This window comes from Bradyrhizobium sp. SZCCHNR3119 (assembly GCF_032487775.1).
Taxonomy (GTDB): domain Bacteria; phylum Pseudomonadota; class Alphaproteobacteria; order Rhizobiales; family Xanthobacteraceae; genus Bradyrhizobium.
Genome location: NZ_JAUEUV010000001.1, coordinates 2,829,454 through 2,942,361 on the forward strand (window position 1 = coordinate 2,829,454; position 112,908 = coordinate 2,942,361).

Below are 112,908 nucleotides of genomic sequence, written 5' to 3' on the forward strand. Positions count from 1 at the left end.
CCGTCAGCTTGGCGCCGGTCTCGGAGACGTCCTCGATGGTGCAATTGCGCCGCCAGGTGCCGTCGATGCCCATCATGAAGGCGGGGATACCGCGCTCGAAGACGACGCGCTCGCCCCTTTGACGTTCTGCCATCGGATCCTCCAACGCGCCCGTGCCTCGCGCGCGAATGATCACAACAGCGTAAAGCCGGATGGCTAAGAACCCGTAAACGGCGCCCGAGACGGCGCTTCGTGCCGTCGTTCACGTCCAAGTTTGCATCATCCCGCGCTCGCCTCCAGCAGCCGGCGATAGAAGCGGATCATGTCGGCATATCCGTCGATCGAGAGCCGCTCATTGGTGCCGTGGAAGCGCTTGAGGTCTTCGTTGGTCGCGCGCAGCGGCGAGAAGCGGAAGATGTTGTCGGCGACCCCGCCATAATGCCGCGAGTCGGTGCCGCCGACCATCAGGCCGGGCGCCACGACGGCATCGGAAAAGACCTCGCGGATGGTACGGTTCATGAGCTGATAGGACGGCGACGCGCTCGATGTGACCGGCGGCGGCTCGGTGTTGCTCGGCACCGGGTCGATCGCGATGCGATCATTGGCGATGGTCCGCGTGACATGCTCGATGACGCTGCCCTGCGTATCGCCCGGCAGCAGGCGGAAATTCACCGTGGCGGACGCAACGCCCGGCAGCACGTTATCCTTGTCGCCGGCGTTGAAGATCGTGAGTGCGGTGGTGGTGCGCACCATCGCTTCCGTCACACCGCTCTTTTCGAACTCGCGGAGCAAGAGCGGCCTGAACAGCCAGAGATTGGACAAGGCGACGCGGTTGAACCCGGTCATCTCCGGCGCGAGCGTTGCGAACATCTCGCCGACCGCGCCGTCGATCCGCATCGGCAGACGGTTGGCCTCGAGCTTCGCCAGCGCCGCGCTCATCATCCCGATTGCGGTGTCATGCGGCGGCATCGAGGAATGGCCAGGCGTCGCCTTCGCCTTCAGGAGCAAAGTCGCATAGCCCTTCTCGGCGACGCCGACCAGTGCGGCCGGCTTCGTGAGCCCCTTGATGCCGCCCTCGGAGATCAGGAGGCCTTCGTCGATCAGGAAGTCGAGTCGCACATTGCGCGAGGCCAGCAAGGCGGCGATCGCCTTGGCGCCTCGGGTGCCGCTGACCTCCTCGTCGTGACCGAACGCAAAATAGACCGTGCGCTTCGGCTTGAAGCCGGCCTTCGCCAGCGCTTCCGCCGCTTCGAGCATTGCGTAGAGATTGCCCTTGTCGTCCCAGGCGCCGCGGCCCCAGATGAAGCCGTCCTTGATGCTCCCGGAAAATGGCGGCTCGCTCCAATCGCCTTCCGTGCCCGGCGCGATCGGCACCACGTCCTGATGCGCGAGCAATGCGATCGGCTTGGCGGCGGGATCGCTGCCTTGCCACGTGTAGAGCAGGCTGTGACCCGCGACCACCTCCTGCTTGGCGGCCGCATGAAATGCAGGGAAGCTCGCTTCGATATGCGCCTTCAGCCCTGCAAACGCATTCGCATTCTGCTCGGGATCGTCATAGCTGGAGATGGTGCGAAAGCGGACGGCTGCGGCAAGCCGGTTCGCCGCGGCCTCTCCGTCGATCGAGACTTTCGGCAGCGCCGTCACCTGAAGCTGGCGCGAACCTTGGCGTTGCGTATTGAAGGCGACGATCGCGAGCACGGCGATGATCGCGACCAGCACGAGAAGAACGACGTTTCTGACGATCCTGGGCAGCCGTCGCATCGCGTTTACCCTCAAAGCAAAACGACGCCGCAAGCTTCGCCTGCGGCGTCGTCGACTTTGCTCAAAGCCTGCGGCGAAGTCCATCGCCGTTGCGATCGAAGCGCAACTCACTCACACCGCGAGCACGCAGAGGGACTACTTCTTCGCCGCCTTCGCCCGGGCGATGCCTTCGGTGATCAGCTGATGCGCATCGTCGGCCGAGCCCCAGCGCAGCACCTTGACCCATTTGCCGGGTTCGAGGTCCTTGTAGTGCTCGTAGAAGTGCTGGATCTGCGCCAGCGTGATGTCCGGCAGGTCGCTATAGGTGCGCACCTTGTCGTAGCGCTGGGTCAGCTTCGACGACGGCACCGCGATGATCTTCTCGTCGCCGCCGGCCTCGTCTTCCATCAGCAACACGCCGACCGGGCGGACGCTCATCACGGCGCCCGGCACGATGGCGCGGGTGTTGGCGATCAGGACGTCGCAGGGGTCGCCGTCGTTCGAGAGCGTGTGCGGGATGAATCCGTAATTTCCCGGATACCGCATCGCCGTGTAGAGGAAGCGATCGACGAACAGCGTGCCAGCGTCCTTGTCGAGCTCGTATTTGATCGGCTCGCCGCCCACCGGGACTTCGATGACGACGTTGACGTCGCGTGGCGGATCTTTCCCGATCGGGATGGCGTCGATGCGCATGAAGGACTCCGTTGGACTGGAACGTAAAGGTCAGGCGTTCAGAGGACGAACGCACTCATTCGCAGTCGCAAAAAATTTGCGGCTCTGCAACAGCAACTTGATGCCGCACAACGCGTCGAGTTCGGCAGCCGCGCTTAAGCTTACTTGATCGAGGCGTAATGGCCTCAGAAACCGAGCCTGGAGCTCAATTGGTCCAGGCGAAGGCAACCTTGTCGAGCGATTTCGGCCCGAACCGCTCCGACGAGCGCGCCACCATCCGGCCGCCCAAGGTGCGGTAAAACTCGGTGGCGGGGTCGTTGTCGGACAACGCCCACACCACCATGCTCTTCAGGCCGCTTTGCGCGAGGTCGCGCTTGGCCGCCGTGAAGAGGCGGCGACCGAACCCCAGCCCCTGAAATTCCGGTCGCAGATAAAGCTCATAAATCTCGCCGTCGAAATGCAGACTGCGGGCGCGGTTGCGGCCGTAATTGGCATAGCCTGCGATCTTGTCGTTGAACACGAGCACGCTGACCCGGCTGCCCTTGCGGATCGCGCTGTCCCACCATTGCGGGCCGCGGCGATTGATCAGCTTTTCCAGCTCGGCGCCGGGGATGATACCCTGATAGGCAGAGCGCCAGGCTTCGTCATGGGCAGACGCCACCGCAGCCGCATCTGCAGCCTTGGCCGGACGGACTTCGATCAGGGTTGTGCTCATGAGGGGATCAAAGCAAGTCGGCGGCGCCGCTTCAAGGTCCAACGTTAAAGATCGGTTAACCTGTGGACTTTCTGCATCACCGGGCGAGAAATCTGTGCCGAAAAGGGACGATTCGGCAACAGCCGGGCGATCCGGAGATGCCGGCCGCACCGGTGACGCGGCTTGGCCCTCAAAAAGCTCCGCTGATTCGGTGGGGCGGTTCGGGGTTAGAATGCGCGATGCGTCTCGGCTGCGCGATATTCACGCCCGATCTCTGGCGCGAGCCGCTGGGCGCGCTGGTCAAAACAGGACCCGCGATCGTGCTGATGCTGGTCGCGCTGTCGACACTGGATAATCGATGATGACGCAATGGCCCGATGACGACGTGATCCTCTACGATGGGGTCTGCGTGTTCTGCTCGCGCTGGGTTCGTTTCGTGATCGCGCGCGATCGCGAGGCGCGGTTTCGGTTCACGCCGATCCAGTCGGCCTACGGCACCCGCCTCGCGCAGGCGTTCGGCATCGATCCTGATGATCCCGACACCAATGCCGTCGTGCACGGCGGCAGGGCGCACCTGAAATCCGATGCCGCGCTGACGGTGCTGTCGACCCTGCCCGGCTGGCGCTGGACGCGCGTGCTGTTCGCCGTGCCCAAGCCGCTGCGCGACGTGGTCTACGGCCTGGTCGCCCGCAACCGCTATCGCATCTTCGGCAGATACGAGGCGTGCTTCATCCCGGATGCGGAGCTGCGGGCGCGGGTGCTGGAATAGCAGGTGATAATTAATCGATTGAAACGAACGGTTTATCCGATATAATGCGTTAGATCGATTGATAGGGGTGTGAAATTCTCCTCCCAGCCGCCCACGTGGGAGATTATTTCATGACTGCCCCGTCGCACGAACTCGCCGCCGATGCGCCCACCGCCGTTCCGCATCATGACTTCCGTGTCCACGCGCCCCTTCAGCACGGTATTCCGGCGCTGGTGCCCGGCCTCCTGCTCTCGGCGGCGATCGCCGGCGCCGGCTTTTCCCTGCGCCAGCTTCCAGGCCTGGCGGTGTTCAGTCCGATGATCCTGGCTATCGTCGCCGGCATGGCCTTCCACAACCTGATCGGGACGCCGCATCGGGCCAAGGCCGGCGTCACCTTCTCGCTCCGGCGGGTGCTGCGGCTCGCCATCGTGCTGCTCGGCTTGCAGCTCACCGCCGAGCAGGTGGTGGAGGTCGGCGCGCGCGGGCTTCTCGTGATCGCGCTCAGCCTCACCGGCACCTTCCTGTTCACGGTGTGGATGGGGCGGCTGCTCGGCGTCGAACGCAAGCTGACCGAACTGATCGCGGCCGGCACCTCGATCTGCGGCGCCTCGGCCGTGATCGCCACCAACACGGTCACCCGTGCGCCCGACGAGGACGTCGCCTATGCGGTGGCCTGCGTCACCGTGTTCGGCTCGATCGCGATGTTCAGCTATCCGCTGTTGCCGGCGCTGTTGCACCTCGATGCCCACGCCTATGGTCTGTGGAGCGGCGCCTCGATCCATGAGATCGCACAAGTGGTGGCCGCCGCCTTCCAGCAGGGCCAGCAGGCCGGCGAATTCGGCACCATCGCCAAGCTCGCCCGCGTGATGCTGCTGGCGCCCGTCGTGATCACGCTCGGCCTGCTGGCAGCGCGCCGCGCCCGTCATGGCGGCCATGCTCACGCCAGTGCAAAGGCGCCGCTGCCCTGGTTCATCTTTGGCTTCATCGCGCTGGTCGGCATCAACAGCATCGTCACCATTCCGGCGGAGGCCAGAACCGTCATCGTGACCGCGACCACCTTCCTGCTGTCGATGGCGCTGGCCGCGATGGGATTGGAAACCGATTTCGCCAAGCTGAAGGCCAAGGGCCTGCGGCCGCTCACGCTCGGCCTGCTCGCCTTCGTCTTCATCGCAAGCTTCAGCCTGACGCTGGTGAAGCTCACAAGTTAGGACGTCATGACGCTCGAGCAGCTCAGGATCTTCGTTGCGGTCGCGACCCGCGAGCATGTCACGCAAGCCGCGCGCGACCTCAACCTGACGCAATCGGCCACATCGGCGGCGGTCGCCGCGCTCGAAGCGCGATATCAAACCAAATTGTTCGACCGCGTCGGCCGCCGGATCGTGCTCACCGCCGCCGGCAAGACGTTCCTCGTCGAAGCCAGGAGCATCCTTGCCCGCGTCGCGAGCGCAGAGGCCGTGCTGGACGATCTCGCCGGGCTAAGGCGGGGGCAGCTGTCGCTGGCCGCGAGCCAGACCATCGCCGGCTATTGGCTGCCCGCCTTCATTCACAAGTTCAATGCCGCGCATCCGGCGATCACGCTCTCGCTCGCGATCGGCAACACCGAGCAGGTGGCCGCGCGCGTGCGCGAAGGTTCGGCGGACCTCGGTTTCGTCGAGGGCAATGTCGACGATCCCGTGCTCGCGGCGCAGCCGGTCGCGGATGACGAACTGGTGCTGGTCGGGCCGCCCGATCACCCGCTGTGCCGAGCATCGTCGGTCACGGCCGGCGATCTGAGGTCGGCGCGCTGGGTGCTGCGCGAGGCGGGTTCGGGGACACGGGCGGTGTTCGAGGCTGCGCTCGCCGAGCTCGGCGTCGATCCACGCGAGCTCGATGTCGCCTTCGATCTGCCTTCCAACGAGGCGGTGCGCGGTGCGGTCGAAGCGAGTGCCGGCGTGACAGTGATCTCGCGCCTGGTCGTGGTCCGGGCCTTGAAGGCGGGTCTGTTGGCTGTCGCCAATATCCCGCTGCCCAAACGGCATTTCTTCAGCCTGCGTCACAAGGAGCATCACCAGACGATGGCGGCGCGGGAATTCTTGCGGATGGTGGGGGATGATCGCGAATCTCGCTCAGCGCGAGCGTAGCGACGCGATCCGGGAATCCTCCCACGGCCGCCCTCTGGATTGCTTCGTCGCTTCGCTCCTCGCAATGACGAGGAGAGAGTTGGTCGATCGCCGTCGGCGCTGAAGGTGCCGAGGCGTCGCGGCAATTGCTTTCTCGCCGCGCAAGCGGCAGGGCAATCGCATATGGGAAAAGCGGCCGGACGATCTCGCCCGCGGCCGTCCTTCGAGACGCTCGCCTCCGGCGAGCTCCTCAGGAGGAGGCCATCTTTGCGGTGAGATCGTAGCCTCTCATGGTGAGGGCGCGGCAAAGCCGCGCGTCTCGAACCATGAGGTCGCGACCCTGCTTGGGCCATATCAGACAGCCCGGCCGCAAGCGGGGAGGGGGCAGGAGCGTGCTTACGCCACCGCTTCCTTGGTCTTTTCGGCGCGCTTGCGCTCGTTCGGGTCGAGATGCTTCTTGCGCAGCCGGATCGATTTCGGCGTCACCTCGACCAGTTCGTCGTCCTCGATATAGGCGAGCGCCTTTTCCAGCGTCATCCTGATCGGCGGCGTCAGCCGGACGGCTTCGTCCTTCGAGGTGGTGCGGATGTTGGTGAGCTGCTTGCCCTTGAGCACGTTGATCTCGAGGTCGTTGTCGCGGGTGTGCTCGCCGACGATCATGCCGCGATAGACCTTCCAGCCCGGCTCGATCATCATCGGGCCGCGGTCTTCCAGCTTGAACATCGCGTAGGCCACCGCCTCGCCCTGGTCGTTGGAGATCAGGACGCCATTGCGGCGGCCGGCGATCTCGCCCTTGTACGGGGCGTAGCCGTGGAAGAGGCGGTTCATGATCGCGGTGCCGCGGGTGTCGGTGAGCAGTTCGCCCTGGTAACCGATCAGGCCGCGGGTCGGCGCGTAGAACACCAGCCGCAGCCGGTTGCCGCCGGACGGGCGCATCTCGATCATCTCGGCCTTGCGCTCACTCATCTTCTGCACGACGACGCCGGAATGCTCTTCGTCGACGTCGATCACGACCTCCTCGATCGGCTCCAGCCACTGGCCGGTGGCCTCGTCCTTTTGCAGAACGACGCGCGGGCGCGACACCGACAGCTCGAAGCCCTCGCGGCGCATGGTCTCGATCAGGATCGCGAGCTGCAATTCGCCGCGGCCGGACACTTCCATGGCGTCCTTGTCGACGGATTCGACGACGCGGAGCGCGACGTTGCCCTCGGCCTCGCGCAGCAGGCGGTCGCGAATCATGCGGCTCGTCACCTTGTCACCCTCGGTGCCCGCCAGCGGCGAGTTGTTGACGATGAAGGACATCGACACCGTGGGCGGATCGATCGGCTGCGCCGGCAGCGGTGTTTCGACGGTGGGGTCGCAGAAGGTGTCGGCGACGGTGCCCTTGCTGAGGCCTGCGATGGCGACGATGTCGCCGGCTTCGGCCTCGTCGAGCGGCACGCGCTCGATACCGCGGAACGCCAGAATCTTGGAGATGCGACCCTGCTCGACAACCTTGCCTTCGGCGTTCAGCACCTTTACGGCCTGGTTCGGCTTGATACTGCCCGAGGTGATGCGCCCGGTGATGATGCGTCCAAGGAAGTTGTTGGCTTCCAGGATGGTGCCGATCATACGGAACGGCCCCTCTTCGACCGATGGTGCCGGCACATGGCGCAGCACCAGGTCGAACAGCGGCTGCATGCCCTGGTCCTTCGGACCGTCCGGGCTGTCGGCCATCCAGCCCTGCTTGGCCGAGCCATAGAGGATCGGGAAGTCGAGCTGCTCCTCGCTGGCGTCGAGCGCCGCGAACAGGTCGAACACCTCGTTGATGACCTCGGTCGGCCGCGCGTCCGGGCGGTCGACCTTGTTGATGACGACGATCGGCTTCAGCCCCACCTTGAGCGCCTTGGAGACCACGAATTTGGTCTGCGGCAGCGGGCCCTCGGCGGCGTCGACCAGCACCAGCGCACCGTCCACCATGTTGAGGATGCGCTCGACCTCGCCGCCGAAATCGGCGTGGCCGGGGGTGTCGACGATGTTGATGCGCGTGTCCTTCCACTGCACCGATGCCGCTTTCGCCAGGATGGTGATGCCGCGCTCGCGCTCCAGGTCGTTGGAGTCCATAGCGCGCTCGGCGACCTTCTGGTTCTCGCGGAAGGTGCCGGATTGCTGCAGCAGGCGATCGACGAGCGTGGTCTTGCCGTGGTCGACGTGGGCGATGATGGCGATGTTGCGAAGGTTCATGACTTGCTTCTTTAAGCTTTCTTAAGCTCGTGCTCTGTCCCCGGCGGCGCGCGCTCCTGCAGGGAAATCAGTTGTTTAGCTATGGAGCGCGCTCGCAAAACGGGTCTGCGGCGGAGAGGGCATCCCGCCCTCAAAAAGGAAGCCCGGCCAAAAGGACCGGGCAAACCTGACGCGTTGCGCCGCAATATAGGCAGAAACTACCAAAAAACAATGACAATCAATGACAATCCTGGTTGGTGCGCCGACGTGCGAAGTCCTGTGCCGGGCTGTCGGTTCCCGCCAGATCAGCCAGCCGCCGCCTGCTCGCTCGGATAGACGCCGCGGAGTACCTCCTCGAAATGGCCTTTCACGGCCTCGTTGCAGAGGCAGGAGCGCCGCTTCAGGGCTTCCGTATCGCGGACCGTGATCGCGCCACGCCGGGTCTCCAGGATGCCCTCGGCCTTGAAGGTCTGGAGCACGCGGCTGGCATAGCTGCGGCCGACCCCGAGCAAGGTGGCGAGCTGCTCGTGCGTCAGCGGTACGGTCGGGTCGCCATCGGTCCGCTCCATGGCTGCAACGATCCATTTCGCCGTGCGCTGCTCGATCGAATGGATCGCATTGCAGGCGGTGGACTGGAACATCTGGGCCAGCATGCAGTCGGCGTAGCGGGCGAACACGCTGCGCAAGGTTTTCGACTGCAGCTTGGCAGCGTCGAGCTTGGTGACGGGCAGGCGTACGAAGGGGCCGGCGAACTTGACGACGATGCGGGTATAGGCGGGCAGAAAGCCCTGGCTGACGATGCCGCCGACCGCGCCTTCGCGCCCCACCAGAATGGTCTCGACGTCGCGCCCATCCTCGTTCGCGACCAGATAGGAGGCAAGGGCCGGTCCGCAGGGAAAGTGCACGATCTGCACGTCGTCGCCAGGGTTGTACAGCAGGTCCCCGGCCGAGGTCTGCTCCTCGGCCAGATGCGGAGAGAGCAGTGCATAGTCGGTCATGCTCAATCGGCGCAGCAAGTTATTGTACGGCCGCTCGCGCGAGAGCGGCGTCACTCCCTGACTCAGCATTGCCATTTCTACGCCCTCTTGGCTCAGTGTTGGCCCTGTCGATTTGTTTCACGCTATGTACAGAAGTGGACCGACAGGGGAACTCTGGTATGGTGGTTTCGTTCCAGGAACCCGCCGGCGTGCTTGTGCGAAGGCGCTGGCTGCGGGGGCCGTCCTTCATCTCTGGAACCCCGCTCATGACCGCTTCGCAACTCGGCTTGCCGGAGCTTTATCAGGACATATTGATCGTCGAGGACGATCCGATCATCGCGCTCGGCCTCGAAGATACGATCCTCGGCTTCGGCGTGCCGACCGTGCGTGTTGCCGCCAACGTCGCGAACGCGCTCGTGATGATCGAGCAGCGCGCGCCGGATTTCGCGCTGCTCGATGTCGGACTGGTGCGCGGCAATAGCTTCGCCGTGGCTGAGCGGCTGGCTGCGCTGCAGATCCCGTTCGCCTTTGCGACCGGTTATGACGCCGACCGCGTGCCCGCGCAATTCTCCGACCGGCCGCGGCTGCAGAAGCCTTGCCCGACGGATGCACTGGAAGCGGCGCTGCGGCGGAAGACGTAGCGAGCGGAGCTGATCGCACCGCTACTAAATTCCCTTTCCCGGCAAGCGGCAGGGCAATCGCATATGACTGTAGCTTCGGGCCTCATGGTTCTCCCGGCGAAGCATCGTCCGGAGACGCGCGGCTTCGCCGCGCCCTCACCATGAGGGTCTGTCATTTTGCCGCAAAACAGGCCCTCGTCCTGAGGAGCTCGCCGGAGGCGAGCGTCTCGAAGGACGGCCGCGGGAGAAATCGTCGGCGGCACTCACTCCAGCTTCGGATCGAGCGTGGTCGACCACAGCGCGATGTCGGCGCGATCGCGCAAGGTGACCGTCATCTGTCCGGTGGCGCCTTCGATCTTGACGTGGCCGAAGAACTGCATGCCCGCCGACGGCGGCAGGTTCTGCTTGTCGAGGCCGGGCGCCTTGATGAAGCGCACCTCGGGGCCGAACGTGTTGTCGAGCTCGTTCGGTCCGAACGTGCCGGCATGCAGCGGCCCCGAGACGAACTCCCAGAACGGCTCGAAGTCCTGGAATTGCGCCTTGTCCGGATTGTAGTAATGCGCGGCGGCGTAGTGGACGTCGGCTGTCAGCCACACCGTGTTCTGGATCGGCGCCGTCTTGATGAAGCGGAGGATCTCGGCAATCTCGAGCTCGCGGCCGCGCGGCGGACCGTCACCTTGCGCGAACGCTTCAGAGCCGCGTTTGTTGGCGGCATCATCATAGACGATCAGGCTGAGCGGCATGTCGGAAGCGATCACCTTCCAGGTCGCGCGCGAGTTCAACAGTGCCCGCTTCAGCCAGCGCATCTGCTCGGGGCCGAGGAAATAGGCATCGGGACCGTATTCGGTCTGCTGATTCGGGTTGTTCGGACCGCGATAGGAGCGCTCGTCCAGCATGAACACGTCGAGATGCGGACCATAGGAGATGCTGCGATAGACGCGACCGGGCTCGACAATGCTTTCGCGCAGCGGATACATCTCGTGGAAGGCGCGCGCGGCGCGCGCCGCCAGCAGCTGGATGTTGCGCTCCTTGTAGGCGGCTGGAAGATCCTTCGAGGCCGACCAGTTGTTGGTGACCTCGTGATCGTCCCACTGCACGAAGATCGGCACCTCGGCATTGAAGGCGCGGACATTGTCGTCGAGGAAATTGTATTTGTGAGCGGCGCGGAATTCGTCGAGCGTCTCGGCGACCTTGGCCTTCTCCGGGATGGTGAGATTCTTCCAGAGCTTGCCGTCGGAAAGCTTCACCTCGGATGCGATCACGCCGTCGGCGTAGATGGTGTCGCCGGAGTGGATGAAGAAGTCCGGCCGGTGCTTTTTCATGGTCGAGAACGTGAACATGCCCCCGTCGTCCGGGTTGATGCCCCAGCCTTGCCCGGCGACGTCGCCGCCCCAGACGAAGCTGACATCGCGCTTGTCCGAGGGCGCGGTACGGAAGCGGCCGACGACCGGCTCGCTCTCGATGTCGGGATGCGACAAGTCGCGGAATTTGACGCGGTAGAAGATATCCTGGCCGCCGGGCAGGTTCTCGACCAGCATCTTGGCCGTGTAGTCACTTTCCGGCAGCGCTGCGATCGGCGGCAGCGCGCGGGCGTCCTTGAACGTGTCTGATGTGGCGACCTCGACCAGCATCTGCGCGGGTCGGTCGGCGCGCGACCAGATCACGCCGCCGTCGCTGCTCACATCGCCGGACTGCACACCGTGAGTGATCTGCGGCCGGTCGGCGGCGCGGCTGAGGTAAGGCATGGCCAGCGTGCTGACGCCGGCTGCGGCCGCGGTGGACAGGAAGCGGCGGCGGGAGAGCGCATGGAAAGCGCGGCGTGGGATTCGGATCGTCATGAATATCTCCTCCGGGGCGGCGGCGAGTCGCGCCCGAATGTACGACCGAAGAGCTAGGAAAATTCGATGACAGCGCGATTACGCGAAGGCGCCACAGGGGAGGATTTTGCGAGCCGTTCCGATGTCGGTCCACGAAGCTGACGTCGGCTGGCGGTGAAGCGCCAGCGTTGCATCGCGGCTGGACTTGCCTTGGTATCAGGTGCCGGTCGCGCGCAATTGGGGACCGTTGCCGGTGCCGGCGCGCGGCGGGGTCTGCGGCATGCTCATCAGGATCAGCTTGCGGTCGGCGACCGCATTGTGGAACTGCTCGAGCGCGATGTTGAAGGCGGTGAGCGCGGCGTGCTCGATCGCGCCATCCTCGAAACAGGCAAGCGTGTTGCGCAGGATGTCGTCGGCTTCGCTCTGCATGTTGTCGAGCTCTTCGGGGGAATCGCTCTTGCGCGCGATCGTGATCATTTCGAGCAGCCGGTCACGCATCGAACTGTTGATGAACCGCTCGTCCTTCTTCAGATAGCCGGCGAACCAGGCACCGATCGAGCCCATCGCCGAGAGCGCCATCAGGCTCCACCAGATGTAATCGCTGTAGCGGTCGAGGAAGGTCTTCTCCTCGCCGTCGACAAAGGCGGCCGCTCCCGGATGCACTGGGATCGCGGCGTCCTTGTCGGTGTCGGGGGTCTCGATCTTCGCAGCCAACGGGAATTCCGACATCAGCTGCTGGCGCACCGAAAACAGCTGGCGGGCGAAGGCGGAGACGGTCGATTCCGCCAAGCCTTTGCGCGCCACGATGTGGTGGTTGAAGCTGATCGTCTTCACCTCGTCCTCGGGCCGGTCGGGCGAGCCGCCGAAGGCGCCGGCCGGGATGTCGGCCGCTTCATATTCCGGATGATTCTGCGCGATCGCTTCCGCAGAATCGATCGCAAGGAAGGTCGGTGTGCCGCCATCCTTGGTGGAGGCTGCGATCGCCTCCGTCGTGATCTTGCTGTTGACAGGTCCCGCAGCCAGCCAGACGTCGGCTTTCTGACTGCGCACCGCGTCGATGGCCTCGGTGATCGGGAATTGCAGGATATCGACCTTGCCGGGATCGACGCCATATTGCTGCAGGATCACCTTGAGCAGATTGACGTTGGCCGGAGTGCGGCCGATGACGCCGATCTTGCGGCCGGCGAGCTGCGAAATCTTGGTGATCTTCGCGCCCTTCCTCCGGCCCTTGGCCGGCGGCACCCATAGCACCGCGACGTTCTTGCGCAGCGTTGCCACGGCCTGCGCGTTCTTCGGAACGTTGAGGTCGCCGCGGATGATGGCGAGATCGACCTTGCCTTCGGCGAGCGCCTGCGCGCTTTCGGCGGCGCCCTCGGTCTGCACCGGACGCAAGCGGACATAGCCGTGATTTTGCGAAAACGCCTGGGTCAGCGCCTGCACCACCCTGAGATCGTCGCTGTTGGGAGGACCGACGGCGATCTTCAGCGGCACCGGGCGCATCGCAAAGTAATAGCCGCCGATAAGCGCGCCGACGATCGCCAGGATTCCGGCGACGACGATGAACACGACGGGGCGGACCGGCGAGCGCGGTTTTGTCGGGATCTGAGCTTCCACCAGGTCCAATCCTCCCATGATCGCGCTGGCGACAGTCGCCGATGGGTCTGGTTCCGAGCCGCTAGGCCAAACTTGTAGCAAATATCTTGCCTGAAGAGGGTTACATCTGCGTCATGGTTACCGAGATGCGCTGGGCTCGACCGGCGGGATCGGTTCCGCGAACGATGCGAATGCATGGTTTGGGATCGATGTCGGGAAGGTTCCCCTTGCGACGGCGGGCGCGAGGGCGGACAGTATGGCCATACCGGGCAGGCCGATGGCAGGGCGGCGGGTCCGATCAGCGGAACGTTAGCGAGAGGAGGCGATCATGGCGGAGCGATTGTCGGCCGAGGCGCGAGCCGCGGCCCTAGGCGAGCTTTCCGGCTGGACCGAACTGGACGGCCGCGACGCGATCAGGCGAACCTTCACTTTCAAGGATTTCAACGCGGCCTTCGGCTTCATGTGCCGCGTCGCGCTGGTGGCCGAGAAGCGCGACCATCATCCGGAATGGCGCAATGTCTACCGTACCGTCGAGGTGGTGCTGGCGACACACGACGCCGGCGGCGTCACGAAGCTGGATATCGAACTGGCCAAGGCGATGGATGCGATCGCAGCGCAGATGGGCGCATAATGTGCTCTCCTCCCTTATCTGGCTTGCGGGTCGCGGAGCCATCCCCACATCTTGTGGCGGCAGGCCGCTAGGATCGCGGCACGAGGGGAGCCAAACGTGGCATCCGACACCACCGACTATACTGTGGGTTTCGAACCGGCCGACCGCCTCGCGCGCGATCGCGAGAGCGTGCGCCGCAGGTTCTGGACCAAGTTCAAGCGGGTGATGGCGAAGCTGCCCTTCGCCGAAGACCTGCTCGCCGCCTATTACTGCGCGTTCGACAGTGAGACGCCGCGTCACGTCCAGGCCGCGCTGCTCGGCGCCATCGCCTATTTCATCCTGCCGTTCGATTTCATTCCGGACGTGATGCCGGTGCTCGGCTTCACCGACGATGCGGCCGTGCTCGCCACGGCCATCCGCATGGTCGCCTCGCACATCACCCCCGATCATCGCGCCGCCGCACGCGCCGCGCTGAAGCGTGGGCTGGAGGGGGATGAAGAGGACAAGGCCGATTAGCTGTCCGGTGGCGGCACCAGTGCACGGCACGTGGCGTCCGCCGAGGTCACGCGATGTGCGCGTGAGAATAACGCAAGAGAAAAGCCCCGCGGCATGACCGCGGGGCTTTTGTTTGCTTGAGCAGCTGATCGGCTACAGCCTCAGCGCTGCCGCGTCTGCGTCCGCGGGCTGCCGTTCCGCTCGGCCTCCCAGGCCTGGAACTGCTTGAACAGGGCCTCGCGATCGGCCTCGCTCTGCAGGCCCTTGCCGGCGTCGCTCTGCTTCACGAAATCGTCGAAGCGGTCGCGCGCCGCACCCGAACTTTCGAACGAATGGGTCTCCAGCCACTGCTTGGCATAGGGGAAGCGTTGCCAGCCCGCCAGCGGCGCCGACAGCGAGACCTCCTTCCACTTCGGATGGAAGGGCGGCTTCTGGAAGCTCGGAAACTTGGCGAAGAAGGCGTCGACGAACAGCGACAGTTTGCGATAGCGGTCGGTGTTGGGCGCCCAGTTGTAGGCGGCGAGCACCGCCGGTACGGCGATGGTGTCGACCTTGTCGCCTTCGGCGATCAGGTTCGGATAATCCTTCGACGTGAGCGTTGCCGGCAGGTAGTCGGTTTGCAGCGGTCGGTCATAATCGACGTTCACCAGATGGAAGCGACCGCCGTCGTTGACGAAATTGCTGACCGACTTGTACGGCTTGCCGCCGACCACGATCACCGCATCGAGCTCGCCCTTCTTCAGCTTCTCCATCGCGATGCGCTGTTCGATGTAGCGGAAGTTGGAGGCATTGAGCCCGAGCCGTTCGAACGTGGTCAAGGCGGTGACGAAGGTGCCGCCATCGGGCAGGTCGACGCTGACCCGCTTGCCGTCGAGATCGCGCAGATTGCGGATCGCGAGCGGCGCGATCACCTGCATCTCTTCATTGTAGAGCTTGGTCACATAGGTGAATTGCTTCTTGATGTCGTGCGCGAAGCCCTTGCGCTCGAGATAGTCGAGCGTGTCGGCACGCACCACGCCGAGATCCACCCCCTGCAGGAACAGAATGTCGGCGACGCTCTGCACCGAGCCGCGGCCGACGATCGGCAGCACGCGCAGCTTGTTGCCGTCGTCGAGCACGGAGGCGAGGTCGGCACCGAACTGCACATAGGTGCCGCCGATGGTACCGGTGATCATCGTCACTGTATTGGCGTTAAGGGCCTGCTTGGTCTGGTTCGAACCGAACTGGAAGACGGCCTTGAGACTGTCGCTGACTTTGGCGGGATCATACTCGTCCGCCGCCTGGGCGCTGAACGCGCCCATCGTCATGATGGCAGCAAGTGCTGCCAGCCTGCTGAAAGGTGTCATGTGTTCCCCTGCCTTGAAAAAATCTGAACTTAATTCTGCAATTGATCGAGCCGCCGCTGCGCCTCGGCCGAGCCGAGCTGCGCTGCACGGCGATACCAGGTGCGCGCTGCCGCCGGATCGGCATTGATGTTGCGCACGTCGCTCGTCCCCAGCACCTGAGCGTCGTAGGTCTGCGCCAACATCAGCGCGGCGCCGGCCTCTTGGGCGTCGGCAGCACGCTCGAGCAGCAGGCGCGCGGCCGGGATGTCGCCGGCCGCCAATAGGCTCTTGGCGCGCTTCATGATGCCGGCGAGTTCGTCGGGATCCATGCGCCGCGCCTTGGGTTGCTGCGACTGCATCGGCGTGGAGATGGATGGCCCGACGATGGCCGGTGCCACGATCGCAGTCGCCGCGCCCGGCGCGGTGATCGAATTGGGCGCGGTGACGGCCGGTGTCGCTGCCGGAGGCGGCGCGGCGGGTGCCGGCTGCGGTGTCGTGACCGCGGGGTCGACAGCGGCGCGGTTCTGCAGCGCGGCCTGGTAGGCGTTGGCGATGTCTTCCCGGCTCGGCGCGACGGAGGCGGTCTGCACCGGGCTGGCGACCGGGGCCGGCGCGGGCGGGACCCTGGCCGGCTCGTTCAGCTGCAGGTCGCGCGCGGTCAATTGCGTGTCAGCGGGCTGCGGCGGTGCGGTCGGATCGGCGGGCGCGCCGATGATCGAGGCCTTGGCGGTGGCGATCAGGTCGCGCGTCGCGTCCGACGTGACCAGCGCGAACACCATCGCCACGCCGGCTGCGGCGACGACCGCAAGCAGGATCCGTGACGATATGGATGGGCGCCGCCGGCGCGCCGGCCAGTGCTCCTCATAGGCGAATTCCGTCCCGTCCTGTTCATTGTCGTAGTCGGACAAGAACATCGGCATCGACTCGTCGGAGGGATAGCTGTCCTGAGTCGATCGTCCGAAACGGTAGACCTGCGAGCGTTCTTGCGCAGCCTCTTCTGGAAAGGGCCTGAAGTCGGGACTACCTGAAACTCCGTCGTGTGACCGACCGTAGCTCCTACGCTCACCCATAGCTGTTCCCCATCATCTTCACGCAACAATTGTGGCCCCGAGTTGTCAGCTCTCAGGGCCAGTCGCATTTTGCCGGAGGCACCCCATTTGCCTTGAACTAATTGACTATCCGAATCAGCCCAAAAGTGGACGGGTTTGGCGTGAATCTGGAGATTTCTTGATTTGGCCGCGGCAAAGGCCAGCAAATCGGCGAGAAGAAGAAGTCGGAATCTTAAGTAGAACAGTAACTAAGTGGTCGAATTAACCGTGCCACAATTTTTTTTGGTTGTAGTTGTTCTTGGATGCGCGGTTTTCGATTTTGGTCGGCAAATTGATTTCGGCCCATGTCGATTTATCGGCGGTTGTGGCATTGTTGCACCGTCGGATACATCTCCCGCTTAGCATTATATACAAGATGCACGCGAAGGTTTTACGCGGGAGAATGCGGCCCTGCCGAATGTGACGAGGTCGTGGCGCGTGGCGCAAAGTGCGCGCCACGCTGTCGACCAAATTGCCGGCGCCCGGGCTCGTGCCGAGAACGCCGCTTCCGCATTCGCCGCCGCCGTCAAGGATGCAGGATGACCTTGCCCATGGCCTGACGGCCGCCGAGCACCTTCAACGCATCGGCCGTCTGCGCTAGCGGGAAGACGCGATCGACATGGGACGACAGCTTGCCGTCAGCGGTCCACTGCGCGAGCTTCTCGAGATTGGCGCGATGCTTGGCAGGGTTGATGCGGGTCCAGGCGCCCCAGAACACGCCGCGGATATCGCAACCCTTCAAGAGCGCGAGGTTGAGCGGCATCTTCGGAATCTCGCCCGCAGCAAAGCCGATCACCAGAAAGCGGCCTTCCCACGCGATCGAGCGCAGCGCGGCTTCGGCGTAGGCGCCTCCGACCGGATCGAAGATGATATCGGCACCCTTGCCGTTGGTCAGGCGGCGCAGGCCTTCCTTCAGATCCTCCTTGGCGTAGTTCAAGGTGAGCTCGGCGCCATGCGCCTTGGCGAAAGCCAGTTTCTCGTCGCTGGAGGCGCACGCAATGACCTTCAAGCCCATCAGTCTGCCGAGTTCGCAGGCGGCAAGGCCGGTGCCGCCGGCGGCGCCGAGCACGGCCAGCGTTTCGCCGGGCTGCGCCCTTGCGCGGTCGTCCAGCGCATGCAGCGCCGTGCCGTAGACGATGATGATGCCCGCAGCGCGGTCGAAGTCGAGATTGTCGGGAATCTTCACGATCGCTTCCGCCGGCAGCGCGATCTTTTCCCGCGCGCCGTTGTGACCGCACGACGCCATCACGCGATCGCCGACCTTGAGATCGGTGACGCCTTCGCCGACGCTCTCGATCACGCCCGCGACTTCGGCGCCCGGCGAAAACGGAAAGGGCGGCTTGACCTGATACTTGCCCTGAATCATCAGGATATCGAAGAAATTCAGCGCAGCGGCCTTGATCGCGATCACCGCCTCGCCGGGGCCCGCCACGGGATCAGGAATGTCGGCAAGCACGAGATCATCCGGCTGGCAGAATTGGGAACAGAGAATGGCTTTCATGAGCGCTCCTGACGTTCTTGTTATTGGATCCTCTTGGTCCGCGCGCCTCCCGCTTTCCGATGCTGACGGTTCGGCGGCAAAGCTGCCGGGCCGCTGTCCGAACAGGGAGCTCGCTTGGCAGTGCTCATGCCGGATTTGCTGCCGCGCCACAATCTGAATTCCCCGGCGACGGATTCCCGTTGAAGTTGTAAATTGCTTCGCGTGAACGCGCCGGCGGGGCCATCTTCCAGTCACAATATTGATGGAACCACCGCGGCCTATGACGAATTTGAAGTTCTGATCGCTGCTTCTGCACGCTCGTCATCGGAGCTTCCAATTCAAAGCCGCAGTTGTTCATGCTTTGCTAGGGCTCTGCTATTTCAGACGTTCGCAAACGAAGACGGCGCGGTATTATATACTATGGTGCGAACTTCGGAGTCGGGGCACCAGGGGGAAGTACTCTCATCATGTTTTTTGGACGAGGACTGACAGCGCTGGCCGCCGGCGTGCTCGTGTTCGGCGTTCCGAATCTTGCGGTGGCGCAGAGCGGGGCGCCCAAAGCGCCGAAGGCGGCTCCCAAGGTGGCGCCGAAGCAGGAGGCGAAGACGGCCGTACCCAATGTGGGTGGGGCCGAGCCGACCTTGATCGGCCAGTTCGGAAGCTGGGGCGCCTATACGGCAGCGCCAGCCGGTAAGAAGGTCTGCTTCGCGCTCGCCAAGCCGACCTCATCCAAAACCAGCCCGCCGAACCGGCCGCGCGATCCGGCCTATGCCTTCGTCTCGTCGCGGCCGTCCGAGAAGGTCTTCAACGAGGTCTCGATCATGATCGGCTATGCCGCGAAACCCGGCTCGGATTCCACGCTGGAGGTCGGCGGCGCGTCCTACGCGATGTACACCCAAGGCGACGGGCTATGGATCAAGAACGCGGCGGAAGAGGAGCGCTTGGTGGAAGCGATGCGCCGCGCCCCGGATGCCGTCGTCAAGGCGGTCTCGGCCAAGGGCACCGAGACGGTGGATACCTTCTCGCTGAAGGGGCTCTCACAGGCGCTCGACCGCATCGCGCAGGATTGCAAGCGGTAAAGGTCCATCGAACCTTGCCGGTTCCGGTCGCAATTGCAGCGAAGCTTGCTATATAGGGCCGATATGGGGGCTCGCGCCTCCGGCCGTCAGCCCGGGGCTGGGGCACAGCATTTGGGTCCTTTCTGATGTCATCGACCGCCGAGTTGCGCGGGACCGCCGCGCCCCTCGAAAAAACGCCGCTCGAAACCTACGTGCCGCCGGCCAAGCCGTCGCTGATCGGCCTGTCGCGCGCGGAGCTTGCGGAGCGCCTGGGCGAGATCGGCGTGCCGCCGCGGCAGCAGAAGATGCGGGTGCAGCAGCTGTGGCACTGGATCTACTTCCGCGGGGCGAGATCCTTCGACGAGATGACCTCCGTGTCCAAGGAGACGCGGACCGGCTTGGCCGAGCGGTTCACGGTCGACCGTCCCGAAGTGGTCGCCGAGCAGATCTCCAACGACGGCACCCGCAAATGGCTGTTGCGGCTGCCGAGCGGCGATGCCTTGCAGAAGGCGCATGAAGTCGAGTGCGTCTACATCCCCGAGACCGACCGCGGCACGCTCTGCGTCTCATCGCAGGTCGGCTGTACCTTGAACTGCGCATTCTGCCACACCGGCACGCAGCGCCTGGTGCGCAATCTCACCGCAGGCGAGATCGTCGGCCAGGTGATGGTGGCGCGCGACCGGCTCAACGATTGGGCCGATCGTGAGACGCCGCACGGCAACAGGCTCGTCACCAATGTCGTGATGATGGGGATGGGCGAGCCGCTCTATAATTTCGACGCGGTGCGCGACGCGCTGCTGATCGTCTCGGACAACGAAGGCATCGGCATCTCTCGTCGCCGCATCACGCTGTCGACCTCCGGCGTGGTGCCCAACATCGCTCGGGCCGGCGAGGAGATCGGCGTCATGCTCGCGATCTCGCTGCACGCGGTGCGCGACGAACTCCGCAACGAACTGGTGCCGCTCAATCGCAAGTACCCGATCGCCGAACTGCTGCAGGCCTGCCGCGACTATCCCGGCGCCTCGAATGCGCGGCGCATCACCTTCGAATATGTGATGCTCAAGGGCGTCAACGATTCGCTCGACGACGCCAAGCTCCTGGTCAAGCTGCTCAAGGGCATCCCGGCCAAGATCAATCTGATCCCGTTCAATCCCTGGCCCGGCTCGCGCTACGAATGCTCGGATTGGGAGCAGATCGAGAAATTCTCGGAGTATGTCTTCAACGCCGGCTATTCCTCGCCGGTGCGCACCCCGCGCGGCCGCGACATTCTCGCCGCCTGCGGCCAGCTGAAATCGGAGACGGAAAAACTGTCGGCGCGCGAACGCCAGGCGCTGCGCGCCATGGCGATGACCGATTAGTGTAAATGTCAGATGCCAAACGTACGTCGTTGCGAGCGAAGCGAAGCAATCCAGGACCGCACGAGTGATGCTGGATTGCTTCGTTGCTGACGCTCCTCGCAATGACTGCGGTTGGGAGGGCCTAACATGGCGCTGATCGGCCGCCTGTTCGTGATCGCGTTCGCCTTCCTGGCCGCGTGCTTCGTTGCGGGGCTGATCGTCGTGATCGCGATCCTGTTTCCGGAGTTCTCCGACCTTGGCGAGGGCCCGATCGACCAGGGTGCGCTGAACGTGATCATCGGCTTCGGCTTCATCTTCGTCTCCGGTTTCGCCCTGCTCCCGGCGATGCTGATCGCGTTGATCACGGAGGCATTCTCGATCCGCAGCGTGCTGGCTTACGCGATCGGCGGCGGCGTGGTCGGTGCGGCCTGCTATCTCGGCCTGGTTCCGTTCGATCCGGACACGTTCCAATTCGAAGGCATCGTGCGGCGGCACCTGGAGATCCTGACCGGCGCCGGCATCGTCGGCGGCCTCGTCTACTGGCTGATCGCCGGTCGCAACGCGGGCGCCTGGCGCGAACCGCCGCGGCAGCTGCCGCCGTCGCCGCCCTTGCCGTCGGGCTCGGTGCGGTGAACATCCGTCATTCCGGGGCATCGAGCCCGAAATCCCGCGATTCCGGGGTCGGCTGTTGGGGTCGTCGCGGAACAACGGTGGAGCTTTCCACCTTTCACGTTGTCGGCTAAACCGCGCGCCATGAACCGGACCGGACTTTTCGTCGCACTGTCGCTCGCGCTCGTCATCGGGATCGTGTTCGGGATCTATCCCGAGCTCGACCTCAAGCTCGCCGCGCTGTTCTATGATCCCGTCACGCACGCATTTCCGCTGAAGCTCAACGGCTATGCGTCGTTCGCGCGTGACGGCGCGATGTGGATCGCCTGGGCGATCGCGCTTCCCTCCATCGTTGCGCTGGTGGTGAAGTTCATCCGGCCCGATCGGCCGCTGCTGGTGAAGGGCCGTACCATCGCGTTCCTGTTGCTGACCTTGTCGCTGTCGGCCATCGTACTCGCCAACGCCACCTTCAAATCCTATTGGGGCCGGCCGCGCCCGGTGGTGGTGACCGAGTTCGGCGGGGACCTGCCCTTCGTGCCATGGTGGGATCCGCGCGGCGGTTGCGGTCGTAATTGCTCGTTCTTCTCCGGCGAGGGCGCGACCGCGTTCTGGACACTGGCGCCGGCCGCCTTGACCCCGCCTGCGGTGCGCCCGATCGCCTACGCCGCGGCGGCCGTGTTCGGGCTCGTCACCTCGGGGCTGCGCATGGCCTTTGGCGGGCATTTCTTCACCGATGTCGCCGCCGCCGGTCTCGTGACCTTCCTCGTGATCTGGCTCTTGCACGGCTACATTTACCGCTGGCCGTCCACGCGCCTGTCCGACGAGGCCATCGATGCGTCGCTGACCCGCCTCGCCTGGCCCGGCTACCGGCTGATGCTGCGGCTGGTGCGCCGCCGTCGCGCCGCCGGGACCAGCCCTGCGGCTCGAGCGGGGTAGCCCGCTATCGGTGCCTGCCCAAAAACCCGTGCCCAAGCTTGGGAAATTTGATATTCGCGGCAACTTGAAGCGCCGCACCAGATGCACCAGCACCTACGACCGATTGGAAGCTCCATGAGTACGATCCTGAAAAGCCTGCCCACAGGGGAAAAAGTCGGCATTGCGTTCTCGGGCGGTCTCGACACCAGTGCGGCGCTGTTGTGGATGAAGCTGAAGGGCGCCCGCTGCTTCGCCTACACCGCCAATCTCGGCCAGCCCGATGAGGCCGATTACGACGAGATCCCGCGCAAGGCGCTCAGCTTCGGCGCCGAGAAGGCCCGGCTCGTGGATTGCCGCACCCAACTGGTCCATGAGGGCATCGCCGCCATTCAATCCGGCGCGTTCCATATCTCGACCGGCGGCCTGACCTATTTCAACACCACGCCGCTCGGCCGCGCCGTCACCGGTACGATGCTGGTCGCGGCCATGAAGGAAGATGGCGTCAACATCTGGGGCGACGGCTCCACCTATAAAGGCAACGACATCGAGCGGTTCTATCGCTACGGCTTGCTGACCAATCCGAATCTGAGGATCTACAAGCCCTGGCTCGATCAGCAGTTCATCGATGAGCTCGGTGGCCGCGCGGAGATGTCGGCGTTCCTGACCGCCAATGGCTTCGCCTACAAGATGAGTGCCGAGAAGGCCTATTCGACCGATAGCAATCTGCTCGGCGCCACGCATGAGGCCAAGGATCTCGAACATCTCGACAGTGGCATCCGGATCGTCAATCCGATCATGGGCGTGCCGTTCTGGCGCGACGATTGCGTCGTCAAGCCCGAGACGGTCACCGTGCGTTTCGAGGAGGGCCAACCGGTCGCGCTGAACGGCCAATCCTTCACCGATCCGGTCGCATTGTTCCTCGAGGCCAATGCCATCGGCGGTCGTCACGGTCTCGGCATGAGCGACCAGATCGAGAACCGGATCATCGAGGCGAAAAGCCGCGGCATCTATGAAGCGCCCGGCATGGCGCTGCTGCACATCGCCTATGAGCGCCTGGTCACCGGCATCCACAACGAGGATACGATCGAGCAGTATCGGATCAGCGGCATGCGTCTCGGCCGGCTGCTCTATCAGGGACGCTGGTTCGACTCGCAAGCCTTGATGCTGCGCGAGACCGCCCAGCGCTGGGTGGCGCGCGCCATCACCGGCGAGGTGACGCTCGAACTGCGCCGGGGCAACGACTATTCGATCCTGAACACCGAAAGCCCCAACCTGACCTATCAGCCCGAGCGGCTGAGCATGGAGAAGGTCGAAGACGCGGCGTTCACGCCGGCCGACCGCATCGGCCAGCTGACCATGCGTAACCTCGACATCGCCGATACCCGCACCAAGCTCAACCTCTACGCAGAGACGGGGCTGATCTCAAACCGAGACGGTTCTCAGATCTTCCAGCTCGAAAGCGATAAGGACTGAGACGACGGATGTGTCGACCCGGCCGGGTGGTCGGATTCGCTTTCGCGACATTTCGGCCGGCCGTCTCCGTTGCCTTCGAAAGGGCGTTTTTGCTATTGCAGCCTCGTCCCGACCGCGAGGCTCGGGGCAGCCATCCCGGCTATCGTCGCTATCGTCGAGCATGATGTTTCCGAGCAACCGGCCGTCGCTGTTCCGGATCGTGCTCCAGGGGAATGTTGCATGAACCAAGCTGCCAACGCCAACCTGTTCTCCCGCCTGTTCGACACACTCGACGATCCGAGCCGGCTTGCGATCGAAACCCAGGACGGCGGCCGGATCACCTATAGCGACCTGATCGCACGCGCCGGTCAGATGGCGAACGTCCTGGCGGCGCGCGGCGTCAAGCCCGGCGACCGGGTCGCGGTCCAGGTCGAGAAGTCCGTCGAGAACCTCGTGCTCTATCTCGCGACCGTGCGCGCCGGCGGCGTCTATTTGCCGCTCAACACCGCCTACACGCTGAACGAGCTCGATTATTTCATCTCTGACGCCGAGCCGACGGTGGTGGTCTGCGATCCGTCGAAGGAAGAGGGCATCGCGTCGCTTGCGGCCAAGGTCGGCGCCAAGGTCGAGACGCTGGATGCGAGCGGCAAGGGCTCGCTGACGGAGGCGGCGGACAAGGCCGACAGCGCGTTCGCAACCGTGCCGCGGACGAACGACGACCTGGCGGCAATCCTCTACACGTCCGGCACCACCGGCCGCTCCAAGGGCGCCATGCTGAGCCATGATAATCTGGCGTCGAACTCGCTCACCCTGGTCGACTACTGGCGCTTCACCAAGGACGACGTGCTGATCCACGCGCTGCCGATCTATCACACTCACGGCCTGTTCGTGGCGAGCAACGTCACGCTGTTTGCGCGGGCCTCGATGATCTTCCTGCCCAAGCTCGATCCCGAACTGATCATCAAGCTGATGGCGCGCTCGACCGTGCTGATGGGCGTGCCGACTTTCTACACCCGCTTGTTGCAGAACCCGCATCTGAACAAAGAGACCACCAGGCATATGCGTCTCTTCGTGTCGGGCTCGGCGCCGCTGCTGGCCGACACCCATCGCGAATGGTTCGCACGCACCGGCCACGCCGTGCTCGAACGCTACGGCATGACCGAAACCAATATGAATACGTCAAATCCTTACGACGGCGAGCGCGTGCCCGGCGCGGTCGGCTTCCCGCTGCCCGGCGTCTCCGTGCGTGTCGCCGATCCCGAAACCGGCAAGGAGCTTGCCCGCGACGAGATCGGCATGATCGAGGTCAAGGGGCCGAACGTCTTCAAGGGCTATTGGCGGATGCCGGAGAAGACCAAGTCGGAATTCCGTGACGACGGCTTCTTCATCACCGGCGATCTCGGCAAGATCGATCCCAAGGGCTACGTCCACATCGTCGGGCGCGGCAAGGACCTCGTGATCTCGGGCGGCTTCAACGTCTATCCGAAGGAGATCGAGAGCGAGATCGATGCCATGCCGGGCGTGGTGGAATCGGCCGTGATCGGCGTGCCGCATCCCGATTTCGGCGAGGGCGTCACCGCGGTGGTGGTGCGCCATGCGGACGCGGATGTGACCGAGGCCAGCGTGCTGAAGGGGCTCGACGGACGGCTCGCCAAGTTCAAGATGCCCAAGCGCGTCTTCATCGTGAACGAGCTGCCGCGCAACACGATGAGCAAGGTGCAGAAGAACGTGCTGCGCGACCAGTACAAGGATATCTATACGAAGTGACATGTCGTCCCGGCGAACGCTCTGCGCGCTACGGAGGACAGGCAAGGCCGGGGCGAGCGCGGAGTTCGTTATTGCCCTGACACCAGGCTGATCACGAACCGGCTGCCGACGATGAACAGATAGCAGCCGAACGCCGCCTCCAGCATGCGTTTGCCCATTGCATGCGCCACGCGTACGCCAACCGGCGCGGTGAACAGGCTGAGCGGCATCACCAGAATCGCGCCGATCAGGGAAACATAGCCGATCGCGAACGGCAGCTGCAGCGCCATCACGTCGGGATAGCGCGCGGCTGCCGGCCAGCCGGCATAGATGTAGCCTAATGCGCCGGGGATCGAGATCAGCACCGCGAGCGCCGACGATGTCGCCACCGCCTGATGAATGGGGCGGCCGTAGAAGGTCATCAGCAGGTTCGAGAACAGGCCGCCGCCGATCCCCATCAAGGTCGACAAGACGCCGACCGCGAGCCCATAAAGCTGCATCAGGCCGCCGCGTGGCAATTTATCGCCGAGTTTCCAGTTCTCGCGGGCCAGGATCAGCCGCGCTGCGGCCGACCATGCGACGGCAACAAAGACGATCTTGAACAGCCGCTCGGGCGCGTAGCGGGCGATGACGCTGCCGCCGATCACGCCAAGGATGATCGGTACCGCCCAGGCGCGGACCACGGCGAGGTCGACTGCGCCGCGCGCATGATGGGCGCGAAAGGAGCGGATTGCGGTTGGAATGATGATGGCCAGCGAGGTGCCGACGCAGAGCGGCATGCGCACTTCGAGCGGGACGCCGGCGATGCGGAAGCATTCGTAGAGCACTGGCACCAGGATCGCGCCGCCGCCGATGCCGAACAGGCCGGCGAGGAATCCGGACAGCGCGCCGACCAGGATGAGAGCGAGCGCGAGCTCGACGAGCCCGCCGATATCGACTGCAACCGGCATGTGCGACGACGTATCCTGGCGCTGGGGACGGATGAGAGAACGCAGGAGCGCGATGTAGACTCTTCCGCATGCAGGGAGTATCCGGCAAATCCGGTCAGCTCTCTTGCAGATTGCGGAAGGATGACGCGTGGATCAGCTTTCGGCGATGGCGACCTTCGTGAATGTCGTGGAGGCCGGCAGCCTGTCCGGCGCGGCCCGCGCCGCTCACGCCTCGCTGACATCGGTCAGCCGACAGGTCGCGTGGCTGGAAGCGCATTACGGCACGCAGCTGTTGCTGCGGACGACGCGACGGCTTGCGCTGACCGATGCCGGGCGGCTGCTCTACGACCGGGTCAAAACGATCCTGAGCGAGGTCCGTGAGATCGACGCGGCGCTCTCATCCAGCCAGCATCAGCTCACGGGACGCTTGCGCATGAGCGCGCCGAGCTTGATGGGACGACTCTTGATCGCGCCCGTGCTGCCGGACTTCCTGCGCCGCCACCCGCAGCTCTCGCTCGACCTGCTGCTGCTCGATCGCCCGGTCGATCTCCTCGCGGAGGATATTCACGTCGCGCTCCGGATCGGACGTCTGCCGGATTCGCAGCTGATAGCGCACCGGCTGGGCGAGCTCACGATGGTGGTCTGCGCCGCGCCGGACTATTTGGACCGGCGCGGCGAGCCGCAGTCGCCGCGCGAGCTGGTCCGGCACGATTGCCTGGTATTCTCGGACACGCCGGGCGCCGCCGTTTGGCGCTTCCGCGTGCGGGATGGAGCCGAACAGAAGATCCACGTATCAGGCCGGCTCTGGATCAACAGCCTGGACTCGCTGGTGTTGGCTGCGACAGCGGGACTCGGCCTCGCCCGGGTGCCATCCTGGCAGGTGAAGCACGCCATCGAAACCGGGCGCTTGCGGCGAATCCTGACCGCGTACGAACTGCCGCCCACGCCCGTGCAGTTGGTGTTTCCGGCCGCGCGGCTCGGCGCCCCCAAGACGCGAGCCCTGGTGGATCATCTGGCCGCGTGCTGGCGATCTTCTGGCGAGCTCTGACCTGCTGTTGACTGAGAGCAGGGTTGCGCGAGCATCATCGCAACCTCGTGCATACGGCCGAAACCGATGCGGCAAGCGCGTCCGCGCAAGAAATGAATCTCGCGCGCGATGCGGCTTGGCGTGGAGCACTGCGAACCGATCGTTCCACCGAATGCGCGCAAAAGAAGTGAATTCCTGTTGCTCCATGCGATGGTCCCACGCCGTCTGGTATACCACGGAGCGGATTGTCTCTTTTAAGACCCGCTGCGGCGCCCGACCTGCTCGCAGCTGTAGGACTGAACACTGGTTCGGTTTTGGGCCATTTGATCGTTGCGCTGGCTGTTCCGACTCCGTAAATAAAGGCCGCCTTCCACGATCCACGACGGGCTTACAAGCGCGCGCTGCTTGCGGCCCACAAGAATATATCAAGCACAATGAACGCCAGGATCGAACGACCTCTCTCCCCACATCTGCAAACCTACCGCTGGACGTTGACGATGATCTTGTCGATCGTCCACCGCGCCACCGGGGTTGCGCTCTATTTCGGGACCCTGCTGCTCGCTTGGTGGCTGATCGCCGCGGCGTCAGGGCCCAGCGCGTATTCTTACGTGCAGGCCTTTACCTCCAGCATCATCGGCCGGCTGATCGTGTTCGGCTTCACCTGGGCGTTGCTGCACCACCTGCTCTCCGGTATCCGGCATTTCGTCTGGGATCTCGGCTATGGCTTCAAGCCGAACGAGCGCGAGGCGCTGACCTGGGGCGCGCTGATCGGCGGCATCTTCCTGACCGTGCTGGTCTGGATCCTGGCCTATGCGGTGGGAGGCGGCCGATGAGCGACGCACGCACAAAATCGATGCGGACTCCGCTCGGCCGCGTCCGCAATCTCGGTGCGGCTCATTCCGGCACCAGCGATTTCTGGCGCCAGCGCATCACTGCAGTGGCGATGACGCTGCTGATCATTCCGATCGTCGTGATCGTGATCATGCTGCTGGGCCGCAACCAGGCGGGTGCTGCGCAAATTCTCGGCTCGCTGCCGATCGCGATGATCATGCTGCTCTTCATCGTCGCCAGCTGCTGGCACATGAAGATCGGCATGCAGGTGGTGATCGAGGACTACGTCCATAGCGAGCAGCTGAAGCTCGTGGCGATCATGGCCAATAACTTCTTCGCGCTGACCGTGGCCCTGGCCTCGATCTACGCCATCTTCAAACTTTCATCCGGAGTCTAGCCTATGGCCGGCGGTGCAAATGGCAGCGCGAACGGCGCGCCCGCAACGAACGGGAAAGCCTATCCGATCGAGGATCATACCTACGACGTCGTGGTGATCGGCGCCGGCGGCGCCGGCTTGCGCGCCGTGGTCGGCTGCAGCGAGGCGGGCCTGCGCACCGCCTGCATCACCAAGGTGTTCCCGACCCGCTCGCATACGGTGGCGGCACAGGGCGGCATTTCCGCTTCGCTCGGCAACATGCATCCGGACGATTGGCGTTGGCACATGTACGACACCGTCAAGGGGTCGGACTGGCTCGGCGACCAGGATGCGATCGAATACATGGTGCGCAATGCGCCCGAGGCGGTCTACGAGCTCGAACATTGGGGCGTGCCGTTTTCGCGCACCGAGGACGGCAAGATCTATCAGCGCCCGTTCGGCGGCATGACCTTGGATTACGGCAAGGGCCAGGCGCAGCGCACCTGCGCCGCCGCCGACCGCACCGGTCACGCCATGCTGCACACGATGTACGGCCAGGCGCTGCGCCATGCCGCCGAGTTCTACATCGAATTCTTCGCTATCGACCTGATCATGGACGATCAGGGGGCTTGCCGCGGCGTGATCGCGCTCAAGCTCGACGACGGCACTCTGCACCGTTTCCGCGCCCAGACCACCATTCTCGCGACCGGCGGCTATGGCCGCGCCTTTGCCTCCTGCACCTCGGCGCACACCTGCACCGGCGACGGCGGCGCGATGGCGCTGCGTGCCGGCCTGCCGCTGCAGGACATGGAGTTCGTGCAATTCCATCCGACCGGCATTTATGGTTCGGGCTGCCTGGTCACCGAGGGCGCTCGCGGCGAAGGCGGCTACCTCGTCAATGCCGAAGGCGAGCGCTTCATGGAGCGCTATGCGCCGTCGGCCAAGGACCTGGCCTCACGCGACGTGGTGTCGCGGGCGATGACCATCGAGATCCGCGAAGGCCGCGGCGTCGGCAAGAAGAAGGACCACATCTTCCTGCATCTCGACCATCTCGATCCGAAGGTGCTGGCCGAGCGTCTGCCCGGCATCTCCGAATCGGCGAAGATTTTCGCCAATGTCGACGTCACGCGCGAGCCGATCCCGATCGTGCCGACCGTGCACTACAACATGGGTGGCATCCCGACCAACTATCACGCCGAGGTGCTGACCAAGAAGGATGGCGACGACAACGCCGTGGTGCCCGGCCTCATGGCCGTCGGCGAAGCGGCCTGCGTGTCCGTGCACGGTGCCAACCGTCTCGGCTCCAATTCGCTGATCGACCTCGTCGTGTTCGGCCGCGCTGCCGCGCTGCGTCTCGCCGAGAAGCTCACCGCCAACGGCAAGCAGCCGGATCTGCCGAAGGACTCGGCCGACAAGGCGCTCGGGCGCCTTGACCGCTTCCGTTATGCCTCCGGCGGCACTCCGACCGCGAAGCTGCGCGAGAGCATGCAGCATGTGATGCAGAACAATTGCGCGGTGTTCCGCACCGGCGAGGTGCTGCAGGAAGGCCATAACCTGATCCATAAGGTCTATGGCGGCATCGGCGACATCGCGATCTCGGACCGCTCGCTGGTCTGGAATTCCGACCTGGTCGAGACCCTGGAGTTCGACAATCTGATCGCGCAGGCGGTGGTGACGATGGACTCGGCGGCCAACCGCACCGAGAGCCGCGGCGCGCATGCGCGCGAGGATTATCCGGACCGCGACGACAAGAACTGGATGAAGCACACCCTGGTGTGGATCGATCGGGACGGCAAGACCACGATCGATTACCGCCCCGTGCACAGCTACACCATGACCAACGATGTGCAGTACATCCCGCCCAAGGCGCGGGTCTATTGATCGCGCGCGTACTGATTACATCCCGGACAACCAAGAAGGCCTTTCGAAATGGCTGAGTTCGCACTTCCGAAGAATTCGCAGATCACCGGCGGCAAGACCTGGCCGAAGCCGGCTGGCGCCACCGAAGTCCGCGAGTTCAAGGTGTATCGCTGGAATCCGGACGACGGCAAAAACCCGAGCATCGACACCTATTACGTCGACGTGAATGATTGCGGCCCGATGGTGCTCGACGGCCTGATCTGGATCAAGAACCACATCGATCCGTCGCTGACCTTCCGCCGCTCCTGCCGCGAGGGCGTGTGCGGCTCCTGCGCCATGAATATCGATGGCCAGAATACGCTCGCCTGCACCAAGTCGATGCACGAGGTGAAGGACAGCGCGGTGAAGGTCAACCCGCTGCCGCATCAGCCGGTGGTGAAGGACCTGGTGCCCGATCTCACCAACTTCTATGCGCAATACGCGTCGATCGAGCCCTGGCTGAAGACGACTACGCCGACGCCGCAGAAGGAATGGCGACAGAGCCATGAGGACCGCGAGAAGCTCGACGGCCTTTATGAGTGCATCCTCTGCGCCTGCTGCTCGACCTCCTGCCCGAGCTATTGGTGGAACAGCCAGCGCTATCTCGGACCGGCGGCGCTGCTGCAGGCGAACCGCTGGGTCAAGGACAGCCGCGACGAGGCCACCGGCGAGCGTCTCGACAATCTCGAGGATCCGTTCCGCCTCTATCGCTGCCACACCATCATGAACTGCGCCAAGGCCTGCCCGAAGGGCCTCAACCCGGCCGAAGCGATTGCGGAACTCAAGCTGAAGCTGGTCGAGCGGCAGATCTAAGCCGCAGCCCAGACCAGAGCTCCGTCCTCGGAGCCTCATCACACCAGCGCCCTGGCCGATTTACCGGTTCCAGGGCGCTCTCGTCTTTGTGATGAGCTGCGAATTGCGTTAAGCTCCCCGCCGTCGGAGGCTGGGGCGACCGTGCAGCTTGCGCAACGCAATTCCTTGAGACTGCTGCGATGGATGATGGCGGCTTCGCTGGCGCTGCCGATTGCGTTGTTCGCCGTTGCATCCCTTGTCTCCTACGACGCGACGCAGAAAGAAGCCGACCGCGATATCGCGCGTTCGCTCGACGTCGTCCACGAACATGCGCTGAAGGTGTTCGAAACCATCGACCGCAGCCTTGCAGAAACGGACGCGATCATCCGAGACATGCCGGACGCCGAGATCCGGGCACGTGAGCAGGAGCTGTACTTGCGGCTGCGCCGGCTCCCCGAAGCGCTATCGCAGATCAGGTCGGTCTGGGTGTTCGATGCGCAAGGTCGCACCTTGGTCAACAGCCTGGTCTACCCCGCGCCCGCGATCGACTTCTCCGACCGCGACTATTTCAGAGCCCATCTGGGCTCCGACATTGGAACTTTTATCGGAGCGCCGCTGGCGCCGCGTTCGCCGTATCAGGGAGCCCCCTTCTTCGGGGTCAGCCGACGGCGCCACGACGCCAACGGCAACTTCACCGGCGTGATCCTGGCCTCCGTGCTGCCCAACTATTTCGAGCAGTTCTATGCCCGGATCGGACGTGATCCGGGCAGCTATTTTGCGATTCGTCGGGCCGATGGTTCGGCGCTGGTAAGATTTCCGGCCCTGGCCATCAAGCCGGATCCGAGCAATCCGGAAGTTGAGGCGACCGGGAGCCCGTCGGGTCTGATCACGACGACCTCTTCGGCGGACGGCATCGAGCGCCGGATCGGCTATCGGCGGCTGACCGAATATCCAATCTATGTCAGCGCGGGGCTCGAGACTTCGACCATCCGCAGCCGTTGGCTCGGCGCGATCAGCCGCCACCTGATCTTCGGCGTGCCCGCCACCGCGTTCCTGTTCCTGTTCCTCACCTTGGCCTTGCGGCGCACCGAACGGCTGTATGCCGAGGCCGAGCGTCGGCTGGAAGCGGAGCAGGCGCTCAAGCACGGGCAGCGCATGGAGGCGCTGGGGCAACTCACCGGCGGCGTGGCGCACGATTTCAACAATCTGCTCACCGTGATCAGAGCCTCGGCCGACCTGTTGCGCCGGCCCAACCTGCCGGAGGAGCGGCGGCAGCGCTATGTCGATGCGATTTCGGACACGGTCGGGCGGGCCTCGAAGCTGACGGGGCAGCTGCTGGCCTTTGCGCGACGGCAGGCGCTGAAACCCGAGGTCTTCGACATCGGCAGCAGCGTGACGGCGCTGCGCGACATGATCAAGACCCTGGTGGGAACGCGGATCGAGGTCGTCATCGCCCTGGCCGAGGAGCCTTGCTACGTCAGCGCCGACGCCGGCCAGTTCGAGACCGCGCTGATCAACATGGCGGTCAACGCGCGCGATGCGATGGCGGGCCAGGGGCAGCTCACGATCAAAGTCCACGCGGTCGGCGAACTGCCGACACCAGCGGCGCCCCACGAGCGGCCGCCGCTCGGCTACGTCGCCATCGTTGTCAAGGACACCGGCGTCGGCATTCCCGAAGCGCAATTCAGCCGCATCTTCGAGCCGTTCTTCACCACCAAAACCATCGGCCATGGCACCGGTCTCGGCCTCTCGCAGGTGTTCGGCTTCGCAAAACAGTCCGGCGGCGAGATCGCGGTGTCGAGCGAAGTCGGCCGTGGCGCGACCTTCACGCTCTATCTGCCCCGGGCGCCGGCCGCAGTCGGATCGCAGAACGCCCATGCCGGCGAGGGCGCGGCCGTCGGCGGCGATGGCCTCTCGGTGCTGGTGATCGAGGACAATATCGACGTCGGTCGCGCTACGACGGAAGCTCTGTCCGAACTCGGCTATCGCACCATCCTGGTCGACAACGCCAAGGATGCGCTCGAAGAACTGGTCAGTGGCGTGCAGCGGTTCGATGTGGTGTTCACTGACGTCATGATGCCCGGCATGACGGGCCTCGAGCTCGCCGAAGAAGTCCGACGCCTCGATATCGACGTGCCGATCGTACTTGCGACAGGCTACAGCCACATTCTCGCGCAGCAGGGCTTGCATGGTTACGAGCTGCTGCGGAAACCTTATTCGATCGAGGAATTGTCGCGTGTGCTGCACCGTATCGGCTCGCCTTCCAGGCGCCGCGCCGCTCCGACTCCTCCGGCCTCAATGGCGCGCTGAGACCATCCTGCCGAGACATGATTAGGACATCATAGCATCTGAGGATGTCTTCGCGGCTGCGGAGGCCAGGACATCGGAATATCGCTTTCATCAGCGTCTCCGTTTCGCTTTGGGGAAGAACCCGGGAGAGGAAGAGATGACACTGGTGCGGGCACTGGAGTCACGCGCTACTGAGGGCGGCTGGCGTTCGCGCAATGCAACGGCAATGCCGGACGATGATGTGTCCGCACCGCCGTTCGGCGCTTTCGCGCCGAGTTGGGCGCAGGCCGCGGTGATTGCGCTCGCGCACGGCTCCGGGTTGAAGCGTGGCGCGTTTCGTCCGACCTTGTCGCGGCTTCTCAATCTGCTCCGGGCAGGTCCGATCGATGCGAACTACCAGGGCGCATCCTTTCGCTTTCACCACCAGTTCAGCGCGACCGAGCGCGGCGCCCTGTTCAACCCGGACTACGATCGCGCCGAGCTCGACTTTCTGCGTGCGCATGTGCCCGGCGGCGGCGTATTCGTCGATGTCGGTGCCAATGTCGGCACCTATGCGCTGACCCTCGCGCGTCACGTCGGCTCGCGTGGTCGCGTCGTCGCGATCGAGGCGCATCCGGTTGCGCATGCGCGCTTGGCCTTCAATGTCGCCGCATCCGGTCTCACCCAGGTGAGACTGGTTGCCGCGGCCGCATCCGACAGCGACGGCGAGTTGATGATTGCGACGGACGCGGAGAATCTCGGCGCAAGTCGCATAGTGCCCGCAGCGGCGGCGGACCAGGCGTACAAGGTGCGGGCGCTGCGGCTTGCGCGCATCGTCAACGACGCCGGCCTGACCAAGATCCACGCGCTGAAGATCGATGTCGAAGGTTTCGAGGATCGTGTGCTGACCGGCTTCTTTCGCGACGTCGCGCCGGCGTTGTGGCCGCGCGCGATCGCGATCGAGCATCTGTCGCGAAGCGAATGGCGTCAGGATTGCCTCGTCGACATGATCGGTCGCGGTTATCGCGAGGCCGGCAGGACCCGCAGCAACACGCTGTTGTTGCGGGATTGACCGCTCCTCGTTGATTTCGGCCGACCGGCGGGTGGAACATCGCCTGATGGCCCCCGTTATCGCTTCCGAAAGATCGAGGAGCGAAACCATGGCCACCAATGCCGCGCGCGGTCAGGATCGCGCCTGGGACCTGATGAAGAAGATCGGCTTTGCGATGCTGGTGACCCGCGATGGCGAGAAGCTGCGGGCGCGGCCGATGGCCGCCTATATCGAGCGGGACGAGGGCATGATCTACTTCCTGACCGATGCCCGTCGTCACAAGGAGAAGGAGATCGCGCGCGATCCGCACGTCAATCTCGCTTTCGCCGACGCCGGAAGTCAGAAATACGTCTCGCTGACCGGCACGGCAGCAATCTCCAACGATCGCGCCAAGGTTAGGGAGCTGTTCTCAACCCCCGCGAAGGCCTGGCGGGACAGTGCCGATGATCCCAATATTCGCGTCCTGAAGATCACGCCTGATGATGCGGAGTTCTGGGATTCGCCAGGCACGGTCGTCAGTTATGTGAAGATGGCCGCAGCAGCGGTCACCGGCTCTCGGCCTGACATCGGCGATAACCGCAGGGTTGCGATGTGATCGGAATCGAGCCGCCGGAGATTCCACCGGCAACGCCGGGTCGTCCCGCCGAGCCGCCACCGGAGGATCCGGTCGGCAATCCTCAGCCGGAGGTGCCGCCGCCGGTGCGGGAGCCCGACACGCCAACCCCGCCGGACGAGCTGCCCGGCAGCACGCCTGAGGAGGTGCCGGGGCGGGGACCGGCGAGCCCGACCACCCCGAATCCAGCCACGGATTGAACGCGGTTGCGGCGTACAAACGATGTGCGCGCAAGGCGTGCGCCCGGTGCGCGCGCGCTGCAGAGCGGGGCTTTGCAACGCATTGAAATCTATCACTGAATGCAACATGAACAGCAGCGGCGCGAGTGCGCTCATGCGGCAAAATAAATCGGTCGGCCTATTTGAACCGCGCCACAATCCGGCCTAACGCATATTCGTTGATCACGCGCCTCTCACAGAGATCATTCCGGGGAATCGATATCACATGAGCAAACTTCGACTTCTGCTGCTTGCGACGACCGCGATGTCGGCGGCGCAAATGGCAAGCTTCGCGTCCCATGCGCAGACCGCGCCGCTGGTCTTGGCCCAGGCGCAGGGCGAAGTCGGGCCGGATGGCAAGCCGAAGCAGCCTTCACACGGCCAGCCGCCCGCGCCAGGCGCGCAGCCCCAGCGACCGGCGCCCGGAGCTCCCGGCGCCGCGCCGCCGCCTGTAGCTCAACCGCATCCCGCAGCTCCGCCGCCGCCCCCGGCGCCGCCTCCGCATGCTGCCCCGCCGCCGCCAGCTCCTGCGCCGCACGTGGCTCCACCTCCACCTCCACCTCCGCCGCCGCCGGCTCCTGCGCCGCGCGTGGCTCCGCCGCCGCCGCCGCCGCCGGCTCCCGCGCCGCACGTGGCTCCGCCGCCTCCGCCGGCACCGGCCCCACATGTCGCTCCGCCGCCCGCACCTGCGCCGCACGTCGCGCCGCCGGCTCCGAGCGCCGCGCCGCCACAGCATCCGACTCCGCCGGCGCCGCCCGCAGCTGCGCCGCCCGCGCACATGCCGCCGCCGCCGGTGGCCGCCCCGAAGGAGCCGACGCGTCCGGCCGCGCCGCCGCCCCCTCCGCCGGTAGCCGCACCGAGCCATCCGACGCCTCCGTCCCCGCCGCCCGCTGCAGCGCCAAACGCGCCTGGTGGGGCGCCTGTGGCACGTCCCGGCGCGACTCCGACACCCTCGGCGCCGCCCGCTGGCACTACGCCGCCTGCGCATTCGGGGCCGCCCCCGGCAGCAAACCCCCCGCCGCCTGCTCCGTCGGCGGCGGCCGGTGGCCAGCCCCCCGCCCGGCCCGGAGCCGCGCCAGGAACGCCACCCGTAACATCGCCAGGAACGCAGCCGGGAATGCCGCCAGGTACGCCGCCGCGCGGTACGCCGACCCCGCCGGTGGGAACGACAAGCCCGGCTCCGTCGCAGCCGTCGGCTGCTCCCGGCGCGCCGTCTGCCGGACAACCCACGCCGCCGCCGGCCGGTGGTGCGGGATTGGGCGGACATCCTGGATCAGCTCCGGGGGGGCCGCCAGCGCAGCAGGCTCCCGCAGCCCAGCCGCCGGCCGGGCAGAGCGCGTTGCCGCCGGGAGGGCCGCCCGCAATGTCCAATCGTCCGCCGCCGCAGGTCGCCGCTCCCATTCCAGCGCCGCCCCCGCCGACGCCGCAGCAGCTGACGCCGATCGCGCCGGGTGCCCAAGCGCCCGGTCCGCAGCGGCTGGAGGACTTCCGCGCCCAGCGCCGCGAGGTGCAGGAAGGCGGTCGCACCGTGATCTTCGAGCCGGGCCGCGTCATCGTGCGCGATCCGAGCGGTCAGGAGTTCGTGCGGCACGACGAGATCGATCGCTTCCGCTACGGCGCGCGTGACATCCGCGTCCAGGATGTCGGCGGCGAGCGGCGTACCGTCGTCATCCGCCCCGACGGCAGTGAGATCATCACGGTCGCCGCGCCGGACGGCCGGCTGCTGCGCCGCATCCGCCGGGATCCGGGTGGTCGCGAGATCATCATCATCGACAACACCTATCGCGATCCTGACGCGGTCGGCGGCTTCTATGTCGACCTGCCGCCCCCGGTTATCCGCATTCCGAACGACCGCTACATCGTCGACGCGGACGAGGCGTCGCCGGATGTCATCTACGACACGCTGGAGGCTCCGCCGGTGGAGCGCGTTGCGCGGCGCTATTCGCTGGACGAAGTTCGCTACAGCCCGTCGGTGCGGCAGTTGATGCCTTCGATCGACCTCAACACCGTTACTTTCGACACGGGATCGTGGGAGATCAGTCCGGACCAGGTGGCGAAGTTGCAGGTGATCGCGGACGGCCTCAACCGTGCGATCCAGCGCAATCCGCGCGAGGTGTTCCTGATCGAGGGCCACACCGACGCGGTCGGCAACGACACCGACAATCTGTCGCTGTCGGATCGTCGCGCCGAATCCGTTGCAACGCTGCTGACGCAGCAGTTCAACGTGCCGGCGGAGAACCTGACCTCGCAGGGCTATGGCTCGCAATATCTGAAGGAGCAGACCTCCGGCCCCAGTCGGATCAACCGCCGCGTCACCGTGCGCCGCATTACGCCACTGCTGAACGGGGGCCAGGCTTCGCTGCCGCCGCCTCCGCCCGGCATCGCGCCGCCGCGGTAAGCGGAAAGAGCGTCATCGCCCCATACCGGTGCATAGGGCGCAAACAAAACGGCCGGGAGCGATCCCGGCCGTTTTCGCTGATGCAAGCTTGCGCGGGCCGCGCCGCAGTGTGGTTCTGAATCAGCCCTGGCAGCGCGGCGCGAGATTTGCGGAAGCCAGGAAGCGCGCGATCGGATCGAGTTGCCGGCATGGCGCGACGGCCATTTTGGCCGGCTCGGACCCGCTCTTGGAACGAGCATGTGCGGCCGCTTTGGCGCGGCCGGCAGGCCGAACCCGACGCGTTGACCCCGCTCGAAATGTTTCAGTCGTCGGCCGTACGACGGTGGAGAGAATCGGCAACCCGCCGGCGTCATCCGTATTGGCCAGCGGCATTGCCGCGTTGCGATCGGCCTCGGTCAGCGTGTCGATCCCCGGAATGGGGATGCGCTCCAGCGATGCGGTCGCATCGAATTGGCTCTCAGACGAGGCCGACACCGCCGCCGACACCACCTTGGTGGCGAGCAGGCCCGCGATCATCAATAGACAAAGACCGGCAATCCAGATTGTTCTGATCACGACGCGACCCCCGTCCACGACGCGCGCCTGACGTTGCGGAAGAGCCCCTTCCCGCGAACAGCGCTGACCTGTAATCAACCTTAAGAAAGTGTTACCCGCAACGACGCCGTGCGCTTTGCTCGGGTTTGTCGTCGAACGTAGTTAACGCTCGCAATGAGAGCGGCATCGTCGTCCCGCCGCCGCGCCGCCATGAGTTGGTCGGCCGGATGACGCGGGCGGTATTGTTGCCTTCATGAAGCAACGAGACACGGTCTCACCCGCTATTAGTTTCAGGCATCACATAAAGTTATGCGTCGAAACTGGCTGGAAGCGCCCCCGTAGCTTGGCCCGACACGATGCGGGGAAGTCTCTGCAATGACCGCATCGCCGTCGCAGCCAATCTCATGAACACCGGCGTCGCCGGCTGTTCAAACATTCGGGAGCTATCGATGACCAAGCGCATTGCCTTCTTGTCTGTCGCTGCCTTCAGCGCGCTCGCGCTGACGTCCACGCTCGTCGCGCCGGCGCGTGCCGAACAGAAGACCGTGATGGTCGGCGGTGCCGCGATGTATCCCTCGAAGAATATCATCGAGAACGCGGTCAATTCGAGGGACCACACCATGTTGGTCGCGGCGGTGAAGGCCGCCGGTCTCGTCCACACCCTGGAAGGCAAGGGTCCGTTCACGGTGTTCGCGCCGACCGACGCCGCCTTCGGCAAGTTGCCGGCCGGCGCCGTCGACGCACTCGCCAAGCCGGAGAACAAGGCGGCGCTCACCAAGATTCTTACCTATCACGTGGTCGCCGGCAGATACGACGCCTCGGACCTCACGGACGGCAAGATGCTGAAGACCGTCGAGGGCGAGCAGCTCACCGTCAAGCGGAAAGACGGGAAGATCTGGATCATCGACGCCAAGGGTGACGCCTCGATGGTTTCGATCTCCAACGTCCATCAGTCGAACGGCGTCATCCACGTGGTCGACACGGTGCTGATGCCGGCAACGTAACACCGCTGCCGTCCGTTTCCCCCGCCTCACGGATGCGCGGTTGGCGAGCCGGGACAGAGTTCCGGCTCGCCCTTTCGTGATCGTTCTTTTTGTCGCCCCGGCGGAAGACGACGCCAAATTGTTCGTCTTACCGATGGTAACGAAGCGCCAGATGCCGGCGTATAATCGCCAGTAGAGCGGATTTACCTTTGCATCCCCATTGCCAGAGGGGAGCGAATGTTGGCGTCGGAGCACCGGGATGACGTCAATGCGAAACGAATGGAGGCCATCATGTCCAGCCTTGCCGTCACCGAGGGCCACGTCAGCGCAGCACCGGCCGACGCGAGCAGGCCAAAGGTGATCCAGCCGGCCTGGGTCCGCGTGATGCACTGGATCAATGCCGTGGCGATGATCCTGATGATCATGTCGGGCTGGCAGATCTACAACGCCTCGCCCCTGTTCAACTTCCGTTTCGACCACAGCATCACGCTCGGCGGCTGGCTCGGCGGTGCCCTGCTGTGGCACTTCGCCGCGATGTGGCTGTTGATGCTCAACGGCCTCGCTTACCTGATCACGGGGGTGGCGACCGGCCGCTTCCGTAGCAAGCTGTTTCCGATCACGCCCGGGGGCGTGTTCGCCGATCTCAAGGCGGCGCTGAGCTTCAGGCTCGCGCACGACGATCTCACCGTCTACAACTCCGTGCAGAAGCTGCTCTATGCCGGCATCATCCTGGTCGGCGTTGTCGTCGTGCTCTCGGGCCTGTCAATCTGGAAGCCGGTGCAGCTGCACTGGCTGGTCACATTGTTCGGCGACTATCCGACCGCGCGCTATGTGCACTTCGTCTGCATGTCGCTGATCTGCGCCTTCCTGATCGTCCATGTCGCGCTCGCCATCCTGGTGCCGAAGAGCCTGCGCGCGATGATCATCGGGCGCTGACACCACTTCCGAGGAGACAGATCATGAGCCGCATGCGCAAGCTTCTCATCCCCGGCGTCGACAAGAAGCTCCTGGTCAAGGACGCCGCCAAGCTGATGCCCGATCTTACCCGCCGCCGCTTCATCTCGGGCGGCGCGAGCCTCGGTGCACTGACGCTGCTCACCGGCTGCGACGTGCTCGACAGCGACTCGGCCGAGACGCTGCTGGCCCAGATCTCGAAGTTCAACGATGCGGTGCAGGCCCGGCTGTTCGACCCGGATGCGCTGGCGCCGACCTTTCCGGAGAGCATGATTACGAAGCCGTTCCCGTTCAACGCCTATTACGATCTCGACGAGGCGCCGGAGGTCGACGGCGAGGATTGGAGCCTCGAGGTGCGCGGCCTCGTTGACAACAAGAAGTCGTGGAGGCTGGAGGAGCTCTACGCGCTGCCGCAGGTCACGCAGGTGACGCGGCACATCTGCGTCGAGGGCTGGAGCGCCATCGGCTCATGGACTGGCACGCCCCTGCGCGATTTCCTCAAACTGATAGGCGCCGACACACGCGCGAAATATGTCTGGTTCCAGTGCGCCGACAAGGACGGTTACAACTCGCCGCTGGATATGCGCACCGCGCTGCATCCGCAGACCCAGATGACCTTCAAGTTCGCCGACCAGATCCTGCCGCGCGCCTATGGCTATCCGATGAAGATCCGCGTGCCCACCAAGCTCGGCTTCAAGAACCCGAAATACGTGCTCTCGATGGAAGTCACCAACGACTACAAGGGCGGCTATTGGGAGGACCAGGGCTACAATTCGTTCAGCGGCAGCTGATGGCGGCTGTGACTTGAGCGGGGGTATGGCTCTTCTTGCAAGCGATGAGCAGAGCTGTGGCTACGTTCTCCGCCGTCGTTCCGGCGAACGCTGGGATCCATTACCATAGGTCCCAATTATCGTGCGCGGGCTGGGCCGCGTGCCTGTTTCTAACATCACGCGGTATGGGTCCGGCGTTCGCCGGGACGACAGCGAGGGTGTTGATACGCCTGTGAGTTACACGTCCTTCTTCAATTTGCGCTGCATCGCCGACGCGATCGCGCCCGCCAACAGGGTGGCCGCGGAGATGTTCAACGCGTAGCTCAGGCTGCCCATCGCGTCGGTGATCGCACCGACCACGAAAGGACCCAATGTCTGGCCGATGCCGAATGCGATGGTCATCGCAGCGATCGCCGCAGGCCAGGCGGACGGCGGGTAGTTGAGGCGCACGAAAGCGGTGGTTGAGCCGGCCACCGCGAAAAAGGAGACCCCGAACACGACCGCGGAGATGGCGAGCATGGTCGTGGAATGTCCCAGGATCGGCAGTGCTGCACCAACTGCATTGACGGCAAGGACGATTGCAGTGGCGAGCCCGCCGCGGTCCAGCGCTAATGTGCCGCGCCAGACCCAGGGCGTTGCAAAGCCGGACAATCCGATCAGGCTCCAGAATGCAGCCTGCGCGGTTGCGCCGCCGCCGAGATCGCGGACATAGGCGATCATGAACGTCATGTAGGCGATGTAGCCCGCACCGAACAAGAAATAGCCGAACAGATAGATCGCGACTGGCCAGACCGAGAACGAAGCTGCGTCGGCGGCATTAAGGCCGGCCTTGCTTCGGATCGGCGTGAGCAGCAGTGGAATGGTGAGCAGGCTCGATAGCGCCGTCAGCGCCCACCAGACGATCCACCACGACCCGGGGCCGAAGCCCTGCAGAACGAACGGCGCGACCAGACCCGAGGTCAGAATGCCGAGCCCGGGACCGGCGTAGAACAGGCTGAGCAGGAAGCTCGCCCGTTCGGGACGCGATTGCGCGATCTCGGCCGCCAATGCGCCGCCGGCCACGAAGCAGGCCGCAGCCGCTAAGCCGCCGATCAGGCGCGCAAAGCTCAAGACGACGAAATTGCCGGTGATGGCACACAGCGCCAGTGCCGCGAGATTGACCAGCGTTCCTCCGCGCAGCGCAGCCGACCAGCCCACGCGCCTTACCATCCAGGATGCCAACAAGGCCCCGGCGAGATAGCCGGCGGCGTTGATCGTGTTCATGAAGCCGGCCGCCGAATACGACCAATGCAGCGACTCCCGCATGTCCGGCAGGACGAGCGCGTAGGCGAACCGGCCGATGCCGAGGCTGACGGTAGCGCTGAGCGAGAGCGTGAGGATCAGCCGCGCCAGATGGGCGGTCGATGGGGGGTGAGGGCTGTGCAAGGAAATGCTCCGGCGCGCCGATCGCGCGAACGATTGCATGCGTCGACGCTGATGCTGTGGGACGATTATAGCCCTCACGGCCCGCCGTAGAATGCCGGCTGCGGCAATGGTGTCTTGCCAAGGCCGCAACGGCGCTTTAGCACTCCGCCGATTTTCCAGAGAACGCCGTCAGGTCCGGATCGAGCCGGGCATGACACCTAGCGAGGATGACGACCATGGCGACCCATAAACTGCTTCTGCTGCCCGGCGACGGCATCGGCCCCGAAGTGATGGCGGAAGTGAAGCGGCTGATCGGCTGGCTCAACGCCCGCGGGCTCGCCTCGTTCGAGACGGAAGAGGGGCTGGTCGGCGGCGCCGCCTATGACGCGCACAAGGTGTCGATTTCCGAGGCCGACATGGCCAAGGCCAAGGCGGCCGACGCCGTGATCTTCGGTGCGGTCGGCGGGCCGAAATGGGACGGCGTTCCCTACGACGTCCGCCCCGAGGCCGGCCTGCTGCGCCTGCGCAAGGATCTCGGCCTGTTCGCCAACCTCCGTCCGGCCGTGTGCTATCCGGCGCTCGCGGACGCCTCCAGCCTGAAGCGCGAGATCGTCGAAGGCCTCGACATCATGATCGTGCGCGAGCTCACCGGCGGCGTCTATTTCGGCGAGCCGAAGACCATCACCGATCTCGGCAACGGCCAGAAGCGCGCCGTCGATACCCAGGTCTACGACACCTATGAGATCGAGCGTATCGCGCGGGTCGCCTTCGATCTCGCCCGCAAGCGCCGCAACAAGGTCACCTCGATGGAGAAGCGCAACGTCATGAAGACGGGCGTGCTCTGGAACGAGGTCGTGACCGCGGTGCACAGCCGCGAATACAAGGACGTGACGCTCGAGCACCAGCTCGCCGATTCCGGCGGCATGAATCTGGTGAAGTATCCGAAGATGTTCGACGTCATCGTCACCGACAATCTGTTCGGCGACATGCTGTCGGACATCGCGGCGATGCTGACCGGCTCGCTCGGCATGCTGCCGTCAGCCTCGCTCGGCGAGGTCGATGCCAAGACCAAGACGCGCAAGGCGCTGTATGAGCCGGTGCACGGCTCCGCGCCCGACATCGCGGGCAAGGGGCTCGCCAATCCGATCGCGATGGTCTCGTCCTTCGGCATGGCGCTGCGCTATTCCTTCGACATGGGCGCGCTGGCCGACAAGCTGGAAGCTGCGATCGCCGCCGTGCTCGCGAGCGGCCTGCGCACCGCCGACATCAAGTCCGAAGGCACGACGCCGGCATCGACCACGCAGATGGGCGAGGCGATCCTCAAGGAACTGGAGAAGCTGCACGCATAGGGCGTGGCACTCTCGATGCCGCGCGCAAGCGCATCAGCATGAATTGGCGTCGTCCCGGCGGATTGCCGGGACGACGTTTTTTATGTGGCTACCGTGTCGGGTCTGTTGGCCACAGCTCGTCAGCGGTGCCTTGCCGCGCAACTCGCCTTCATTTTCTCGCGCGTCCCGATCCGCAGCGGCGCGTTGCATGCGCTCCACACGCAAAAGGCCGGGCTGGGCCCGGCCTTCGTCATCAGGCGCTATCGCCGACCTCAGTAGGGAATTGGGAAGGTCCGCGGATAGCCGCCGAGATCGGTCGGCGTCATCAGCGGCTGGCGATCGATCGGCCGGTTCAGGTTCTCGCGGCCGAAGCTCGGATAGCCGTATTCGGACGGGAATGCATAGTCGCTGAACTTGCGATCGCCGGGCAGCACCTCGGTGCCGCCGTCGAGCCAGGAGCGCCTGGTGATGTAGATGCGGGTGCGCGGGCCGGACTGGTAGGAATAGTTCGGGCCGCTGCCGGTGGCGACGTAATTGCCGTAGTGCCGACGCTTGGTCTCGGCATTGGCGGATGTGATGGCAAGACCGGTCGCGGCGATCAGCGCCACGGTCATGACCCGGGTCGCGGCAGAAAATCTCGTCATCACGTCCTCTTCCTCGCGCCAAACGGGGCGGGCGCGCGCCATGCAATGATTTGGGCAATACATTATCCGGCTCGGATATGGCGTCACAAGGTCAATCCCGCCATACCGGTCAAGATAAATCCCCGCTGTGGCGGGAAAGTTGCATCAAAATCCGTGGCTTGACGGCCGATCCGGGTGCCGGCGGCGCGGCCGAAAGGTGGCGTGGACGCATTGGGAAACGGCGGGATGTGTTCGGCGCGCCAGTTAGAGCGTGCCGCGCAGCCGTGGCTCGTCGAGCGCCGTGACCCAATCGGACGGTCTCGCTGCTCCCGCGGTCGGGTCGCAGGCCAAGCGCCTGCCGTCGGCACGCGCGAACAGGGCGCTCAGGTCCGCGTCGTGACTGCCCGACAACAGCGTCAGCCGGTTCAGCATGCAGCCGACCATTGCGCGCCTGACGGGTGCGCTGACGCCCTGGCAGGACCATCCCGAGAGCCGCAAGGCAGGCTCGCCGAGCTGTTTGAGAAAGCCGAGGCAGGCGCCCGGCCCATCCGCGGCCCCGGTTTGGCGGAGCAGGCTGACTGAGCCGAACTTGGTGTCGATCACGCCCGCGGCTTCCAGCTCGCTTGTTCCGTCCGGCGCCATGCGCAGGCCCAGTGCGTGAGCGGCGTGTCGCGAGGCGGCGGGTTCGGCTCCTAAGCGATAGATTTCGAGTTCGGCCGCCGGGCGGTCGGCCGGTTCACCCCAGCGGAAGATGTCCTTGCGGCCGCCAAGCGGGTGCCGGAGCACGGTATAGGTTGCCGATTTGTCCGGCTGGTCGGTCAGCCGCAGCGAGAATGCGGGGACAGCGTTATCGACCATGCTCCAGCCCGACCGGGCTGATTCTGCCGCGTCGCCCCCGATCTGGCGCCAGCCCGCCAGGGCCAGGATGGCGATCAGTGCCAGCGCCCCCAGATAAGCGAACAGGCGTGCAAAGGTGGCGCAAACCTCGTCGGCAAGGCTCTCGAGCGCCAGGAGAAAGGCGGCAACGCGGGATGGGGCGGCTGTTCTGGCCGAAACGGGATGCATCAAACGCGAAACGTCATGGTAAGATTGTGTCAGGGACGTTTCTCGCATAGAAGCGCTGCCGCTTCCGTTGCCGCATCCTTGTGCGGCCGGCCATTTTTCGTCGGAGAGTGAACGATGGGTTACAAAGTCGCAGTGGTCGGCGCGACCGGCAATGTCGGGCGGGAAATGCTCAATATCCTCGACGAACGGAAATTCCCGGCCGACGAGGTGGTGGCGCTGGCCTCGCGCCGCAGCATCGGGATCGAGGTTTCCTACGGCGACCGTACGCTCAAGGTCAAAGCGCTGGAGCACTACGATTTTGCCGATGTCGACATCTGCCTGATGTCGGCAGGCGGGGCGGTATCGAAGGAATGGTCGCCGCGGATCGGCGCCGCCGGTGCGGTCGTGATCGACAACTCGTCCGCTTGGCGCATGGACCCGGACGTGCCGTTGATCGTGCCGGAGGTGAACGCGGATGCGACCGCCGGTTTTGCCAAGAAGAACATCATCGCCAATCCGAACTGCTCGACGGCGCAGCTCGTGGTCGCGTTGAAGCCCCTGCACGAGAAGGCGACGATCAAGCGCGTGGTGGTGTCGACCTATCAGTCGGTATCGGGCGCCGGCAAGGATGCGATGGACGAGTTGTTCTCGCAGACCAAGGCCGTCTACACCAATGACGAGCTGATCAATAAGAAGTTTCCGAAGCGCATCGCCTTCAACGTCATTCCGCAGATCGACGTCTTCATGGAGGACGGCTATACCAAGGAAGAGTGGAAGATGATGGCGGAGACCAAGAAGATCTTGGATCCGAAGATCAAGCTGACCGCGACCTGCGTGCGCGTGCCGGTTTTCGTCGGTCACTCGGAAGCGGTCAATGTCGAGTTCGAGAATCCGATCACGGCGGACGAGGCCCGCGATATCCTGCGCCGCGCGCCGGGCTGTCTCGTCATCGACAAGCTGGAGCCGGGTGGATATGTCACGCCCTATGAGGCGGCCGGCGAGGACGCGACCTATATCAGCCGCATCCGTGAGGATGCGACCGTGGAGAACGGTCTCGTCTTCTGGTGCGTGTCGGACAATCTGCGCAAGGGCGCTGCGCTGAACGCGGTGCAGATCGCGGAAGTGCTGATCAACCGCAAGCTGATCACCGCGAAGAAGAAAGCGGCCTGAAGCGGCCGGCATGTTATCCCGATGACGACTCCCATGAGCGAACAGCCGGCGGCATCGGCCCGACAGCACGCGCCAAACGTGGTGGAACGCGGAATCGAAGGCCTTTTGTTCAAGAGCCGCTGGCTGATGGCGCCGTTTTATGTCGGCCTGGTCGTCAGCCTAGCGGTTTTGCTGGTCAAATTCGTGATGCTGCTGTGGGAGTTCGTCCTGCACGTGCCGTCCGCGAAGGAGAGCGACATCATCCTCGGTGTGCTCTCGTTGATCGACGTTTCGTTGACCGGCAATCTGGTGCTGATCGTGGTGTTCTCGGGCTATGAGAACTTCGTCTCGCGGATCGATCCGGGCGGCCATCCGGACTGGCCGGAATGGATGACCAAGGTCGATTTCGCCGGGCTGAAGCAGAAATTGCTGGCCTCGATCGTCGCGATCTCGGCAATCCAGGTGCTGAAGGCTTTCATGAACCTCGATGCCGGCGTTGACTCGATCAAGCTCGGCTGGCTGGTCGGCGTGCATCTGGTATTCGTGGTTTCAACCGTGATGCTGGCATTGTCGGATCGCTGGGGCAGCGATCACTAAAGCGAGTGGCGAATTGGAAAGTTATTCCACTTGCTATCCGCTACGCCCTATTCGTCAATGCGCGCGCTCTTGAACTCCTTGACGGCCTTATCGAGGACGAACAGCGAGCCTTCCTTGACGCCGAAATAGGCGCCGTGCAGTTGCAGCGTGCCAGCCTCGACCTGCTTGTGCACGAACGGAAAGGTCAGCAGGTTCTCCAGGCTGCGGAAGATCGCAGCCTTCTCGATCCTGATGACGAAGTCCTGCATGGTCTCATGGGCGCGCTGCTCGACGATCTCGCCCGGCTTGACGAACATCGCCATCCAGCGGCCGATGAAATCGCTTGGCGACAACGGCTCGATCTTGTCCACGAAGGCGCGGATGCCGCCGCATTGGGCATGACCCAGCACGACGATGTGCTTGATGCGCAGCACGGTGACCGCGTATTCCAGCGCCGCCGAGACGCCGTGAGCGCCGCTGTCCGGTTCGTACACGGGAACCAGATTGGCGACATTGCGGACCACGAATAGCTCGCCCGGGCCGGCGTCGAAGATCACCTCGGGCGAGACGCGCGAGTCGCAGCAACCGATCACCATCACTTCCGGCGACTGGCCACGTTCGGAGAGTTCCCGGTAACGGCTTTGCTCGGTCGGAAGGCGGGTGGTGGCAAAGGCGCGATATCCGTCGAGCAGACGGGGCGGAAAGGTGATCATGGCGGTTACCTAAACAACATATGTCCGGAGCAGGAACAAGCCTTTCAGGACGGGGCTCGAAATGGTATCGCGAGACGCCTGAATAAGCCAAGGGAAACGCCGACATGATCCGCCCGCGCCGCAGCCTCCTGTTCATGCCCGGCTCGAATGCGCGCGCATTGGACAAAGGCCGCAGCCTGCCCGTCGACGGGCTCATTCTCGACCTCGAGGACTCGGTCGCGCCGGATGCCAAGGGATCTGCCCGCGAGCAGATCGCCAAGGCGGTCGCCACCGATGGTTATGGCGGTCGCGAGCTTCTGATCCGCATCAACAGCCTCGATACGCCCTGGTGGAGCGACGACGTCGCAATGGCCGGGCAGGCGGCGCCCGACGGCATCCTGGTTCCCAAGGTTTCGACGGTCGAGGACCTGCAGAAGGTCACTGAGCGTCTTGCCGAGGTCGGCGCTGATCCGACGCTGAAGGTCTGGGCGATGATCGAAACCGCCCGTGCCGTGCTCGATGCGGACAGGCTGGCCGCCACCGTGCGGGAACCAGGGTCACGGCTCGCCGGCTTCGTGTTCGGGCCGAACGACATTTCGCGGGAGACGCGCATCCGTATGCTGCCCGGCCGCTCCACGATGCTGCCGATGATCTCTCACTGCATTCTGGCGACGCGGGCCCATGGCCTGGAAATCCTCGACGGTCCCTACAGCGATTTCGCCAATGCGGACGGATTTGCGCAGGAGTGCATCCAGGCGCGCGATCTCGGTTTCGACGGCAAGACGTTGATCCATCCGAGCCAGATCGATTCCTGCAATGCGATCTTCACCCCGCCGGCTCAAGAGGTCGCCGAGGCTCGCAAGATCCTTGCCGCGTTCGATCTGCCGGAAAATGCCACGCGCGGTGCGATCCAGATCGACGGCCGCATGGTGGAGCGCCTGCACGCCGACATGGCCCGTCGCACCATCGCCATCGCGGACGCCATTGCGGCGCTCACCAAGTAGGTGCGCGAGGCCGCAGCTCTACTTGCGCTTCAAGCTGAGGATGTAGTCGACGAGATCGCCGCGCTGCTCGGGCGTCATCATGATGTTCGGCATGTTGGCGTGGCTGCTCTGCAGGAACACCTTCAGAGAGAGCTCGGTCGTGGAATGCATGTTGGCGACCGCGACGAAATCGGGCGCGCCGCCCTGGGCCGTTCCGTGCCGCGCATCGATGACGTGACACGCCGTGCACCAGGCCTCCGCAAGCTTGTGGCCTGCCGCCACGCTGCTACTCGGGGATTCTGCGCCGTGGGCGTTGTGCAGCCGGATCAGGAACAGTGCGGCGATCGCAAGCAGGATCGCAACGCTGATTTGAAGCAGACGATTGCGGTGCATGTGCGGCCGTCCTCAATGTCCGGCGATCGATGAATGGTTCAAGCGTGCTTGACGAGGTCCGCGCCGAGACGGTCGATCGTCGGCGCATTGGGGCAATATTCCTCGTAGTGCGCGCTGGCCGTACCGGTGGCGAGGTCGCGGTGACAACGTGGCTTGTCCTTGCAGAGGGCGCAGACCCGCTCCATGTCACGCAGCACCATCGGCTCGCTGCGGGCAAGGGCGGCCTCGTCGATGCTCAGCGCCTTCAGCATCTGCGGCAATTCGTCGGCGGCATGTTCGCCGTGCCGGACCAGTTCGTCGAGATCGGCGGGCGAGACCTGGAGGTCCGCCGCGATGCGCTCGAAGTCCTCGCGATCCATCTGGCGAATCTCGCTCAGCTCGCGCCGATGCTTCAGCCACTGCGCAAACGTATCGATCAGGTACTGAACCCTGGGATATGGCGTAGTTTGCGTGGTCATGCGGCACCTCCAATCAGCGGCGCCAATCAACCATCGTCATCGCAACAGCACGTTGCGTTAGATCAAAGTGCAAATACCGTTCTGCTGCGCGCAACGGGGCTGGTTCTCAAGCCACTCATCAGAACCGCTCCGCGGCCCAGCCATACAGGCTTCCCGGCAACGGCGGCTGGCTGCCGCGTCCTTTGGGCGAGATATGCAGGCCGATGATCGCGGGGTCGCTGATCAGGTCCGAGAAGTTCGAGGGCTCGAAGAAGGCCTTGGGCTCGGCGTGAACCGCGTAGAACGACTTCTTGGGCGACGCATGGTGCAGGCTGCGATGCCGGCGGGCGAGCGCGGTCAGCGCCGCCGGACCGAAGACGGCGACACGGATGTCGGAGAGCCGTTTCGAGCCGCCGCGCAGGCGCCGCAAAGCGAACGTCACACGGTGCGATAGCGACAGCCAGTTTGGCGTCAGCTCCTTCTGCTGCATCAGCTGCTCGAATTCGGTGACGATCGGATCGTCCGGCGGCAGATACAGCACGGAGTTGCCGAGCTGCCGAGGCCGCTCCCAGGCGAAGTAGGGCTTTGCCGGATCGATCTCGATCGGCCTCAGCAGCAAGACATCCGCATCCAGCCACACGCCCGCGCCTTGTGCCATCAGCTTGATGCGGAAGAAGTCGCTGAATTGCAGCGTGGTCCAGTCGCGCCAGCTGCCGTCGGGTTGGGGCGGACGCAGCCGCTCGGAAAAGCGGTAAGGCAGCACGGCTTCGGCGTCGGCGTTGCTGACGCCCTCGGGCAATCCGGGCAGCGGATCGAAACTATAAACCGTGACCTTGTGGCCGGCCGCGAGTTGCGAGCGCAAGCAGGTCTGCCGCAGCCGGTCGAGCGGGCCACGCCAGAAGCTGACGATGTCGGGCAATGAGCGCGTCACCGGCGTCGGTCGCTTGCGAAAAAAGGCCCCGGACGATCATCCAGGGCCCCAAAGGCATCATGGACGGAATGGATCACGCCCAGGCGCGCTCGCTCTTCAGCTTGGTTTCGTAGCTGTCGATTGCGGCCTTCTTCTCCATGGTGAGGCCGATGTCGTCCAGGCCGTTGAGCAGGCAGTGTTTGCGGAACGGGTCGATGTCGAACTTGACCGTGCCGCCGTCCGGTCCGCGGATTTCCTGATTGGCAAGATCGATCGTGAGCGTCGCATTGGCGCCGCGCTCGGCATCGTCGAACAGCTTGTCGAGATCGGCCTGCGAGACGCGGATCGGCAGAATGCCGTTCTTGAAACAGTTGTTGTAGAAGATGTCGCCGAACGAGGTCGAGATCACGCAGCGGATGCCGAAGTCGAGCAGCGCCCAGGGCGCGTGCTCACGGCTCGAGCCGCAGCCGAAATTGTCGCCGGCGACCAGGATCTTGGCATTGCGGTAAGCCGGCTGATTGAGGACGAAATCCGGATTCTCGCTGCCATCGTCCTTGAAGCGCTGTTCCGAGAACAGCCCCTTGCCAAGGCCAGTGCGCTTGATGGTTTTCAGGTACTGCTTGGGGATGATCATGTCGGTATCGACATTGATGATCTTCAAGGGCGCCGCGACGCCTTCCAGCGTGGTGAATTTGTCCATCGTTGCACTTTCCGAAAGTGGGCAGGCTGTTGATGTAGCGCGATTGGCGCTGGCGATAAAGGAAAAATGCCTGGAATTTCAGCCCGCGCCCGTCAATCCGACCTGGATCGATTCCGTGCCCGTTCAATCCGCGCCGGCCTCGATGGCCGCCATGTCGTCGTCCGACAGTCCAAAATGGTGGCCGATCTCATGGATCAGCACGTGACGCACGATGTGGCCGAGCGTCTCATCGTGCTCTGCCCAATAGTCCAGGATCGGCCGCCGGTAGAGCCAGATCATGTTCGGCAGCCGCGGCAGGTCGTCATTGCTGCGGAACGGCAGCCCGGTGCCCTGGAACAGGCCGAGCAGGTCGAATTCGCTTTCCGCCTCCATCTCGTCCAACACCTCCTCGGTCGGAAAGTCGTCGACGCGGATGATGACGCCTTCGCACATGGTGCGGAAGTGGCCGGGCAGGCGCGCGAAGACCTGATGCGCCATGGCTTCCATCTCGGCCAGCGAGGGGGCTTTCAGCTCTGTCCACATTGCCGCCTTGTAGCGCGGGTCTGATGGACACGCACCATTAGAATTCTGGCCTCTCCCGGGCCGCGGCGGTTGACGTGGCTTGCGAAAACGGAGACCGTAAAACGCGATTTTGGGGTGGGATTGAGCGCGATGATGCGGACGACGATGGCCTTGATCGGCGCGGCACTGACGGTGGCAGTTCTGGTGTCTCCCGGCGCGAATGCGCAGCCGATCGCTGCGCAGAGCCAGGCGCGCCCGGCACAAAACGGGTTGAACACTGAGGTGTCCGCCCAGCGCCGCCAGCGGCGCCTCCAGATCTATCCGCGTCAGGATGAGCATTGGCAGCCCGACGTGGTGCCCCGCTATAATCCCGGCCCGAACGCCGTGCGGGTTTGCAACGCCCAGTATGTGCAGGAATTCAGGCCCAGCGGCACCGTGATCGTGCCGCATATGAGCTGCTATTGGCGGCGCGGCTGAAGTCTCCGAAATCGCCGTCCGTGCGGACGTTTTGACGATGACTGCGTGTCGGCGCGTGACACGGTTCGAGATGTCGCGCACGGGGACGGAACCGCCATGAAGCGCGCGCAGGGCTCTGTCGCTGCTTAATCCTGGTACCGCTGCGGCTGCGCAGGAGGGCTGCCGCCTCGACGCCCGAAGTCCGCTGGCACCACGGCCATTGGCGGCGTCATTGGCAAGGACGTCGCCAAAGGGACCATTGGCACCGCCATCACCGGGGACCCGGCGATGCCGGCCGTCCCGCTCTGATTGCGTTCAACAGGCCCCGTTCGCGGGCCTGTTGTCGTATGGTGAGCTGTCCGAGCAGGGAGGATCCGCCGTGAAGATCCGAATTGGCGTCGTCGTTGTGATCCAACTCGTGGCGCTGTTTGCGTTCTCGTCCGCAGCATCTGCCGCCAGTTCTGCGCCGGAGACGACCACTCATCCGCAGCAACAAGGTAGGGCGAAGGCCGCCGCGCGTCATCATCAGCGGCACCGCATTGTGCGCCGCCCTACTGACAAGCTGCACTATTACGGCAGACCGGTGCTTTACGCGCCGGCGCCGTATGCCCCATTTCTGCCGTTCATCAGCGATGGCTGGAAACGATACTGAGGAGCGAATGGAACGCGGTCGCAGCGCGAGGCCGGGACGCGATTTCCGTCAGGGTGACTGATTGCGCCGCATCACGAGTGCGGCAATTCGTCTCGTCAATCGTCACATTCGACGCGAAGTTCTCGCTCAGAGTAGTTCCGATTAGTTCGCGTTCCGCGTGCGGCATTCATGCCGCGTTCACGTGCCTATCATTACGTTCATGTCGGGGCGACTTGTGATCGATCGGCGGAGAAACGATACGGCGGGTGCTCTCCGTCGCTTGAAGCGACTTAGGGAGAAGTGACGATGACGAGGACGAGAGATCCGGGAGGTGGCCTCGTTCGCCGCCTCGGTCTTGCTGCGGCCGCGTTACTCGCGTTTGCCGCGGTGCCTGATCATTCAACACAAGCGATGATGCTGATCGGTGCCGGCGCGCGGCCGGCTTCGCAAGAGCCGGCGAATGCGCCGATCATTCAGGTTCAAGCCCGCGGTGCTGGTCCGGGTGGTGGTGGCGGTGCTCACATCGGCGGAGGCGGTGGAGGATTTCGCGGAGGTGGCGGGCCCGTCGGTGGAGCTGCGGCCTTCCATGGTGGTGGAGGCCCAGCTTTCCACGGCGGTGGTTTTCGCGGAGGCCCGGCCTTTCATGGTGGCGGCGTTGCGTTCCATGGCGGAGGCTTTCGCGGCGGACCCGTCTTTCACGGCGGCGGCTTCCGTTATGGCGGATATCACCGTCACTACGCCTATCGGCCGTACTTCCACCACCGGCACCGGTATTTCTACGGCGCCTACTACTATCCCTACTACACCGGATATTACTACTATCCGTACCGGCGTTGCCGGGTGATCTGGACCTATTACGGCCCGCACCGCGTTTGCCATTATCGGCACTGGCATAGGCACCATCGCCATCATCGCCACTGGCGCCATTATTATTAATGGCTGAGCGTATCGGCCGCTTACAAGAAAGGGCGCCACCCGGGCGCCCTTTTTTGATCCGCGATCTGTGGGACGCAGCCGGAGCCGCGTTCAGAACCAATCCTTGAACTGCCAGTTCTTCACCGTCAGTTTCCAGGGCACCAAGGTCGCCAGCCGCCATTTCGCAAAGTGGCCCGGCGGCCAGTTGGAGAGCCGCTTTTCTTCCTTCTCCACGACTTCAGGCCTGGCGATGATCTTGCGCGGTCGCGTGCGACGCCGTTGACGCGTTGCGTCGCGGATCAGATCGACGAATTCCGGCTTGTTGGCCACGACATGCTCCTTGGCACGTTCCTCTTCGGATGCGGCGTGCATCTGGAGGGGGCACTGTGCGAGCGGACCCTTAAGGAGTCCTTGCGGAAGCCTGTCGAGATTGAGCTGAAACGAAAACGCGACGGCCGGTGAGGCCATCGCGCTGTTGATCGTCGGCAATTTGCCGTGTCGTCGTGCTGCGACCGGGAAAGCCGTCAGCGCCAATCTCTCACATCGACGAAATGACCGGCGATCGCCGCTGCCGCGGCCATGGCCGGCGACACCAGATGGGTGCGGCCCTTGAAACCCTGACGGCCCTCGAAGTTGCGGTTCGAGGTCGAGGCGCAGCGCTCCTCCGGCTTCAGCTTGTCGGGGTTCATGGCAAGGCACATCGAGCAGCCGGGCTCGCGCCATTCGAAGCCGGCCTTGATGAAGATCTTATCGAGTCCCTCGGCTTCGGCCTGCTGCTTCACCAGGCCAGAGCCGGGAACGACCATCGCGTTGACATGGGCGCTCACCGTCTTGCCTTCGGCGATCTTGGCCGCGGCACGCAGATCCTCGATGCGGCCGTTGGTGCAGGAGCCGATGAACACGCGGTCGAGCTGGATGTCGGTGATCTTCGTTCCGGGAACGAGGCCCATATATTTCAGTGCGCGATGCTTCGACAGACGCTTGGCCTCGTCCGCGATCTTGTCCGGATCGGGCACGATGCCGGTCACCGAGATCACATCTTCCGGCGAGGTGCCCCAGGTCACGATCGGCGGCAGCTTGGCAGCATCCAGCCGGATCTCGTGGTCGAAATGCGCGCCTTCGTCCGAACGCAGCTTTTCCCAGTAGCGCATGGCCGCATCCCAGGCCCCGCCCTTCGGCGCCTTCGGGCGATCGCGCAGGAAGTCGAACGCCTTCTGGTCGGGCGCGACCAGACCGGCGCGCGCGCCGCCCTCGATCGACATGTTGCACACGGTCATGCGGCCCTCCATCGAGAGCGCACGGATTGCCTCGCCGGCATATTCCAGCACGTAGCCGGTGCCGCCCGCCGTTCCGATCTCGCCGATGATGGCGAGGATGATGTCCTTGCCCGTCACGCCCTCCGGCAAAGTGCCGTCGACAGTGACGCGCATGTTCTTGGCCTTCTTCTGGATCAGCGTCTGCGTCGCCAGCACGTGCTCCACTTCGGAGGTGCCGATACCGTGCGCGAGCGCGCCGAACGCGCCATGGGTCGAGGTGTGGCTGTCACCGCAGACAATGGTGGTGCCGGGCAGCGTGAAGCCCTGCTCCGGGCCGATGACGTGGACGATGCCCTGGCGGCGATCGAACTCGTTGTAATATTCGATGCCGAATTCCTTGGCGTTCTCGGCCAGCGCCTTGATCTGCTCGATGCTCTCGGGGTCCGGGTTCGGCTTGGTGCGATCGGTGGTCGGCACGTTGTGGTCGACCACGGCGAGCGTCTTCTCCGGCGCATGCACCTTGCGGCCCGTGGCGCGCAGGCCCTCGAAGGCTTGCGGCGAGGTCACCTCGTGAACCAGATGGCGGTCGATATAGAGCAGACACGTGCCGTCCTCGGCTTCGTGCACCAGATGGTCGTTCCAGATCTTGTCGTACAGCGTGGTGGGTTTGGACATGAGCGGATGCTCCCGGGCTATGGCTTGAACGAGGGACGCGCGAGGCCGCGCGGGGAAGGGAAAAAGAGATCGGCGCTGCGCCTAGAGCGCGCGCATAAGCTCCGACGTCGCCGACGTGGCGAACCGTCCGAAGAAGCGCCCGGGCAGCCGGCTACGATCGTCGATGACGATGCGGCGGCAGGCCATATGAGAGCGATTTAGAACCATTTGAGGGATATATAGCACGCGTGACGCGGAGTGCGAGATGCGTTTGCGTGAGCGGTCCGAGCGCGCTTTCGCCGGAGTCATCCAGGATGATCCGAAGGACGGCGCCGCAAAAACAAAAAAGCGCGGGACCGGCCCGCGCTCTTTCAAAACCGATATTGCCGCGCTTACTCGTTGACGGCGGTCTGGCGGTCCTGCTTCTCGACGATGCGGGCCGACTTGCCGCGCAGGCTGCGCAGATAATACAGCTTGGCGCGACGCACCTTGCCGCGGCGCACGACCTTGATCGAGTCGATCATCGGGGAGAGGATCGGGAACACACGCTCCACGCCCTCACCGTAGGAGATCTTGCGGACAGTGAAGCTCTCGTTGATGCCGCCGCCGGAGCGGCCGATGCAGACGCCTTCATAGGCCTGCACGCGGGTGCGCTCGCCTTCGACGACCTTGACGTTGACGATGACAGTGTCGCCGGGCCCGAAATCCGGAATGTCCTTGGTAGCGGCGAGCTTGTCGTACTGCTCTTTTTCGAGCTGCTGAATCAGGTTCACGGGTAAATCTCCATCGGCGGCGCGCCCAGCCGTTAACCGCGGGCTGCGCTTGTTCCTGCCGTCACTTGCGGAATTGAGCGCTCCTATAAGGCAAAGCGCGAGGCTTGTCACCCGTCTGTCGTGTTTTTTGGCGTTTTTTGGCCGGTTCCGCTTTGTTCGCCGACTCCATCCGATTTCTTATCGGATTTCTTGGCCCAAAGGTCGGGACGGCGGGCCTGGGTCAGCGCCTCCGCTTGGGCGCGCCGCCAGGCCGCCACCTTGGCGTGATCTCCCGAGAGCAGGATGTCCGGGATCGGTCGGCCCTCGAAAAGCTGGGGTCGCGTGTATTGCGGGTATTCCAGTAAGCCTTCGGAGAAACTCTCGTCGGTGCCGGATTCCAATTTCCCCATCACGCCCGGCAACAGCCGAACGCAGGCATCGATCAGGGCCATCGCGGCGATCTCGCCGCCCGACAGCACGTAATCGCCGATCGACACCTCGATCAGCCCTCGCGCCTCGATCACGCGCTGGTCGATACCTTCGAACCGGCCGCAGACGATCAGCGGCCCCGGTCCTGCAGCGATCTCCTGCACCATCGCCTGGGTCAATGGCCGACCGCGCGGGCTCATCAGAAGACGCGGCCGGTCGGCCGCAGCCTCAGTGGCATCGATCGCGGCGGCCAGCACATCGGCCCGCAGCACCATGCCGGGGCCGCCACCGGCCGGGGTGTCGTCGACGCTGCGGTGCCTGTCCGTGGCGGATGCCCGGATGTCGCGCGCCTCCAGCACCCACCGGCCGGATGCCAGCGCGCGACCGGCGAGGCTGACGCCGAGCGGCCCCGGAAACATCTCCGGGAACAGGGTCAGGACGGTGGCGCGCCAGGGAAGTGCGAGTTGGGTCATAGCGCCGTTGTTACGGCACCAGCGCGGTGAGATCGAGCCCCTGTGTCGGGCCCAACGCCGCCGGTCACTCCTTGCGCCCGTAGGCTACGAGCTCGATCTTCGAGTTGACGCGCAGCATGTTGTCGGTCCGGACGGTATTTGTCCGCAAAACCCAGTGGTCGACAGCGGGCGCGTACCACGTCTGCATGACGGCTTCGGATTTCCGTCCCGGATTGTTGATGGGATAGAAGGTGTAAGTGGTTTCGATCTTGAAGGTCTCGAACGTGCCGGCCTTCGTCGTGATCTTTTCCTCGCCGCTCACCTTGGATTGTCCGGCCCACCTCCAGGTGAAACCCTTTTCCGTGTTGGTTTGTTCGACCTTGATCGGCCAGGTCGAGCCGACTTTCAGCGGTTGGACCACGCCAAGACCGCTGTTGGGAGTATATTTCATGGCGTCGGCCGTCTTCGCATTCCAGTTCCGGTCGTAGACTTGGAATCCGGCTTTATCCCGGTCGTTCGTGTAGCGGATGGCGATCGCAGTCGGGGTCACCTCGGTCACGGTGTCGGTCCGCTTGCTCGTCACCTTACCGGAGATCTCGTCGCGGATCTCATAAGTCCAATGATCGCCCTGACGCGGCTCTTCCATCGCCACAGGCACCGGCGCCTCGGCTGCTGGAGGGGCTGACTGCTGGGCAAATGCCATCGGGCCGCTCAGGCACGCCAACGCGGTCAGGATCATGCGCATGCGGGATTCCAAGGCTCGGAGTAGGAGAGATTGCGGTCAACGACGGCCGTATTCGATCAGCTCCATCGCGCTCTTGTCACGAACTTGCCCGTCGATGCGGGTCTCCGATGAACGCTTCACCCAATGATCGATCTCCGGCGCATACCAGGTGGTCTGGGTGACCTGAATCTTTCGCGAAGGGTCCTTTGTGTTGATCGCTTGGATCGAGGTCTCGATCTTATAGGTGTCGAACGTGCCGGCTGAGGTCGTCAGGCTTTCCTTAGCTGTCACCTTACTGGTGCCAGTTCGCCTGAAGTTGGCGTTGGCCGATATGCTGGTGTCGTTCGACTTGATGGGCCAGGACTTGCCGACTGCGAGCGGCACGCTGACGCCGGTGCCATCGCTCGGGGCATAGCGCCATGTGCCGTTGTTCTTAACGTTCCAGCTGCGATCGAAGGTCAGGAATCCTGTATTTGGGTTGTTGAGCGCAGAAACGCGGATGCTGATGTCGCTTGCCGAGACGTCGGTGATGGTCTGAATCACGGTCGACTTCAGATCGCCAGTGATTTCGTCCCGGACTTCGTACGTCCAGTGGTCTCCGGTCTGGGGCGCCTCCATTGCCTCACCGCTGCTGGCTGGCTGGGGTGCTGAGGGCGTGGTTTCGGCCTGCGGCTGTGCGCTGGCGAGCGGCATCGAGCCCAGCAGGGTGGCTACGATCAAAAATTTACGGCTGAGCATGATCCTCTCCGGCGGTTACCGGGCGAACAAAGGCAGCTATGTGCTGATGTTGAGCCAGGGCGAGCTATCCGTTTGCAAGTATGGAACTACCAAATCTGATTGGCCGTGATAAGGTCTCCTGTTATGAAATTTCGACGATGATCGCTCCTGTCACGGCACGACGGCCGTGAGATCGAGCCCCTGCATCAGGGCCGCAGCCTCGATCGCGCGCGGGAAGTCGGCGAGCGGAAAGCTCGTCACCACGATCTTGCCGAGGTCGAGCAGGCCCTCGCGGGCCAGCGAGGCGAGTTGGCTGGGAGCGGTCCGCTCATACATGAACTGGCCGACCACCTCCCAATCATTCGCCAGCATCTCGCCGAACGAGAGCTCGAGCGGCGCGGTGGCGCTGCCCATCAGCACCAATCGTCCGCCGCGTTTGAGCGCGCGCAAGCATGACAGCGTGGTCGAGGTGCTTCTGGCCTGGCCGAGCAGATCGAGCGCGACGTCGGCGCCGCCTCCCGCCGCATGGCGGATCGTCGCCGCATCCTTCGCGGCATCGTTGCCTGAGACGACGGCGGGAATGACGCGTGGGCCAAAGGCCTTAGTCAGTCGCTCCAGCGCCTCGCGCTTGCGGCCCACTGCGACGATGCGCGCCGCGCCCATCGCGACCGCCAGGAGCACCGCGCCCGAGCCGAAATAGCCGGTCGCGCCATTGATGATGATGGTCTGGCCGCCGCGCAGGTTCAGCCGCTGCAGGCCGCCGAAGGGCACGATGAGTTTGGCGAGGCCGATCAGTTCGGTGGCGGCGCGGTCCTCGAGGCCGCTGAGCGGCGTGACGCAGGCGGCCGGCCAATGCGCAATCTCCGCAAAGACGCCGTCGCGCCAGTGCGCCTGCAGGGCGAGCGCGGCTTCGGAAGCGCCCATGCTGGTGAGCCCGATCAGGATCTGTGCCGGCTCGGGATCGGGCACATCGGCGCGCAGATGCGGGCTGAGAAAGACCCGGTCGCCGGCCCGGACATGGCCGACGCTCGCGCCGGCCGCGACCACGCGCCCGATCGCATTGGTGCCGGGCACGAACGGCATCGGCGGCAGTGCGTAGGGCAACGCGGCCGCCACGACCTTGTTCGTGTAGGACAGCACCATCGCGGCTTCGATGCTGACGATCACGCCGTCGGGAGCAGGCGCCGGGGTTTCCACCTGTTCGAAGCGAAGATCGTTCGGCGCGTGCAGGCGCCAGGCTTTGTGGTGAGACTTGTGAGTTGCCATCGCCACCACCTCAAATTCAGTGTCGTCCCGGCCTTGCGCCGGGAACCTATATTCCCCGGCAAGCATGGCGAAAGCGAGCTGTTGCTCAAGTCTGCGTCGCATTAAATCCTGTGGTTATGGGTCCCCGCTTTCGCGGGGACGACCCGCAGAGAAGGCGGCCGCAGTTTCATCCTTCCCGTTCTCATGCCCATCGCGCTCCTCGCCCTCGATCTCCGTCGGCAGCTCGATCAGGACGCGGCCGCCCTCGAGGTCGACCGTCGGGACAACGGCATTGGAGAACGGCAGCATCAGCGTGCTGCCCGAAGGCGGGGCGATCTCGATGATGTCGCCGGCGCCGAAATTATGGATGGCGATCACGCGCCCGAGCGGCTCGCCCGCGGTGGTCTCCGCGGCAAGTCCGATCAAGTCGGTGTGATAATATTCGTCGTCCTCGGTCTCGGGCAGCCGGTCGCGCGGCACATAGAGTTCGAGGCCGTTGAGCCGCTCGGCGGCATTGCGATCGGCGACGCCCTTGATGGTCGCGACCAGATGGTCCTTGGCCTCGCGGGCTTTCGCAATTTCGAAGCTGCGATTGCCGTCTTTGGTCTGAAGCGGACCGTAATGCAGCACGGCGAGCGGATCGTCGGTGAAGGTCCACAAGCGAACCTCGCCGCGCACGCCGTGGGCGGCGCCGATCCTGGCGACGCAGATCAGCTTGGACATCAGCGGGCCTCGTATTCCAGGACGCACGCCACGGCGCGCTCCTCAGGACGAGGCGCCAAATCCTCATGCTGAGGAGCACGGCGCAAGCCGTGCGTCTCGAAGCATGAGGCATCGGCCATTGGCGAGTTAGCCCTTCGCGGCGGCTTCGGCCTGCGCCTTGCGCTCCTTGCGCGGCACGGCCTTCTCGGGATTGTTGCGGGCTTCACGCTTCTTGACGCCGGCGGCGTCAAGGAACCGCGCCACGCGATCCGACGGCTGGGCGCCCTTGGCGAGCCAGGCCTTCGTCTTCTCCATGTCGAGCTTCAGCCGCGCCTCGTTGTCCTTCGGCATCAGCGGATTGAAATGGCCAAGGCGCTCGATGAAACGGCCGTCACGCGGAAAGCGCGAGTCGGCGACGACGACGTGGTAGACCGGGCGCTTCTTGGTGCCGGCACGGGCGAGGCGGATGACGACTGACATAAGGTTCTCCTGAGTGTCGTTTGGTCTAGATGATATTGAGAGATGTCGTCATTCCGGGGCAGCGCGAAGCGGTGAGCCCGGAATCCATACTCACGATCGTGGTTATGGATTCCGGGCCCGCGCCTCGCGACGCGTCCCGGAATGACGGGATGAGAGAGGAACGGATCCTCATTTCTTCTTCCCCGGCGGCAGACCGAGGCCGGGCAGCATCGGCTTGCCGGAAAGGCCGGTGAGTCCCGGCAGGTTCGGCAATCCGCCGCGCAGGCCCGCTGGCAGGTCCTTCGGCAGGTTCGGTAGTCCACCTGCGGGTAGTCCGCCCGGCATCTTCTCGGCGAGCGCCTTCAGCTGCTCGGGCGAAGGCGCGGGCATGCCGCCGCCAAAGCCCATCGCCTGGGCGATGCCGGCCAGAGGTCCGCGCTTACCGGAACTCATGGCCTTCATCATGTCGGCCATGTTCCGGTGCATCTTCAGCAGCTTGTTGACGTGCTCGACGCTCTGGCCGGAGCCGGCGGCGATACGCTTCTTGCGGCTGGCCTTGAGAAGGTCGGGATGCTTGCGCTCCTCGCGCGTCATCGAGTCGATGATCGCGACCTGGCGCTTGATGACCTTGTCGTCGATGCCGGCGGCCGCGATCTGGTTCTTCATCTTGGCGATGCCGGGCATCATGCCCATCAGCCCGCTGATGCCGCCCATCTGCGCCATCTGCATCAGCTGCTCGCGCATGTCGTTGAGGTCGAACTGACCCTTGCGCATCTTCTCTGCGGCGCGCGCGGCCTTTTCGGCATCGATATTCGCCGCCGCCTTCTCGACCAGCGAGACGATGTCGCCCATGCCGAGGATGCGGCCGGCGATGCGCGAGGGATAGAAGTCTTCCAGCGCATCAGTCTTCTCGCCGGTGCCGAGCAGCTTGATCGGCTTGCCGGTGACCGCGCGCATCGACAGCGCAGCGCCGCCGCGACCGTCGCCGTCCACCCTGGTCAGCACGATGCCGGTCAGGCCCACGCGCTCATCGAAGGAACGCGCCAGATTGACTGCGTCCTGGCCGGTCAGGGAGTCCGCGACCAGCAGCACCTCATGCGGATTGGCGACCGCTTTGATCTCGGCCGCCTCCTTCATCATCTCTTCGTCGAGCGTGGTGCGGCCGGCGGTGTCGAGCAGCACGACGTCGTAACCGCCGAGCTTGCCGGCTTCCAGCGCGCGGCGGGCGATCTGCGGCGGCTTCTGGCCTTCGACGATCGGCAGGGTCGCGATCTCGAGGTCGCGGCCGAGCACGGCGAGCTGTTCCATGGCGGCCGGACGGTAGACGTCGAGCGAAGCCATCAGCACCTTGCGCTTGTCGCGCTGGGTCATGCGCCGGGCGAGCTTGGCCGTGGTGGTGGTCTTGCCCGAGCCCTGCAGGCCGACCATCATGATCGGCACCGGCGGAACGGCATTCAAATCGATGGTCTGGCCGTCCGAGCCGAGCGTATTGACCAGCTCGTCGTGGACGATCTTGACCACCATCTGGCCGGGCGTCACCGATTTGACCACGGTGGCGCCGATCGCCTGTTCGCGCACGCGCTCGGTGAAGCTTCGGACCACTTCGAGCGCGACGTCGGCCTCCAGCAGCGCCCGGCGGACTTCGCGCATCGCGGCGTCGACGTCGGCCTCCGACAGGGACCCTCGCCCCGTCAGCCGATCGAGAATGCCGCCAAGCCTTTCCGACAGATTGTCGAACACTTGCTTCGTCCTTTGTCCTGCACTGCAGGCGCTTGAATTCCTTGATCGTCATGCCCCGCGCATGCGAGGCATCCAGTACGCCGCAGCGTCTCGGCTCCTGCCGAGCTCCCTGGGATACTGGATCACCCGCTTTTCGCGGGTGATGACGGCTGTCGGTTCGGTAGATAGTGCCGAAACCGACAATACAAACAATTTCGCGCCCGAGGGCGCATAGCGCTGTCGGGCGTTGACCTCCGGTCTCCAGGACCGGTCGGTGGCTCGAAAAGATGACACTTTCCGATAAAGAGGCCGCCTTAAACCCTCAAGCCGGCGAAAAGTCAAGGAAACTTGCACTCCGGCGGCCCGTTGTCGGACCTCGGCCGGCCGCTTACCTGTTGCCGAACTTGAGGTTTCCGGCTCCGACGAGGATCACATTGGCGCGCCGTTCCAAGACCTATTCAGGTCCCATCACCGACCATTTCGACGGCAAGCGCTTCTATGATCCCGATGGGGTGCCGCCCAAATCCCTGCCGGAGGTTCTGCGCTGGCAGTTCGGCCGCCGCGAAAAGCCGGCCAAATGGCCCAAATGGGTGCCCAGCCCCCATGCCGATACCCCGCCGGTGCGGGTCGACGGCGATGCGGTTCGGCTCTCTTTCGTGGGGCATGCGAGCTGGCTGATCCAGGGCGGCGGGCTCAACATCCTTATCGATCCCGTATGGTCGGAGCGGGTCTCGCCCGTCTCCTTCGCCGGGCCGAAGCGGCACAACCATCCCGGCATCGCGTTCGATGCTCTTCCGAACATCGACGTCGTGCTGGTGTCCCATGGTCATTACGATCATCTCGATATCAGGACGTTGTCGCGGCTGGACGCGCGTTTTGGGCCGCGTGTCGTGACGCCGCTCGGCAACGATCTCACCATGATGGCAAAGATCCCGAAGATCCGCGCCGAGGCCTACGACTGGCACGATCGCGTCGCGCTCAACGCGGAGATTGCGGTGACGCTGGTGCCGACCCGCCACTGGTCGGCGCGCGGCATCTCCGATCGCAACATGGCGCTGTGGGCAAGCTTCGTGTTGGAGACGCCCGCCGGCAAGATCTACATCGTCTGCGATTCCGGCTATGGCACGGGTGCGCATTTCCGCCGTGTCGCCGAAGCGCATGCGCCGCTCAAGCTCGCGATCCTGCCGATCGGCGCTTATGAGCCGCGCTGGTTCATGCAGGATCAGCACATGAACCCGGCTGACGCGGTACAGGCGCTGCAGGATTGCGGCGCGGAGGCCGCGCTGGCGCATCATCACGGCACCTTCCAGCTCACGGACGAGGCGATCGACGCGCCGGTCCATGCGCTTCACGCGGCGTTGGATGACGCCGGCATTCCGCGCGAGCGCTTCGGTGTGCTCAAGCCGGGGCAGGTGGTGGAGATCTGATAGATGGTCGAGAAGAGATCGTCGTCCCGGGCAAGCCCGGCAACGCGCAGCGTTGGCGGGCGCCGACCCGGGATCCATAAACACCATCGTCAAATGTGACGAAGGTTAGAGCTCCAGCCCGCTCATCAATCTCCGATCGGGATTATGGGTCCCGACTCAAGGCCGGGACGACATCGAGTATGTTGCTACTGCCCCGTCTTGATCGCCCAGGTCACGCTGACGGCGATCGACAGCGTCTCCTCGCCCTGCGCGACCGGGGTCGATGCGGCGGCCATCGGTGCCGCGAGCGTCTTGACCCGGAACATCGGCGTCGGCGTGCCCTCTTCGGATATGCTCAAGGGCGCGCCGAGCGTCACGCCCGCCGCCTTGGCATAGATCTCGGCCTTGCGGCGAGCGTCGGCCACAGCCTTTTCGCGCGCCTGGTCCAGCAGCTTCGACGGTTCGGCGACGGTGAAATAGACATTGCCGACATCGTTGGCGCCGGCGCCGACCACGGTATCGATGAGGCTGGCGACCTTGCTGACGTCGTGCAGCTTGATGGTGACGCGGTTGCTGGCGCGGTAGCCGACCACGGTCGATTGCCCCGGACGGTTCGGCGCATATTGCGGCTGCAGCGACAGGCGCGAGGTCTGATAGTCCTTGTCCTCGATGCCGGCCGCTTTCAACGCCTGCAGCACCTTGGCCATCGCGGTATTGTTGGCCTCTGCGGCCTCGCGCGCGGTCTTGGCGTCCGAGGCCACGCCGGCATCGATCTGTGCGAGATCCGGCGGCGCCGAGACGCTGGCTTCTCCGCTCACGGAGATCGCCGGCGGAAAGTCGGTCGACGCCGGCTGCTGGGCTAGGCCGGGTGTTGCGGCCCCTGCCGCAATGACGAGCGCAAGCGGGATGCGGGCGGTGATCTTCATCATTTCAGCGGCACATAAACGTTGATGACGAGCTTGTCTTCGGCAGTCTTCAAGGGGTCGGTCAGATATTCCTCGATGAAGGTGTCCTTGGCTTCCAGCTTGCGCTCGTCGAGGTGATTGGTGATCGCCTCATAGGTATTGTCCATGTTGTCGTAGGAGCCGCGGTGCACGAATTTCAGCGCCTTGCCCTCGGGCGACTGGCCGATGCTCATGCCCTTGCCGAGGTTCTTCGGCTCCTGGTCGATCGGCATCTCGGCCATGAAGGTAAAGCCGGTGTCGTCGGTCGAGGTGTAGACGATCATGCCGTTGCCGGCCGGCTTGATGCCTTGCTTGTCGAGCAGCGCTGACAATGTCTTGAATGAATCGATGAGGGTATCGAAGGCATTGTCCCAGTTCGCGGTGCCCTTGACGATCAGCACCTTCTTGGCCGCCAGCGTGATCTCCTCGCCGAAGGCTTCCGATGGCTGGGCCTGGGCTGCGGCCGGAGGCGGGGAGGCCGGCGCTGCCGGTGCGGGGCTCGCACTCGCCGCTGGTGCCGGGCTGGCAGCCGGCGCGGGGCTGGCGGAGGCGGCCGGGGCTGGCGTCGCCGATGTCTCGGGCGAGGGGGTGGCGCTCGATGCCGGGGCCGGAGTCGACGAGGCCGCAGGAGCCGGCGACGCGGACGGCGACTGGGCCTGAGCGGCCGCGATTCCGAATGACAGCGCGACCGACGTTACGGCCAGAGCGCGGCGGAAGGTACTTACATTCATCCAATTATTCTCCAGGGCCGTGCGTCGGTGCCCGGTTCGTGCCGGCGAATGGCCCGGTTCCTATCATGTCCGGCCTTGATCGTCCCCTGACAGATGCGTCATGTGGCCATTACGGGTCGGCTGGGCTGGTCAATGTCTCGCCATTCCGCCATATAAGACGGACACAATTTGGATATTTTCATGAGCGCGCTCGCAGGCCACGCCTTTGCCAAGATGAACGGGATCGGGAACGAAATCGTCGTTCTCGACTTGCGTGATTCGAAGCATGTCGTGACGCCGGACGAGGCCCGCGCCATCGCCTCCCGCGTCCCCTACGATCAACTGATGGTGCTGCAGCCGCCCCGGCTGACCGGCACCGAGGCCTTCATCCGCATCTACAACAATGACGGCTCCGAATCCGGCGCCTGCGGCAACGGCATGCGCTGCGTGGTCCGGCGGGTGTTCGAGACCACCGGCGAGACCACGGCAACTTTCGAGAGCCGTGCCGGCTTGTTGAACTGCTGGCAAGGGCCTTCGCCAGATCTCTACACGGTCGACATGGGCGTGCCGAAGTTCGGCTGGCAGGACATTCCGCTCGCCGAGGAGTTCCGCGATACCCGCTACATCGAGCTGCAGATCGGTCCGATCGATGCGCCGATCCTGCATTCGCCCTCGGTGGTCAACATGGGCAATCCGCACGCGATCTTCTGGGTCGATGACGTCGATGCCTATGATCTCGCCCGCGTCGGCCCGCTCTTGGAAAATCATCCGGTGTTCCCGGAACGCGCCAACATCACGCTGGCGCAGATCGTCGATCGCGATCACATCACCATCCGCACCTGGGAGCGCGGCGCCGGCCTCACCAAGGCCTGCGGCTCGGCCGCCTGCGCCACCGCAGTCGCGGCGGCGCGGCTCAAGCGCGCCAACCGCATCGTCAGGGTGACCTTGCCGGGCGGCGATCTCAACATCGAATGGCGCGAGCGCGACGATCACGTGCTGATGACCGGCACGGCGACGTTCGAATATGAAGGTCGCTTCGATCCCGCGCTGTTCGCCTCCGTGGCGTGACGGCCGTGCCGGTCGATGTCGTCAGTTTCGGCTGCCGCCTCAACGCCTTCGAATCCGAACTGATCGCGCGCGAGGCGGATGCCGCCGGCCTTTCCGAGACCATCGTCATCAACAGCTGTGCCGTGACCAACGAGGCGGTGGCACAGGCCCGGCAGTCGATCCGCAAATTGAAGCGCGAACGGCCCGATGCGCGCATCATCGTCACCGGCTGCGCGGCGCAGACGCAAGCGGACATGTTCGCAGCGATGCCCGAGGTCGATCGAGTCGTCGGCAATGACGACAAGCTGCATGCGGCGGCCTGGCGGGCCAGCGCGCAGGCGCTCGAGGCGCCGCGCTTCGGGATCGACGCGACCGAGAAGGTCGCCGTCTCCGACATCATGGCGGTGAAGGAGATGGCGCCGCATCTTCTGGAGGGCTATCAGCGCGGGCTGCCGCGGGTGTTCGTTCAGGTGCAGAACGGTTGCGACCACCGCTGCACGTTCTGCATCATTCCGTTCGGCCGCGGCAATTCACGCTCGGTGCCGATGGGCGCGGTGATCGACCAGGTCCGTGCGCTGGTGGAGCGCGGTCACGCCGAGATCGTGCTGACCGGGGTCGACCTGACGAGCTATGGCGCCGATCTGCCGGGGATGCCGAAGCTTGGCCGTCTGGTGAAGCAGATCTTGCGGCATGTGCCGGAGCTGAGGCGGCTGCGGATTTCCTCGATCGACTCGATCGAGGCGGACGCCGATCTGCTCGATGCGATTGGGAGCGATGCGCGGCTGATGCCGCATCTGCACCTGTCCTTGCAGGCCGGCGATGATCTGATCCTCAAGCGCATGAAGCGGCGGCATCTGCGCCAGGACGCGATCGATTTCTGTGCGCAAGTGCGCCGCCTGCGGCCGGACATCGCGCTCGGCGCCGATCTCATCGCGGGCTTTCCGACCGAGAGCGAGGAGGCGTTCGCCCGTTCGCTCGATCTGGTCGCGGAATGTGCGCTGACCTTCCTGCATGTGTTTCCCTATTCGCCGCGGCCCGGCACGCCGGCGGCGCGAATGCCGCAGCTCGCGAGCAGCATCATCCGCGAGCGAGCGCGACGCTTGCGGGCGGCGGGCGAGGCGGCGTTGCGGCGGCGGCTGGATGAGGAGATCGGCTGCCGGCGCGAGGTGCTGATCGAGAGCGAAACCCAGGGGCGCACGGAGCATTATCTCCCGGTGGCGGTGAGCGGCGAGCCTCCGGGCGCGGTGCGGCGGCTCGCGATTGCGGGTCATGATGGGGCGAGGCTGCTTCCGTAGTTTCGGTCGTCGTCGCCCGGCTTGACCGGGCGATCCAGTACGCCGCGGCCTCTCGATTGATCGCGACTGTCTCTGGGGTACTGGATCATCCGCCTTCGCGGATGATGACGGCGGAGTGTGTGGTGGTCGCGCGCGTCTCAATCAGTCGTGAGCGGCTCCACTCACTCTCCCTGCCATCCACACGCCTTCAGTCGCTCATGCATATGCGCCGGCGCCGGCGCCACCACATGCACCGGCGGCTTGTTCTTCGACAGCGGGATGCTGATCTCGCGCGCATGCAAATGCAGCCGCGGCTCGCCGAGGCGTGGACCGTTGCCGTAGATATTGTCGCCGACGATCGGCCAGCCCATGGCTGCCGCATGCACGCGCAGCTGGTGGGTGCGGCCGGTGACCGGTTCCATGGCGAGCCAGGTGAGCTTTGTCGATGTACTGCCTGTTGTCGCCTCGGTGTCGGCGCGAGCAGAGTGCGCTCCCTCTCCTCTTTCGGGTTGCGACGAGCTTGGCTCGCGCTGAGAGGGTTGGGGAGGGGAGAACTTCCCCAGCACCCGCCATTTCGTGATCGCCGGCTGTCCCTCGGGATCCGGCTTCTGCCACCAGCCGCGCTCGGCATTGCGCCTGCCGAGCGGCAGTTCGATCGTGCCTTCGTCCTCGTCCGGACCGCCTTCCACCACCGCCCAGTAGGTCTTGGAAATCTTGCCATGCTTGAACAAAAGCCCGAGCGAGGCCGTTGCCTTGCGATGGCGTCCCAGCACCAGGCAGCCCGAGGTTTCCTTGTCCAGCCGATGGGCCAAGACCGGCGGTCGCGGCAGGCCATAGCGCAGCGCGTCGAACGAGGCCTCCAGATTCGGCCCGCCCTTGGGACCCTTGTGCACGGGGATGCCGGCCGGCTTGTCGATCACCAGCATCAGCCCGTCGCGATGGAGCACGCGGGCCAGCATTTCCTCGTCGGTGGGTTGGTCGATATCCATAAATCCGGTCTAGGCTTTCGTTTGCGGGATGGAAGGGCTAACACCACGCCATGAACGATACCACCTCCGAAACACCCAAGCTCAGCTGGTGGCGGCGGCTGTCCGCCGGGCTGAAGCGCACCTCGGGCGCGCTGGGGACCGCTGTTGCGGATCTCGTCACCAAGCGCAAGCTCGACCGCGCGATGCTCGAGGACATCGAGGACGTGCTGCTGCGCGCCGATCTCGGCACGCAAGTGGCTGCCCGGATCGCAGATGCCGTCGGCACCGGCCGTTACGACAAGACGATCAGCGCCGACGAGGTGAAGGCGGTGGTCGCGACCGAGGTAGAGAAGGTGTTGGCGCCGGTGGCGAAGCCGCTCGATGTCGATACCGCTCGTAAACCTTTCGTTATCCTCGTGGTCGGCGTCAACGGTTCCGGCAAGACCACCACGATCGGCAAGCTGGCGGCGAAATTCGTCTCGGAAGGCAAGCAGGTCATGCTGGCCGCCGGCGACACCTTTCGCGCCGCTGCGATCGAGCAGCTCAAGGTCTGGGGCGAGCGGACCAAGGTGCCGGTGATCGCCGGGGCGCAAGGCTCGGATGCCGCAAGCCTCGCCTTCAACGCGATCACGGCGGCCAAGGAGCAGGGCCGGGACATCCTCCTGATCGATACCGCCGGCCGGCTGCAGAACAAGGCCGAGCTGATGAACGAGCTGGAAAAGGTCGTGCGCGTGATCCGCAAGGTCGATGCGTCAGCGCCCCATGCCGTGTTGCTCGTGCTGGACGCCACGGTGGGACAGAATGCGCTGTCGCAGGTCGAGGCATTTCATCGCACCGCAGGCGTTACGGGTCTGGTGATGACGAAGCTCGACGGCACCGCGCGCGGCGGCATCCTGGTGGCGCTGGCGGAGAAATTCAAACTGCCGGTGCACTTTATCGGGGTCGGCGAAGGCGTCGACGATCTCTCGCCATTCGCGGCGAAGGATTTTGCCCGCGCGATTGCCGGCATCGAGGATTAGTTTTCTCTTGCCATGCCCCGCGCCTGCAGGGCATCGAGTGCGCCGCGCCGCCAACATACATCTTAGATACTGGGTCGCCGCTTTTGGCGGTGAGGACAGCTAACAGGACACGACATGGACAAGACCCAGCCGCATCCACTCTTCAAGCTGGCGACCGAGCTCGGTCCGCTGCTCGTGTTCTTCGTGGTCAATGCCAAGTTTCAACTGTTCGCGGCGACCGGCGCATTCATGGTGGCGATCGTCGTGGCGATGATCGCGTCCTACGTGGTGACCAAGCACGTTCCGATCATGGCGCTGGTCACCGGCGTGGTCGTGCTGGTGTTCGGCACGCTTACTTTGGTCTTGCATGACGAGACCTTCATCAAGGTCAAGCCGACCATCATCTACGGTCTGTTCGCCGCGGTGCTCGGTGGCGGCCTCTTGTTCAATCGCTCCTTCATCGCGATCATGTTCGATCAGATGTTCAACCTGACTCCTGCGGGCTGGCGCATCCTCACCTTCCGCTGGGCACTGTTCTTTGCCGCGATGGCGGTCTTGAACGAAGCGGTCTGGCGCACACAGAGCACGGATTTCTGGGTCGGCTTCAAGGCGTTCGGCGTGATCCCGCTGACCACGATCTTCGCCATCGCGCAGATGCCGCTGATCAAGCGCTATCATCTCGAGCCGGTGTCGCTGGAGGCCAGCGAAGCCGATGCGGGCGATGTCAGCAAGGGATAGGCGGTGGTCATTGCGAGGCGCCCATGGGTTTCGCCTCCGGCGAACCCGATGACAGGCCCCGGCGACGAAACAATCCAGAATCCCGTCTGGGTGGCGGCGCTTCGCTCGCAATGACGGAGCTAGCTTCCCGCCTGCAGCGCCTTCTCGATCTCAGGCTTCAACACGGTGGTGATGTTCTCTGCCGTGATCGGGCCGACCAGCTTATAGACGATGGTGCCATCGCGGCCGACGATGAAGGTCTCGGGCACGCCATAGACGCCCCATTCGATGCCGGCGCGACCGTTGCCGTCGACGCCGACGACGTTATAGGGGTTGCCGTAGCGGCCGAGGAAGCGGCGCGCGTTGTCGGCAGCGTCCTTGTAGTTGATGCCGACGATCTGGAACCGCTTGTCGCGTCCGAGCTCGACCAGGAGCGGGGCCTCGTCGTGACAGGGCACGCACCAGGACGCCCAGACGTTGACGATGCTGACCTTGCCCTTGAAGGCGGCAGGGTCGAGCCCCGGCACCGGAGTGCCGTTGTTCGTCAAAGCGACGAGCGGCGGTAGCGTCGTCTGCGGGGCCGGGCGGCCGATCAGGGCGGAGGGAATGCGCGAGGGATCGCCGCTGCCGAGCCGGAACCAGAACAGGGCCGCGAGCCCTAGAAACACGACCAGCGGCAGCAGCATCAGGACGGAGCGGCGGCGCGGCGCGGCCTCGGTGGTCTGGTGGCTCAGTTCGGTCATGACATGTCCGTTGCGGCGCGACCGGAGCGGCGGTTGACGCCGCTCTCTTCGAGCGCGCGCAGTCGCGCCTTCTGGGTACGGTGGTCCACCATGATCCAGGCGATCAGGAGAGCGACGACCAGGGCAGCCGCGAGGTAGGACGAGGCGATGAAGGTCGTATAGGGCCCGAGGTCCATGGGATCACGCCGCTCCTGCGATATGGCTGGGCACGCCGCCGGTCGAAACGTCGCTTGCAACGTTGCGCGCCTGCATCATCTGCAGGCTGCGCACGCGCCGGCGCAGGATCTCGTTGCGCATCGCCGCGACATGCAGCGTCACGAACAGGAACGTGAAGGCGACCGCCATCACCAGGAGCGGGATCAGGAACGCCTTGTCGAGTGCGGGACCGCCCATTCGCATCACCGAGGCCGGCTGATGCAGCGTGTTCCACCAGTCGACGGAGAACTTGATGATCGGCAAATTGATCGCGCCAACCAGGGTCAGGACCGCAGCCGCACGGGCTGCGCGGGTCGGGTCCTCGACCGCGCGCCACAGCGCGATCAGGCCGAGATACATCAGAAACAGGATCAGCACCGAGGTCAGTCGCGCATCCCACTCCCAATAGGTGCCCCACATCGGCCGGCCCCACAGCGAGCCGGTGATCAGCGCCAGGAAGGTGAAGCTCGCGCCGATCGGCGCCGCCGCTTTCGCTGCGACATCGGCCAGCGGATGGCGCCACACCAAGGTGCCGAGTGAGGCGACGCTCATGATCGCCCAGACGAACATCGACAGCCAGGCGTTCGGAACATGGATGAACATGATCTTGACGGTAGCCCCCTGCTGGTAGTCGTCGGGGGCGAGGGCGGACAGATACAGGCCGGCCGCCAGCAGGGCGGCCGTGATCCCCGCCAGCCAAGGTAATAGCCGCGCAGCCAGTGCAAGGAACCGGGTCGGATTGGCGAGGTCGATCAGTGTCATAAGCATCTAGTTAAAGGCCGGAGCGGTTGCAGGCAATCAGCATAGGATCGCTCTAGAAGAGTTGATGCGGGTCAAGCCGGGCGCGGCTCAGTCGAGTCCGTGCCGCAAGCTCGCTGCCGCAGCAAAAGGACCCACCACGAAACTGACCAAAGAAAGTGCGCAAAGAATGGAGAAGGGTGCGCCAAATGGTAGCGGGCCGACGATTGCGGCCTGGGAGGCCGCGACGCCAAAGATCAGCACGGGGATGGACAAAGGCAGCACCAGGACCGCAAGCAACAGGCCCCCGCGATGCATCGTCACGGCGAGTGCCGCGCCAATCATGCCGATGAAGGTCAGCGCCGGCGTGCCGGCCAGCAACGTCAGCGCGATAGCGCCCGTCGCCGTTGCATCCAGGTTGAGGAGCAGACCCAGCACGGGGGTGGCCACGACGAGCGGCAGGCCGGCGGCGATCCAATGTGCCAGGGCCTTGGCGGCGCAGGCGAGCTCCAGGGGCGTACGGCTCATCACGACCAAGTCGAGCGAGCCATCCTCGTGATCGGCGGTGAACAGCCGATCGAGCGTCAGCAGGCTGGCCAGCAGCGCACCGAGCCAGAGGATCGCGGGGCCAAGGCGCTTCAGCAGCGCGAGATCGGGGCCGACCGCAAACGGCATCAGCACGACCACAGTCAGGAAGAACAGGACGCCGATCAGTGCGCCGCCGCCGACGCGCAGCGCAATCCTGATGTCGCGGCGGATCAGGGCATCAAGCGCGGTCATGCGGGGAGCGCCTCGGCGAGAGGCTTAGTACGAGAGCGAGGCTCTCTCCCCGCGCTCGCTGCGCTCCCTCCCCGCAAGGGGGAGGGGAGAACGGCCGCCGTGCACGAAAAACAGCCTCGATCCATCATCCCATCCCCCCGATCCGCAATTCGCGCACGTCGATGCCGAGTGGCCCGTGGGTGGCGGCGACGATCAGTCCACCCGCGGCCAGGTGCGCGCGCATGAGATCGGCAAACATCGCCTGGCCCGCGACATCAAGCGCATTGGTCGGCTCGTCCAGAAGCCACAGCGGACGGTGCACAGCTAGCAGCCGGGCGATCGAGAGCCGCCGTCGCTGGCCGGCGGAGAGATACGCCGCCGGCAGATCGGTCGCGTGCGCAAGCCCCACCGCGGCAAGGCAATCGGCGGTCGCGCGGACCGCGCCGCCGCCGAGGAAATCGGTCCAGAAGGATAGGTTTTCATGCACGCTGAGCGCTGGCTTCAGGGCATCGCGATGACCGAGATAATGCGCCTGTTCGGCGACCGTCAGTTCGTCCTCGCCGCCCTCGATCGCGATCGTGCCGCCGGCCGGCAGCAGCAGCCCGGCAATCAGCCGCAGCAGGGATGTCTTGCCCGAACCGTTGCGCCCGGTGACCGCCACCGCTTCGCCTGCCGCGGCCTGGAAGGTGAGTCCCGCGAACACCTCGCGCCCGCCCCGCACACATCTGACATCGCTTCCCAACAGCTGCATGGTCCGTCCGTTACAGCCCTCTGAATCCGATGGCTAGCACTTCAGAATTTGTGGGTGATGCCACGTCGCGACTTGCTTGTCTCTGTGGCGGCGCAGTTAGAAAGCTTCTATAAGCCCGGATTTGATGCAGCACACAAACCCCCGCTGCAAGCCACCCGGCGCTTTGCGCTGACGGTCCTTGGGTACCCTCTCCGGGTATAACGATCAATTGGGATTTCCACGCATGACCTCGCTCGACAGCTTCAAGAGCCGTAAGACCCTTCGGGTCGGTACGAAGTCTTATGTCTATTACAGCCTTCCCGCCGCAGAGAAGAACGGTCTGAAGGATATCTCCAAGCTGCCGTACTCGATGAAGGTGCTGCTCGAGAACCTGTTGCGCAACGAGGACGGTCGCAGCGTGACCAAGGACGACATTCTCGCCGTCGCCAAATGGCTGAAGAAGAAGACGCTGCAGCATGAAATCGCTTTCCGCCCCGCGCGGGTCTTGATGCAGGATTTCACCGGCGTGCCGGCGGTGGTCGATCTGGCCGCGATGCGCAACGCGATGCAGAAGCTTGGCGGCGATGCCGAGAAGATCAACCCGCTGGTGCCGGTCGATCTCGTCATCGACCACAGCGTCATCGTGAACTTCTTCGGCGACAACAAGGCGTTCGGCAAGAACGTGGCCGAGGAATACAAGCAGAACCAGGAGCGCTACGAATTCCTGAAATGGGGCCAGAAGGCCTTCACCAACTTCTCCGTGGTGCCGCCGGGCACCGGCATCTGCCACCAGGTCAACCTGGAATATCTGGCGCAGACGGTGTGGACCAAGAAGGAGAAGATAACGGTCGGCCGCACCAAGGGCACCTTCGAGGTCGCCTATCCGGACTCGCTGGTCGGCACCGATTCCCACACCACCATGGTGAACGGCCTCGCCGTGCTCGGCTGGGGCGTCGGCGGCATCGAAGCTGAGGCCTGCATGCTCGGCCAGCCGCTCTCGATGCTGCTGCCCGACGTGGTCGGCTTCAAGCTGACCGGCCAGCTCAAGGAAGGCGTCACCGCGACCGATCTCGTGCTGACGGTGACCCAGATGCTGCGCAAGCTCGGCGTGGTCGGCAAGTTCGTCGAGTTCTTCGGCCCCGGCCTCGATAATCTTTCCGTGGCCGACAAGGCGACGATTGGCAACATGGCCCCCGAATATGGCGCGACCTGCGGCTTCTTCCCGGTCGATGCCGCGACGATCGATTACCTCAAGGTCTCGGGCCGCAAGTCGGCGCGTGTTGCGCTGGTCGAAGCCTATGCCAAGGCACAGGGCCTGTTCCGTACGGCGAAGTCGGCCGATCCGGTATTCACGCAGACGCTGACGCTCGATCTCGGCGACGTCGTGCCCTCGATGGCCGGTCCGAAGCGGCCCGAAGGCCGCATTGCCCTGCCGGCGGTCGGCGAAGGCTTTTCCACCGCGCTGGCTGGCGAGTACAAGAAGACGGACGCCACCCAGCGCTTCCCGGTTGAGGGCCGCGACTTCGATCTCGGTCACGGCGACGTGGTGATCGCGGCGATCACCTCCTGCACCAACACCTCGAACCCGAGCGTCCTGATCGGGGCCGGCCTGCTCGCGCGCAACGCGGTCGCCAAGGGCCTCAAGGCCAAGCCCTGGGTGAAGACCTCGCTCGCCCCGGGCAGCCAGGTCGTGGCGGAATACCTCGCCAATTCCGGCCTGCAGAAGGACCTCGACAAGGTCGGCTTCAACCTGGTCGGGTTCGGCTGCACCACCTGCATCGGCAATTCCGGCCCGCTGCCGGAGGAGATTTCGAAGTCGATCAACGATAACGGCATCGTTGCTGCGGCCGTGCTGTCCGGCAACCGCAACTTCGAGGGCCGCGTCTCGCCGGACGTGCAGGCCAACTATCTGGCGTCACCGCCGCTGGTGGTGGCTTACGCGCTCGCCGGCACTGTGACCAAGGACCTTGCGGTCGAGCCGATCGGCATCGGCAAGGACAAGAAGCCGGTCTACCTGAAGGACATCTGGCCGACGACCAAGGAAATCAACGACTTCATGAAGAAGTACGTGAAGGCGTCGATCTTCAAGAAGCGCTATGCCGACGTGTTCAAGGGCGACACCAACTGGCGCAAGATCAAGACGGTCGAGAGCGAGACCTACCGCTGGAACATGGGCTCGACCTATGTACAGAACCCGCCTTATTTCGAGGGCATGAAGAAGGAGCCGGAGCCGATCAAGGACGTGGTGGAAGCCCGCATCCTGGCGCTGTTCGGCGACAAGATCACCACCGACCACATCTCGCCGGCCGGTTCGATCAAGCTGACCTCGCCCGCCGGCAAATTCCTCAGCGAGCATCAGGTGCGCCCCGCGGACTTCAATCAGTACGGCACCCGCCGCGGCAATCACGAAGTCATGATGCGCGGCACCTTCGCCAATATCCGCATCAAGAACTTCATGCTCAAGGGCGCCGACGGCAGCATCCCCGAGGGCGGTCTCACCAAGCACTGGCCCGACGGCGAGCAGATGCCGATCTACGACGCTGCCATGAAGTACCAGGCCGAGGGCGTGCCGCTGGTGGTGTTCGCCGGCGCCGAATATGGCAACGGCTCGTCGCGCGATTGGGCCGCCAAGGGCACGCGGCTGCTCGGCGTCCGCGCCGTCATCTGCCAGAGCTTCGAGCGTATTCACCGCTCCAACCTGGTCGGCATGGGCGTACTGCCCTTGACCTTCCAGGAGGGTACATCCTGGCAGTCGCTCGGCCTGAAGGGTGACGAGAAGGTCACCATCAGGGGTCTGCAGGGCGATCTCAAGCCTCGCCAAACGCTCACCGCCGAGATCACCTCGGCTGAGGGGTCGACGCAGCAGGTCCCGCTGCTGTGCCGGATCGATACCCTCGACGAACTCGATTACTATCGAAACGGCGGCATTCTCCACTACGTGCTGCGCAAGCTCGCGGCGTGAGGGTGCGACAGATTGGCTCACTCTGAAGTGAGTGGCAGGTGATGCGGGAGGCGGCCTATGACATGGGCCGCCTCTTTTGTGTTCGGTATACCATCGTGCCTCGAGGCGATTTCGGGACGGTGTCAACGCGGCAAGGTGTGACGGGTAGTATGCGACCATGGCAGGGATGATGGGTGGTAGGACGTCTTGGTGGTCGGGCGCGGCGCTCGGGGTCTGTGCGATCATCGCCGTCATTCGACCGGCCCAAGCCGATCCTCGCGCGGTAGTTGAGCTTTTCACATCCCAAGGTTGTTCGTCCTGTCCGCCGGCGGACAAGGTGCTTGGCGAGTTGGCGCAGGATCCCACCGTCATCGCCATGAGCATGCCGATCGATTATTGGGATTATCTCGGCTGGAAGGACACCTTGGCCGATTCCCGGTTCTCAGCCCGCCAGCGGGCCTATTCGCGCATGCGCGGCGACCGCGAGGTCTACACGCCGCAGGCCGTCATCAACGGCTCGGTTCACGTCATCGGTAGCGATCGCGAGGCGATCGAAGGCGCGATCGAAGACACGATGCGCGGCGGCGCCGTAATGTCGGTGCCGGTCAGCCTGGTCCTTCAGGGCGATGAGTTGACCGTGAGCGTCGCGGCCGCAAAGGAGCAGGCTGCGCACAAGCGCGGCGAGGTGTGGCTCTGCTCGATCTCCAAGGCTATCCCGATCTCGATCAGCCGTGGCGAGAACACCGGCCGCGAGTTGACCTATTACAACGTCGTTCGCAATCTCTTGAAGGTCGGCGATTGGAATGGGACGCCGGGACACTGGAATGTGCCTATCGACAAGATCGCCCATGAGGGCGTGGATGGCGCCGTCGTCTACGTGCAGGACGGGACGCGAGACCGTCCCGGCCCCATGCTCGGCGCCGCCTATACCGAACTTCACTGACGTTTGATCCGATCCCACGTCCGGATTTGCACGCACGCTGAGGCGTTGGCGCTTCTCGCGGTCGGCGTTGCGACTGTCGTCGGTCGGAAAATCGCGAGTTCGGGTTCCGCTCAGCAGGTCTGCGCAACCATCTTCGATTCGAGGCCGCGCTGAGATCAAGACTCTGCCGGAGCTCTTCGCACCCGCAGCTCGCAACCAGCTCGCCCCCGCTAGATGCGAAGGTCGGACGCGGAGTAGGAATACCCCCAAAAGCAAAAGGACCAACTTTCGTCGGTCCTTCAATGGCATCCTTCGATGTCGGGAGGAGTGAATAGGCCCGATCCTGACGACCCCGGGGGGCTGGGGGCTGAGGAATCCGGAACCGAAAGGACCGGGCCAACGCACACGCAACGTTATGTTTGGTTGGAGGGGCGGACGCTTGGCGGAAGTGGGGCGTCATTATGATTCCGCTAACGATCCCGTGACGGACCCGCATTGCGTGCAGGCTGCACGACACAGGGCGGATCTGGCTCGCCAAGAATCACCAAGAATCGCCGGCGATCATCATGAGTGGCCCAGGGTCGCTTTGAGCGCCTTCGCGAGTCTCCTCAAGAGTCCCTTGCGGTCGTTGAGGGACGGCGCGATCATGTCATGCAGATGACAGGAGGACGCTCAATGAACCTCGTACCGGAGGATGCCGACCCGAGCGAGAACCGCGCGGCGGCCCGCAACGTCGCCGCGGCGATCCCGAATCGGGTGACGTTCAACCGCCTCGAACTCAACCGCATCTTGAATCTGTATGGCCGCATGGTCGCCGACGGCGTGTGGCGGGACTATTCGATCGATTTTCTACGCGACCGCGCGGTCTTTTCAGTGTTCCGGCGCGCCTCGGAAGTTCCCCTCTACCGGATCGAGAAGGACCCGCGGCTCGCCCGCAAGCAGGGCATGTACAGCGTGATCTCGGCCACGGGGCTGATCCTGCGCCGCGGCCACGAACTTGAGCGGGTTCTCCTGGTCATCGATCGCAAGCCGGCGCTGGTGTGACCGCGTCGGCCGCCACGCCGAGGCCGCTGGCCCGCGCACGTTCCGGAATGAGGGGCGGATTTTCAGGTTGCCGGCAGCGTATCGGCGCCTTGGCCAAGCTGGCGCTGCATCATCACCGTGTCGAGCCAGCGTCCGAATTTCAGTCCGACGTTCGGATGTGTGCCGATCATCTGGAAGCCGCATCGGGTGTGCAGGCCGATCGAGGCGGCGTTGGCCGAGTCGCCGATCACCGCGATCATCTGGCGGAAGCCGCGGGCCTCGCATTCCGAGATCAGCTGCTGCATCAGCCGCAAGCCGATCCCGCGCCGATGGCTTGCAGGATCGAGATAGACTGAATTCTCGACCGTGAAGCGGTAGGCCGGGCGCGGCCGATAGGCCCCCGCATAGGCGTAGCCGGCGATACGGCCATCCTGCACCGCGACCAAATAAGGAAAGCCGCCGTCGGTCAACGCACGGAAGCGACGCGTCATCTCAGGCAGATCCGGCGGCTCCAGTTCGAAGGTCGCTGTGCCTTCGCGCACGGCCTGCGCATAGATCGCGGTAATGGCGGCAAGGTCGGCCTCGCTCGTCGGCCGGATTTCGAGTTCTGACATGGACCGGAACCATATCAGGGGCCGGCCCACGTTCAACCGCCTTCCAACATGGCAGGTCTTCCCGGCAAGTCTTCCCGCCAGTTCTTCCATGGGCAAGTGTTCGATGGGGCGGTCTTCGTGCCCTTGATGGGGGCGCAGAGAGCTGCCCGAGGTCCAACAAAAAAAGCCCCGGCCAGAAGCCGGGGCTTTGAACAGGTTGGCCTTCGCCGTTGTTAGTCGCGCTGGCCGAGCAGCTGCAGAAGCAGCGTGAACAGGTTGATGAAGTTCAGGTACAGCGACAGCGCGCCGGTGATCGCTGCGCGCTCAGCGACGTCGCCGCCGGCCGAGGCATAGCCGTAGATGTACTCGTTCTTCAGCCGCTGCGTATCCCAGGCGGTGAGGCCGGCGAACACGAACACGCCGATGATCGACACAAAGAACTGCAGCGCGGAGCTCGCCAGGAACAGGTTGACGAGGCTTGCGATCACGATGCCGATCAGGCCCATGAACAGGAACGAGCCGAACCCGGTCATGTCACGCTTGGTGGTGTAGCCGTAGAGGCTCAGCGCGCCGAAGGTCGCCGCGGTGATGAAGAACACCCGCACGATCGAGGTGTGGGTGTACACCAGGAAGATCGACGACAGCGAAACACCCATCAGCGCCGAGAACACCCAGAACAGGATCTGCGCGGTCGACGGTGCCAAGCGGTTGATGCCGGCCGAGATGGCGAACACCATCGCCAAGGGCGCGAGGATGAACAGCCACTTCAGCGGGCTCACGAACATCGCGTAGCCGAACTGGGTCAGGTAGGCGTTTCCGAAGCGGAAGACGCCGGCCGCCGGATCACCGGTCACGGCCGCCATGTAGACGCCGAGCGCGGCCAAGCCGGTGATGGCGAGGCCAATGCTCATGTAATTGTAGATGCGCAGCATATAGGCGCGCAGACCGGCATCGACGGTCGCGGCATCGGCGCGCCCGGCGACCCGGCCGAAGGGAGAAGCGTAATTGCGGTTTAGATCCGACATGGTCGAATTCCCGTTGTTTGTCCGGCGGTCCGTTTGTGGGCCCGTTCCGCCAGCTCTCGAAACCCTATCTCAGATGTCCCTCGCTCCCGACATTAAATTTCCGTCATCGGCAAATTTACGTCCGGGGGCGGACTCTGAACCCATCATTCAAGTGGGAAACTAGCATATTCGATGCAAGCTTCCACGCGCGGCCGAATGTCGCTCCGCACGTGTTTTTGGCCTTACATCGCGTTAACCGTGCGGCAGAGCGCCGCAATTTCATAAATTCCTCAGGACGGAGGCCGGTTTCTGGTTGAGCGCCAAAAGGGTGCCGACCAGCCCCAATCCGACGGTTACGACCAGGGCTGCCAAAACCACCCAGGCGGCGCTGCCGGCCTGCCAGACAAAACTCAAGGTCATCAGCCGTGTCACGATCAGCCAGGCTGCCACCGAACCGGCGATGACCCCGAATACTGCCGTGGCCAGGCCGATCAACAGATATTCCAACCCATAGGCGCCAAGCAGACGCAGCCGCGTCGCGCCCAGGGTCTTCAGGATCACCGCGTCGTAGACACGATGGCGATGGCCGGCAGCCAATGCACCGCCCAATACCAGAATTGCGGAGATCAATGTGACAGCGCTCGCGCCGCGGATCGCCAACGCCAGGTTGGACACCACCGCGCCGATCGTCTCCATCACTTCCCGCACCCGCACGCTGGTCACCATCGGAAAGGCATCCGCCACCTTCTTGATGACCTGCGCATCGTCGGTGACGTCGGCCCGCGCCTCGGTCAGGGTCGCCACATGGGTGTGTGGCGCGCCCTTGAAGGCGCCAGGCGAGAACACCAGGACGAAATTGATGCCGAGCCCCTGCCAGTCGATGTTGCGCATGTTGCCGATATGAGCGGTGATGTCCCGTCCCAGCACATTGACCACGATCTCGTCGCCGACCTTCAGCCCCATGCCGTCGGCGATCCGTTTCTCGATCGAGACCAGCGGTGGGCCATTGTATTCGGCGCCCCACCATTGGCCTTCGACCACTTTGGAGCCTTTCGGCACCTCGCCCGTATAGGTCAGGCCGCGGTCGCTCTGCAGCACCCATTCGGCGTCCGGCGAAGCTTTGATGTCTTCGGCGCGGACGCCGCGCGCGGAAACGATGCGCCCGCGCAGCATCGGCACCTCCTCGACTTTCGAGTTCGGGGCCAGCTGCTTGAGAAACGTGCCGAAGCGATCGGCTTCGGTCGAAGGGATATCGATGAAGAAGAACGAGGGCGCTTGCTCGGGCAGCTGCGCCAGGAATTGCCGGCGCAGGTTGCCGTCGATCTGAGTGATCGTCACCAGCACCGCCAGTCCAAGGCCGAGCGACAGCACCACCGATGGGGTCAGGGCACCGGGACGATAAATGTTGGTGATCGCGAGCCGGACCAGGGGCAACCGGCTGCGAGGCAGACGGCGGGCGGTCGCCATCACCAGCGCTGCGACGCCGCGCAGCAGCGCAAACACCAGAACCGAGGCCGCCACGAAGATCGCAGCGATCCGCTTGTCGTAGGCGAGCCCGATGACGACGGCGACCAGGAACGCCACCACTACGGCCATCAGCACCAGATAGCGCCAGCGCGGACGGTGAAATTCGGCGATCACCGCTTCACGAAACAGCGCCGCCACCGGCACGTCGTGGACGCGGCCGAGCGGCCACAGGCCGAACGCAAGCGCGGTGAGGAGACCGTAGACGAACGACAGCGCGAGCTCGTCCGGGTGCAGCGCCGGCACTACCGGTAACGGCAACAGCTTGCCTAGGAGGCCGACGATGACGAAGGGCAGTGCCGCGCCGGCGCAAAGTCCGATCACCGAGCCGATGCCGGCCAGTACGATCACCTGTGTGAGGTAAATGCCGAACACATCGCGGCTCGTTGCGCCGAGCGCCTTGAACGCTGCGATCACTTCGGTGCGCCGGTCGATGTGGCTCTTCACGGCATTGGCGACGCCGACGCCACCGACCAATAGCGCTGCCAGTCCGACCAGCGTCAGGAATTGGGTGAAACGGGTGATGTTGCGTTCGAGCTGCGGCGAGGCGTTGCTGCGGGAGCGGATCTCCCAGCCCGCGGAAGGCGAGGCCTCGCGCGCCGCGGCAATGAAGGCGGCGGTGGCATGATCGTCGGCCGCATTGTCGGGCAGGCGGACGCGATAGGTCCAGCGCACCAGGCTGCCGGGCTGCAGCAGCTGCGTGGCACGCAATGCCGCCTCGCTGATCAGAAAGCGCGGGCCGAGCCCGATGCCGCCGGATAGCTTGTCCGGCTCGGCCTCCAACGTGCTGCGGATCTGGAAACGGGCCTTGTCGATCGTGACGGTGTCGCCGACCTTGAGGTCGAGCCGGGCGAGCAGCGCGGGATCGGCGGCGGCCCCGAAAGCGCCGTCGCGCTCGCCGAGCAGATCCCCGAGCGGCATGGCCGGTTTCAGGTCAAGGTGGCCGAGCAGCGGATAGGCGCCGTCGACGGCCTTCGCTTCCACCAGCGCCAGCCGTCCGTCGGCCGCACGCACCATCGCCCGCAACGTCGCCGCCAGCGAGACTTCGCCATGCGTGCGCAGGAAGGCGACTTCCTCAAGCTTGGCCTCGCGCTGAAACAGCGAGAAGGCAACGTCGCCGCCGAGCAGGGTGCGGCCTTCTCGCGTCAGCCCGTCGCTGAGGCTGGCTGACACCGAGCCGACGCCCGCGATCGCCAGCACGCCGAGCGCGATGCAGGCGATGAAAACGTAGAAGCCGCGCAGGCCACCGCGCAGCTCGCGCAGCGCATAGCGGACGGACAGAGCGGTCGTCCGGCCGCCGCCGATCGGTTCGGATATCGTGCTCATGCGGTCCGGACTTGCGGCTTGCTGTGATCGCCTTCGACCCGCCCGGAGCGCAGCCGCACCACGCGGTCGCAGCGATGCGCCAGCGAGCTGTCATGGGTCACCAGCACCAGCGTCATGCCGCGTTCGGCATGCTTGGTGAACAGAAGGTCGACGATCTGCCTGCCGGTGGTTTCGTCCAGATTGCCGGTGGGCTCGTCGGCGACGAGGATCGCGGGATCCGGCGCCAGCGCGCGCGCCAACGCGACCCGCTGCTGCTCACCGCCGGAGAGCTGGGTCGGATAGTGGTGCAGGCGGTGACCGAGTCCGACCGATTCCAGCTCCTGTGCCGCCCGCCGCGCCGCGTCCATGTTTCCTGCCAATTCGAGCGGCACCGCGACATTCTCCAGCGCCGTCATCGTGGGAATGAGGTGGAACGACTGGAACACGATCCCGACCTGACGACCGCGGAACCGGGCCAGGCCATCCTCGTCGAGAGCATTGAAAGCGGTGCCATTGACCACCACCTCTCCGCTATCCGGACGTTCCAACCCCGCCATCACCATCAGCAGCGTGGATTTGCCCGATCCCGAGGGACCGATCAGGCCGATCGTTTCACCCTGACCGACCCGCAGGCTGATATCTTTCAGGATATGGACCCGCGCAGCACCGGTGCCGAGCGAGAGGTTGACGTTGGAGATGGAGATCGTGTCCGGCACAGAGCCGGCCAATTGTGAGGGTTCGATGAGGCTGTCCATGGCTCGGTCATATGGCACTTCCGCAAGCCGGGTCGAGAGTTTCGGGCGGATGGCCGTGCACATACTCGTGTTGATGCTCGGATTGATGACGGCAGGCCCGGCGCTCGCCGGGGCCGACGCCGCGAAGCCGATAAAGGTGGTGGTACTCGGGGATTCCTTGAGTGCAGGACTTGGCCTCGCCGGCAACGAGGCATTTCCGGCCAAGTTACAAAAATCCCTGCAGGACAATGGTATAGCTATCGACATGACGAATGCCGGCGTGTCCGGCGATACTGCGTCCGGTGGCCGTGACCGGCTCGATTGGTCGGTGCCCGACGGCACCGATGCCGTGATCGTCGAGCTCGGGGCCAACGACGCCCTCCGCGGCATCGATCCCGCAGTGACCCGCAAGGCCCTGACCGAGATCGTGACCCGGCTGAAGGCGCGAAAGATTGCGGTGATGTTATGCGGCATGCTCGCGCCGCCGAACTATGGCAGCGAATACGCGGCGAAGTTCAACGCGATCTATCCGGATCTCGCCAAGCAATTCGATGTGCCGCTCTATCCATTCTTTCTCGAAGGCGTTGCGGCTGACCCCAAGCTCAACCAGGCCGATGGGCTTCATCCCACCGCGGCTGGGGTCGACATCATCGTCGCGAAGATGCTGCCTACGGTAGAGGCATTCCTGCGCCCGCTTCGCGGACAATGAGCGGGCTACGAGCTTTGGAAGGCGCGCGTTAACCTGAGATAGAGCGAAACTCCAAGGTTTTCCGCAGGTTTTCGATCGGTTAACGCCCGTTGCTTCGCAGAGTCATATAAGTTCGGTACAAGTGTGTACTGGACGATTCGTCGATCAACTTTGGAGGCTTGATCCCGTTGTCTTGCGGGGGCAGCCTCAAGCATCGGGAGTCCTCAAACGATGCCGCGTCTGTTCACTGGACTGGAAATCCCGGCCGATATCGGCAGCACACTTTCCAGTTTGCGGGGTGGCCTTCCCGGCGCCCGCTGGGTCGATCCCGACAATTATCACGTGACCCTGCGTTTCATCGGCGACATCGACGGCGCCTCCGCCAATGAGATCGCTTCGTTGCTGTGGCGGGTCAACCGCAAGCCCTTCGAGGTCACGGTGCAGGGGCTCTCCAGCTTCGGCGGCCGCAAGCCACGTGCGGTGGTCGCCAATATCGCGCCAAGCCGGCCGCTGATCGAATTGCAGGCCGAGCTCGAGCGCATGATGCAACGGATCGGGCTCGATCCCGAGGGACGCAAGTTCGTCCCGCATGTGACGCTGGCGCGGCTGCATGATGCTTCCAGCCAGGACGTTGCCGATTACCTGTCGGTGCGCGGCTATTTCCCGAGCCGGGTGTTCCTGGCCGAGCGCTTCGTGCTGTTCTCTTCGCGCGCGTCGACCGGAGGCGGACCCTACGTCGTCGAGGATGCCTACCAGCTCTGCGCGTAAATTCGCCGAACCGCCGCCGATTGCTGGTGGAAACGGCAGGTTCTTTGCCTGCCGTATACCAAAGCCGGCGATGATGACCGCATAGCGGCCACGACCAAATGACGGCTTGCAATTTTAGCAAGCCTCATGACCTAGAGTGGGCTCATGTTGTCCACTCCGTCCGACGCGTTTCGCGCCCAGTACCAATCCCTCATCGATTCCGGCGCTATCGAGGCCGATCCCGCGCAGTCGGAGGTCGCCGATGCCTTGGCCGCGCTGGAGCGCCGGCTGTCGACCTACAAGCCCGCGCGCAAGCAGGGCCTTTTGGGCCGGCTGTTTTCCGAGAAGAGCGAGCCGCCGCGCGGCCTCTACGTCCACGGCGAAGTCGGTCGCGGCAAGACCATGCTGATGGACCTGTTCTTTCAGACCTGTCCGGTGGCGCACAAGCGCCGCGCTCATTTCCACGAATTCATGGCCGACGTGCATGAGCGCATCTATGGCTATCGGCAGAACATTGCGCGCGGCGAGCTTGCCGATACCGACGTGATCGGGCTGACCGCAAACGCCATCTTCGACCAGGCATGGCTGCTTTGCTTTGACGAATTCCATGTCACCGACATCGCAGACGCGATGATCCTCGGGCGATTGTTCGCCAAGCTGTTCGAGCTCGGTACGGTCGTCGTCGCCACGTCGAACGTGGCGCCGGAGGATCTGTACAAAGGCGGGCTGAACCGGGCGCTTTTCCTGCCGTTCATCAAACAGATCGAAGACCATATGGAGGTGGCACGGCTCGATGCCCGCACCGACTTCCGGCTCGAGAAGCTAGCCGGCGTCAAGATGTGGCTGGTGCCTGCCGATATCGATGCGCGGGCCGCGCTTGACAAGGCTTGGGCGAAGCTGACCGGCAATGCCAGGTGCAGGCCGCGCGACATTGCGATCAAGGGGCGCACGCTTCACGTGCCGTGTTCGGCGCCGGGAGTCGCCCGCTTTTCCTTCGCCGAATTGTGTGAGAAGCCGCTGGCCGCATCCGACTATCTACGGCTCGCGCACGACTATCACACCATCTTGGTCGACCATATTCCAGTGATGGATTACCCTGAGCGTAACGCTGCGAAGCGGTTTGTGACGCTGATCGATGCGCTCTACGACAATGCCGTGAAGCTGATCGCCTCCGCCGAAGCCAACCCGGTGTCGCTCTATCTCGCGAACGAGGGGATCGAGGCGATGGAGTTCAAGCGCACCGCGTCGCGGCTGATCGAGATGGGTTCGGAATCCTATCTCGCCTTGCCCCACGGCCGAAAGGACTCGACCGCCAGCGGCACGTCGACCGGCCTGGTCGAAACCTGACAGAGCGGCGGTGTCGGAGTGCAATGGGCGGGCAAAGCCTGCCATCGAACACACGGCCGTGAAAACGCCATGCCGGTGCGGCCAATGACGATCCCTGCCGGCTTTTTCAGGGGCTGATCGAAATGAAGGCAGCCCCTCGAATTGGCCATTAGCCTGACTTGAATGGCCTCGGCGAAAGGGATAACCAGCCACCCAGGCTTTTCCACCTCCCTCCACCCGTTCGGGTTCAAAGGACATTTCTCATGGCGCGCGACAAGATTGCTTTGATTGGCTCCGGTCAGATCGGCGGAACGCTGGCTCACCTCATTGGCCTGAAAGAGCTTGGCGACGTCGTGATGTTCGACATTGCGGAAGGCGTGCCGCAGGGCAAGGCGCTCGACATCGCTCAGTCCTCGCCGGTCGATGGCTTCGATGCCCACTACAGCGGCGCCAATTCCTATGAGGCGTTGGACAACGCGAAGGTCTGCATCGTCACCGCGGGCGTGCCGCGCAAGCCCGGTATGAGCCGCGACGATCTGCTCTCGATCAATCTGAAGGTGATGGAGCAGGTCGGCGCCGGCATTAAGAAATACGCGCCCGACGCCTTCGTCATCTGCATCACCAACCCGCTCGACGCGATGGTCTGGGCGCTGCAGAAGGCCTCCGGCCTGCCGGCCAAAAAGGTGGTCGGCATGGCGGGCGTGCTCGACTCCGCGCGCTTCCGCTATTTCCTGGCCGACGAGTTCAACGTCTCGGTCGAGGACGTCACGGCTTTCGTGCTCGGCGGCCATGGCGATACCATGGTGCCGCTGACCAAGTACTCGACCGTGGCCGGCATTCCGCTGCCCGACCTCGTCAGGATGGGGTGGACCTCGCAGGCCCGTATCGACGAGATCGTCGACCGCACCCGCAACGGCGGCGCCGAGATCGTCAACCTGCTGAAAACCGGCTCGGCCTATTACGCGCCGGCGGCCTCAGCGATCGCGATGGCTGAGAGCTACCTGCGCGACAAGAAGCGCGTCCTGCCCTGCGCCGCCTACCTCAACGGCGAGTTCGGCGTGAAAGACATGTATGTCGGCGTTCCCGTCGTGATCGGCTCCAAGGGTGTCGAGCGCGTCGTCGAGATCGAACTCGCCGGCAAGGATCGCGAGGCGTTCGACAAGTCGGTTGCTGCGGTGCAAGGTCTGGTCGACGCCTGCCGGAAGATCGCGCCTGAACTGTTGGGCAAGTAAGCTTGGGCAAGTTTGCGTGACTGCGGGCGGTCTCCTCCGCCCGCAATCATGGGGTTGTCCGACGTTTGGTATATGGTATACCAGACCGTAGAGTTGGAACGTTGCAATTCACCCCAGGCGGGGTCGGGGAGCATGCTCGTATGAACATTCACGAATACCAGGCCAAGGCGCTGCTGCATCAATTCGGTGTGCCGATCTCGAAGGGTGTGCCGGTGTTGCGGCCGGAGGATTCGGATGCCGCAGCCAAGACGCTGGGTGGTCCGATCTGGGTGGTGAAGAGCCAGATCCATGCCGGCGGGCGCGGCAAGGGCAAGTTCAAGGAGGCCTCGGCCGGTGACAAGGGCGGTGTCCGCCTCGCCAAGTCGGTCGAAGAGGTGAATACGTTCGCCAAGCAGATGCTCGGCGCGACCCTGGTCACCGTGCAGACCGGCCCGCAGGGCAAGCAGGTCAACCGCCTCTACATCGAGGAAGGCTCCGACATCGATAAGGAGTTCTACCTCTCGATCCTGGTCGATCGCGAGACCTCGCGGGTCGCCTTCGTCGTGTCCACCGAAGGTGGCGTCAACATCGAGGACGTCGCTCATGAAAGCCCCGAGAAGATCGTCACCTTCTCGGTCGATCCGGCCACCGGCGTCATGCCGCATCACGGCCGCGCCGTGGCCAAGGCGCTGAAATTGTCGGGTGATCTCGCCAAACAGGCCGAGAAGCTGACGATCCAGCTCTACAACGCCTTCGTCGCCAAGGACATGGCGATGCTCGAGATCAATCCGCTGGTCGTCACCAAGCAGGGCCAGCTGCGCGTGCTCGACGCCAAGGTCTCGTTCGACTCCAACTCGCTGTTCCGGCATCCTGACGTCGTCGAACTGCGCGATGAGACCGAGGAGGACGCCAAGGAGATCGAGGCGTCGAAGTACGATCTGAACTACGTCGCGCTCGACGGCACCATCGGCTGCATGGTCAACGGCGCGGGCCTTGCCATGGCGACGATGGACATCATCAAGCTATACGGCATGGAGCCGGCCAACTTCCTCGACGTCGGCGGCGGCGCCAACAAGGAGAAGGTCACCGCGGCCTTCAAGATCATCACCGCGGACCCCAACGTGAAGGGCATCCTGATCAACATCTTTGGCGGCATCATGAAGTGCGACGTCATTGCCGAGGGCGTGGTCGCTGCGGTCAAGGAAGTCGGTCTCAAGGTGCCGCTGGTCGTGCGGCTCGAAGGCACCAATGTCGAATTGGGCAAGAAGATCATCAGCGAGTCCGGCCTGAATGTGCTGCCGGCCGACAATCTCGATGACGCCGCGCAGAAGATCGTCAAGGCGGTGAAGGGAGCCTGAGTCCGATGGCGGACCGTCTCGCCGCACCAATGCCGACGGAGGAGCACCGCAGGCTTGCGGTGTTCGCCGGCGAGTGGCGCGGCGAAGAGACGGTCTACCCGTCACGGTGGGTCGAGGGCGGCGAGGCGACCTCGCAGGTCTCGGCCCGCATGGACCTCAACGGCTTCTATCTGATCCAAGACACCAGGCAGACTCGCGGGGCCGCGGAAAGCTTCGCGACCCACGCGGTCTTCACCTATGACCGCGAGGATCGGCTCTACAAGCTGTTCTGGCACGATTCACTCGGCTATTTCGCGCCGTCGCCGGCGTCAGGCAGCTGGAGCGGAAACGCGCTGGTGCTGGTCCGCGGCTCGCTGCGTGGCAACGCGCGTCACGTCTACGAAGTAATCGACGACGACAGCTATACCGCGAGGATCCAGTTCTCGCCGGATGCCGAGGGCTGGTCCGACGTGATGACTGGCATCTATCGGCGGAGCGCCTGATGCCGATCTCGACCGAAGATTGGGCCTGATATGGATCAGTCGTCCTGGATGCTCGTGATGGGCTGGGTCCCCTTCGTCGTCCTGATGACAGCGTGGCTGCTGATCCGGCGGCCTTGCATGCGATGGGTCGTGGCCCGGTTCGGTCCGGCCGGCGATGGCAACAAATCGAAGTCCTAAGCATCAAAGTTCCCAAGCAATTCAAGGTTCAACCGAAAAGCAGGTCCACGCATGTCCATCCTGATCGACAAGAACACCAAGGTCATCTGCCAAGGCTTCACCGGCAAGAACGGCACATTCCACTCGGAGGCCGCGGTCGCCTACGGCACCAAGATGGTCGGCGGCACCTCGCCGGGCAAAGGCGGCTCGACCCATCTGGGCCTGCCGGTGTTCGACACCGTGCGCGAAGCGCGCGATGCGACAGGCGCCGACGCGTCGGTGATCTACGTTCCGCCGCCGGGTGCAGCCGACGCCATCTGTGAGGCGATCGATGCAGAGATCCCGCTGATCGTGTGCATCACCGAGGGCATCCCGGTGCTCGACATGGTGCGGGTCAAGCGTTCGCTGCAGGGCTCGAAGTCGCGGCTGATCGGGCCGAACTGCCCGGGCGTCATGACCGCCGGCGAGTGCAAGATCGGCATCATGCCGGCCAACATCTTCCGCCCCGGCTCGGTCGGCATCGTCTCCCGTTCGGGTACGCTGACCTATGAAGCCGTGTTCCAGACCAGCCAGGAAGGCCTCGGCCAGACCACGGCAGTCGGCATCGGCGGCGACCCGGTCAAGGGTACCGAGTTCATCGACATGCTGGAAATGTTCCTGGCGGACCCCAAGACGGAGTCGATCATCATGATCGGCGAGATCGGCGGCTCGGCGGAAGAGGACGCCGCGCAGTTCATCAAGGACGAAGCCAAGCGCGGCCGCAAGAAGCCGATGGTCGGCTTCATCGCCGGCGTCACGGCCCCTCCCGGCCGCCGCATGGGCCATGCCGGTGCGATCATCTCCGGCGGCAAGGGCGATGCCGGCTCGAAGACCGCAGCGATGGAAGCGGCCGGTATCACCGTGTCGCCATCGCCCGCCCGTCTCGGCAAAACGCTTGTCGAAAAATTGAAATCCTAATTCAGTGCTTTGTTCTTTTCGGCGCGAATATTTACAATAAATAAGGTAAACGGTCCTAACCGAGCCTGATCCGCGCCAGCGGGTCAGGCTTTGCGCCGCTTTTTGATTGGCGCAGCGAAATTCACCAGGACGACACCATGTCTCGCCAAGATGCGAACGCAGCTTTTGCTCTGTCATCTTTTCTGCAGGGCACCAACGCCACCTACATCGACGAAATCTATGCCCGTTATGAGAAAGACCCCGCCTCGGTCGATGCCGACTGGCAGGCGTTTTTCAAAAGCCTGAAGGATACCCCCACCGACGTCATCAAGAATGCAGAGGGTCCGTCCTGGGAGCGCGCCAACTGGCCGGTTGCTCCGCGGGATGATTTGACCTCGGCGCTCGATGGCAACTGGGCGGAGGTCGAAAAAGCGGTCGGGACCAAGGTCGCAGCGAAGGCGCAGGCCAAGGGCGTCGAACTTTCGGCTGCGGACATCAATCAGGCGACCCGGGACTCGGTGCGGGCATTGATGCTGATCCGCGCCTACCGCATGCGGGGCCATTTCCACGCCAAGCTCGACCCGCTCGGTATCGAGGCACCGCGCAACCGCGAGGAGCTCGATCCACGCTCTTATGGCTTTGCGGAAGCCGACTTCGACCGCAAGATCTTCCTCGATCACGTGCTCGGGCTTGAATACGGCTCGCTGCGCGAGATCGTCGCCATCTGCGAGCGCACCTATTGCCAGACGCTCGGCGTCGAGTTCATGCATATCAGCAATGCGGCGCAGAAGGCCTGGATCCAGGAGCGCATCGAGGGTCCCGACAAGGAGATTTCCTTCACCCGCGAAGGCCGGCGCGCCATCCTGATGAAGCTGGTCGAGGCCGAAGGCTTCGAAAAGTTCTGCGACGTCAAGTTCACGGGCACCAAGCGCTTCGGTCTGGACGGCGGCGAGGCGCTGATCCCGGCGCTGGAGCAGATCATCAAGCGCGGCGGCAATCTCGGCATCAAAGAGGTCGTGGTCGGCATGCCGCATCGCGGCCGGCTCAACGTGCTGACCCAGGTGATGGGCAAGCCGCACCGCGCGCTGTTTCACGAGTTCAAGGGCGGCTCGGCCAATCCGGACGCGGTCGAAGGCTCCGGCGACGTCAAGTACCACCTCGGCGCGTCGTCCGATCGCGAGTTCGACGGCAACCGCATCCATCTGTCGCTGACCGCCAATCCGTCGCATCTGGAGATCGTCGATCCCGTCGTGCTCGGCAAGGTCCGCGCCAAGCAGGATCAGCACGGCGATCCGCCGGACATGCGCATCTCCGTCCTGCCGCTGCTGATGCATGGCGACGCGGCCTTCGCCGGCCAGGGTGTGGTCGCCGAGTGCTTCGCGCTGTCCGACCTGAAGGGCTACCGCACCGGCGGCTCGCTGCACTTCATCGTCAACAACCAGATCGGCTTCACCACCTATCCGCGCTATTCGCGCTCGTCGCCCTATCCGTCGGATGTGGCGAAGATGATCGATGCGCCGATCTTCCACGTGAACGGCGACGATCCGGAAGCCGTGGTGTTCGCGGCCAAGGTCGCAACCGAGTTCCGGCAGAAATTCCACAAGCCCGTCGTGATCGACATGTTCTGCTATCGCAGGCACGGTCACAACGAGGGCGATGAGCCGGCCTTCACCCAGCCGGTGATGTACAAGAAGATCGGCGCCCATCCGAGCACGCTGGAGATCTACTCCAAGCGCCTCGTCGCCGAAGGCGTGATGACCGAGGGCGAGATCGAGAAGGCCAAGGCCGATTGGCGCGCCCGGCTCGATGCCGAGTTCGAGGCCGGTGCCAGCTATCGTCCGAACAAGGCCGACTGGCTCGACGGCAAGTGGGCCGGGCTGAAGTCGGCGGACCAGGAAGAAGAAGCCCGTCGCGGCGTCACCGGCGTCGAAATGGACAGGCTGAAGGAGATCGGCCGCAAGATCACCAAGGTGCCGGACGGTTTTCGCGTCCACCGCACGATCCAGCGCTTCCTCGAGAATCGCGCCAAGGCGATCGACAGCGGCGTCGGGCTCGACTGGGCGACCGGCGAGGCGCTGGCGTTCTGCACGCTGCTCCTGGAAGGCCACAAGGTCCGCCTTTCGGGACAGGATTGCGAGCGCGGCACCTTCTCGCAGCGCCATTCCGTTCTGATCGACCAGGAAGACGAGAGCCGCTACACCCCGTTCAACCATCTGGCGCCGGAACAGGAGCATTTCGAGGTCATCAACTCGCTCCTGTCCGAAGAAGCGGTGCTGGGCTTCGAATACGGCTACTCGCTCGCCGAGCCGAATGCGCTCGCGTGCTGGGAGGCGCAGTTCGGCGACTTCGCCAACGGCGCCCAGGTGGTGTTCGACCAATTCATTTCTTCGGGTGAGCGCAAGTGGCTGCGCATGTCGGGCTTGGTCTGCATGCTGCCGCATGGCTATGAGGGCCAGGGACCGGAGCACTCCTCCGCGCGTCTGGAGCGCTATCTGCAGATGTGCGCCGAGGACAACATGCAGGTGGTCTATCCGACCACGCCGGCGAACTACTTCCACGTCCTGCGTCGCCAGCTGCATCGCGAAATCCGCAAACCCTTGATCCTGATGACGCCGAAGTCGCTGCTGCGCCACAAGCGCGCTGTGTCGCGGCTCGACGAACTCGCCAAGGGCACGACGTTCCACCGCATCCTGTACGATGACGCCCAGATGCAGCCGGACGAGAAGACCAAGCTGGTCTCGGACGATCGGATCCGCCGCATCGTGCTGTGCTCCGGCAAGGTCTATTACGACCTCTACGAGGAGCGCGAGAAGCGTGGTCTCGACGACGTCTACCTGATGCGCATCGAGCAGCTCTATCCGGTGCCGCTGAAGGCGCTGGTCGCCGAGCTGTCGCGCTTCAAGAACGCGGAAGTCGTCTGGTGTCAGGAAGAGCCGCGCAACATGGGTGCCTGGCACTTCATCGAGCCCTATCTGGAGTGGGTGCTGAACCAGGCCGGTGGCAAGAGCAAGCGTCCGCGTTATGCCGGTCGCGCTGCGTCGGCTGCGACCGCCACCGGGTTGATGTCGAAGCATCTCGCCCAGCTCAAGGCGCTGCTTGACGACGCGCTCAACTGATCCATTCCTCGTGGCCCGCGCAGGCGGGCCACTCAGTACGCGTAGCACCATCTGTTCGTACTGGATCGCCCGCGCCCGCGAGCGATGACACTCTTGTTTATGACCGCACGGGGTTATTGAGGACAAAACCATGACTGAAATTCGCGTTCCGACGCTCGGTGAATCCGTCACCGAGGCTACCATCGGCCGCTGGTTCAAGAAGGCTGGAGACGCCGTGGCGGTGGACGAGCCGCTCGTCGAGCTCGAGACCGATAAGGTCACCATCGAGGTGCCCTCGCCCACGGCAGGAACGCTCGGCGAGATCGTGGCCAAGGACGGCGAGACGGTCGCCGTCGGTGCACTGCTCGGACAGATCAATGACGGCGCCGTCGCCGCCAAGCCCGCCGCAGCCCCGGCCAAGCCGGTCGCGTCGGCGGCCCCGCCGGCTGCGACAGCGACTGCACCGGCTGCCAAGGCTCCGCCGGCGGATGCGCCGCTGGCGCCGTCGGTGCGCAAGCTTTCCGCCGAGAGCGGCATCGATGCCACCACGGTGCCGGGCTCCGGCAAGGATGGTCGCGTCACCAAGGGCGATATGCTGGCGGCGATCGAGCGGGCGGCGTCGGCACCGACCCCCGTCAATCAGCCCGCCGCGGCCGTCCAGGTTCGTGCGCCGTCGCCGGCTGACGATGCCGCGCGCGAAGAGCGCGTGAAGATGACGCGCCTGCGCCAGACCATCGCGCGCCGCCTCAAGGACGTGCAGAACACCGCGGCGATGCTCACGACCTTCAATGAGGTCGACATGAGCCACGTGATGGCGCTGCGCGCGCAGTACAAGGACGTGTTCGAGAAGAAGCACGGCGCCAAGCTCGGCTTCATGGGCTTCTTCACCAAGGCCGTGGTGCAGGCGCTCAAGGACATCCCGGCGGTCAACGCCGAGATCGACGGCAGTGACCTGATCTACAAGAACTACTATCACATCGGCGTCGCCGTCGGCACCGACAAGGGCCTGGTGGTGCCTGTCGTGCGCGATTGCGACGGCAAGTCGATCGCCGACATCGAGAAGTCGATCGCAGATTTCGGCCGCCGCGCCCGCGATGGCCAGCTCAAGATCGACGAGATGCAGGGCGGCACCTTCACGATCACCAATGGCGGCATCTACGGCTCGTTGATGTCGACGCCGATCCTGAACGCGCCGCAGTCGGGCATTCTCGGCATGCACAAGATCCAGGAGCGGCCGATGGTGGTCGGCGGCAAGATCGAGGTGCGGCCGATGATGTATCTGGCGCTGTCCTACGATCACCGGGTGATCGACGGCAAGGAGGCGGTGACCTTCCTGGTGCGCGTCAAGGAGAGCCTGGAGGATCCGGCACGACTGGTGCTGGATCTCTGAGACCTCATCGTCCGGTTCATATGAGGCGCGCCAAGAGCGCGCCTCATAGCTTAACGGGGGCTACCATGAGCGACAGGGTTGCAGTCATCACCGGCGGCAGTCGCGGCATCGGCCGCGCCACGGCACTCGCGGTCGCCGCACGCGGTTTCAAGGTCGTGATCGGCTATGCCAGCAACGAGGCCGCGGCCAAAAGCGTCGTTGCGGCGATCGAGGCGAAGGGCGGCAAGGCCATCGCGGTCAAATGCGACGTCGGTCATGAGCGCGACATCCTTGCTCTGTTCAAGGCGGCGGACGCGTTCGGTACGCTGGGAGCGCTCATCAACAATGCCGGTATCGTCGGCCCGACCTCGCGCGTCGACGAGATGAGCGCCGAACGCATCGAGCGGCTGATGGCGGTCAACGTCACCGGCAGCATCCTCTGCGCGCGCGAGGCGGTGAAGCGGATGTCGACCCGCCATGGCGGCAAGGGCGGTGTGATCATCAACCTGTCTTCCGTCGCCGCCAAGCTCGGCTCGCCTAATACCTATGTCGATTATGCCGCCTCCAAGGGCGCGATCGATTCTTTTACGGTCGGCCTCGGTCATGAGGTCGCGGGCGAGGGCATCCGCGTCGCAGCCATTCGTCCCGGCCTGATCGATACCGAAATTCATGCATCCGGCGGCGAACCGGATCGTGCGCATCGTCTTGCTCCGATGGTGCCGATGAAGCGCGTCGGCACTGCCGAGGAAATCGCCAACGCCATCGTCTGGCTGGTGTCGGACGAGGCCTCCTACGTCACCTCAGCCATCCTCGACGTGTCCGGCGGCCGCTGACGCTCGCTCTCCAACTCATCCCACGAACTAATCCCACGGAAAATTCGATTATGGCCACTTACGATCTCATTGTCATCGGCACCGGACCCGGAGGTTACGTCTGCGCGATCCGCGCGGCGCAGCTCGGCATGAAGGTGGCGGTGGTTGAGAAAAACGCGACGCTCGGCGGCACCTGTCTCAACGTCGGCTGCATGCCCTCGAAGGCGCTGTTGCATGCCTCCGAGATGTTCGAAGAGGCCGGGCATTCCTTTGCAAAGATGGGCGTCAGCGTCCCGGCGCCGAAGCTCGATCTGCCGTCGATGATGAATTTCAAGCAGCAGGGCATCGACGGCAACGTCAAGGGCGTCGAGTTCCTGATGAAGAAGAACAAGATCGACGTGCTCCACGGCAAGGGCAAGATCTTGGGCTCCGGCAAGGTTCAGGTGACGGGCCAGGATGGTGCCAGCCAGACGGTCGAGACCAAGAACATCGTGATCGCGACCGGTTCCGACGTCGCGCGCCTGAAGGGGATCGAGATCGACGAGAAGCGCATCGTCTCATCGACCGGCGCGCTGTCGCTGGAGAAGGTGCCTTCGAGCCTGCTCGTGGTCGGCGCCGGCGTGATCGGCCTCGAGCTCGGTTCGGTGTGGCGCCGCCTCGGCGCGCAAGTCACCGTGGTCGAATTCCTGGACCGTATTCTCCCGGGAATGGATGGTGAGATCGCCAAACAGTTCCAGCGTATCCTCGAAAAGCAGGGCTTCGCGTTCAAGCTCGGCGCCAAGGTCACGGGCGTGAACACCGCGGGTGCGAAGCTTGCCGCGACCATCGAGCCGGCCGCCGGCGGCAGCGCCGAGACGCTGGAAGCCGACGTCGTGCTGATCGCGATCGGCCGCGTTCCTTACACGGAAGGACTGGGCCTGCAGGAAGCCGGCGTCACGCTCGACAATCGCGGCCGGGTGCAGACCGATCATCACTTCGCGACCAATGTGCCGGGCATCTATGCGATCGGCGACGTCGTCGCCGGCCCCATGCTCGCGCACAAGGCTGAAGACGAAGGCGTCGCGGTCGCCGAGATTCTCGCGGGCCAGGCCGGACACGTGAACTACGACGTGATTCCCGGCGTGGTGTACACGACGCCGGAAGTCTCTGCCGTCGGCAAGACCGAGGACGAGCTGAAGCAGGCCGGTGTCGCTTATACCGTCGGAAAGTTTCCGTTCACTGCGAATGGCCGCTCGAAGGTCAACCAGACCACCGACGGGTTCGTCAAAATTCTGGCGGATGCGAAGACCGATCGCGTGCTCGGCGTGCATATCATCGGCCGTGAGGCCGGCGAATTGATCCACGAAGCTGCCGTATTGATGGAGTTCGGTGGCTCGGCGGAGGATCTGGCGCGCACCTGTCACGCGCATCCGACGCGGTCGGAAGCCATCAAGGAGGCGGCGCTTGCGGTCGGCAAGCGTGCCATCCATATGTGATCGAGGCCCTGAGGCATGATTGCACGACCATGAGTCGCGCGATCATGCTGCCAGCAGGCAACGCGCAGTGCTGCGTCATTTGGCCGTATTGCGCTTGCCTGTTGCGGGGCTGAGATGGAGTTTCATGCTGCGCCGCCTGCTTCAGCCGTTCTGGGTCCTGCTTGCGATCATCTTCCTGATCGAAGCTTGGCTGTGGGACCACCTCGAGCCGATCGTGGCGCGCGTGGTCGCTCTCATTCCGCTCCGCGCCCTCAAGCAATGGCTCGCAGAGCGAGTCGATAGCCTGTCGCCGGCGATGAGCTTGATCGTCTTCATCGTGCCGGTCATTCCGCTCTTTCCGCTCAAGCTGGCCGGCATGTGGCTCCTGATGCACCAGCACTGGACCAGCGCCGTCTTCACGATCCTGTTCGCGAAGTTCCTGGGCGTCGGCATCACCGCTTTCGTGTTCGACGTGACGCGCAACAAGCTGTTGCAGATGGCCTGGTTCGAATGGCTCTATGAAGCGGTCCTGGCGCTCCGTGCCAAGGCGGCCGCGCTCGTCAATCCGATCAAGGCGCGGATCGTCGAGATCATCCGAGGACACCGCGACGGCTGGTCGTCCCGCGTACTGCGGCTGATCATGCGCTTCCGCAAGAGCGTGCAGCAGGCGCGCTGACCTGCCGCCGCGGCGGCTTTCAATGCAAATGCAGCAGATGCGGCTCGAAGATCCCGAGCACGGTCATTCCAATCCCGACCAGCATCAGTCCGCCCGAGATCCAGGCCAGCGCCAGCATGCCGGTGATGATGGTGGCCGAGGCCAGCACGATCGCGATCTGGAAGGCGGCTGATGCCAGTTCGTAGTGATGGTATTTGTCGGTAGCGAGGTTGCGCTCCTCTTCGGCGTGCTTGGCGCGTTCGGCCAGTTGTTCGCTGCCCTCGCCGGTGTCGGGCTCGGAGCGATAGCGCGAGGCGTTCTTCTGCCAGTCGTCGATCTGCTTCTGCAGTGCCGCCTTGGTCGTCTCGTCCGGCAAAGCCGGCAGGTTGAGCTTGCCCTGTTCGGCTGCGGTCTGCACCACGGTGCGGCGGATCGTCTTGGCCTGGAAGAACGCCCAGAGGTTCGAGGCCTCGACATTCTTGCTGATCGATTCGGTCTGTGCGCCCTTACCCAGGGTCTCCGATAGTGCCAGGCACAGCGCGATGACTGAGATCAGCAGCGCGATCTTCTTGTTCTCGCTCGAGGCATGCTCGGCGTGTTCGGCATGCTCCATGCTTTCATGTGCGCTCATCTGTTCCCCCTCCGGATGGTCAGAGGACGAATGCCGGAACGGCGAGGGCAGCGCAAGCGAAACGATATGACGGAAACGTGTCGGCGACGAACTCACCGCCGCGGATGCGCCGAGGCGTAGACCTCGAGCAGTCGTTCAGAGTCGATGCCGGTATAGATTTGCGTCGTCGACAGAGATGCGTGGCCGAGCAGCTCCTGGATGGCGCGCAAATCGCCGCCGCGCGAGAGCAGGTGCGTCGCGAAGGAATGGCGCAGCGCATGTGGCGTGGCGCTATCGGGCAGGCCCAGCGCGCCGCGCAGCCGCTCCATCGCCAGCTGGATGATGCGCGGGCTCAACGGGCCCCCCTTGGCGCCGACGAAGATCGGGCCCTCCTCCGGTAGCGGGTAGGGACAGAGCGAGGCATATTCATCGATCAGCTGCAGCACGTTCTGCAGCACCGGCACCATGCGGGTCTTGTTGCCCTTCCCGGTCACCACCAGCACGTCGCCTTCACCGGGACGCGGCACCTCGCGACGCTTCAGGCCGAGCGCCTCCGAGATGCGCAGCCCCGACCCATAGAGCAGCGCCATCACGGCGGCATCTCGCACCAGCACCCAGGTCTCGCGCGTCTCGCCGGCGCGTTCATCGGCATCGGTCACGCGCTTGGCCGCATCCATCGGCAGCGGCTTTGGCAGGCTCTTGGCGATCTTCGGCGCCCGGATCGCCGAGAACGCCCCGACCTTGCCCTTGCCTTCCCGCTCCAGGAAGCGGCCAAATGACCGCAGCCCCGCGAGCGCGCGCATCAGCGAGCGCCCGGCGATGTCGTTGGCGCGGCGCATCGCCATGAAGGCGCGGATATCGGTGGCTTCCAGCGCGGCGAAGCGTGCCAGCGTGACTCGCTCACCCCAGTGCTCGCACAGGAACTGTAGGCATTGCCTGAGGTCCCGCGCATAGGCCTCGACCGTCTTCGGCGACAGCCGCCGCTCGCTGCGCAGATGTGCGAGCCAATGCATCATCGCCTGCGACAGGCTGGCGTCGGCACAGACGAGCTCTGGCGGTTCGGGCGTCGTGATCGCTTTCTCTGGCTTGTTCTCTGCCTTGGCCATGGCGTTCTGGACAGCGCTGGTGATCTGACTATATCGCATTGCCTTCGTTTACCATTCGCTAACCGCTCGCGGCCGCGCTAGCCTCGATGGCCACAGGAACCGATTCCGTTCATGGACCGCGCGACGAATCCTCATCCAGGCGCTGCCGCGTCGACCCGCGTGGTCGACGTCCTGGTGCCGGTCGCGCTCGACCACACCTATTCCTATCGTGTGCCGCGCGGCCTGGAGTTGAAGCCGGGCGACGTGGTCGGCGTGCCGCTCGGGCCGCGCGAGGTGCTGGCCGTGGTCTGGGCGGACAACGCCAATCCCGATCCGCGCCTGCACAACCGCCTGAAGGATGTCTCCGAGAAGCTCGAGGTGCCCCCGCTCAAGGAGGAGCTGCGGGCACTGGTCGACTGGGTTGCGAATTACACGCTGTCGCCGCGCGGCATGGTGCTGCGGATGTCGCTGCGCATGGGCGAGCATCTGGGACCTGAACGCATCCGGCTTGGGGTGCGTCTGGTCGGCGAGGCGCCGAAGCGGCTGACGCCGGCGCGACGCCGCGTGATCGAGGCGGTGTCCGATCGCCTCCTGCACGGCAAGTCCGATCTCGCACGCGAGGCAGGCGTGTCGACCGGCGTCATCGACGGTCTCGTCGACGAAGGCACGCTCACCGTCGAAGCCATGCCGCGCGCCTTGCCACCGCCGCCGCCCGATCCTGGTTTTGCGCAACCGGAGTTCTTCCGCGAGCAGCGCGCGGCTGTCGATGCGATGCGCGCGCTCGCCGCCAACGGCACCTTCCATGTCGCGCTGCTCGACGGCGTCACCGGCTCGGGCAAAACGGAAGTGTATTTCGAAGCCGTGGCTGAGACGATCCGCCGGGGCAAGCAGTCGCTGATCCTGATGCCGGAGATCGCGTTAACCGGCCAGTTCCTCGATCGCTTCGCGCGCCGCTTCGGGGTGCGGCCGCTGGAATGGCATTCCGAGCTGACGCCGCGGACGCGCCAGCGCAATTGGGCCGCGATCGCGGCCGGCGAAGCACCGGTCGTGGTCGGCGCGCGCTCGGCGCTGTTTCTGCCCTATGCCGATCTCGGGCTCATCGTCGTCGATGAGGAGCATGACCAGGCCTACAAGCAGGACGAAGGCGCGCATTATCATGCCCGCGATATGGCCGTGGTGCGTGGGCACATCGCCAAGATTCCGGTCGTCCTGGCTTCGGCCACACCCTCAGTCGAGACCGAGGTCAATGCGCGCAAGGGACGCTATCAGCGCGTGGCGCTGCCCTCGCGTTTCGGCGGCCAGCACATGCCGCATATCGAAGCCATCGATCTGCGGCGCGAGCCGCCGCCGCGTGGCCGCTTCGTCTCGCCGCGGCTCGCCGGCGAGATCCGCAACGCGATCGAACGGCGCGAGCAGGCGCTGCTGTTTCTCAACCGCCGCGGCTATGCGCCGCTGACTTTGTGCCGCGCCTGCGGCCATCGCTTCGCCTGCACCATCTGCGACGCTTGGCTGGTCGATCACAGATTTCGTCAGCGCCTGGTCTGCCATCATTGCGGCTTCTCGATGCCGCGTCCGCCCACCTGCCCGCATTGCGCGGCGGAGCAGTCGCTGGTTGCCGTCGGTCCCGGCGTCGAGCGCCTGCAGGAGGAGGCGGCGGCGCTGTTTCCGGAGGCGCGCAGCATGGTGCTGTCGAGCGACCTCATCACCTCGATCGAGACCATGCGCGCCGAACTGACGGAGATTGCGGAGGGCCGCGTCGACATCATTATCGGCACCCAGCTCGTGGCAAAAGGCCATCATTTCCCCCGCCTCAATCTGGTTGGCGTGGTCGATGCCGATTTGGGTTTGAGCAACGGCGATCCGCGCGCGGCAGAGCGCACTTGGCAACTCCTCAACCAGGTAATCGGGCGCGCCGGCCGCGACCAAGGCCGCGGCGTCGGCTATCTGCAGACGCATCAGCCGGAGCATCCGGTGATGAAGGCGCTGGTCGCCTGCGATCGCGAGGCGTTCTATGCGAGCGAGATCGAGGCGCGTGAGCGCACCGGCTATCCGCCGTTCGGCCGGCTGGCGAGTCTGATCATTTCGGCCGGCGACCGGCCCACCGCTGAGGGCTTTGCGCGTCAGCTGGCCACGACGGCGCCGCGCGAAGAGGGGGTGACCTTATTGGGGCCGGCCGAGGCACCGCTCGCCGTCATCAAGGGCCGCTATCGTTTCCGGCTGCTGCTGAAATCGGCGCGCAATTTCGATCTATCGGATTATCTGCGCCATTGGCTGGCGCATGCGCCGAAGCCGAAAGGCAACCTGAAGCTCGAAGTGGACGTCGACCCGCAGAGCTTCTTGTAGCACGTTGCTTGTTGCGCCCCCTCCGCCGCTCATAGCCAGCGGAGCGACTTGTCCGCCGAAGCCTGAAGCAATCCAGGATGGTCCAGAGTGGAAGGCCTGGATTGCTTCGGGGCTTCGCCCCTCGCAATGACGGTGCGAACGGGCGGCGGTATCGACCTCAACCTGCAGCCTTCGACCGTCATGCACATCTGGCGCATGGAGCAGACGGCGGTGCTGAGGGAGAAGCGGCCTGCGTCTTACGAAACGACTTCGGCGGTGACGCGGCCGACGCCTGCGCGGGTCAGGCCGATGGCGCGGGCCGCGCCGGTCGAGAGGTCGAGCACCCGGCCACGGATGAACGGGCCGCGATCGTTGACGGTGACGATCACGCTCTGACCGCCATGGGTGACGCGCAGCTTGGTGCCGAACGGCAGCGAGCGATGCGCGCAGGTCATGGCATTGGAGTTCATGCGCTGGCCCGAGGCGGTGCGGCTGCCGGATTCGCTGCCGTAGTAGGAGGCCATGCCCGAGAAGGTCCGGCCGGAGCCCGAGTTCGATCCGATCGAGGCGTTGGCGTTCACCCAAGATCCATTCGACCAGCCGTTCGCGAACGACTCCGACGCCGCCTCGCCGCTGGGGCGGGCCATGTGGTGGTGATGGTGGCGATGATGGTGATGCCTGGTCCGGGCCGACGCCTCGGTGGCGGTGCCGCCGACGATCAGGGTGACGGCGACGGCGAGCGCAGTTCGCGAGCCGGCAATCTTGGCGACCGGCAGCTTCTTCAGTTTCAGCATCTACAACGGTTCCTTTAGGGTAGTATTGCCACGTTCTGTGGTCAGTTGACCCCCGTCAGTTTTGAGCGATCGCCGTTTGGTGGCGCAATGCGGCACGAATGGGGCAGTAGATTTCGTTCCCACGCCGCGGAAATATTCTGTGGCGGCGTACATTGATCCAGGAAAATTCCGTAATCTTGTACGTTAACTGGAAATTAACGGCTAAAATACTTTATAATACTGTCAAAGAAAGTCTTTATCGTTTCGGGTAAGTTTTCGCCAAATATTGCGCCTGTAACGCGCGCAGGGCGCCCACGGGTCGAAAATGGCCGGTCAAGGGACTTTGGTCATAACCCCTATGCGCCCAGCGCGTGGAACATCGCGGCGGCGAGTTGGGAAGTTACGGTAACATGGTCTGACGGGCGGCCGGCGCCCGGTGCTGTCCGCTGATGCAGGCTGGCCGCGCTGCGGCGATAAGGCGCCGATTGGGGGGCTGGTCTTGTTGCGGCTGCGCTTACGCTATGTTAGCAAAGCGCCGCTTTTCGTGATCAAGCTGCTTTTGCGGCGATCGAAAATCAAAGTCCGGCTTGAATTCCAAGGGCTTGATCGGTTTGCGCCGCGGCGCGGCGCCGGTTTCCTCCTTGCGGATTTGACATAATAAAAAGAGCACGTCTGTGGCTGCTGAAGATCCGTCCGTATCAGGTGTGTCCGGTCGTTATGCGACCGCCCTGTTTGAGTTGGCCCGCGATGAGAAGTCGATCGATGCGGTCAAGGCCGATCTCGACAAATTCGACGCGCTGGTGACCGAGAGCGCCGATCTCAAGCGGCTCGTCCGCAGCCCGGTCTTCGCCGCGGACGTGCAGCTCAAGGCGCTGACGGCCGTTCTCGACAAGGCCGGCATCTCCGGCATCGCCGCCAACTTCCTGAAAGTGCTGACCGCCAACCGCCGCCTGTTTGCGGTGGCTGACGTGATCCGCGCCTTCAGCGCGCTGGTGACCAAGTTCAAGGGCGAGGCCAGTGCCGATGTCACGGTGGCCGAGCCTCTGTCCGACAAGAATCTCGACGCTCTGAAGGCCGCCCTGAAGACGGTGACCGGCAAGGACGTCGCTCTCAATGTGAAGGTCGATCCTGCGATCATCGGCGGTCTCGTCGTCAAGCTCGGCAGCCGCATGATCGACAGCTCGCTCCGCACCAAACTCAATTCGATTAAGCACGCGATGAAAGAGGCAGGCTGATGGACATCCGCGCCGCGGAAATTTCCGCGATCCTGAAGGACCAGATCAAGAATTTCGGACAGGAAGCCGAGGTCTCCGAAGTCGGCCAGGTGCTCTCCGTCGGTGACGGTATCGCCCGCGTCTACGGCCTCGACAACGTCCAGGCCGGCGAGATGGTCGAGTTCGAGAACGGCACCCGCGGCATGGCGCTGAACCTCGAAACCGACAATGTCGGCGTCGTCATCTTCGGTGCCGACCGCGAGATCAAGGAAGGCCAGACGGTCAAGCGCACCCGCGCCATCGTCGACACGCCGGTCGGCAAGGGCCTGCTCGGCCGCGTCGTCGACGCGCTCGGCAATCCGATCGACGGCAAGGGGCCGATCCAGGCGACCGAACGCAAGCGCGTCGACGTCAAGGCGCCCGGCATCATTCCGCGCAAGTCGGTGCACGAGCCGATGGCCACCGGTCTCAAGGCGATCGACGCGCTGATCCCGATCGGCCGCGGCCAGCGCGAGCTGATCATCGGCGACCGCCAGACCGGCAAGACCGCGATCGCGCTCGACACCATCCTGAACCAGAAGCCCCTGAACGCGCAGAACGATGAGAAGATCAAGCTGTACTGCGTCTACGTGGCGGTCGGTCAGAAGCGTTCGACGGTTGCTCAGTTCGTGAAGGTGCTGGAGGAGCAGGGCGCTCTGGAATATTCGATCGTGGTCGCCGCGACCGCATCCGACCCGGCGCCGATGCAGTATCTCGCGCCGTTCACCGGCTGCACCATGGGCGAGTACTTCCGCGACAACGGCATGCACGCGGTCATCATCTATGACGATCTTTCCAAGCAGGCCGTCGCCTATCGCCAGATGTCGCTCTTGCTGCGCCGTCCGCCGGGCCGCGAAGCCTATCCGGGCGACGTGTTCTATCTGCATTCGCGCCTGCTCGAGCGGGCCGCCAAGCTGAACGACGCGCAGGGGGCGGGATCGCTGACCGCGCTGCCGGTGATCGAAACCCAGGCCAACGACGTGTCGGCCTACATCCCGACCAACGTGATCTCGATCACCGACGGCCAGATCTTCCTGGAGACCGACCTGTTCTTCCAGGGCATCCGTCCCGCGGTGAACGTCGGTCTGTCGGTGTCGCGCGTCGGTTCGTCGGCGCAGACCAAGGCGATGAAGAAGGTCGCCGGCAAGATCAAGGGTGAGCTGGCGCAGTACCGCGAAATGGCGGCGTTCGCGCAGTTTGGCTCCGATCTCGACGCCGCCACTCAGCGCCTGCTCAACCGCGGTTCGCGCCTGACCGAACTCTTGAAGCAGCCGCAGTTCTCGCCGCTGAAGATGGAAGAGCAGGTCTGCGTGATCTGGGCCGGCACCAACGGCTATCTCGACGGTCTGCCGCTCAACAAGGTCGGCGCCTTCGAGGAGGGGCTGCTGTCGACGCTGCGTGGCAAGCATGCCGACCTGCTCAACGCCATCCGCGACAGCCGCGACCTGTCGGACGACAGCGCCTCCAAGCTGAAGGCCGTGGTCGAGGCTTACGCCAAGTCCTTCGCCTGATTGAGCAGGCCATGGCTGGCTGGGTTCGCCCGGCCATCCACGTCGTCGATGTGGGACAACGGGACATGTCATGCCCGGCACGAGGCCGGGCGTGAATCATCTTAAGGGTTGAGCGGTCAAGTCCCAGGGGACCGGCCGCCGGGGTGAGCTAGACGAGCAATGGCGTCACTGAAAGATATGCGGGTCCGCATCGCCTCGACCAAGGCGACGCAGAAGATCACCAAGGCAATGCAGATGGTCGCAGCCTCCAAGCTGCGCCGCGCGCAGACGGCGGCCGAAGCGGCGCGTCCCTATGCCGAGAAGATGGACGCGGTGATCTCGAACATTGCGAGTGCCGCGGCAGGTTCGGCCACTGCGCCGAAACTGCTTTCAGGCACCGGCCGCGACCATGTCCATCTGCTCCTGGTCTGTACCGGTGAGCGCGGCCTGTCCGGCGCCTTCAACTCCTCGATCGTGCGTCTGGCGCGCGATCGGGCCCTCGCCTTGATGAACCAGGGCAAGGAGGTCAAGTTCTTCTGCGTCGGCCGCAAGGGTTATGAGCAGCTCCGCCGCCTGTTCGAGAAGCAGATCGTCGAGCATGTCGACCTACGCGCCGTGCGCCAGCTTGGCTTCGTCCACGCCGAGGACATCGCCAAGAAGGTGATTGCACGTTTCGAGGCCGGCGAGTTCGATGTTTGCACGCTGTTCTATTCGCGCTTCAAATCGGTGATCGCGCAGCTCCCGACCGCCCAGCAGATCATCCCGCTGGTCGTCGAAGAGCGGCCGGCCAATGCCGCGCCGGTCGCGCTCTACGAATACGAGCCGGAGGAGGATGAGATCCTCGCAGGTCTCCTGCCGCGCAATGTCGGCGTCCAGATCTTCCGCGCGCTGCTCGAGAACAACGCCTCGTTCTACGGTGCGCAGATGACCGCGATGGACAATGCCACGCGCAATGCCGGCGACATGATCCGCAAGCAGACCCTGGTTTACAACCGGACCCGCCAGGCGATGATCACCAAGGAACTGATTGAAATTATTTCGGGTGCCGAGGCCGTGTAACAGCGGTCACGCAGCACTCATTCGAGGCAATCAAGGTCAATATCCCCGGTCGAGCCGGCCGAGGTCGAGAATTCGGATCGTAAGGAGAGAGATGAGATGGCTACCGCAGCCAACCAGATCGGTCGCATTACCCAGGTCATCGGCGCCGTCGTCGACGTTCAGTTCGAAGGTGAACTTCCGGCGATCCTGAATTCGCTCGAAACCAAGAACGGTGGCAACCGCCTCGTGCTCGAGGTCGCGCAGCATCTCGGTGAGAACACCGTGCGCACCATCGCGATGGATACCACCGAAGGTCTGGTGCGGGGCCAGGAAGTCACCGATACCGGTGAGCCGATCTCGGTACCGGTCGGCGAGGGCACGCTCGGTCGCATCATGAACGTGGTGGGCGATCCCGTCGACGAAGCCGGTCCGGTCAAGGCGGTCGGCAAGCGCGCCATCCATCAGCCGGCTCCTGCCTATACCGAGCAGTCGACCGAAGCCGAGATTCTCGTCACCGGCATCAAGGTCGTCGATCTGCTCGCGCCTTATGCCAAGGGCGGCAAGATCGGCCTGTTCGGTGGCGCCGGCGTCGGCAAGACGGTGCTGATTCAAGAGCTGATCAACAACGTCGCCAAGGCCCATGGCGGCTACTCGGTGTTCGCCGGCGTCGGCGAGCGTACCCGTGAGGGCAACGATCTCTATCACGAGTTCATCGAATCCGGCGTCAACAAGCAGGGCGGCGGCGAAGGATCGAAGTGCGCGCTGGTGTACGGCCAGATGAACGAGCCGCCAGGCGCGCGCGCCCGCGTCGGCCTCACCGGCCTGACCGTCGCCGAATATTTCCGCGATCAGGGGCAGGACGTGCTTTTCTTCGTGGACAACATCTTCCGCTTCACCCAGGCGGGCTCGGAAGTGTCGGCGCTGCTCGGCCGCATTCCGTCGGCGGTGGGCTATCAGCCGACGCTGGCCACCGACATGGGCGCGCTGCAGGAGCGCATCACCACCACCACCAAGGGCTCGATCACCTCGGTGCAGGCGATCTACGTTCCGGCCGACGACTTGACCGACCCGGCACCGGCGACCTCGTTCGCTCACTTGGACGCTACGACCGTGCTGAACCGTGCAATCTCGGAAAAGGGCATCTACCCGGCGGTGGACCCGCTCGACTCGACCTCGCGCATGCTGTCGCCGCTGGTCGTCGGTGAGGAGCACTACACCACTGCGCGCATGGTCCAGCAGATCTTGCAGCGCTACAAGTCGCTGCAGGACATCATCGCCATTCTCGGCATGGACGAGTTGTCGGAAGAGGACAAGCTCACCGTGGCGCGCGCCCGCAAGATCGAGCGCTTCCTTTCGCAGCCGTTCCACGTCGCCGAGATCTTCACCGGCTCGCCCGGCAAGTTCGTCGAGCTCGCGGACACCATCAAGGGCTTCCGCGGCTTGTGCGAAGGCAAGTATGACCACCTGCCGGAGGCTGCCTTCTACATGGTCGGCACCATTGAAGAGGCTGTCGAGAAGGGCAAGAAGCTGGCGGCGGAAGCCGCCTAAGCGAATAGCGAATAGGGAGTAGCGAATAGAACAGACTATTCGCTGCATCCTCTTCACTACTCGCCATTCGCTATTCGCTATTCGCAGGTGTCAAATGGCAACCTTTCATTTCGATCTCGTCTCGCCGGAAAAGATCGCCTTCGCTGGCGAAGTCGATCAGGTCGATATCCCCGGGCTGGAAGGTGACTTCGGCGTCCTGGCCGGACATGCGCCGTTCGTCGCGGCGTTGCGGCCCGGCATCTTGACGGTGACGACCGGCAGCACGCATCAGAAGATCATCGTGCTGGGCGGACTTGCTGAGGTTTCCGACAAGGGGCTGACGGTGCTTGCCGATGTGGCCACCTCGCTGGCTGAGCTCGACCGTGCCGCACTCGCCGGCCAGATCTCCGAGATGGAGGCCAAGCTCGCCGAGAAGGAAGGCAACGAGCTCGACCGCGCCATTGAGCGGCTGGATCACTTCAAGACCATCCAGTACCAGCTCAATACCACCGCCCTTCATTAAGTCGGCGGCGCGCCCGAGAACTCGCAAACCAGCATCGAACGACAAAAAGGCCGGGCTTCGTCCCGGCCATTTTGTTGAGGTGTCCGATCAGATCACCTGTTCGGCAAAGCGCGCGAACTGCCGGGCCACTTGGCGATAGACTTCGCGGCGGAACGGTATGACGAGGTCCGGCACAAGGGCCAAGCGTTCCCAGCGCCAAGCGTCGAACTCGGCCGCCTGCCCATTGCGCAGCGTCAGCGGATCGATATCGGCCTCGTCGCCGGTGAAGCGCATGGCGAACCATTTCTGGTGCTGGCCGCGGAATCGGGCGAGCCGGTGCGAGGGGTCCTCGAAGGGCGGAAATTCATATGTCAGCCAGTCGCTCTCGCCGAGGAAATCGGCGTCACGGATGCCTGTCTCTTCCCAGAGTTCCCGGCGTGCGGCGTCCCGCAGATCCTCGCCTGCGTCGACGCCTCCCTGCGGCATCTGCCATTCCAGCCCCGGCAGAATGATCTCCGGTCCGTCGTCGCGGAAGCGACGGCCGAGGAAGACCTGGCCTTCGGTATTGAACAGAGCGATCCCGACATTCGGACGATAGGGCTTTGTCTCGCTCATGAGATTGCTGACCTGATCCGTCGAGATGCGATGTCGCAAATGCGCGGCGCGCGGCGAGCCATTATCGCTTCACCAGCTTGGTGAATTCCTGCACCACCCGTTCGTAGACCGGGCGCTTGAACGGGACGATCAGCTCGGGCAGATTCTGCATCGGCTCCCACCGCCAGCCGACGAATTCAGCCTTGTGGTGACCGCCGCCGGGATGGGCGACTTCGATCTCGCTATCCTGGCCGGTGAAGCGCATGGCGAACCATTTCTGGCGCTGTCCGCGATACCGTCCTTTCCAGGCGCGTCCGGCCACCGTCCGCGGGATGTCGTAAGTCAGCCAATCGCCGATCTCGGCGAGCTTCTCGACCGAGCGCACGCTGGTCTCCTCATAGAGCTCGCGCTTGGCCGCATCCCACGCGTCCTCGCCAGGATCGACGCCGCCCTGCGGCATCTGCCACACATGGGATTCATCGACATGCTCGATGCCGCCGGCACGACGACCGATGAAGACCAGCCCCTCTTGGTTGATAAGCATGACGCCGACACAGTCTCGGTAGGGCAGGTCTTCGTAACGTGTCATTCCGTCAAAGCCTTCCTGCGGTCGACCTCTATTCACGGGCCGCTCGCCTTACCTGCGCCGGGCTAGGACCGGACGCCGTCAATTGGATTTTGATTTCAGCATCGCGCTTGTCAATGGCACAAGCAAAATGCCTTTGCGCTCCAGCCCTTTGATCCAGGTTCCGATGCGCTCGATCGAGACCGGCAGGGCCGATGCCGTGCCGATTGCGACGCCGCGCTCTTTCGCAAGGCTCTCGAGCTTCGTCAGCGCGTTGTCGATCTCAACGGCGGTCGGCACCGCGTCGATCGCGACGTCGCCCTTGGCGAAGGGCATGGCTTGGCCGGTTGCCAGCGCGCCTGCGACGCTGCGGGGCGCTGCGCCGTCATCGAAGAAGGCGAGCCCCCGCTTGGCGGCTTCCGCGACGATGGGCTGCATCGCGCTCTCGGTCGCGACGAAGCGTGCACCCATGAAATTTGCGACCCCGACATAGCCCTGCAGTCGGCTCAAATGCCAATACAGCCGATCAATATTCTGGTCCGGTCCCAAGGTGGCCAGCAAGGTCTGCGGCCCCGGATCGTTGTCCGGGTAATCATACGGCTCCATCGGGATCTGCAGCAGGATCTCGTGGCGCTGGGCCCGCGCGCGCTCGGCGAGCTTGCCGGGATCGGAGCCGTAGGGTGTGAAGGCCAAGGTCACCGCTGCAGGCAGCTTCATGATGGCGTCGGTGGTCTTGGCGGCCCCGACGCCAAGCCCGCCGATCACGATCGCCACGACCGGCATTTTCGCGGCCTTGGCGCGGTCGGCGTCTGCCGCATAGGCCGTGAACGGCTTCAGCCCATCGGCGGATACCGGGATCATGCCGTAGCGCGATTTTTCAAGCAGCCGCGGGTCCACACCGATCATGGCCGTTGCCGGCGTGGCCTTGCCTGAATCGCCGCCATCGGCCGTGTCGGCGCCGATCGCCACCTCCTGCCGGGTGCCGCTGGAGCCATCGATGATGGTCACCGTCTTCTGGCTGCCGCTCGGCTGCTGCTTCGTCTCCGTAGCACTGCCGTGCTCGGATTTGGCGGCGGGTTTCGCTGTAGCGGCCTCGTCATCGCTCGGCTTGATGCCGCTGCTGATCGCAATCCGCACCACGGGCTCGCCGCCGAGCGGATCGTCATGGAATAGCGCGAAGCCGGCGAACACGACCAAGGTCAGCCCAAGCAGCACGGCCAGCGCTTGCCATCCGGTGAACGGAAGCCGGAGCCGGCGCCTGCGACGTGTCTCCGTCTGTCCCAGCGGGGCGCTCAGCTCGTCGGCCGTTTCTGTCATCGAAATTCCCGAATCAGTCGGGCCGACGATACCACGGCCGAGTGTACCCGCGCAGGGCTCGGGCTTTGGTGACGGTCAAGGAAGAGAGCGGCCCACCTGTCGGCGGTCAGCGCTTGGACGCAAAAAGGGCGGCCCGAAGGCCGCCCTTGCGAAACTTGAATTTCCGAAATTTTGCGTCAGTTCGGCTTCGGCGTCTGCCGCTCGCTGCCGGCCGGCTTGTCGGCTGCCGCCTTGTCGGTCGTTGCTGCCGGTGCTGGATTCGCCGAGGAGCTGCTCTTGATGCCGTGCAGCAGGTCATCGGCCATCTTCAGTGCCTTGTCGTCCTTGGCGTCCGGCGGCACGTAGGACTGCGAGCCGGTCTTCTCGTCGCCATCGTTCTTCAGGTGGCCGCGCAACGAGGCCTCGCCCTTGGTGTCCATGCGCGATTTCAGCTCGTCCGGCACGTCCTGCAGCACTTCGATGTCGGGCACGATGCCCTTGGCTTGGATCGACTTGCCCGACGGCGTGTAGTAGCGCGCCGTCGTCAGGCGCAGCGCGCCATTGCCCGCGCCGAGCGGGATGATGGTCTGCACAGATCCCTTGCCGAACGAGCGGGTGCCCACCAGCGTCGCGCGCTTGTGATCCTGCAGAGCACCAGCGACGATTTCGGAGGCCGAGGCCGAGCCGCCATTGATCAGCACGATCACCGGCTTGCCCTTGGTCAGATCGCCCGGATGCGCGGTGCGGCGCTGGGTTTCCTCGGCATTGCGGCCGCGGGTCGAAACGATCTCGCCCCGCTCCAGGAAGGTGTCGGAGACGGTGACGGCCTCTTCGAGCAGGCCGCCCGGATTGTTGCGGAGATCGATGACGTAACCCTTCAGCTTGTCGCCGATCTGGTTCTGCAGATCCGCGATGCTCTTCTTCAGGCCTTCGGTGGTCTGCTCGTTGAAGGTCGTGATGCGGATATAGGCGATGTCGTCGGCCTCGACGCGCGAACGCACCGAGCGAACGCGGATGTTGTCGCGGGTCAGCGTGACGTCGAGCGGATTGTCGGCGCCCTTGCGGACGATCTTGAGCTTGATCTTGGTGCCGACGGGGCCGCGCATCTTCTCGACCGCCTGGTTCAGCGTCAGGCCCTGCACGGCCTCGTCGTCGAGATTGGTGATGATGTCGTTGGCCTGGATTCCGGCCTTCGAGGCCGGCGTGTCGTCGATCGGCGAGACCACCTTGATCAGGCCGTCTTCCATGGTGACCTCGATGCCGAGGCCACCGAACTCGCCGCGGGTCTGCACCTGCATGTCGCGGAAGCTCTTGGCATCCATGTAGCTCGAATGCGGATCGAGGCCCGAGAGCATGCCGCTGATCGCGGATTCCACGAGCTTCGAATCGTCGGGCTTTTCGACATAGTCACTGCGCACGCGCTCGAACACGTCGCCGAACAGGTTGAGCTGGCGATAGGTATCAGCGGTCGCGGCGCGCGCGGTCGATCCCATCAGCACTGCGCGTGGCTGCGTTACCAGCAGGGTCAATGCCGCACCGGTGGCCGCGCTCAGGAGAATT

111 protein-coding genes (2 of these 111 cut by a window edge) are annotated in these 112,908 nt (G+C 64.4%); 60 read left to right on the forward strand and 51 right to left on the reverse strand.

Going from position 1 to position 112,908, the window contains the following annotated elements; translation table 11 throughout:
• From QX034_RS13190 to QX034_RS13205, 4 genes are all read right to left on the reverse strand, one after another.
• Positions 1–133 carry the beginning of a PilZ domain-containing protein gene (locus tag QX034_RS13190; RefSeq protein ID WP_315702164.1) on the reverse strand. Its footprint begins 179 nt before the window's first position, so 133 of the gene's 312 nt are visible here — the first part of the coding sequence; the start codon lies at positions 131–133; the stop codon falls past the left edge of the window.
• A 125-nt stretch (positions 134–258) separates the two neighbouring features.
• On the reverse strand, positions 259–1,740 hold the full coding sequence (locus QX034_RS13195; RefSeq protein ID WP_315742574.1) for a M20 family peptidase: 1,482 nt from the start codon (positions 1,738–1,740) through the stop codon (positions 259–261).
• Positions 1,741–1,875: 135 nt separating this feature from the next.
• Complete coding sequence (gene ppa, locus QX034_RS13200; RefSeq protein ID WP_315702162.1) at positions 1,876–2,412, reverse strand: inorganic diphosphatase; 537 nt, start codon at positions 2,410–2,412, stop codon at positions 1,876–1,878.
• A 184-nt stretch (positions 2,413–2,596) separates the two neighbouring features.
• Positions 2,597–3,106: a GNAT family N-acetyltransferase gene (locus tag QX034_RS13205; protein ID WP_315702161.1), complete on the reverse strand. Its 510-nt coding sequence runs from the start codon at positions 3,104–3,106 to the stop codon at positions 2,597–2,599.
• Between the two features lie 62 nt (positions 3,107–3,168).
• Between QX034_RS13205 and QX034_RS13210 the strand changes: the two genes are divergently transcribed.
• The 4 genes from QX034_RS13210 to QX034_RS13225 all read left to right on the forward strand — a co-directional run bounded on the left by QX034_RS13210 (position 3,169) and on the right by QX034_RS13225 (position 5,953).
• Positions 3,169–3,447, forward strand: a complete 279-nt coding sequence (locus QX034_RS13210; protein WP_315703200.1) for a hypothetical protein — start codon at positions 3,169–3,171, stop codon at positions 3,445–3,447.
• Positions 3,447–3,854 (forward strand): thiol-disulfide oxidoreductase DCC family protein, encoded by a 408-nt coding sequence (locus tag QX034_RS13215; RefSeq protein ID WP_315742705.1) that lies wholly within the window; start codon positions 3,447–3,449, stop codon positions 3,852–3,854. The genes QX034_RS13210 and QX034_RS13215 overlap by 1 nt, the downstream gene beginning before the upstream one ends.
• A 110-nt stretch (positions 3,855–3,964) precedes the next feature.
• Positions 3,965–5,041 (forward strand): YeiH family protein, encoded by a 1,077-nt coding sequence (locus QX034_RS13220; protein ID WP_409977688.1) that lies wholly within the window; start codon positions 3,965–3,967, stop codon positions 5,039–5,041.
• Between the two features lie 6 nt (positions 5,042–5,047).
• A complete protein-coding gene (locus QX034_RS13225; RefSeq protein WP_315761500.1) occupies positions 5,048–5,953 on the forward strand; it encodes a LysR family transcriptional regulator in 906 nt (301 codons plus the stop codon).
• Between the two features lie 375 nt (positions 5,954–6,328).
• On the opposite strand, the gene typA is transcribed toward QX034_RS13225, so the two are convergent.
• Both typA and QX034_RS13235 read right to left on the reverse strand, forming a co-directional pair.
• Positions 6,329–8,155 (reverse strand): translational GTPase TypA, encoded by a 1,827-nt coding sequence (gene typA / locus QX034_RS13230; RefSeq protein WP_315702159.1) that lies wholly within the window; start codon positions 8,153–8,155, stop codon positions 6,329–6,331.
• Positions 8,156–8,439: 284 nt separating this feature from the next.
• Positions 8,440–9,201, reverse strand: a complete 762-nt coding sequence (locus QX034_RS13235) for a Crp/Fnr family transcriptional regulator (RefSeq protein WP_315761498.1) — start codon at positions 9,199–9,201, stop codon at positions 8,440–8,442.
• Positions 9,202–9,377: 176 nt separating this feature from the next.
• Between QX034_RS13235 and QX034_RS13240 the strand changes: the two genes are divergently transcribed.
• Positions 9,378–9,752, forward strand: a complete 375-nt coding sequence (locus QX034_RS13240; protein ID WP_315702157.1) for a response regulator — start codon at positions 9,378–9,380, stop codon at positions 9,750–9,752.
• 242 nt (positions 9,753–9,994) lie between these two features.
• On the opposite strand, the gene QX034_RS13245 is transcribed toward QX034_RS13240, so the two are convergent.
• Positions 9,995–11,569, reverse strand: coding sequence for an alkaline phosphatase D family protein (locus QX034_RS13245; RefSeq protein WP_315761496.1), 1,575 nt, complete (start codon positions 11,567–11,569; stop codon positions 9,995–9,997).
• A gap of 195 nt (positions 11,570–11,764) precedes the next feature.
• Positions 11,765–13,114, reverse strand: coding sequence for a TAXI family TRAP transporter solute-binding subunit (locus QX034_RS13250; protein WP_315703132.1), 1,350 nt, complete (start codon positions 13,112–13,114; stop codon positions 11,765–11,767).
• A gap of 355 nt (positions 13,115–13,469) precedes the next feature.
• Here QX034_RS13250 and QX034_RS13255 point away from each other — a divergent pair, with 355 nt between their 5' ends.
• On the forward strand, positions 13,470–13,772 hold the full coding sequence (locus tag QX034_RS13255) for a 4a-hydroxytetrahydrobiopterin dehydratase (RefSeq protein WP_315702155.1): 303 nt from the start codon (positions 13,470–13,472) through the stop codon (positions 13,770–13,772).
• Between the two features lie 96 nt (positions 13,773–13,868).
• The gene (locus QX034_RS13260) at positions 13,869–14,267 is read left to right on the forward strand and encodes a YkvA family protein (RefSeq protein WP_315702154.1); all 399 of its coding nucleotides are present in this window, start codon (positions 13,869–13,871) and stop codon (positions 14,265–14,267) included.
• 140 nt (positions 14,268–14,407) lie between these two features.
• Here the strand turns inward: QX034_RS13260 and QX034_RS13265 are convergent, their stop codons facing one another.
• The 3 genes from QX034_RS13265 to QX034_RS13275 all read right to left on the reverse strand — a co-directional run bounded on the left by QX034_RS13265 (position 14,408) and on the right by QX034_RS13275 (position 18,160).
• Positions 14,408–15,553, reverse strand: coding sequence for a TAXI family TRAP transporter solute-binding subunit (locus QX034_RS13265; RefSeq protein WP_409977482.1), 1,146 nt, complete (start codon positions 15,551–15,553; stop codon positions 14,408–14,410).
• Positions 15,554–15,621: 68 nt separating this feature from the next.
• Positions 15,622–16,641, reverse strand: coding sequence for a hypothetical protein (locus QX034_RS13270; RefSeq protein ID WP_315702152.1), 1,020 nt, complete (start codon positions 16,639–16,641; stop codon positions 15,622–15,624).
• Positions 16,642–17,185: 544 nt separating this feature from the next.
• Entirely contained in the window at positions 17,186–18,160 is a 975-nt protein-coding gene (locus QX034_RS13275; RefSeq protein WP_315728079.1) for an NADPH:quinone oxidoreductase family protein, read from the reverse strand.
• Between the two features lie 446 nt (positions 18,161–18,606).
• Between QX034_RS13275 and QX034_RS13280 the strand changes: the two genes are divergently transcribed.
• The 6 genes from QX034_RS13280 to QX034_RS13305 all read left to right on the forward strand — a co-directional run bounded on the left by QX034_RS13280 (position 18,607) and on the right by QX034_RS13305 (position 25,277).
• Positions 18,607–19,218, forward strand: a complete 612-nt coding sequence (locus QX034_RS13280; RefSeq protein WP_315728077.1) for an invasion associated locus B family protein — start codon at positions 18,607–18,609, stop codon at positions 19,216–19,218.
• A 125-nt stretch (positions 19,219–19,343) separates the two neighbouring features.
• Positions 19,344–20,555 carry a 23S rRNA (adenine(2503)-C(2))-methyltransferase RlmN gene (gene rlmN, locus QX034_RS13285; RefSeq protein WP_315702149.1) on the forward strand — a complete coding sequence of 404 codons (1,212 nt, stop codon included), beginning with the start codon at positions 19,344–19,346 and terminating at the stop codon, positions 20,553–20,555.
• Between the two features lie 126 nt (positions 20,556–20,681).
• On the forward strand, positions 20,682–21,167 hold the full coding sequence (locus tag QX034_RS13290) for a hypothetical protein (protein ID WP_315728075.1): 486 nt from the start codon (positions 20,682–20,684) through the stop codon (positions 21,165–21,167).
• Positions 21,168–21,287: 120 nt separating this feature from the next.
• Positions 21,288–22,079: a phosphatase PAP2 family protein gene (locus tag QX034_RS13295; protein WP_315702147.1), complete on the forward strand. Its 792-nt coding sequence runs from the start codon at positions 21,288–21,290 to the stop codon at positions 22,077–22,079.
• Between the two features lie 114 nt (positions 22,080–22,193).
• Positions 22,194–23,531, forward strand: a complete 1,338-nt coding sequence (gene argG, locus QX034_RS13300; RefSeq protein WP_315702146.1) for an argininosuccinate synthase — start codon at positions 22,194–22,196, stop codon at positions 23,529–23,531.
• A 219-nt stretch (positions 23,532–23,750) separates the two neighbouring features.
• Positions 23,751–25,277, forward strand: coding sequence for a malonyl-CoA synthase (locus QX034_RS13305; protein WP_315728073.1), 1,527 nt, complete (start codon positions 23,751–23,753; stop codon positions 25,275–25,277).
• Positions 25,278–25,345: 68 nt separating this feature from the next.
• Here QX034_RS13305 and QX034_RS13310 read toward each other — a convergent pair whose 3' ends face one another.
• Complete coding sequence (locus QX034_RS13310; RefSeq protein ID WP_315728070.1) at positions 25,346–26,206, reverse strand: sulfite exporter TauE/SafE family protein; 861 nt, start codon at positions 26,204–26,206, stop codon at positions 25,346–25,348.
• A gap of 127 nt (positions 26,207–26,333) precedes the next feature.
• On the opposite strand from QX034_RS13310, the gene QX034_RS13315 reads away from it, so the two are divergent.
• From QX034_RS13315 to QX034_RS34025, 10 genes are all read left to right on the forward strand, one after another.
• Entirely contained in the window at positions 26,334–27,233 is a 900-nt protein-coding gene (locus tag QX034_RS13315) for a LysR family transcriptional regulator (protein WP_315702143.1), read from the forward strand.
• A gap of 413 nt (positions 27,234–27,646) precedes the next feature.
• Positions 27,647–28,045 (forward strand): succinate dehydrogenase, cytochrome b556 subunit, encoded by a 399-nt coding sequence (gene sdhC / locus QX034_RS13320; RefSeq protein ID WP_315702142.1) that lies wholly within the window; start codon positions 27,647–27,649, stop codon positions 28,043–28,045.
• 20 nt (positions 28,046–28,065) lie between these two features.
• Complete coding sequence (sdhD, locus tag QX034_RS13325; protein WP_315703131.1) at positions 28,066–28,440, forward strand: succinate dehydrogenase, hydrophobic membrane anchor protein; 375 nt, start codon at positions 28,066–28,068, stop codon at positions 28,438–28,440.
• 3 nt (positions 28,441–28,443) lie between these two features.
• Positions 28,444–30,279 (forward strand): succinate dehydrogenase flavoprotein subunit, encoded by a 1,836-nt coding sequence (gene sdhA / locus QX034_RS13330; protein WP_315702141.1) that lies wholly within the window; start codon positions 28,444–28,446, stop codon positions 30,277–30,279.
• 48 nt (positions 30,280–30,327) lie between these two features.
• Positions 30,328–31,110, forward strand: a complete 783-nt coding sequence (locus QX034_RS13335) for a succinate dehydrogenase iron-sulfur subunit (RefSeq protein WP_315702140.1) — start codon at positions 30,328–30,330, stop codon at positions 31,108–31,110.
• Between the two features lie 141 nt (positions 31,111–31,251).
• Complete coding sequence (locus QX034_RS13340; protein WP_315702139.1) at positions 31,252–33,399, forward strand: ATP-binding protein; 2,148 nt, start codon at positions 31,252–31,254, stop codon at positions 33,397–33,399.
• A 205-nt stretch (positions 33,400–33,604) separates the two neighbouring features.
• Entirely contained in the window at positions 33,605–34,429 is an 825-nt protein-coding gene (locus QX034_RS13345; RefSeq protein WP_315703130.1) for an FkbM family methyltransferase, read from the forward strand.
• An 88-nt stretch (positions 34,430–34,517) separates the two neighbouring features.
• Positions 34,518–35,003: a pyridoxamine 5'-phosphate oxidase family protein gene (locus tag QX034_RS13350; protein WP_315728068.1), complete on the forward strand. Its 486-nt coding sequence runs from the start codon at positions 34,518–34,520 to the stop codon at positions 35,001–35,003.
• On the forward strand, positions 35,003–35,221 hold the full coding sequence (locus tag QX034_RS13355) for a hypothetical protein (protein WP_315703129.1): 219 nt from the start codon (positions 35,003–35,005) through the stop codon (positions 35,219–35,221). The genes QX034_RS13350 and QX034_RS13355 overlap by 1 nt, the downstream gene beginning before the upstream one ends.
• A gap of 1,381 nt (positions 35,222–36,602) precedes the next feature.
• Positions 36,603–37,637 (forward strand): OmpA family protein, encoded by a 1,035-nt coding sequence (locus tag QX034_RS34025; protein ID WP_409977471.1) that lies wholly within the window; start codon positions 36,603–36,605, stop codon positions 37,635–37,637.
• 120 nt (positions 37,638–37,757) lie between these two features.
• Here the strand turns inward: QX034_RS34025 and QX034_RS13365 are convergent, their stop codons facing one another.
• Entirely contained in the window at positions 37,758–38,192 is a 435-nt protein-coding gene (locus QX034_RS13365; RefSeq protein ID WP_315728064.1) for a hypothetical protein, read from the reverse strand.
• A 428-nt stretch (positions 38,193–38,620) separates the two neighbouring features.
• Here QX034_RS13365 and QX034_RS13370 point away from each other — a divergent pair, with 428 nt between their 5' ends.
• The 3 genes from QX034_RS13370 (at position 38,621) to QX034_RS13380 (ending at position 40,899) form a co-directional block, all read left to right on the forward strand.
• Positions 38,621–39,175, forward strand: a complete 555-nt coding sequence (locus QX034_RS13370) for a fasciclin domain-containing protein (RefSeq protein WP_315702135.1) — start codon at positions 38,621–38,623, stop codon at positions 39,173–39,175.
• Between the two features lie 270 nt (positions 39,176–39,445).
• The gene (locus QX034_RS13375) at positions 39,446–40,090 is read left to right on the forward strand and encodes a cytochrome b/b6 domain-containing protein (protein WP_315702134.1); all 645 of its coding nucleotides are present in this window, start codon (positions 39,446–39,448) and stop codon (positions 40,088–40,090) included.
• Positions 40,091–40,113: 23 nt separating this feature from the next.
• Positions 40,114–40,899, forward strand: a complete 786-nt coding sequence (locus QX034_RS13380) for a molybdopterin-binding protein (RefSeq protein ID WP_315702133.1) — start codon at positions 40,114–40,116, stop codon at positions 40,897–40,899.
• Positions 40,900–41,115: 216 nt separating this feature from the next.
• Here QX034_RS13380 and QX034_RS13385 read toward each other — a convergent pair whose 3' ends face one another.
• The gene (locus tag QX034_RS13385; protein WP_315702132.1) at positions 41,116–42,303 is read right to left on the reverse strand and encodes a YbfB/YjiJ family MFS transporter; all 1,188 of its coding nucleotides are present in this window, start codon (positions 42,301–42,303) and stop codon (positions 41,116–41,118) included.
• A gap of 215 nt (positions 42,304–42,518) precedes the next feature.
• Between QX034_RS13385 and leuB the strand changes: the two genes are divergently transcribed.
• The gene (leuB, locus tag QX034_RS13390) at positions 42,519–43,631 is read left to right on the forward strand and encodes a 3-isopropylmalate dehydrogenase (protein ID WP_315765826.1); all 1,113 of its coding nucleotides are present in this window, start codon (positions 42,519–42,521) and stop codon (positions 43,629–43,631) included.
• A gap of 251 nt (positions 43,632–43,882) precedes the next feature.
• Here leuB and QX034_RS13395 read toward each other — a convergent pair whose 3' ends face one another.
• Complete coding sequence (locus QX034_RS13395) at positions 43,883–44,254, reverse strand: hypothetical protein (RefSeq protein WP_315702130.1); 372 nt, start codon at positions 44,252–44,254, stop codon at positions 43,883–43,885.
• A 243-nt stretch (positions 44,255–44,497) separates the two neighbouring features.
• Positions 44,498–45,298, reverse strand: coding sequence for a hypothetical protein (locus QX034_RS13400; RefSeq protein WP_315702129.1), 801 nt, complete (start codon positions 45,296–45,298; stop codon positions 44,498–44,500).
• A 114-nt stretch (positions 45,299–45,412) separates the two neighbouring features.
• Between QX034_RS13400 and QX034_RS13405 the strand changes: the two genes are divergently transcribed.
• Positions 45,413–46,447: an aspartate-semialdehyde dehydrogenase gene (locus QX034_RS13405; RefSeq protein ID WP_315742596.1), complete on the forward strand. Its 1,035-nt coding sequence runs from the start codon at positions 45,413–45,415 to the stop codon at positions 46,445–46,447.
• A 33-nt stretch (positions 46,448–46,480) separates the two neighbouring features.
• A complete protein-coding gene (locus QX034_RS13410; protein WP_315702127.1) occupies positions 46,481–47,023 on the forward strand; it encodes a TIGR00645 family protein in 543 nt (180 codons plus the stop codon).
• 47 nt (positions 47,024–47,070) lie between these two features.
• On the opposite strand, the gene QX034_RS13415 is transcribed toward QX034_RS13410, so the two are convergent.
• Entirely contained in the window at positions 47,071–47,715 is a 645-nt protein-coding gene (locus QX034_RS13415) for a carbonic anhydrase (protein WP_315729964.1), read from the reverse strand.
• A 104-nt stretch (positions 47,716–47,819) separates the two neighbouring features.
• Between QX034_RS13415 and QX034_RS13420 the strand changes: the two genes are divergently transcribed.
• On the forward strand, positions 47,820–48,698 hold the full coding sequence (locus QX034_RS13420; protein WP_315702125.1) for a CoA ester lyase: 879 nt from the start codon (positions 47,820–47,822) through the stop codon (positions 48,696–48,698).
• 18 nt (positions 48,699–48,716) lie between these two features.
• On the opposite strand, the gene QX034_RS13425 is transcribed toward QX034_RS13420, so the two are convergent.
• From QX034_RS13425 to QX034_RS13445, 5 genes are all read right to left on the reverse strand, one after another.
• A complete protein-coding gene (locus QX034_RS13425) occupies positions 48,717–49,070 on the reverse strand; it encodes a cytochrome c (protein ID WP_315702124.1) in 354 nt (117 codons plus the stop codon).
• A 38-nt stretch (positions 49,071–49,108) separates the two neighbouring features.
• The gene (locus tag QX034_RS13430) at positions 49,109–49,528 is read right to left on the reverse strand and encodes a hypothetical protein (protein ID WP_315761485.1); all 420 of its coding nucleotides are present in this window, start codon (positions 49,526–49,528) and stop codon (positions 49,109–49,111) included.
• A gap of 118 nt (positions 49,529–49,646) precedes the next feature.
• On the reverse strand, positions 49,647–50,438 hold the full coding sequence (locus tag QX034_RS13435) for a hypothetical protein (RefSeq protein WP_316185106.1): 792 nt from the start codon (positions 50,436–50,438) through the stop codon (positions 49,647–49,649).
• Positions 50,439–50,511: 73 nt separating this feature from the next.
• A complete protein-coding gene (gene leuD, locus QX034_RS13440) occupies positions 50,512–51,117 on the reverse strand; it encodes a 3-isopropylmalate dehydratase small subunit (protein ID WP_315702121.1) in 606 nt (201 codons plus the stop codon).
• A gap of 123 nt (positions 51,118–51,240) precedes the next feature.
• Positions 51,241–51,639: a metallopeptidase family protein gene (locus QX034_RS13445; protein ID WP_315702120.1), complete on the reverse strand. Its 399-nt coding sequence runs from the start codon at positions 51,637–51,639 to the stop codon at positions 51,241–51,243.
• A 129-nt stretch (positions 51,640–51,768) separates the two neighbouring features.
• Between QX034_RS13445 and QX034_RS13450 the strand changes: the two genes are divergently transcribed.
• From QX034_RS13450 to QX034_RS13460, 3 genes are all read left to right on the forward strand, one after another.
• Positions 51,769–52,095, forward strand: a complete 327-nt coding sequence (locus tag QX034_RS13450) for a hypothetical protein (RefSeq protein WP_315702119.1) — start codon at positions 51,769–51,771, stop codon at positions 52,093–52,095.
• Between the two features lie 358 nt (positions 52,096–52,453).
• On the forward strand, positions 52,454–52,726 hold the full coding sequence (locus QX034_RS13455; protein ID WP_315807172.1) for a hypothetical protein: 273 nt from the start codon (positions 52,454–52,456) through the stop codon (positions 52,724–52,726).
• Between the two features lie 285 nt (positions 52,727–53,011).
• Positions 53,012–53,641: a hypothetical protein gene (locus tag QX034_RS13460; protein ID WP_315729994.1), complete on the forward strand. Its 630-nt coding sequence runs from the start codon at positions 53,012–53,014 to the stop codon at positions 53,639–53,641.
• 90 nt (positions 53,642–53,731) lie between these two features.
• Here QX034_RS13460 and QX034_RS13465 read toward each other — a convergent pair whose 3' ends face one another.
• Positions 53,732–53,950 carry a hypothetical protein gene (locus QX034_RS13465; RefSeq protein WP_315702117.1) on the reverse strand — a complete coding sequence of 73 codons (219 nt, stop codon included), beginning with the start codon at positions 53,948–53,950 and terminating at the stop codon, positions 53,732–53,734.
• A 194-nt stretch (positions 53,951–54,144) separates the two neighbouring features.
• On the reverse strand, positions 54,145–55,551 hold the full coding sequence (leuC, locus tag QX034_RS13470) for a 3-isopropylmalate dehydratase large subunit (protein ID WP_315702116.1): 1,407 nt from the start codon (positions 55,549–55,551) through the stop codon (positions 54,145–54,147).
• Between the two features lie 244 nt (positions 55,552–55,795).
• On the opposite strand from leuC, the gene QX034_RS13475 reads away from it, so the two are divergent.
• The gene (locus QX034_RS13475) at positions 55,796–55,933 is read left to right on the forward strand and encodes a hypothetical protein (protein WP_315702115.1); all 138 of its coding nucleotides are present in this window, start codon (positions 55,796–55,798) and stop codon (positions 55,931–55,933) included.
• On the opposite strand, the gene rplS is transcribed toward QX034_RS13475, so the two are convergent.
• The 8 genes from rplS to ffh form a co-directional block, all read right to left on the reverse strand.
• Positions 55,923–56,303, reverse strand: a complete 381-nt coding sequence (gene rplS / locus QX034_RS13480) for a 50S ribosomal protein L19 (RefSeq protein ID WP_315702114.1) — start codon at positions 56,301–56,303, stop codon at positions 55,923–55,925. The genes QX034_RS13475 and rplS overlap by 11 nt on opposite strands.
• A 107-nt stretch (positions 56,304–56,410) precedes the next feature.
• On the reverse strand, positions 56,411–57,184 hold the full coding sequence (gene trmD, locus QX034_RS13485) for a tRNA (guanosine(37)-N1)-methyltransferase TrmD (protein WP_316195465.1): 774 nt from the start codon (positions 57,182–57,184) through the stop codon (positions 56,411–56,413).
• A gap of 64 nt (positions 57,185–57,248) precedes the next feature.
• The gene (locus tag QX034_RS13490; RefSeq protein WP_315702112.1) at positions 57,249–57,908 is read right to left on the reverse strand and encodes a hypothetical protein; all 660 of its coding nucleotides are present in this window, start codon (positions 57,906–57,908) and stop codon (positions 57,249–57,251) included.
• Between the two features lie 36 nt (positions 57,909–57,944).
• Positions 57,945–58,625, reverse strand: coding sequence for a hypothetical protein (locus QX034_RS13495; RefSeq protein WP_315702111.1), 681 nt, complete (start codon positions 58,623–58,625; stop codon positions 57,945–57,947).
• A 150-nt stretch (positions 58,626–58,775) separates the two neighbouring features.
• Positions 58,776–59,870, reverse strand: coding sequence for a zinc-binding alcohol dehydrogenase family protein (locus tag QX034_RS13500; protein ID WP_315702110.1), 1,095 nt, complete (start codon positions 59,868–59,870; stop codon positions 58,776–58,778).
• 114 nt (positions 59,871–59,984) lie between these two features.
• Entirely contained in the window at positions 59,985–60,572 is a 588-nt protein-coding gene (gene rimM / locus QX034_RS13505; protein WP_315702109.1) for a ribosome maturation factor RimM, read from the reverse strand.
• Between the two features lie 126 nt (positions 60,573–60,698).
• The gene (gene rpsP / locus QX034_RS13510) at positions 60,699–61,031 is read right to left on the reverse strand and encodes a 30S ribosomal protein S16 (protein ID WP_315702108.1); all 333 of its coding nucleotides are present in this window, start codon (positions 61,029–61,031) and stop codon (positions 60,699–60,701) included.
• Between the two features lie 168 nt (positions 61,032–61,199).
• Positions 61,200–62,750: a signal recognition particle protein gene (gene ffh, locus QX034_RS13515; protein ID WP_315761476.1), complete on the reverse strand. Its 1,551-nt coding sequence runs from the start codon at positions 62,748–62,750 to the stop codon at positions 61,200–61,202.
• 413 nt (positions 62,751–63,163) lie between these two features.
• Here ffh and QX034_RS13520 point away from each other — a divergent pair, with 413 nt between their 5' ends.
• Positions 63,164–64,156 (forward strand): MBL fold metallo-hydrolase, encoded by a 993-nt coding sequence (locus tag QX034_RS13520; RefSeq protein ID WP_315729957.1) that lies wholly within the window; start codon positions 63,164–63,166, stop codon positions 64,154–64,156.
• Between the two features lie 185 nt (positions 64,157–64,341).
• On the opposite strand, the gene QX034_RS13525 is transcribed toward QX034_RS13520, so the two are convergent.
• Both QX034_RS13525 and QX034_RS13530 read right to left on the reverse strand, forming a co-directional pair.
• Positions 64,342–65,064, reverse strand: a complete 723-nt coding sequence (locus tag QX034_RS13525) for an SIMPL domain-containing protein (protein ID WP_315702105.1) — start codon at positions 65,062–65,064, stop codon at positions 64,342–64,344.
• Entirely contained in the window at positions 65,061–65,810 is a 750-nt protein-coding gene (locus QX034_RS13530) for a GyrI-like domain-containing protein (RefSeq protein WP_315702104.1), read from the reverse strand. Before QX034_RS13530 ends, QX034_RS13525 begins: the two co-directional genes overlap by 4 nt.
• A 180-nt stretch (positions 65,811–65,990) precedes the next feature.
• Here QX034_RS13530 and dapF point away from each other — a divergent pair, with 180 nt between their 5' ends.
• Together dapF and mtaB are read left to right on the forward strand one after the other, a co-directional pair.
• A complete protein-coding gene (gene dapF / locus QX034_RS13535) occupies positions 65,991–66,857 on the forward strand; it encodes a diaminopimelate epimerase (RefSeq protein WP_315767660.1) in 867 nt (288 codons plus the stop codon).
• A 5-nt stretch (positions 66,858–66,862) separates the two neighbouring features.
• Positions 66,863–68,131: a tRNA (N(6)-L-threonylcarbamoyladenosine(37)-C(2))-methylthiotransferase MtaB gene (gene mtaB / locus QX034_RS13540; RefSeq protein ID WP_315702102.1), complete on the forward strand. Its 1,269-nt coding sequence runs from the start codon at positions 66,863–66,865 to the stop codon at positions 68,129–68,131.
• A gap of 161 nt (positions 68,132–68,292) precedes the next feature.
• Here the strand turns inward: mtaB and QX034_RS13545 are convergent, their stop codons facing one another.
• Complete coding sequence (locus tag QX034_RS13545; RefSeq protein ID WP_315729956.1) at positions 68,293–69,099, reverse strand: RNA pseudouridine synthase; 807 nt, start codon at positions 69,097–69,099, stop codon at positions 68,293–68,295.
• Between the two features lie 50 nt (positions 69,100–69,149).
• Between QX034_RS13545 and ftsY the strand changes: the two genes are divergently transcribed.
• Positions 69,150–70,097, forward strand: coding sequence for a signal recognition particle-docking protein FtsY (gene ftsY, locus QX034_RS13550; protein WP_315702100.1), 948 nt, complete (start codon positions 69,150–69,152; stop codon positions 70,095–70,097).
• Positions 70,098–70,211: 114 nt separating this feature from the next.
• Entirely contained in the window at positions 70,212–70,814 is a 603-nt protein-coding gene (locus tag QX034_RS13555) for a septation protein A (RefSeq protein ID WP_315702099.1), read from the forward strand.
• A 119-nt stretch (positions 70,815–70,933) separates the two neighbouring features.
• Here QX034_RS13555 and QX034_RS13560 read toward each other — a convergent pair whose 3' ends face one another.
• The 5 genes from QX034_RS13560 to ccmA form a co-directional block, all read right to left on the reverse strand.
• On the reverse strand, positions 70,934–71,536 hold the full coding sequence (locus QX034_RS13560; protein WP_315702098.1) for a DsbE family thiol:disulfide interchange protein: 603 nt from the start codon (positions 71,534–71,536) through the stop codon (positions 70,934–70,936).
• Positions 71,533–71,712: a heme exporter protein CcmD gene (gene ccmD, locus QX034_RS13565; RefSeq protein WP_315702097.1), complete on the reverse strand. Its 180-nt coding sequence runs from the start codon at positions 71,710–71,712 to the stop codon at positions 71,533–71,535. Before ccmD ends, QX034_RS13560 begins: the two co-directional genes overlap by 4 nt.
• Positions 71,713–71,716: 4 nt before the next feature.
• Complete coding sequence (locus tag QX034_RS13570; protein ID WP_315702096.1) at positions 71,717–72,493, reverse strand: heme ABC transporter permease; 777 nt, start codon at positions 72,491–72,493, stop codon at positions 71,717–71,719.
• A gap of 87 nt (positions 72,494–72,580) precedes the next feature.
• On the reverse strand, positions 72,581–73,249 hold the full coding sequence (gene ccmB / locus QX034_RS13575) for a heme exporter protein CcmB (protein ID WP_315702095.1): 669 nt from the start codon (positions 73,247–73,249) through the stop codon (positions 72,581–72,583).
• 124 nt (positions 73,250–73,373) lie between these two features.
• Positions 73,374–73,979 carry a heme ABC exporter ATP-binding protein CcmA gene (gene ccmA, locus QX034_RS13580; RefSeq protein ID WP_315702094.1) on the reverse strand — a complete coding sequence of 202 codons (606 nt, stop codon included), beginning with the start codon at positions 73,977–73,979 and terminating at the stop codon, positions 73,374–73,376.
• A 223-nt stretch (positions 73,980–74,202) separates the two neighbouring features.
• Between ccmA and acnA the strand changes: the two genes are divergently transcribed.
• The 3 genes from acnA to QX034_RS13595 all read left to right on the forward strand — a co-directional run bounded on the left by acnA (position 74,203) and on the right by QX034_RS13595 (position 78,865).
• Positions 74,203–76,920, forward strand: a complete 2,718-nt coding sequence (acnA, locus tag QX034_RS13585) for an aconitate hydratase AcnA (protein ID WP_316195467.1) — start codon at positions 74,203–74,205, stop codon at positions 76,918–76,920.
• Positions 76,921–77,077: 157 nt separating this feature from the next.
• Positions 77,078–77,842, forward strand: a complete 765-nt coding sequence (locus tag QX034_RS13590; protein WP_315702092.1) for a DUF1223 domain-containing protein — start codon at positions 77,078–77,080, stop codon at positions 77,840–77,842.
• Between the two features lie 654 nt (positions 77,843–78,496).
• Positions 78,497–78,865, forward strand: coding sequence for a DUF2794 domain-containing protein (locus QX034_RS13595; RefSeq protein WP_315702091.1), 369 nt, complete (start codon positions 78,497–78,499; stop codon positions 78,863–78,865).
• Between the two features lie 62 nt (positions 78,866–78,927).
• Here QX034_RS13595 and QX034_RS13600 read toward each other — a convergent pair whose 3' ends face one another.
• The 4 genes from QX034_RS13600 to QX034_RS13615 all read right to left on the reverse strand — a co-directional run bounded on the left by QX034_RS13600 (position 78,928) and on the right by QX034_RS13615 (position 84,025).
• Positions 78,928–79,548 (reverse strand): GNAT family N-acetyltransferase, encoded by a 621-nt coding sequence (locus QX034_RS13600; protein WP_315702090.1) that lies wholly within the window; start codon positions 79,546–79,548, stop codon positions 78,928–78,930.
• 122 nt (positions 79,549–79,670) lie between these two features.
• Complete coding sequence (locus QX034_RS13605; RefSeq protein WP_315702089.1) at positions 79,671–80,462, reverse strand: Bax inhibitor-1/YccA family protein; 792 nt, start codon at positions 80,460–80,462, stop codon at positions 79,671–79,673.
• Positions 80,463–80,720: 258 nt separating this feature from the next.
• A complete protein-coding gene (locus tag QX034_RS13610; protein WP_315702088.1) occupies positions 80,721–83,291 on the reverse strand; it encodes an ABC transporter permease in 2,571 nt (856 codons plus the stop codon).
• Positions 83,288–84,025 (reverse strand): ABC transporter ATP-binding protein, encoded by a 738-nt coding sequence (locus QX034_RS13615; protein WP_315702087.1) that lies wholly within the window; start codon positions 84,023–84,025, stop codon positions 83,288–83,290. Before QX034_RS13615 ends, QX034_RS13610 begins: the two co-directional genes overlap by 4 nt.
• 55 nt (positions 84,026–84,080) lie before the next feature.
• Here QX034_RS13615 and QX034_RS13620 point away from each other — a divergent pair, with 55 nt between their 5' ends.
• The 12 genes from QX034_RS13620 to QX034_RS13675 all read left to right on the forward strand — a co-directional run bounded on the left by QX034_RS13620 (position 84,081) and on the right by QX034_RS13675 (position 98,314).
• Positions 84,081–84,713 carry an arylesterase gene (locus tag QX034_RS13620; protein WP_315703128.1) on the forward strand — a complete coding sequence of 211 codons (633 nt, stop codon included), beginning with the start codon at positions 84,081–84,083 and terminating at the stop codon, positions 84,711–84,713.
• A gap of 210 nt (positions 84,714–84,923) precedes the next feature.
• Positions 84,924–85,460 (forward strand): RNA 2',3'-cyclic phosphodiesterase, encoded by a 537-nt coding sequence (gene thpR, locus QX034_RS13625; protein WP_315702086.1) that lies wholly within the window; start codon positions 84,924–84,926, stop codon positions 85,458–85,460.
• Positions 85,461–85,604: 144 nt separating this feature from the next.
• On the forward strand, positions 85,605–86,786 hold the full coding sequence (zapE, locus tag QX034_RS13630) for a cell division protein ZapE (RefSeq protein WP_315742607.1): 1,182 nt from the start codon (positions 85,605–85,607) through the stop codon (positions 86,784–86,786).
• 242 nt (positions 86,787–87,028) lie between these two features.
• A complete protein-coding gene (gene mdh, locus QX034_RS13635) occupies positions 87,029–87,997 on the forward strand; it encodes a malate dehydrogenase (protein WP_316189054.1) in 969 nt (322 codons plus the stop codon).
• 140 nt (positions 87,998–88,137) lie between these two features.
• Positions 88,138–89,334 carry an ADP-forming succinate--CoA ligase subunit beta gene (gene sucC / locus QX034_RS13640; RefSeq protein WP_315702083.1) on the forward strand — a complete coding sequence of 399 codons (1,197 nt, stop codon included), beginning with the start codon at positions 88,138–88,140 and terminating at the stop codon, positions 89,332–89,334.
• Between the two features lie 5 nt (positions 89,335–89,339).
• Positions 89,340–89,816, forward strand: coding sequence for a DUF1579 family protein (locus QX034_RS13645; RefSeq protein WP_315702082.1), 477 nt, complete (start codon positions 89,340–89,342; stop codon positions 89,814–89,816).
• A gap of 228 nt (positions 89,817–90,044) precedes the next feature.
• Positions 90,045–90,929, forward strand: coding sequence for a succinate--CoA ligase subunit alpha (sucD, locus tag QX034_RS13650; RefSeq protein WP_315702081.1), 885 nt, complete (start codon positions 90,045–90,047; stop codon positions 90,927–90,929).
• A 137-nt stretch (positions 90,930–91,066) separates the two neighbouring features.
• On the forward strand, positions 91,067–94,024 hold the full coding sequence (locus QX034_RS13655; RefSeq protein WP_315742608.1) for a 2-oxoglutarate dehydrogenase E1 component: 2,958 nt from the start codon (positions 91,067–91,069) through the stop codon (positions 94,022–94,024).
• 130 nt (positions 94,025–94,154) lie between these two features.
• Positions 94,155–95,393 carry a 2-oxoglutarate dehydrogenase complex dihydrolipoyllysine-residue succinyltransferase gene (gene odhB, locus QX034_RS13660; RefSeq protein ID WP_315702079.1) on the forward strand — a complete coding sequence of 413 codons (1,239 nt, stop codon included), beginning with the start codon at positions 94,155–94,157 and terminating at the stop codon, positions 95,391–95,393.
• Between the two features lie 65 nt (positions 95,394–95,458).
• Entirely contained in the window at positions 95,459–96,205 is a 747-nt protein-coding gene (locus tag QX034_RS13665) for an SDR family oxidoreductase (RefSeq protein ID WP_315702078.1), read from the forward strand.
• Positions 96,206–96,255: 50 nt separating this feature from the next.
• Complete coding sequence (gene lpdA, locus QX034_RS13670; RefSeq protein WP_315728057.1) at positions 96,256–97,659, forward strand: dihydrolipoyl dehydrogenase; 1,404 nt, start codon at positions 96,256–96,258, stop codon at positions 97,657–97,659.
• A 124-nt stretch (positions 97,660–97,783) separates the two neighbouring features.
• On the forward strand, positions 97,784–98,314 hold the full coding sequence (locus tag QX034_RS13675) for a hypothetical protein (RefSeq protein ID WP_315728055.1): 531 nt from the start codon (positions 97,784–97,786) through the stop codon (positions 98,312–98,314).
• Between the two features lie 19 nt (positions 98,315–98,333).
• Here the strand turns inward: QX034_RS13675 and QX034_RS13680 are convergent, their stop codons facing one another.
• The gene (locus QX034_RS13680; protein ID WP_315702075.1) at positions 98,334–98,924 is read right to left on the reverse strand and encodes a DUF4337 domain-containing protein; all 591 of its coding nucleotides are present in this window, start codon (positions 98,922–98,924) and stop codon (positions 98,334–98,336) included.
• A 92-nt stretch (positions 98,925–99,016) separates the two neighbouring features.
• Positions 99,017–100,009 (reverse strand): tyrosine recombinase XerC, encoded by a 993-nt coding sequence (locus QX034_RS13685; RefSeq protein WP_315729992.1) that lies wholly within the window; start codon positions 100,007–100,009, stop codon positions 99,017–99,019.
• Positions 100,010–100,120: 111 nt separating this feature from the next.
• Here QX034_RS13685 and QX034_RS13690 point away from each other — a divergent pair, with 111 nt between their 5' ends.
• Positions 100,121–102,331, forward strand: coding sequence for a primosomal protein N' (locus tag QX034_RS13690; RefSeq protein ID WP_315728052.1), 2,211 nt, complete (start codon positions 100,121–100,123; stop codon positions 102,329–102,331).
• A 236-nt stretch (positions 102,332–102,567) separates the two neighbouring features.
• Here QX034_RS13690 and QX034_RS13695 read toward each other — a convergent pair whose 3' ends face one another.
• On the reverse strand, positions 102,568–103,104 hold the full coding sequence (locus QX034_RS13695; RefSeq protein ID WP_315702072.1) for a septal ring lytic transglycosylase RlpA family protein: 537 nt from the start codon (positions 103,102–103,104) through the stop codon (positions 102,568–102,570).
• Between the two features lie 653 nt (positions 103,105–103,757).
• On the opposite strand from QX034_RS13695, the gene QX034_RS13700 reads away from it, so the two are divergent.
• The 5 genes from QX034_RS13700 (at position 103,758) to QX034_RS13720 (ending at position 108,914) form a co-directional block, all read left to right on the forward strand.
• Positions 103,758–104,318, forward strand: coding sequence for a F0F1 ATP synthase subunit delta (locus QX034_RS13700; protein WP_316195470.1), 561 nt, complete (start codon positions 103,758–103,760; stop codon positions 104,316–104,318).
• Entirely contained in the window at positions 104,318–105,847 is a 1,530-nt protein-coding gene (atpA, locus tag QX034_RS13705) for a F0F1 ATP synthase subunit alpha (RefSeq protein ID WP_315702070.1), read from the forward strand. Before QX034_RS13700 ends, atpA begins: the two co-directional genes overlap by 1 nt.
• 159 nt (positions 105,848–106,006) lie before the next feature.
• On the forward strand, positions 106,007–106,885 hold the full coding sequence (locus QX034_RS13710; RefSeq protein WP_315702069.1) for a F0F1 ATP synthase subunit gamma: 879 nt from the start codon (positions 106,007–106,009) through the stop codon (positions 106,883–106,885).
• Positions 106,886–106,981: 96 nt separating this feature from the next.
• A complete protein-coding gene (gene atpD / locus QX034_RS13715) occupies positions 106,982–108,412 on the forward strand; it encodes a F0F1 ATP synthase subunit beta (RefSeq protein ID WP_315702068.1) in 1,431 nt (476 codons plus the stop codon).
• Between the two features lie 94 nt (positions 108,413–108,506).
• Positions 108,507–108,914, forward strand: a complete 408-nt coding sequence (locus tag QX034_RS13720) for a F0F1 ATP synthase subunit epsilon (protein ID WP_315729953.1) — start codon at positions 108,507–108,509, stop codon at positions 108,912–108,914.
• Between the two features lie 87 nt (positions 108,915–109,001).
• Here the strand turns inward: QX034_RS13720 and QX034_RS13725 are convergent, their stop codons facing one another.
• The 4 genes from QX034_RS13725 to QX034_RS13740 all read right to left on the reverse strand — a co-directional run.
• Positions 109,002–109,508: an RNA pyrophosphohydrolase gene (locus tag QX034_RS13725; RefSeq protein ID WP_316195471.1), complete on the reverse strand. Its 507-nt coding sequence runs from the start codon at positions 109,506–109,508 to the stop codon at positions 109,002–109,004.
• A gap of 61 nt (positions 109,509–109,569) precedes the next feature.
• Positions 109,570–110,076 carry an RNA pyrophosphohydrolase gene (locus QX034_RS13730; protein ID WP_315729951.1) on the reverse strand — a complete coding sequence of 169 codons (507 nt, stop codon included), beginning with the start codon at positions 110,074–110,076 and terminating at the stop codon, positions 109,570–109,572.
• Between the two features lie 78 nt (positions 110,077–110,154).
• Positions 110,155–111,369, reverse strand: a complete 1,215-nt coding sequence (locus QX034_RS13735; protein WP_315767651.1) for a divergent polysaccharide deacetylase family protein — start codon at positions 111,367–111,369, stop codon at positions 110,155–110,157.
• Positions 111,370–111,545: 176 nt separating this feature from the next.
• A protein-coding gene (locus QX034_RS13740; RefSeq protein WP_316195472.1) for a S41 family peptidase crosses the window boundary here: on the reverse strand, positions 111,546–112,908 show its 3' portion. 20 nt of this gene lie beyond the right edge of the window; the window shows 1,363 of its 1,383 coding nt (coding positions 21–1,383); the start codon falls outside the window, past its right edge — the gene reads right to left on this strand; it ends in the stop codon at positions 111,546–111,548.

Excerpts from the sequence above, each read along its gene's own strand:
- QX034_RS13195 (WP_315742574.1), bottom strand. The coding sequence starts at position 1,740 with ATGCGACGGCTGCCCAGGATCGTCAGAAACGTCGTTCTTCTCGTGCTG.
- QX034_RS13605 (WP_315702089.1), bottom strand. The coding sequence starts at position 80,462 with ATGTCGGATCTAAACCGCAATTACGCTTCTCCCTTCGGCCGGGTCGCC.
- QX034_RS13205 (WP_315702161.1), bottom strand. The coding sequence starts at position 3,106 with ATGAGCACAACCCTGATCGAAGTCCGTCCGGCCAAGGCTGCAGATGCG.
- QX034_RS13495 (WP_315702111.1), bottom strand. The coding sequence starts at position 58,625 with ATGCTCAGCCGTAAATTTTTGATCGTAGCCACCCTGCTGGGCTCGATG.
- leuD (WP_315702121.1), bottom strand. The coding sequence starts at position 51,117 with ATGGACAAATTCACCACGCTGGAAGGCGTCGCGGCGCCCTTGAAGATC.
- QX034_RS13500 (WP_315702110.1), bottom strand. The coding sequence starts at position 59,870 with ATGGCAACTCACAAGTCTCACCACAAAGCCTGGCGCCTGCACGCGCCG.
- QX034_RS13370 (WP_315702135.1), top strand. The coding sequence starts at position 38,621 with ATGACCAAGCGCATTGCCTTCTTGTCTGTCGCTGCCTTCAGCGCGCTC.
- QX034_RS13335 (WP_315702140.1), top strand. The coding sequence starts at position 30,328 with ATGGCTGAGTTCGCACTTCCGAAGAATTCGCAGATCACCGGCGGCAAG.
- QX034_RS13525 (WP_315702105.1), bottom strand. The coding sequence starts at position 65,064 with ATGATGAAGATCACCGCCCGCATCCCGCTTGCGCTCGTCATTGCGGCA.
- QX034_RS13710 (WP_315702069.1), top strand. The coding sequence starts at position 106,007 with ATGGCGTCACTGAAAGATATGCGGGTCCGCATCGCCTCGACCAAGGCG.
- QX034_RS13215 (WP_315742705.1), top strand. The coding sequence starts at position 3,447 with ATGACGCAATGGCCCGATGACGACGTGATCCTCTACGATGGGGTCTGC.
- QX034_RS13560 (WP_315702098.1), bottom strand. The coding sequence starts at position 71,536 with ATGACCGAACTGAGCCACCAGACCACCGAGGCCGCGCCGCGCCGCCGC.
- QX034_RS34025 (WP_409977471.1), top strand. The coding sequence starts at position 36,603 with ATGTCCAATCGTCCGCCGCCGCAGGTCGCCGCTCCCATTCCAGCGCCG.
- QX034_RS13400 (WP_315702129.1), bottom strand. The coding sequence starts at position 45,298 with ATGCATCCCGTTTCGGCCAGAACAGCCGCCCCATCCCGCGTTGCCGCC.
- QX034_RS13425 (WP_315702124.1), bottom strand. The coding sequence starts at position 49,070 with ATGCACCGCAATCGTCTGCTTCAAATCAGCGTTGCGATCCTGCTTGCG.
- QX034_RS13720 (WP_315729953.1), top strand. The coding sequence starts at position 108,507 with ATGGCAACCTTTCATTTCGATCTCGTCTCGCCGGAAAAGATCGCCTTC.
- zapE (WP_315742607.1), top strand. The coding sequence starts at position 85,605 with ATGTTGTCCACTCCGTCCGACGCGTTTCGCGCCCAGTACCAATCCCTC.
- QX034_RS13280 (WP_315728077.1), top strand. The coding sequence starts at position 18,607 with ATGTTTTTTGGACGAGGACTGACAGCGCTGGCCGCCGGCGTGCTCGTG.
- QX034_RS13460 (WP_315729994.1), top strand. The coding sequence starts at position 53,012 with ATGACGAGGACGAGAGATCCGGGAGGTGGCCTCGTTCGCCGCCTCGGT.
- QX034_RS13395 (WP_315702130.1), bottom strand. The coding sequence starts at position 44,254 with ATGACGAGATTTTCTGCCGCGACCCGGGTCATGACCGTGGCGCTGATC.
- QX034_RS13645 (WP_315702082.1), top strand. The coding sequence starts at position 89,340 with ATGGCGGACCGTCTCGCCGCACCAATGCCGACGGAGGAGCACCGCAGG.
- rlmN (WP_315702149.1), top strand. The coding sequence starts at position 19,344 with ATGTCATCGACCGCCGAGTTGCGCGGGACCGCCGCGCCCCTCGAAAAA.
- QX034_RS13530 (WP_315702104.1), bottom strand. The coding sequence starts at position 65,810 with ATGAATGTAAGTACCTTCCGCCGCGCTCTGGCCGTAACGTCGGTCGCG.
- QX034_RS13345 (WP_315703130.1), top strand. The coding sequence starts at position 33,605 with ATGCCGGACGATGATGTGTCCGCACCGCCGTTCGGCGCTTTCGCGCCG.
- QX034_RS13220 (WP_409977688.1), top strand. The coding sequence starts at position 3,965 with ATGACTGCCCCGTCGCACGAACTCGCCGCCGATGCGCCCACCGCCGTT.
- ftsY (WP_315702100.1), top strand. The coding sequence starts at position 69,150 with ATGAACGATACCACCTCCGAAACACCCAAGCTCAGCTGGTGGCGGCGG.
- QX034_RS13545 (WP_315729956.1), bottom strand. The coding sequence starts at position 69,099 with ATGGATATCGACCAACCCACCGACGAGGAAATGCTGGCCCGCGTGCTC.
- ppa (WP_315702162.1), bottom strand. The coding sequence starts at position 2,412 with ATGCGCATCGACGCCATCCCGATCGGGAAAGATCCGCCACGCGACGTC.
- QX034_RS13380 (WP_315702133.1), top strand. The coding sequence starts at position 40,114 with ATGAGCCGCATGCGCAAGCTTCTCATCCCCGGCGTCGACAAGAAGCTC.
- sucC (WP_315702083.1), top strand. The coding sequence starts at position 88,138 with ATGAACATTCACGAATACCAGGCCAAGGCGCTGCTGCATCAATTCGGT.
- QX034_RS13375 (WP_315702134.1), top strand. The coding sequence starts at position 39,446 with ATGTCCAGCCTTGCCGTCACCGAGGGCCACGTCAGCGCAGCACCGGCC.
- QX034_RS13240 (WP_315702157.1), top strand. The coding sequence starts at position 9,378 with ATGACCGCTTCGCAACTCGGCTTGCCGGAGCTTTATCAGGACATATTG.
- QX034_RS13690 (WP_315728052.1), top strand. The coding sequence starts at position 100,121 with ATGGACCGCGCGACGAATCCTCATCCAGGCGCTGCCGCGTCGACCCGC.
- QX034_RS13305 (WP_315728073.1), top strand. The coding sequence starts at position 23,751 with ATGAACCAAGCTGCCAACGCCAACCTGTTCTCCCGCCTGTTCGACACA.
- QX034_RS13255 (WP_315702155.1), top strand. The coding sequence starts at position 13,470 with ATGGCGGAGCGATTGTCGGCCGAGGCGCGAGCCGCGGCCCTAGGCGAG.
- QX034_RS13725 (WP_316195471.1), bottom strand. The coding sequence starts at position 109,508 with ATGAGCGAGACAAAGCCCTATCGTCCGAATGTCGGGATCGCTCTGTTC.
- dapF (WP_315767660.1), top strand. The coding sequence starts at position 65,991 with ATGAGCGCGCTCGCAGGCCACGCCTTTGCCAAGATGAACGGGATCGGG.
- QX034_RS13430 (WP_315761485.1), bottom strand. The coding sequence starts at position 49,528 with ATGACCACGCAAACTACGCCATATCCCAGGGTTCAGTACCTGATCGAT.
- QX034_RS13290 (WP_315728075.1), top strand. The coding sequence starts at position 20,682 with ATGGCGCTGATCGGCCGCCTGTTCGTGATCGCGTTCGCCTTCCTGGCC.
- ccmD (WP_315702097.1), bottom strand. The coding sequence starts at position 71,712 with ATGGACCTCGGGCCCTATACGACCTTCATCGCCTCGTCCTACCTCGCG.
- ccmA (WP_315702094.1), bottom strand. The coding sequence starts at position 73,979 with ATGCAGCTGTTGGGAAGCGATGTCAGATGTGTGCGGGGCGGGCGCGAG.
- sdhC (WP_315702142.1), top strand. The coding sequence starts at position 27,647 with ATGAACGCCAGGATCGAACGACCTCTCTCCCCACATCTGCAAACCTAC.
- mdh (WP_316189054.1), top strand. The coding sequence starts at position 87,029 with ATGGCGCGCGACAAGATTGCTTTGATTGGCTCCGGTCAGATCGGCGGA.
- QX034_RS13730 (WP_315729951.1), bottom strand. The coding sequence starts at position 110,076 with ATGACACGTTACGAAGACCTGCCCTACCGAGACTGTGTCGGCGTCATG.
- QX034_RS13675 (WP_315728055.1), top strand. The coding sequence starts at position 97,784 with ATGCTGCGCCGCCTGCTTCAGCCGTTCTGGGTCCTGCTTGCGATCATC.
- QX034_RS13295 (WP_315702147.1), top strand. The coding sequence starts at position 21,288 with ATGAACCGGACCGGACTTTTCGTCGCACTGTCGCTCGCGCTCGTCATC.
- thpR (WP_315702086.1), top strand. The coding sequence starts at position 84,924 with ATGCCGCGTCTGTTCACTGGACTGGAAATCCCGGCCGATATCGGCAGC.
- QX034_RS13235 (WP_315761498.1), bottom strand. The coding sequence starts at position 9,201 with ATGCTGAGTCAGGGAGTGACGCCGCTCTCGCGCGAGCGGCCGTACAAT.
- QX034_RS13310 (WP_315728070.1), bottom strand. The coding sequence starts at position 26,206 with ATGCCGGTTGCAGTCGATATCGGCGGGCTCGTCGAGCTCGCGCTCGCT.
- sdhA (WP_315702141.1), top strand. The coding sequence starts at position 28,444 with ATGGCCGGCGGTGCAAATGGCAGCGCGAACGGCGCGCCCGCAACGAAC.
- QX034_RS13405 (WP_315742596.1), top strand. The coding sequence starts at position 45,413 with ATGGGTTACAAAGTCGCAGTGGTCGGCGCGACCGGCAATGTCGGGCGG.
- QX034_RS13600 (WP_315702090.1), bottom strand. The coding sequence starts at position 79,548 with ATGGAAGAACTGGCGGGAAGACTTGCCGGGAAGACCTGCCATGTTGGA.
- QX034_RS13450 (WP_315702119.1), top strand. The coding sequence starts at position 51,769 with ATGATGCGGACGACGATGGCCTTGATCGGCGCGGCACTGACGGTGGCA.
- ccmB (WP_315702095.1), bottom strand. The coding sequence starts at position 73,249 with ATGACCGCGCTTGATGCCCTGATCCGCCGCGACATCAGGATTGCGCTG.
- QX034_RS13265 (WP_409977482.1), bottom strand. The coding sequence starts at position 15,553 with ATGACGATGGGCGCGTTCAGCGCCCAGGCGGCGGACGAGTATGATCCC.
- odhB (WP_315702079.1), top strand. The coding sequence starts at position 94,155 with ATGACTGAAATTCGCGTTCCGACGCTCGGTGAATCCGTCACCGAGGCT.
- QX034_RS13555 (WP_315702099.1), top strand. The coding sequence starts at position 70,212 with ATGGACAAGACCCAGCCGCATCCACTCTTCAAGCTGGCGACCGAGCTC.
- QX034_RS13590 (WP_315702092.1), top strand. The coding sequence starts at position 77,078 with ATGGCAGGGATGATGGGTGGTAGGACGTCTTGGTGGTCGGGCGCGGCG.
- leuC (WP_315702116.1), bottom strand. The coding sequence starts at position 55,551 with ATGTCCAAACCCACCACGCTGTACGACAAGATCTGGAACGACCATCTG.
- argG (WP_315702146.1), top strand. The coding sequence starts at position 22,194 with ATGAGTACGATCCTGAAAAGCCTGCCCACAGGGGAAAAAGTCGGCATT.
- atpA (WP_315702070.1), top strand. The coding sequence starts at position 104,318 with ATGGACATCCGCGCCGCGGAAATTTCCGCGATCCTGAAGGACCAGATC.
- QX034_RS13695 (WP_315702072.1), bottom strand. The coding sequence starts at position 103,104 with ATGCTGAAACTGAAGAAGCTGCCGGTCGCCAAGATTGCCGGCTCGCGA.
- acnA (WP_316195467.1), top strand. The coding sequence starts at position 74,203 with ATGACCTCGCTCGACAGCTTCAAGAGCCGTAAGACCCTTCGGGTCGGT.
- QX034_RS13445 (WP_315702120.1), bottom strand. The coding sequence starts at position 51,639 with ATGTGGACAGAGCTGAAAGCCCCCTCGCTGGCCGAGATGGAAGCCATG.
- QX034_RS13570 (WP_315702096.1), bottom strand. The coding sequence starts at position 72,493 with ATGACACTGATCGACCTCGCCAATCCGACCCGGTTCCTTGCACTGGCT.
- QX034_RS13475 (WP_315702115.1), top strand. The coding sequence starts at position 55,796 with ATGCGTTTGCGTGAGCGGTCCGAGCGCGCTTTCGCCGGAGTCATCCAG.
- QX034_RS13595 (WP_315702091.1), top strand. The coding sequence starts at position 78,497 with ATGAACCTCGTACCGGAGGATGCCGACCCGAGCGAGAACCGCGCGGCG.
- sucD (WP_315702081.1), top strand. The coding sequence starts at position 90,045 with ATGTCCATCCTGATCGACAAGAACACCAAGGTCATCTGCCAAGGCTTC.
- atpD (WP_315702068.1), top strand. The coding sequence starts at position 106,982 with ATGGCTACCGCAGCCAACCAGATCGGTCGCATTACCCAGGTCATCGGC.
- QX034_RS13350 (WP_315728068.1), top strand. The coding sequence starts at position 34,518 with ATGGCCACCAATGCCGCGCGCGGTCAGGATCGCGCCTGGGACCTGATG.
- QX034_RS13410 (WP_315702127.1), top strand. The coding sequence starts at position 46,481 with ATGAGCGAACAGCCGGCGGCATCGGCCCGACAGCACGCGCCAAACGTG.
- QX034_RS13420 (WP_315702125.1), top strand. The coding sequence starts at position 47,820 with ATGATCCGCCCGCGCCGCAGCCTCCTGTTCATGCCCGGCTCGAATGCG.
- trmD (WP_316195465.1), bottom strand. The coding sequence starts at position 57,184 with ATGACCCAACTCGCACTTCCCTGGCGCGCCACCGTCCTGACCCTGTTC.
- QX034_RS13270 (WP_315702152.1), bottom strand. The coding sequence starts at position 16,641 with ATGGGTGAGCGTAGGAGCTACGGTCGGTCACACGACGGAGTTTCAGGT.
- rimM (WP_315702109.1), bottom strand. The coding sequence starts at position 60,572 with ATGTCCAAGCTGATCTGCGTCGCCAGGATCGGCGCCGCCCACGGCGTG.
- sdhD (WP_315703131.1), top strand. The coding sequence starts at position 28,066 with ATGCGGACTCCGCTCGGCCGCGTCCGCAATCTCGGTGCGGCTCATTCC.
- QX034_RS13680 (WP_315702075.1), bottom strand. The coding sequence starts at position 98,924 with ATGAGCGCACATGAAAGCATGGAGCATGCCGAACACGCCGAGCATGCC.
- QX034_RS13490 (WP_315702112.1), bottom strand. The coding sequence starts at position 57,908 with ATGCGCATGATCCTGACCGCGTTGGCGTGCCTGAGCGGCCCGATGGCA.
- QX034_RS13275 (WP_315728079.1), bottom strand. The coding sequence starts at position 18,160 with ATGAAAGCCATTCTCTGTTCCCAATTCTGCCAGCCGGATGATCTCGTG.
- lpdA (WP_315728057.1), top strand. The coding sequence starts at position 96,256 with ATGGCCACTTACGATCTCATTGTCATCGGCACCGGACCCGGAGGTTAC.
- QX034_RS13245 (WP_315761496.1), bottom strand. The coding sequence starts at position 11,569 with ATGACGATCCGAATCCCACGCCGCGCTTTCCATGCGCTCTCCCGCCGC.
- rpsP (WP_315702108.1), bottom strand. The coding sequence starts at position 61,031 with ATGTCAGTCGTCATCCGCCTCGCCCGTGCCGGCACCAAGAAGCGCCCG.
- typA (WP_315702159.1), bottom strand. The coding sequence starts at position 8,155 with ATGAACCTTCGCAACATCGCCATCATCGCCCACGTCGACCACGGCAAG.
- QX034_RS13735 (WP_315767651.1), bottom strand. The coding sequence starts at position 111,369 with ATGACAGAAACGGCCGACGAGCTGAGCGCCCCGCTGGGACAGACGGAG.
- QX034_RS13665 (WP_315702078.1), top strand. The coding sequence starts at position 95,459 with ATGAGCGACAGGGTTGCAGTCATCACCGGCGGCAGTCGCGGCATCGGC.
- QX034_RS13685 (WP_315729992.1), bottom strand. The coding sequence starts at position 100,009 with ATGGCCAAGGCAGAGAACAAGCCAGAGAAAGCGATCACGACGCCCGAA.
- QX034_RS13225 (WP_315761500.1), top strand. The coding sequence starts at position 5,048 with ATGACGCTCGAGCAGCTCAGGATCTTCGTTGCGGTCGCGACCCGCGAG.
- QX034_RS13655 (WP_315742608.1), top strand. The coding sequence starts at position 91,067 with ATGTCTCGCCAAGATGCGAACGCAGCTTTTGCTCTGTCATCTTTTCTG.
- QX034_RS13615 (WP_315702087.1), bottom strand. The coding sequence starts at position 84,025 with ATGGACAGCCTCATCGAACCCTCACAATTGGCCGGCTCTGTGCCGGAC.
- QX034_RS13415 (WP_315729964.1), bottom strand. The coding sequence starts at position 47,715 with ATGATCACCTTTCCGCCCCGTCTGCTCGACGGATATCGCGCCTTTGCC.
- leuB (WP_315765826.1), top strand. The coding sequence starts at position 42,519 with ATGGCGACCCATAAACTGCTTCTGCTGCCCGGCGACGGCATCGGCCCC.
- QX034_RS13610 (WP_315702088.1), bottom strand. The coding sequence starts at position 83,291 with ATGAGCACGATATCCGAACCGATCGGCGGCGGCCGGACGACCGCTCTG.